Source organism: Agrobacterium sp. 22-221-1 (assembly GCF_053522445.1).
Genome location: NZ_JBNWCL010000008.1, coordinates 1 through 115,343, shown reverse-complemented (window position 1 = coordinate 115,343; position 115,343 = coordinate 1). Strand labels below are relative to the sequence as shown.

The window sequence follows — 115,343 nt, the reverse complement described above, 5'->3', positions numbered from 1 at the left end:
CTTCGCCCGCGTCTCGGCAATCATTTCACTGCGAGGTTTGCGCATTTCTTCTCCATTTTTCACATACGACGCGTATATTAGTTGACATACGTGTCGTATGCAATTATCTCATTCACATACGCCACGTATGTATGTGGTGGACACCCTTAGAACAAGGTGCATCCCGATGTCTAATCCATACAGAGAAATTTTCCGGGCTCCAGGCGCAAAAGGCTTTTCCGCCGCCGGTTTTTTCGCCCGCCTTCCCATTGCCATGGCCCCGATCGGCATCGTCGCCATGCTTTCCCAGACTCACGGTGAATATTGGCTGGCCGGCGCCGTCTCGGCAACCTTCGCATTGACCAATGCCGCCCTCTCCCCGCAAATCTCCCGTCTGGTGGACCGAAAGGGGCAGAGCAAGGTCCTCATCCCCGCCACCATCGTCTCGGTCATCGCCTTTGCGGCGCTGATTATCGCGACAAATCAGAGATGGCCCGCCTGGACGCTGTTCCTTTCCGCCTTCCTCGCCGCCGCCATGCCGAGCATTCCCGCCATGATGCGCGCCCGCTGGACGGAAATCTTCCGCGACCGGCCGGAGCTGAACACCGCCTTCGCCTTCGAATCCGCCGCCGACGAACTTGTCTACATCTCCGGCGCCTCGCTTTCCGTTGGCCTTGCGGTTTCGCTCTTTCCGGAAGCGGGCATGATGATCAGCACCACCTTCCTGGCGCTCGGCACTTTTGCCTTCCTTCTGCAACGCTCGACCGAGCCCAAGGTGCGGCCGGTTGAAAGCGGCCGCCGTCAGCGTTCGGCCATCTTCCTGCGACCGGTCCAGATCATCACGCTTGCGCTGATCTTCGTCGGCTCCACTTTCGCCACGGCCGAGGTAAGCGCCGTCGCAATCACCAAGGCGCTTGGTCAACCGGAAGCCGCCAGCCTCGTCATCGGCGTCTATGCCATCGGCTCCTTCGTGGTCGGCCTCATTCTCGGCGCGCTCAACCCCAAAATGCCGCTGCAACGGCAATTGCTGATCGCCGTCAGCGTGCTTGCACTCACCGCCCTGCCGCTGCTTGTCGCCAACACCTCGGTAGCACTTCTCGCTTTCGCGGTTTTCCTCAGCGGCGTTGCAATCTCACCGATCTTCATCACCTCATTCGGCCTGATCGAGCGCCGCGTGCCGGAATCGATGCTGACGGAAGGCGTGACCTGGGTAATGACCGGCATCGGTATCGGCATGGCGCTCGGCGCCTTCGTCTCCGGCTGGGTGATCGACAATTTCGGCCCGGATAACGGTTTCTGGGTGTCCGTCGTCGCAAGCCTTTCGACAGTCGCCATCATCGCGCTCGGCCAGCGCAGCCTCTCCGGAGATCGCGGACGGTCGGATATGGAGGCCGTGGCGCAACCCGCCGAATAACAGCCTTTGCTTGTAGTCCGCCTCCTTCATCGCGGTAATTGATATATACGGAGGAAAGGTCACAGACTAATCCATAGTACAGCGACTGTTTTACTTTACCGTCGCCCCGCAAGCATGATACCGGCAACATCAACGGCCGATGATATCATGCCTGCGGGGCGATCCTGCTTATCGAAGCCGTCGCTTCGCATATTCTCGAATTCGGCACCGATTGCACATAATCGACCGACGGCTGCATCGTTCGACACACCGACCGCCCGTTCACCGGGCAGGCACGGGGTCGATTACCGGAAGGCAAGGCTCTTGAGTTGGGATCTGCAGGAATTGTTCCGGCTATATGCGAAGGGCATTGTCAGGTCCCTGCGCAGCAGGGGCATCGATCCTGAAACGGCATCCGATCTGGCGCAGGATGCGTTTTTGAAGGTGCTCGCCTCACCGCCGCCGGCAAGTGCCGCTTCCCACAATCCCAAATCCTATCTCTATACGGTGGCGCGCAATCTCAGCATCGATCATTATCGCCGCGAACGCAGTCTCCGCCGTGTCGACCTGCCGCAGAATGCCTTCGATGCCATCATCGACCCGTCGCCATCGGCCGAAACCATCGTCTATGACCGGCAGCGGCTGCAGCTGGTGGAACAGGCGCTTGCGGAACTGCCGCGGCGGGTGCGCGAGGCCTTCCAGCTGCACCGGATGGGTGGCCTGACGATCAGCGAAGTGGCGCAGAAGCTCGGCATGTCCACCACTCGCACCTGGGTTTTGATCCGCGACGCCTATGAGCACATAGAGGATCGCCTGAACGGTCTGTAGAGGACGGGAACCGTCGTCTTGCCCCAGATATCGCCGTTTAATCGCCGGCCTGCGCATTAAACTTCTTTCATTCGGAAATATGCGGCCTCTCATTCGTATATATCAAAGGCTGTGACATTGTCCGGTCTCCGGCAATCCTGAAAGGCTCCCTATGAACGAAGTGTCGGAAGAACGGCGCCTGTTTCGTGAAGCTGCGGATATTGCCATTCGCCTGCAGAACGATCCCGGCAATCCCGTCGCCATCGAAACGGCACGCGCCTGGATCGAGCGCGGACCGGCCCATGCCGCCGCTTGGGCGAAAGTTGCCGCGATACACGGCATGACCGGCCAGATTCTCGCCGAGGAGGCCCGTTCCTCGCAAAAGGGCTTCGACCCCAACCGGCGTCTTCTGCTTGTCGGAGGCGTGCTCTGTCTCGGTGCGGCGGCTGGCGGTTCGGTGCTGGCACCCTATGTGACGTTACGCGCCCGCGCCGATTATCTGACATCGACGGCCGAGATCAGAGAAATTCCCCTCGAGGACGGCAGCATGGTCACGCTTGGACCGGACAGCGCAATCGCCATCGATTTCGGTGAGCGGGCAAGACGGGTAAACCTCCTCGCCGGCATGGCCTATTTCGATGTCCGGCCCGATGCCTCGCGCCCCTTCTCCGTCGCCTACGGACCATTGACCGCCACAGCGCTTGGAACCGCTTTCGACGTTTCGGGCGATGATCTCTCCATCTCCGTCTCCGTCGATCATGGGCTGGTTCTGGCCACATCGCCCGATCTGCCCTCTCCCGCGGGAGAGAGACTGGCGGCAGGCGACTGGCTGACCTACGACCAGGCATCGCGCCGTATGGATCGCGGCGTCAGGGAGGCTTTTGAAATTGCGGCATGGCGCACGGGCATGCTCATTGCCGAAAAGGAGACGGTCGCGGCGGTGGTCAATCGCATCGCCCGCTGGCAAAAAGGCAAGGTGGTCATCGCCACCCCTGCCCTGAAAAACAACGTCGTCAGCGGCGTCTTCGATCTTGCCGACCCCATCCGCGCGCTCGATGCAGTGGTGCGGCCATTCGGCGGAAAGGTGCGGGCCGTCACGCCATTTTTGACCGTTATTTCCTCCATCTAAGAAAACTTGAGAAAAAGAGGAAAATTTTCGAACGCCATTCGTATTGTCCTCAGAGAACCCGTCGCCAGCATAGGCCGGCCGGTCTCCGGGGACAGATTTAATGGAGTGGCTTTCACATGGGGAATGAGTTCTCATCGGCTCATAAGGGTACAAACAGGGGTCGTAAGGGTCGTGGCGCGCTGTTTTTCGCCTTTCTGGCGACGACCACGGCGCTCGCCGCCGGCATCGCGGCACAGCCAGCCTTTGCGCAGGCGGTTTATTCGGTTCCGGCCGGCCCGCTGAACAAATCGCTGGCAACCTTCGGAAAACTGTCGGGAACGCAGATTTCCTACGATGCCTCGATTGCACGCGGAAAACTTTCGCAGGGCGTCAGCCGCGCGACAACCCGCGAGCAGGCTATCGTGGAGCTTCTGCGCGGCACCGGCCTCGTTTATTCCTTCACCGACGCCACCTCCGTCGTCATCGCCGCGCCGGTCAGCGCGGCAAGTGCTGCGGCAGCCGGAAACTCCACCCTGCTCGCACCCATTACCGTTCAGGGCACGCGCGGCGCCTCCGCATTGCAGCAGGACGGGCTGGCGCAGGATGGCTACCGGACAGAGACACTGTCCTCTCTCGGCCTGCTTGGACAGACAGCCATTCGCGATACGCCGTTTTCCGTCACCGTCGCGCCGAGGGAGCTGATCCAGAATATCCAGGCGCAATCCCCGGAGGATATCTACCGCGTCCTGCCGACCATCCGCAGCCAGACGCCGCAGATGTCCGGCTGGGCGCCGATGGCCAATATTCGCGGTTTCACCACCTATGATACCGCCGAAGACGGCTTCCGCCGCTCCTACAGCCACGCGACGGTGCTGGAAGACAAGGAACGCACCGAGGTTCTTTCCGGCCTTTCGGGCTTTCTCTATGGCGCGGCCTCGCCCGCCGGCATGATCAACTACGTCTACAAGCGCCCGACGCAGGAACGTTTGACCAGCGTGACGGTCGGCAATTACGGCGGCGCGCAGGCCTTCGTCCATGGCGATTTCGGCGGTCGCATCGATCCGGAAGGCGACATGGGTTATCGCCTCAATATCGTCCGCTCGGCGGGCGACACGGCCATCGACGACCAGAATGTCGACCGCTTTCTGGCAAGCGGCGCTTTCGACTGGAACATCACCGACCGGCTGAAGCTGGAACTCAATGCTTCCTACAGCAAATACAAGCTGGACGCCGCCAATTCCTACTGGGCTTTCGCAGACGGCGTGCTGCATGGCGATGCGCCCGACGCCAGCAGGAACTGGAGCCAGCCCTGGATTCACGACGAAATCGAGAAAAAACGATACTCGGCCAAGCTCACCTACGATGTGAACGACGCCATTACCCTGCGCGGCGGATATATGCGGGAATATATCGACCGGCCGGTTCAGGATCATACGATGAATCTTGTCCAGTCCGCGGAGGAATATTCCCAGATCGCAATTCGCTCCGGCAGGACAAAAAACGTCTTCGACGCCGCGAATATTTTCGCGGACGTCTCCTTCGACACCGGCGCGGTCTCCCACAAGCTGACCGCCGGCTATTACATGTATCAGGGCAAGGACTGGGGTACGACTTACAACCCCAATACCGGCTGGCAGCCGTCTTTCCCCCTGTCTTCTCCCCGGCATATTGCCGAGCCGACTTTCCCGCCAAACACCGGCACGCTCTACAAGTCCGGCTATGTGCGCAATCACAACTTCGTCGTCGGCGACCAGATCGAATTCGACGAACAATGGTCGGCCCTCGTCGGCGCCAATTACAGCATGATCCAGAGCCAGTCGCTGGACAGCAGCGGCGCCCGCTCCGCACCGGATTACGATGAAGCAAGGCTCTCGCCCTCGGCGTCTCTGCTCTTCAAGCCGGTGGAGGCGGTGACGCTCTACGGCAGCTATATCGAAGGCCTTGAGCAGGGCGGCGTTGCGCCGGACACGGCCGCAAATAGCGGGCAGATTCTCGCCCCCATGGTCAGCAAGCAGAAGGAAATCGGCATCAAGGGCGATGTCGGCGACATGCTGCTGACGGCGGCGCTGTTCGACATCTCCAAGGCTTACGAACTGACGACGGATGCCAATGTCTATACGCAGGACGGCCGCCAGCGCCATCGCGGCATCGAGTTCACGGCGACCGGCAAGGTGACGGACGACCTTACCATTCTCGGCGGCGTGACATTCCTTGACGCCAGGGTCGAAGGCGGAACCTATGACGGCAAGCGCCCCATGAACGTCGCCAATGTTCTCGCCAAGGTCTATGCCGAATATGAGGTTCCCACCATCGAAGGTCTCTTCCTGACCGGCGGCCTCTATTACACCGGCAAACAATGGGCGACATCCGAAAACAACGACCGCCTTTCCTCCTATGTCACGGCCGATCTCGGCCTGCGTTACACCACCGAAAACTTCGGCAATCCGCTGACATTCCGGCTGAATGTCAGCAACATCACCGATGAGAATTACTGGCAGAACAGCTATTATCTCGGAGCCCCGAGAACCGTCTCCTTCTCGGTTCAGGCGAAATTCTGATGATGCTGCGCAGTTCCCTGTCTCGCAGAGCGCTGCTCTGCGGGACAGGTGCTTTTTTCCTTACAAACCGGCCGTCATCGGCCGCCCGTTCCGGCGGCATCGTCGCCATGGACTGGGTGAGCGGGCAGAACCTGCTGGCGCTTGGCGTGCAGCCCGCAGCCATGCCGGAACTGGAACGTTATGGCAGCCTCGTCGTCGAACCGGCGCTGTCGCCCTCGGTCGCCGAGCTTGGATTGCGGTCCGAGCCCAATCTGGAACTTGTGGACTATCTTCGGCCAAGCCTCATCCTGCACAGCGACGATTTCACCATGGCTGCCGGCCGGCTTGCCGCCATCGCCCCCACCCACCTTTTCGATTCCGGCGTCACTGCGGGTGAAAACCATTTAGTCAGTGGCAGAAACGCTCTCATCGCGCTCGCCGCGCGGATCGGCGATCCCGGCCGGTTTGACGCGTTTCAGGAAAGTTTCGACGCGGAGATGCGGCAGGCACGAGCACGGCTCTCCACCTATGACGGACGGCCTCTGCTGCTGGCGACGGTCATAGATGGCAGGCGACTGCTGGTTTTCGGCAGGAACAGCCTCTTCCAGAATGTTCTCGATCAATTCGGCATCGAGAACGCCTGGGATGGTTACACCTCGCAATACGGTCATACGACAGTGACGGCCGACCAGCTTTCCCGCCATCCGCAGGCGCGGCTTCTGTGCATCGGCGATACCAGCAACGAGAAGCTGGATACGCTTCTCAGCGCGCCGGTCATCAAAAGCCTGCCCTTCATTCGCGAAAACCGGTTGGTGCGTATCAGGGACGTGCTGTTTTACGGCGGATTGCCGCCCGCAAGACGCTTCGCCCGCCTCGTTTCCGAAGCCCTTGCCGGTGAGGCATCGCCATGAAGAGGACGGCGAACATATCCGCGATCGTCGTCACATCGCTCGCCATCGTCTGCGCCGGCCTTGCCGGCTTCAACCTGTTTCTGCGCATGCCCGATGGGACGCCGCTTGCAGCCCTGTTTTTTCCCGATCCCAACATGACGGCGCAGGTGCTGCTGCACAATACCTTGCTGCCGAGGATCATGGTGGCGCTGATGACCGGTGCGACGCTCGGCCTTGTCGGGGCGATCCTGCAAAACATTCTGCGCAATCCGCTTGCCGAACCGGCGACGCTCGGCATTTCGGCCGGTTCCTATCTGCTGCTTGCCATTGCCACGCTCTGGTTCCCGCAATGGATGGGCGCACGGGAATGGATCGCCTTTGCGGGCGCGGCGCTGTCGCTTCTGGCAATCCTCGCACTCTCCTGGCGCAAGGGCCTGTCGCCCGTGACGGTGACGCTGGCGGGCATGATCGTCAGCCTTTATTGCGGTGCTGCGAGCGCCGTTCTGGTGCTGTTCAACCACGATTTTCTCGTCAGCATCTTCTTATGGGGCGCGGGATATCTCGATCAGCAAGACTGGAGCGCCGTCTCCTTTCTCGCCCCCCGTCTCGCCGTGCTCGTCCTTGCAGTCATGCTGCTTCTTCGCCCCCTGACGATCATGACGCTTGAGGACGCCAATGCAAAAAGCCTCGGCCTGTCGCTTGCCACTTATCGGCTCATGACGCTGGTGGTAGCGGCAGCCTTGACGGCGGTGGTCACCGCCTCCGTCGGCATCATCAGCTTTATCGGCCTTGCCGCCCCCGCGATGGCGCGCGCCTGCGGCGCAAGACGAATGGCGGCGCAGCTCGGTTATTCGGCGGCGCTTGGCGCACTGCTGCTGACCTTGACCGATCAGATCGTCCTGTTTTTTCCCGTCACCTATCGATTGTTCCCGACCGCGGCCGTCACTGCTCTTCTCGGTGCGCCGCTGATGTTCGCGCTGATCCGGCGGCTGAAGATGCCGGCCCCGCCGCAGCCAAGCGCGCAGCCGGCGGCAGCGCGCTTGGCCTCTCCCATTCCGGCTTTACTCGGTCTCATCGCCATTCTCTGCGTCGCCGCCGGCGTCGCACTCGCCGTCGGGAAAAACACGGAGGGCTGGTTTTTATCGGGACTTTACGATCTGCATGGTCTCGGCTGGCGCTGGCCGAGGGCGCTTGCCGCCTTCAGCGGCGGGGCGATGCTGGCGCTTGCCGGCGCCATTCTGCAGCGCGTCACCGGCAATCCCATGGCATCGCCGGAGGTGCTGGGCGTCTCCTCCGGGGCAATGCTCGGCGTCATTCTGGTTCTACTCACCCTTGCCGCCCCCACCCGTGGCGCGCAAATCCTCGCCGGTGCGGCGGGTTCGCTGACCGTTTTGCTGCTGATGCTGACCCTGTCGCGCAAGCCGGGTTTTTCCGGCGACCGGCTGCTGCTGATCGGCATTGCGCTCAGCTCCGTCTCCGGTTTCGTCATGGCGGTATTGATGACATCGCAGGATCCGAGGCTCGGCCAGCTTCTCGCCTGGCTTTCCGGCTCCACCTATGCCGTCGCGCCGGGCGAAGCCATCATGGCGGCGGTCCTGCTCTCTTTTGGGCTTGCTTTGACCCCCTTCATTCGCCGCTGGCTGGAAGTGCTGCCGCTTGGCGAAGATATCGCCCGAAATACCGGCGTCTCTGTCGTGGCGAGCCGTAACGGTCTCTATTCGCTTTCCGCCATTCTCACCGCAAGCGCGACGATCCTCGTCGGACCCTTGAGCTTCGCCGGCCTGATGGGACCGCATCTGGCGCGGCTCGCTGGTTTCCAGCGCGCCGGCACGCAATTGCCGGCGGCGGCGCTGATCGGCGGGCTTATCCTGCTCATCGCCGACTGGCTGGGGCGCAACCTCATCTTCCCGTTTCAGATACCCGCCGGCCTCCTGGCCACGGTGGTTGGCGGGCCGTTTTTGCTTGTACTTATCGGAAGGCGCGCATGACCATATTCGCGGATGACAGTTTCAGGATTCTGACAGTGGTCGACAGCCAGCGCCTCGCCCCCTTCATGCAGCGTCTGCGCTTTACCGGCACCGGGCTTCACCGTTTCAATACGCTGAAAAACCTTCATGTCAGGCTTTATTTCTCAAAGCAGAACAAGAACTTCGACCGCAATCTGCCCGCCACGAAAAATGCTGCGGAACACGCAGATGCCTTCGCTGTCCGTTATTACACGATCCGGGCGATAGACCCCGATAGCGGTTTTATCGATATCGATTTCGTTCTGCATGAGGATGCGGGGCCGGGATGTTCCTTTGCCCGGAATGCGCGTCCCGGCGCGCTTTGCGGCATGTCCGGCCCATGCGGGCTGGGGATGAAGCCGGCAAAAAACTATCTGCTGGCCGGGGATGAAACGGCCTTACCCGCCATTGCCCGCATCTGCGAGAACCTGCCCGGGGATGTTAACGGCCAGATTTTCCTTCGGGCCGAGAATTCCCTATATGACATCGTCGCACCGCCCGGCATACAAATATACTGGTTGCCGCGCTCGACCGTATCTCCCGCAAAATTCATCGAACATGTTGGCGGGGCGGCGATGGAGACAGCCGCTTCCACCAATGATTATTTCCTCTGGCTCGCCAATGCATTCTCCCAATGGCAGGACTTTCGGGACAAGTTGTCGGTCCTGTCCAAGAAACGTTATCTCAACGCCTGTTACTGGCGGGACGACATGACGACGAGCCACTGAGAAAGGACGCGAATTACGGTTCCGCAAGAACGCGCATTCAGCCCATGCGTTCGGACACATGTTCTCCGGGAGACGCGGGAAAGACGACCGTCCTGTTTCCGTTCAGGAAGACCCGGTGATGAATATGGGCGTGGATGGCCCGCGCAAGAACCTGGCTTTCCACATCCCGCCCGAGGCTGACATAATCCATCGCGCTCTGGGCATGGGTCACGCGGATCGTATCCTGCTCGATGATCGGCCCTTCATCGAGATCGGCGGTGACGTAATGGGCGGTCGCGCCGATCAGCCGCACGCCGCGCTCATAGGCCTGTTTGTAGGGATTGGCGCCCTTGAAAGACGGTAGGAAAGAATGGTGGATGTTGATGATGCGGCCTGACATTTCCTGACACAGCCGGTCCGACAGGACCTGCATGTAGCGCGCCAGCACCACGAGCTCCGCTCCGGTATCCTGCACCACCTGCAGGATCGCGGCTTCCGCCTCGGGCTTCGTTTCCGGCGTGACGCGGATGTGATGGAAGGGAATATCCTCGTTCACCACCTGCTTCTGATAATCCAGATGATTGGAGATCACGGCGACGATCTCGACCGGCAGCGCACCGATGCGGGAACGATAGAGCAGATCGTTCAGGCAATGACCGAAGCGCGAGACCATGATGACGACCTTCGTCTTTCGCGAAAGGTCATGAATATCATAATCCATATCGAAATCGGCCGCGACGGGACCGAAGCCGTCAAGCAGTGCATCGCGTCCCGATCCCTGTTCGGAAACGAAGCTCAACCGCATGAAGAAACGGCCCGTCTCCTGGTCGGTGAATTGCGAACTGTCGTTGATGTTGCAGCCGGACCGGGCGAGATAACCGGATACGGCGGCGACGATGCCGCTGCGCGCCGGGCACGCGACTTTCATGATATAGGTGGTCAAATCCTGCTCCCCCTTGATGGATCAGCACTCCGGCAGGTTGACGGCGATGCCGCCCTGCGAGGTTTCCTTGTATTTCACATGCATGTCGCGGCCGGTCTCGCGCATCACGGTGATGCAATTGTCGAGCGGCATAAAATGGGTGCCGTCGCCACGCAGCGAAAGGCTGGCCGCAGAAACGGCCTTGATGGCGCCCAGCGCATTGCGTTCGATGCAGGGAACTTGAACGAGCCCGGCCGCCGGATCGCAGGTCATGCCGAGATGATGCTCCAGTGCGATTTCGGCGGCGTTTTCTACCTGCGCGTTGCTGCCGCCCAGAACCGCGCAAAGCCCGGCCGCCGCCATGGCCGCCGCCGAACCGACCTCGCCCTGGCAGCCGACTTCCGCCCCCGAAATCGAGGCATTGTGCTTGATGAGACCGCCGATTGCCGCCGCCACCAGCAGAAGGTCGCGGATGCCTTCGCGGTGCGCACCGACGCAATGGTCGAGATAATAGCGCGCCACCGCCGGCACCACGCCCGCAGCACCATTGGTGGGAGAGGTGACGACGCGCCCGCCGGCGGCGTTTTCCTCATTCACCGCCATGGCGTAGACGCTCATCCAGTCATTGGCCTGATGCGGCTGGGTAAGGTTCAGCCCGCGCTCGGATTGCAATTGCGCATGGATAGCCTTCGCCCGGCGCTTCACTTTCAGCCCGCCGGGCAGGATGCCCTCCTGCGTCAGACCCCGCTCGATGCAGCTTTCCATCACCTCCCAGACGCGGTCCAGCCTCGCATCCAGTTCCGACCCGTAAACAACCTCTTCATTCGCCCGCTTCATCTGAGCGATGGTCTTGCCCGACGCGCGGCCCATGCGCAGCATTTCCGCCGCCGTGCTGAAGGGATAGGGCACCGGCTGCTGCTTGCCGGCGCTCAATCCCCCGGCCGACCTTTGCAGCTCCGTTTCGGTGACGACGAAGCCGCCGCCTATCGAATAATAGACCTCCCGGTGATAGGTGTTGCCCTGACGGTCGCAGGCAATGAGGACCAGCCCGTTGGCATGGCCGGGAAGCGGCGGGCCATAATCGAAGACCAGATCCCTGTCCGGATCGAACCGCAGCGCCGGCAGCCCCTCGGGCTCGACGAGGCCGGTCCTGCGCACCTCCACCTCGATTTCCTCCACCCGGTCGGGATCGAGCGTGTCAGGCTTCAGACCGCAGAGGCCGAGAATGACCGCGCGATCCGTCGCATGGCCCTTGCCGGTGAAGGCGAGTGAGCCATGCAGGCTCGCCCGCAGGCCGAACAGGTCTCCGGCCCCCGGGAACTTGTCACCGCCGCGCAGATCGTCAAGAAACCGGGCGGCAGCGACCATGGGTCCCATCGTATGAGAGGACGATGGGCCGATGCCGATCTTGAATATATCGAAGACCGACAGGAACATTTACGAACCGTAGATCGGGAAGGCGTCGCAAAGCGCTGCAACCTGCGCCCGCACCTCGGCCTCGATTGCGGCGTCACCCTCGGCATTCGCCGCCAGCGCATCGATGACACGCAGGATCAGTGCACCGATCTGTTCGAATTCGGCGACGCCAAAGCCGCGTGTGGTGCCGGCGGAGCTGCCGAGCCGGATACCCGAGGTGACGAAGGGCTTTTCCGGATCGTTGGGAATGGCGTTCTTGTTGCAGGTGAGCCCCGCCCGCTCCAGCGCGATTTCGGCGATCTTGCCGGTCACGCCTTTCGGGCGCAGATCGACCAGCACCATATGGCTGTCGGTTCCGCCAGAGACGATCCCCAGACCGCCCTTCGTCAGCACGGCGGCAAGCGCCTGCGCATTGGCAATGACCTGACCGGCATAATCCGCGAAGTCCGGGCGCAACGCCTCGCCGAAAGCCACGGCCTTGGCGGCGATGACATGCATCAGCGGACCGCCCTGATTGCCGGGGAAGACCGCCGAATTGAGCTTTTTGGCGAGATCGGCGTCATTGGTGAGGATCACGCCGCCGCGCGGGCCGCGCAGGGTCTTGTGGGTGGTGGAGGTGACGACATGGGCGTGCGGCACGGGGTTCGGATATTTGCCACCGGCGATCAGCCCGGCATAATGGGCCATATCGACCATCAGATAAGCGCCGACTTCATCGGCAATCTTGCGGAAGCCGGCGAAATCGATCTGACGCGGATAGGCCGATGCACCCGCCACGATCAGCTTCGGCTTCGTCTCCAGCGCCCGTGCCCGCACCTTCTCCATATCGATCAGATGGGTTTCGGCGTCGACCTCATAGGAGACCACATCGAACCATTTGCCGGACATGGTGACCGGCGAACCGTGCGTCAGGTGGCCGCCATGGGCCAGCGAAAGCCCCATGATCCGGTCGCCGGGCTGAAGCAGCGCCAAAAACACCGCCTGATTGGCCTGCGCGCCGGAATGCGGCTGTACATTGGCGAATTCAGCACCGAAGAGCTGCTTCAGCCGATCGATGGCGACCGCCTCTACCTTATCGACGAATTCGCAGCCGCCGTAATAGCGCTTGCCGGGATAGCCCTCGGCATATTTGTTGGTCAGCACCGAGCCTTGCGCCGCCAGAACATCGGCGGAAACGATGTTTTCCGAAGCGATCAGCTCGATCTGCGTCTTCTGGCGATCGAGTTCCTCGGCGATGGCGTCGGCGATCACCGTGTCCGAAACGGTATTATGCGACAGTCGGTTGAGCATTGTTTTCTTCTCCCAGATCAGGCGATGTCCGCCGCAAGTTCCTTGCAGCCGGTTTCAAGCAGATGGCCAAGATGCGATACGAAACTGTTCCAGATATCCATGCGAAAACGGTTTTCCGCATCGCGCCAGAGCACCACGCTGACGCCGTCGAAAATCGTCCGGCGTCCCTCGCCGACGGCAATCGTGTCGATGTCGCGGGCGCAGCCCAGCGTCAGCAATTCGGCAGCCTGCGGACCTTCGATCAGGAGCGTCACTTCTCGTCCGGAAATATCGACGAGACTATGCGGATGGCCGGCGTAAACGCCTGCGCAGGCGGCGATAAGCCCTTCGACCGCGCTGACAGGTGCAAGCACGGTCCATTCGTCGGGGCCAAGGCGCAGGACCTCGATGTCGCCTGATGCGCCGCGGAGGCCGATCCGGTCCGGCAGAGTAAGGCCAAGGGCGGCGTTGAGCGGGGCGAGATCGCCGCGCACGCGCAGCGACAGCCGCCCTTGCGCCGGCAAAATGTTGACCCGGGCTGCTTTGCTCTCGGCCAGCGTGCCGGGAACGGGGGAGGAAACGCGCATGTTCATTGTCATCTCCGGGTCAAATCTTCAGGCGGGTATTTTCGGGATCGACAAAGACCATCCCGGTTATTTTCGCGGCAATGGTGCGGTCCAGCATCGGAATATAGACGGTCTCGCCCATCCGCTCATGACCGCCCTCAACCAGCGCCAGCGCAATCGGCTGGCCAACCGCATCCGAATGATAGGACGAGGTGACATGGCCGACCATTTTCATCGGGATCGGCTGTTTCGGATCGAAGACGATCTGCGCCCCCTCTTCCAGCTTCGAGCGGTCCTCCGTCAGAAGGCCGACGAGGTGACGGCGGCCCTTGGCGACGAGATCGGGGCGGGCAAGGCCGCGCTTGCCGACGAAATCCGGCTTGTTCTTGCCCACGGCCCAGCCCATCGCCGCATCATAGGGCGTAACCGTGCCGTCCGTGTCCTGGCCGACGATGATGTAACCCTTTTCGGCGCGCAGCACATGCATGGTTTCGGTGCCGTAAGGCGTGATGCCATATTGCTGGCCGGCCTCCCACAGGATTTCCCAAAGCTTGCGGCCGAGCCGCGCCGGCACATTGACCTCGAAGCCGATCTCGCCGGTGAAGCTGACGCGGAACAGCCGCGCCGGCATGCCGGCCACGGTGCATTCCACGCAGGACATATGCGGGAAAGCCTCTTCCGTCAGTTCGACACCTTCCACCAGCGGCGAGAGCAGCTTCGCCGCGTTCGGGCCGTTCAGCGCAATGGTCGACCACTGTTCGGTGGTCGAGGTCAGCCAGACATTGAGATCGGGCCATTCGGTCTGGAGATAATCCTCCATCATGTTCAGCACACGGGCGGCGCCGCCGGTGGTGGTGGTGACATGGAAACGGTCCTCGGTCATGCGGCCGATAACGCCATCGTCGCGGATAAAGCCGTCATCGCCGAGCAGCAGGCCATAACGGCAGCGGCCGGCGGCAAGCTTCGTCCAGGGATTGGTATACATGCGGTTCATGAACTCGACCGCATCGGGACCGACAACCTCGATCTTGCCGAGCGTCGAAGCATCGAAAATACCAACGCTCTGGCGCACCGCCCGGCATTCACGCCCGACCGCCGCATCCATGTCTTCGCCCGGCTTGGGGAAATACCAGGCGCGACGCCATTGCCCGACCGGCTCATAGATCGCGCCGTGCTCCTCGGCCCAACCGTCGATCTGCGTCTTGCGCGTCACTTCGAAATGCGCGCCGCGGTGATAACCCGCAAAAGCGCCGAAGGTCGTCGGCGTATAGGGCGGACGGAAGGTGGTCAGCCCCACCTGCGGCTGGCGCTTGCCCAGCGCTTCTGCCGCGATGTTGAGACCGTTGATGTTGGACATCTTGCCCTGATCGGTCGCCATGCCGTTGGTGGTGTAGCGCTTGACATGCTCGATGGAACGCATGCCCTCACGCACGGCGAGCCGCAGATCCTTGGCGGTCACGTCGTTCTGGTAGTCCACGAAAGCCTTGGCTTTGCCGGCATCGCGGTCGCTCGGTAGTTCCGTGTGCGAGACGCCGCTGCCGGTACGGTCATGTTCCACCGCATGGCTGGAACTATTGGCAGTCTTGCCGAGTGCGGCGGCGACTTCGCGACCCCGTTCCGCACCGTCCTTCAGCGCGGCCTCGATGCCCCACAGCCCTCGCCCGGCCCCGGCAATCACGCAATCCTCGTTAGTGAGGGCAGGAAGGAACGTAGTCCGCTCGTCGTCCCAGGCGATCTTGCCCTGCGTATGGGAAAAGAGATGCAGCGACGGCGTCCAGCCGCCCGACATCAGCACGGCATCACAGGCAATCTCCTGTCCCGCACCGACCGACGCGCCACTAACCGCATTGACCCGGACGGACTTGACCCGCAGCCGGCCCGAGGTCGCCGTGACCGTATGCGACAGCTTGACCGGAATGCCGAGCGCGCGCGCTTCGTTCACCAGTTCCTCGCGCACCTTGGCGCGGGTATCGACAATGGCCTGAACACGCGCGCCCGCACCGTGAAGATCGAAGGCCGCATACCAGGCGCTGTCATGGCTCGTCACCACCACCGGCCGGTTGCCGACCTTGACGCCGTAACGGTTGAGATAAGTCTGGGCGGCGCCCGCCAGCATCACACCGGGCCGGTCGTTGCCGTGGAAGACCAGCGGCTTTTCCAGCGCGCCCTGCGCCAGCACCACCTGGCGCGCCCGCACCCGCCACAGGCGCTCGCGCGGCGTATCCTTCGGCACGGTTTCCAGATGGTCGGTCAGCTTTTCGCAAAGGCCGATCATGTTCTGGTGGTAATAGGCAATCGCCGTCGTGCGGGTCATGACCCTGACGCCGTGCTCCTTCAGCGCCTTCAACTCATCCGCAAGCCAGTTCCATGCGGGCTTGCCGTCGATCTTCGCTTGCGGCTCGGACAGAAGCGTACCGCCGGCTTCGGCATTTTCATCGACCAGCACGACCCTGAGACCATCGACCGCCGCCGCACGCGCCGCCGCAAGACCGGCAGGACCGGCGCCGACGATCAGCACATCGCAATGCAGGTTGCGCGAGGCATAAGTGTCGGGGTCCTCTTCGGTCGGCGAAACGCCGAGACCCGCCGCCGCGCGGATGAACGGCTCATAGACCTTGTTCCAGAAGCTCTTCGGCCACATGAAGGTCTTGTAGTAAAAACCCGCCGAAAACAGCATATAGGCCATGTCGTTGACCGCGCCGACATCGAATTTCAGGCTCGGATATTTGTTCTGCGAGGTGGTTGTGAGCCCGTTCCAGATTTCCTGCACCGTGGCGCGGGTGTTCGGCTCGAAACGTCCGGCGCTGCGGCGGGTGCCGATCAGCGCATTCGGCTCCTCGGAACCCGCCGCCACCGGGCCGCGCGGGCGGTGGTATTTGAACGAGCGGCCCATCAGATGCACGCCATTGGCCAGAAGCGCGGAGGCGACCGTATCGCCCTTCACGCCGCGATAGGTCTTGCCGTCGAAGGTGAAGCTCACGGAGCGGGCGGCATCCACACGGCCACGGCCGGAAACACGATAGGAGTTCATTTCGACACCTCGGAACTGGCTGGTGCACGGGTCAGGGAAGAAAGTTCAGGACGCGGCTCGCCCGCCCGATAGGTCGTCAGGAAACGGTCGCTCACCGTGTCGCGCACGGCGTTGAAGAAGCGCCCGCAACCATGCAGATGCCGCCAGCGCTCGAAATGCGGGCCCTTGACGTTTTCGCGGATGAACAGGAATTCTTCCCATTGCTCATCGGTCTGCGACGAGGGATCGGCGGCGCGGGTAATATGGGCCTGCCCGGCATAGGTGAATTCGGCTTCGGGCAGGGTTTCGTTGCAATAGGGGCAGCGGATCAGCAGCATGGTTCTATCCTCAGTGCGCCACGGCGGCGGCGGCCGCTTCGTCGATCAGGCGGCCGGAACGGAAGCGTTCCAGTGTGAAGGGCGCGTTGATCGGGTGCGGTTCGTTTTTGGCGATGGTCCAGGCGAAGGTATGGGCCGCGCCGGGCGTGGCCTTGAAACCGCCGGTACCCCAGCCGCAATTGACATAAAGGCCGGCAACCGGCGTCTTGCCGAGAATGGCCGAGCGATCCGGCGTGACATCGACGATGCCGCCCCATTTGCGCAGCATCCGCATGCGGTTGAAGATCGGGAAGATTTCGACGATGGCCGCGATGGTGTGCTCGATCAGCGGCAGGCCGCCGCGCTGCGAATAGGAGGTATATTGGTCCGTACCCGAACCGATCACCAGCTCGCCCTTGTCGGACTGGCTGATATAGGCGTGGACCGCGTTCGACATGACCACGCAGGGGAAGATCGGCTTGATCGGCTCCGACACCAGCGCCTGCAAGGGATAGCTTTCCAGCGGCAGGCGAACGCCGGCCGTGTCCATGACGACCGAAGTGTGACCGGCGGCCGAAACCGCGACCTTCTTCGCCTTGATGAAGCCCCTCGCCGTCTCGACGCCCGCGACCGAGCCGTCGGCGTTGCGGCGAATGGCCGTGACCGGGCAGTTCTGGATGATATCGACGCCGCGGGCGGCGGCGCCGCGCGCATAACCCCAGGCGACGGCATCATGGCGGGCCGTGCCGGCCCGTTCCTGAAGCGCGCCGCCCATGACCGGATAGCGGGCATTCGGCGCGATGCTGAGCGGCGGGCAATATTCCTTGCACTCTTCCGGGGTGAGCCAGCGATTGTCGACGCCGTTCAAACGGTTGGAGTGGATGTGGCGCTTGAAGCTCTGCACGTCATGCACATTATGCGCCAGCATCAGCACGCCGCGCCTTGAATACATGACGTTGTAATTCAGCTCCTGGCTCAAGTTCTCCCACAGATCGACGGCGTGATCGTAAAGACGCGCGCTCTCGTCATAGAGATAGTTCGAGCGGATGATCGTGGTGTTGCGGCCGGTATTGCCGCCGCCGAGCCAGCCCTTGTCGATGACAGCGACATTGGTGATGCCGTGCTGGCTGGCCAGATAATAGGCAGCGCCCAGACCATGGCCGCCGGCGCCGACGATGATCACGTCATATTCGGCTTTCGGCTGACTGTCGGGCCATTGCTCGTCCCAGTTCTTGTGGCCGGTCAGGGCATTCCGCAAAAGATTGAAGGCATTAAAACGCGTCATGAGCGGACCCGATGGTTGGAAAATCTCGTGTCGCAAAAGCTAGGAGCATTTGGCGCGCCCCGGCTGGACAATCGCGTCTGTTTGCATGAATATTTGCGTCATGACCTCACACCGCGCCAGAAAACGCCTCAGCGTCGCCTTCCTGCTTGCAGACCGCTTCACGCTGTCGGCCTTCGCGAATTTCGTCGATGTGCTGCGCCTTGCGGCCGATGAGGCGGACCGTTCGCGGCCAATCCTGTGCGAATGGTCGGTGCTTTCGGCGACCATGAGCAGCGTGCAGTCGAGCTGCGGCGTGAAGGTGCAGCCGGATACGCGGCTGATGGACGCCGGGCATTACGACTATATCGTCGTTGTCGGCGGCTTGATCAGCGATCACAGCGCCCTGCCGCAGGAGGCGCTGCGCTTCCTGAAAGAAAGGGCGGCGGCGGGCGTTCCCATTGTCGGGCTATGCACCGGCGTTTTCATCCTGCACGAAGCGGGCCTGCTCGACGGTTATCGCTGCTGCGTGAGCTGGTTCCACCGCCAGGATTTTCTCGACCGTTTCGATACCGTCCAGATGATCTCCGACCAGATCTTCGTCATCGACCGCGACCGGCTGACCTGTTCCGGCGGCCACGGCGCCGCGCATCTGGCAGCCTTCCTCGTCGAGCGCCATGTCGGCCAGTCCGCCGCCATCAAGAGCCTCAACATCATGATGATCGACAGTGCGCTGAGCGGTGAAAAGCCTCAACCCGGCCAGCAGAGCGCACGCAAGGCCAACGATCCCCTCGTCAAAAAAGCAATCCTGCGGATGCAGCAGAATATCGAGGTTCCGAGAACCGTGCTGGAACTGGCGAATGATCTCGGCCTTGGCCGCCGCAGCCTCGAACGGCGTTTCCTCGCCGACCTGGGCGCAACGCCTTCCAAGGTCTATCTCGAACTGCGGCTGGATCGCGCTTTGTCGCTCCTGCGCACAACGCGTGACAGCATCACCCAGATTGCGCTCGCCACCGGTTTTTGCGATGCGCCGCACCTTTCCCGCACGCTACGAGCCGAGCGCGGTTTCACCCCCAGCGAATATCGCAAGACTCAGGCCGGCCACGTCGCAACCGACGAGGAATTCGCCGTCGGCGTGCTGCTTCCGCAATCCTGAACATTCTTCAGTCACCGGTGTGAACAAGCCTTCTGCCGCACGGCAGGGGATGTAACGGGGCAGAATCGCCGAGCTTTCGCAAACAACGAACATTCCTTAAAGCGCAATATATTCAATTTATTGCGCGTCTTCAGGCGCGCGAATTTCCCAAAATGAATAATCTTCTTATAAGCAATGTATAACGAAATTATACAATTTTATTGACTCATTCGGCGACCCGTGCCAGCTTTTCATCGTCGACATGAATGGAATGCGCCCGCACCGGTTTGGGCAGGAGGTTTGGATGAAGAACGGCAAGAATGGCTTGTACGAAGATATCAAGCACCAGATTCTGACGATGGAACTCGACCCCGACCAGGATCTGGATGAGGTGAGCCTCGGCGCGCGCTATGGCCTTTCACGCACCCCTGTCCGGGAAATCTTCCGCCGTCTCGAGGGTGAAGGTTATATCGATATCCGCGCCAATCGCGGTGCGCGCGTCATTCCGATGAACCACCAGACTCTGCGGCACTTCTTTCTCGTCGCCCCGATGATCTATGCCGCGATCGGCCGCCTCGCCGTGCAGAATTTCCGGCCGAAACAGCTGGGTGAACTGAAGGACACGCAGGAACGGTTCCGCAAGGCGAGCGCAACGGGCGATGCTCCGTCCATGGTGGTGGAAAACAATCATTTCCACGCACTGATCGGCGACATGTCCGGGAATGTCTATCTTCAGGCAAGCCTCGGCCGCCTGCTGATCGATCACGCCCGCATCGGCCACACCTTTTACCGGCCGCGCAATGACGACATGCGCGAGCGCCTGAAACTCGCCGTCGAGCACCATGACGGCTTCATCGCCGCGATTGAAAAGCATGACGAGGACGCGGTCGTCGATCTGGTCTTCGAACATTGGGAATTGTCGCGCGAGAACATGGAAATGTTCATCGCACCACAGGGAATGAAGGCGGATGCCCTCGTCGAGGTGCCCGTTGCAGCGATGGAGAAATCGTCTTGAAGTTCGAAGGCATATATACCCCGGCGATCACGCCGCTCGGGCCGGAAGGGCAGATCGACCGTGACGGTTTTGCAGCCGTTCTGGAACAGCTGATCGAAGCGAAGGTGCATGGCATCATCGTCGGCGGTTCCACGGGCGAATATTACGCGCAGACGGCGCAGGAGCGCTTCGATCTTGCGGCTTACGCAAAGGATGTGATCGGCACACGGCTGCCGCTGATCGTCGGCACCGGGGCCACGCGCACCGAGGATTCCATTGAATATGCCAGGGCCGCAAAGGACATCGGGGCTGACGCCATTCTCGTCTCCTCCCCGCCCTATGCCCTGCCGACGGAACGCGAAAATGCTGTCCACGCCCTTGCCGTCGACCGCGCCGCCAACCTGCCGATCATGCTCTACAACTACCCCGCCCGCATGGGTGTGATGATGGGCGAGGACTATTTCGCCCGCGTCGGCAAGTCGAGAAATGTCGTCGCCATCAAGGAAAGCTCCGGCGACATGGGCAATCTGCATCGCCTCGCCCGCAAGTTCCCGCATATCGCGCTCTCCTGCGGCTGGGACGATCAGGCATTGGAGTTCTTCGCCTGGGGCGCGCGGAGCTGGGTCTGTGCGGGCTCGAATTTCCTGCCGCGCGAACATGTGGCGCTCTATGAGGCCTGCGTTCTGGAAAAGAATTTCGACAAGGGCCGCGCGATCATGACCGCGATGCTGCCGCTGATGGATTTCCTCGAATGCGGAAAATTCGTGCAGTCCATCAAGCACGGCTGCGAAATCATCGGCCTGAAGGCAGGTCCCGTCCGCGCGCCGCTCAGGCCGCTCAATTCCGAGGAAAAACGCACTCTCCAGACTGTCGTCGCCACCTTGAAGCGCACCGTTGCCCAGATCACGTCGGGAGCCAATCATGCATGAACCTTTGACCGCCGCCGAATACCGGGCGATTGCCGCCGATCTTCAATTGCCCGCCAACGCCTTCATCGACGGCGCTTTCGTCCCGGCCAAATCCGGCAAGACATTTGTCTCGACCAACCCCGCCACCGGCGAAAAACTCGCCGATATCGCGGCCTGTGACGCAAGCGATGTCGACCACGCAGTCGCCAAGGCGCGGGAAGCCTTCGAAGACGGCCGCTGGCGTCAGCTCGCACCTGCGGAGCGCAAGGAAATCCTGCTGGAATTCGCCAAGCTGCTTGAGCGCAACCGGCACGAACTGGCGGTCATGGAAAGCCTCGACAGCGGCAAGCCGATCCGCGAGTGCCAGACGGTCGACGTTCCCGATACGATCCATACCATTCGCTGGCATGCCGAGCTGATCGACAAGCTTTACGACAATACCGCTCCGGTCACCGGCAACGCGCTTGCCATGATCGTGCGCGAACCCGTCGGCGTCGTCGGCTGTGTCCTGCCCTGGAACTTCCCGCTGCTGATGCTGGCATGGAAGATCGGCCCCGCACTTGCTTCCGGCTGCTCGGTCATCGTCAAGCCGGCTGCGGAAACGACACTGACGACGTTGCGTGTCGCCGAACTGGCCCATGAGGCGGGCATTCCCGCCGGCGTCTTCAATGTCGTCACCGGCGGCGGCAAGGAGGTCGGCGAGCCGATCGGCATGCATATGGATGTCGACATGGTGGCCTTCACCGGCTCGACGCCGACCGGACGGCGGTTCCTGCGTTATGCCGCCGATTCCAACCTCAAGCGCGTCGTGCTCGAATGCGGCGGCAAGAACCCGGCGGTGGTGCTGGACGATGCCGAAGACCTCGATCTCGTTGCCGAACAGGTCGTCAACGGCGCTTTCTGGAACATGGGCGAAAATTGCTCGGCCTCCTCGCGGCTGATCGTCGATGCGAAAATCAAGGACGAGCTGCTCCAGCGGATCGGCGCTTACATGCGCGAATGGAAGATGGGCGACCCGCTCGACCCGGAAAATCGTGTCGGCGCGCTGGTCAGCAAGGCCCATTTCGACAAGGTCCACTCCTTCCTCGACGACGTGAAAACCGAAAAGCTTTCCATCGTTCACGGCGGCAAGACCGAGAAGGGCATCTTCATCGAACCCACGGTGGTCGATGACGTCACGCCGTCGAGCCGTCTTTTCCAGGAAGAAATCTTCGGCCCGATCCTGTCGGTGACGAGTTTCAACACGCTCGCCGAGGCGGTGGTTCTTGCCAACGACACGAATTACGGCCTTGCGGCCTCCGTCTATACCGCAAGCCTGCGCAAGGCGATCCGGCTGTCGCGCGACATCCGCGCCGGCATCGTGACTGTCAACTGCTTCGGCGAGGGCGACGCCACGACGCCCTTCGGCGGCTACAAGGAATCCGGTTTCGGCGGGCGCGACAAGTCGATTTTCGCGCACGACAATTATTGCGAACTCAAGACGATCTGGATCGACATATCGGATCGTTCGGTGGACGAGACGGTCAGATGACGAGCCGGTCCGTCAAACGTTTGCCGGTCGAAAACGGCATCTCGGGCTGGGAGGCGATCAGCAAACGTTCCTTCCCGGTTCGCAGCCTGGAAGGCAACGTCACGGCGGATTGGTTGATCATCGGCGCGGGCTTTGCCGGTCTTTCCGCCGCCCGCCGTCTGCTTGAGCTTTGCCCCGGCGACAGGATCGTCGTGCTCGATGCGAGCGAGGTGGGCAAAGGAACGTCGGGTCGCAATTCGGGTTTCATGATCGATGTCCCGCATAATCTCGCATCCGGTGAATATTCGAGCGGCGCTGCCGACGCCACCAAAGTCGAGATGGAACAGAACCGCTCGGCGATAAAATTCGCCGCCGGGGCCGCCGCGGAATACGGAATGTCGCACCAGACATTCGATCCGGCCGGAAAGATAAATGCCGCCGCAACCGCACGCGGCATGAAGCTCAATGAAAGTTTCGGCCTGTCGCTGAAAAACGCCGGCGAGAAGCACAGTTTCCTCGACGCCGCGCAGATGCGCGCGCTGACCGGATCGGATTATTATCTCGGCGGGCTCTATACGCCGGGCGCGGTGCTGATCCAGCCGGCGGACTATATCCGCGAATTCGCCGCCGGCCTTTCGCGCAGTGTGGACCTGTTCGAACATTCGCCGGTGACCGCCGTGAAACGTGAGGGCGGCGTGTGGACCGCCATGTGCCCGCGCGGCAGCGTCACCGCCCCGAAGGTCGTTCTCGGGGTCAACGGGCACATCGATGATTTCGGCCATTTCCAGGGCCGGCTGATGCATATCTTCGCCTATGCCTCGATGACGGCGCCGTTTCCTGCGGAGGATTTCGGCCGCAAGACTTCCGGACACGACAATTGGGCGCTGCTTCCCGCCGACGCCATGGGGGCGACCGTCAGGAAGATCACCTCCGGCGGCCAGTCGCGCATCGCAATCCGCACGAAATATACCTACGACACCACCCTTTCGCTGAGAGAGCAGCGGCTCTCGAAGATGGTGGACGCGCATCGGCGCTCGCTCGACGCCCGCTTTCCCGGTCTCAAGGGCATAGCGTTCGAGCATAGCTGGGCCGGGCGCATCTGCCTCAGCCGCAACCACGTGCCCGCTTTCGGCGAGATCGAGGAAGGGCTTTTTTCCGCCTGCTGCGAAAATGGTCTCGGCACGGTGAAAAGCACACTCGCCGGCATGATGGCGGCGGAACTGGCGACCGGCAACACCTCCCGGCACCTTCAGGAATACATGGATCACCCTCAGCCGTCCCGGCTGCCGCCGGAACCGTTCGCGTGGCTGGGAATCAATTCGGTGATCCGTTTGCAGGAATTGCGTGCAGGCCGCGAGGGATGAACCCTCCCGCGCAATGGGAAGACCAAGCCGGCGGCAGGTCTTCGATAAGAATGGGAACAAAAACTAGGAGACGATAAATGAAGACTTTATGGAAGGCGCTTTGTGCGGCCGCGATGGTCGGCATGACGGCATTCTCCGCTCACGCGGAAGAAAAGACCATTACCATGGGTACGATGTCCTGGGAGGATCTCACACCCATCACCGGAATTACCAAAAAAGTACTGGAAGACGCAGGTTACAGCGTCAAGGTCGTTTCCTTTTCGGAATGGGGCATCGCCTATGCCGCGCTGACCAAAGGCGACATCCAGATCATGGCCTCGCAGACGGATTATGCCGCCCAGGACTACTGGGACAAGAACAAGCGGCGTCTGGAGAAAATCTCTCCCGTTTCGCATGGTCTCTATCAGGCGATCGCGGTTCCGAAATACGTGACGATCGATTCCATCGATCAGTTGAACGACAATGCCGAAAAATTCGGCGGCAAGATCGTCGGCATCGAGCCCGGCTCCGGCCTGATGCGGGATGCGGCCAGCGCCGTGAAGGAATACGGTCTGAAACTGCCCCTCGTCGAAGGCAGCACGGCGGCGATGACCGCCGCGCTCAAATCGGCAATCGACCGCAAGGAATGGGTCGCCGTCGCCATCTGGGAGCCTTCCTGGATGATGTACAAATACGATCTGAAATTCCTGAAGGACCCCAAGGGCATTTTCCCGCCGGCACAGGGCTATTACTGGATCGGCCAGAAAGGCTTCTCCGCGGAATATCCGCATGCCCGCGAAGTGATCGCCAGCGTCTATGTGCCGCTCGCCGATATCACCGCGATCAACGGCGCGGTCAACGACGGCAAGACGATGGATCAGGCGGTCAAGGACTGGACCGACAGCCACGCCGATCTTCTGAAGCGCTGGGAAAACATCAAGAGCGAATGACCTTGAACGTGCGGGCCGCCAGGGTGGCCCGCACGCGGATTTCCAAAACTTGAAGGCCGGCCCGAGCAGGCCCGTGGGGAACGCAATGGATGCTATGATGAATGATTCCAACGAAGTGTTGGTTGATTGCCAGAACGTCTGGAAGATTTTCGGTGCGCGTGCTCAGGCCGCCGTCAAGGCCGTCTCCGAACGCGGATTGTCCAAGAAGCAGGTGCTGGAGGATTTCGACTGTGTCGTCGGCGTCTCCGACGCCAGCCTTCAGGTGCGCCGTGGCGAAATCTTCTGCATCATGGGGCTTTCCGGCAGCGGCAAGTCGACCCTGATCCGTCTTCTCAACCGTCTTATCGAACCTAGCGTCGGCAAAATCACGGTCAAGGGCAAGGATATCGCCAGGCTCAACGCCGCCGAACTGCGTGAGCTGCGCGCCCGCAACATCGCCATGGTCTTCCAGAGCGTGGCGCTGCTGCCCTATCGAACCGTGCTGGAAAATGCCGGTTTCAGCCTTGAGGTGCGCGGTGTCCCGAAGGACGAACGCAACCGCGTGGCGCGCGAAGCCCTTGAGAAAGTCGGGCTGGCCGACTGGACGTCGCGCTATCCCGCAGAATTGTCGGGCGGCATGCAGCAGCGTGTCGGCCTTGCCCGTGCATTGGCCGCCGATCCCGAAATCATTCTCATGGACGAGCCGTTCAGCGCGCTCGATCCCCTCATCCGCCGTCAGTTGCAGGATGAGTTCCGGCAATTGACGAAGTCGCTCGGCAAATCCGTCGTCTTCATCACCCACGACCTCGAGGAAGCGATCCGCATCGGCGACCGCATCGCGATCATGAAGGACGGCGTCATCGTGCAGGTCGGGACCGCCGAGGATATCGTCACCAAACCGGCCGACGACTACGTCGCCGACTTCGTCGCGGGCATCTCCAGAATTCATCTGGTGAAGGCGCATTCGGTCATGCAGCCGGTCACCGAATTCGCAGCCTCGCAGCCGCAATGTGATATCGGCACGCTGCTCAAGGCCTCGCCGGAAGCCGACATCGGGGCGCTGATCGACCTGACCATGCAGTCTAACCAGGATGCTGTTGCGGTGGTTGAGAACGACGCCGTGATTGGTGTCGTCACGACACGCGGCTTGCTGCGCGGCGTCGCCGGAACGCCCGGCGAAGAATTCGCGGCGGCTTAGGCGGAGGGATGGTAATGGATACTTCGATCATCACCGACCGTTTCGACACCTGGACGGAGGATGCGCTTGGCTGGATCGGCGATAACGGCGAAGGGCTGTTCGATTTCGTCAGCCGGTTGCTTGAGGGCAGCTATGACGGCATCCTCTGGTTTCTCCAGCTTGCCCCACCGGTCGTCATCGCACTTGTCGCGGCACTGCTCGGCTGGCGGCTGATCAACCTGACAGCCGGCATTCTTGCCGGCGTCGCACTGCTGTTTTGCGCGACCATGGGACTGTGGACCGAAACCATGAGCACGCTGGCGCTGGTCGCCACGGCGACAATTCTCGCGCTTCTGGTCGGAATACCGGTCGGCATCCTCGCGGGCTTCGCCAAATCGCTGGACAGGGTGCTGGAACCCGTCCTCGACCTGATCCAGACCATGCCGCCTTACATCTACCTTCTGCCCGCAATCGCGCTTCTGGGATATGGGCCGGCGACCGCGCTCATCGCCACCTTCATCGTCGCCATGCCGCCCGCCATCCGGCTGACCTCGCTCGGGATCCGCATGACGCCCCGGGAATTCATCGAACTGGGTCACGCAAGCGGACTGACGCCCTGGCAGATGTTCACGAAAATCCGCCTGCCATTCGCCATTCCGAGCGTCATGGCCGGTATCAACCAGAGCCTGATGATGGCCTTCGGGATGGTCGTCATTGCCGGCATCGTCGGCTCCGGCGGCCTCGGCGAGACGATCTATGGGGCAGTACGCACGCTGGATGTCGCCACCTCCATCAATGCCGCAATCGCCATCGTCATTCTGACCATGGTGCTGGACCGGCTCACGCAAAGCGCGGCCCGCCGCGTCAAGGCAGGTGCAAGATGAACTTCGATCTCTTCCGGTTTTCACCGGGCACCTATCTCGCGCCCGCTGTGGATTGGCTGAACACCAATTTCCACCCGTTTTTCGCAGAGGTGACCAATATCGTCGAGGCGGTTCTCGGTGCAATCGAAGCCGCACTGCTCTATCCGCCCGCCTTTGCCCTGATCGCCGTGGCGACCCTGCTTGCCTTCTTCGCCATCAACCTCAAGGCCGCGATGGTGACGGTGTCTGCGCTGTCATTCTGCTTCTTTGCGGGCCTGTGGCGGGAGTCGATGCAGACGCTGGCGCTGGTGACGGTGGCCGTGGCCATTTCGGTATCGGTCGCCTTCCCGCTCGGCATTCTGGCGTCGCGCTACAAGCGGTTCGAAACCTACCTTCGCCCGGTGCTCGACATCATGCAGACCGTGCCGCCATGGGTCTATCTGATCCCGGCCGTCATGATCTTCAGCCTCGGCCGTGTTCCCGCAATCATCGCGACCATCGTTTACGGGGTCCCGCCCATGCTGCGCCTCACGACGCTCGCCTTCAATCAGGTGCCCAAGGACCTTCTGGAACTTGGACAGGCGACGGGCGCCTCGCCCCGGTCCATCCTGTTCAAGATCGAAATCCCGTCGGCCACACCCACGCTTCTGGTCGGCCTCAACCAGTGCATTCTGCTTTCTCTTGCCATGGTCGTACTCGCAGGGCTTGTCGGCGCCGGTGGGCTGGGTGCTGAAGTCACGCGCGGTTTGACGCGCATGGAAATGGGTCCGGGCCTGAGGGCCGGCCTTGCCATCGTCGCCATCGCCATTTTCCTCGACCGCCTGTCCAGAGGGGCGTTGCAAGGCCGCCGGACATCGGTTGCAGGAAGCGGCTCGCACTAGGAAAAAGCAGCCCATGCGCAAGAGCTTCTTCTGCATCGATGCCCACACCTGCGGCAATCCGGTTCGCCTCGTGGCTGGCGGCGGACCGCTCTTGCCGCATCTCCCCATAGCCGAGCGTCGCGACATATTCGTCCGGGACCATGACTGGATCCAGCAGGCTTTAATGTTCGAACCACGCGGGCACGATGTGATGTCGGGCGCGATCATCTACCCGGCGCATCGGCAAGACTGCGATTTCGCCGTGATCTTCATCGAGGTCAGCGGCTGCCTGCCCATGTGCGGCGCCGGCACGATCGAGCTTGTGACGGCGGCAATCGAGGAGGGTCTCGTCACCCCGAGAGTGCCGGGAAGACTGTCGATAGAGACCCCTGCGGGAAAGGTCGATATCGAATATGAGAAGCCCGGAGAATTCGTCGAATCCGTCCGCATGATCAATGTCGCGAGCTACCTTCACGCCGCCGACGTGGAGGTCGATGTCCCCGGTCTCGGCAGGCTCGTTGTCGATATCGCCTATGGCGGCAATTATTATGCGGTGGTCGAGCCGCAAGCCGTCTGGCCCGGTATCGACAGCATGTCGGCCAGCGATATCGTCGATCTCAGCCGCAAGCTGCGGACCGCGCTTTCTGAGTTTTGCCATCCGGTACACCCAGAGAATGAAAGAATAAGCGGCGTGCATCACGCCATCTGGTGCGACCAACCGGTTTCCGCCAATGCGGATGGGCGGGGCGCAGTCTTTTACGGTGACAAGGCCATCGACAGGTCGCCCGGCGGCACCGGCACCTCGGCCCGCATGGCGCAACTCCATGGCAAGGGTCGCCTGAAAACCGGGGACACATTCCATCAGGAAAGCCTGATCGGCACGATCTTCGAAGGCAGGATCGAGCAGGAGACGGAAATCGGCAGCTTCAGGGGAATCGTCCCGAGCGTTTCAGGCTGGGCGCAGATTATCGGGCACAACACGATATTCGTGGATGACCGCGACCCGCTGGCACACGGATTTCAGATCGGTTGAGGCCCAACGCATTCCGGCGCAAATGGGTCTCAAGAACCGGCCCCCATGAAGGTCACCCGGGTAAGAGCCGTATAGTTGGATTCCGAGGCCATCAGGGCTGCGAAGACGAACACGAGAACCGGCGGAAGCAGGATGGCGTAGATCAGGACCAGCCGTTCCCAGGCCATGTGCATGAAAATCGCCATGATCAACCCCGCCTTCAGGATCATGAACAGGATGATGAGAGACCATCTCGGATAGCTCTGAATGCCGAGATAATCGACCATATAGGAGAAGGCGCTGAGGACGAAAAGCAGTCCCCAGACCACCATGTAAAGTCTTATCGGATGCTGCTGTCCCTGTTGTGACTGTTGCTGTGCCATGATGCCATCCTCACTCACCACAGATAGAAGAATGCGAAGATAAAGACCCACACCAGATCCACGAAGTGCCAGTAAAGCCCGGTTATCTCGACGATCTCGTATTGGCCCTTGCGGCTGGTGAAGAACCCCCGCCTTTCCTCATCGAAATCTCCCCGCCACACCTTGCGCGCGACGATGAGAAGAAACAGGACGCCGATGGAAACATGGGTGCCGTGAAAGCCCGTGATCATGAAGAAAGCCGAACCGAACTGCGCCGCACCCCACGGGTTTTCCCAGGGACGAACGCCCTCTGCGATCAGCTTGCTCCATTCGAATGCCTGCATTCCCACGAATGTCGCGCCAAGCGCTGCCGTCGCCACCATCAGCGCGGCGGTTTTGCGACGGTCGCGGCGATAGGCGAAGTTGACGGCCATGGCCATCGTGCCGCTGCTGCTGATGAGAACAAAAGTCATAATGGCAATCAGGATCAGCGGAATGTGCCTGCCGGCAATCGTGAGCGCGAAAACCTCGCTCGGATTGGGCCAGGCCGCGGTGGCCGACATGCGCGCCGCCATATAGGCCAGCAGGAAACAGCCGAAAATGAAGATATCGCTCAGGATGAATATCCACATCATCGCCTTGCCCCAGGAGACGTTCTTGAACGCCCGCTGGTCCGATGACAGATCGGCGGCGACGCCGCGCAGTCCCGCCGGCCGCAGATGCGGATCACTTACCGGTCTTTCCTCCATGGATGCGGCCATGATCGACACTCCTCAGGTGACCAATTGACGGCAGAGATCGACGAAACTATTCGCCCAGCCGGCGAAAAGCGCAAAAAGGACCAGCCAGACGACCAGCATGAAATGCCAGTAGATGGCGCACAGCTCCACACTCAGGCGCATTCTTGCCGACAAGGGCTCGCTCCGGGCACGGATTGCGGTGCGACCAAGCACGAAAAGCCCGCCCAATATATGCAGGCCGTGCAGGCCAGTGATCATGTAGAAGAAGCTGTTCGATGGGTTATCCGCCAGAATATAGCCTGCGGAGATGAGTTGCCGCCACGCCAGGAATTGACCGGCGACAAAGAAAACAGCCGTCGCAAAGGCTGTCACAAGAGCCGCATTCAGCCTGTCGCGATGATCTGGACGGGTTTCGGTTTTCGCCCATTGCAGCGCCAGACTGCTGGCGGCAAGCGCCGCGGTGTTCACCCATAACAGTCCGGGGATCGGGATACCCCACCAGTCGGCGCCGCCCATGCGGCCGAGATAGGCGCTGATGAGCAAGGTGAACAAGGCACCGACAACCGCCAGAAATATCCCAAGTCCGACTTTCGCGATTGTCGCCGATGATCCCTGCATCTGCGGCGCATCGCCTGCCAGACCGACTTCCAGCCAGGGCTTCGAGGCTAGCCGCTGCCGCGCCATCCACCAGCCGATGATGCCGGCGATTCCGGCCATGAAGACGAGGATGGCGCTCATGACAGGACCCTTTCGGACGGCCCGGCCGCCGCCGGCTGGTTTTGCGGCAGGAAGTCCTCAGCCGCGCCGGGCACGCTGTAATCATACGGCCAGCGATAAACGACCGGCAGTTCCTTGCCCCAGTTGCCATGAACCGGCGGGGTCTGCGGCGTCTGCCATTCCAGTGTCGTGGCCCGCCACGGATTGCCGACCGCCTTTTTGCCCCAGCGCAGGCTCCACTCGAGATTGAACACGAACAGCAGTTGAGCCGCACCGACGATGAGCGCGGCCACGGTGATGAATATGTTCAACGTGTGCGCCGAATCTGGAATGAAAGCGGTTTCGCCCAGCTCGTAATAGCGGCGCGGCACGCCCATCAGCCCGAGATAATGCATCGGGAAGAAGATGGCATAAGCACCGAGAAAGGTGATCCAGAAATGGACGTGCCCCATCGCCTCGTTCAGCATCCGGCCCGTGACTTTCGGATACCAGTGGTGGATCGCACCGAAGATCACCATGATCGGCGCGACCCCCATCACCATATGAAAATGGGCGACCACGAACATCGTATCCGAAAGCGGCACATCGACGACGACATTGCCGAGGAAGAGACCCGTCAATCCGCCATTGATGAATGTGACGATGAAGGCAAGCGCAAACAGCATCGGCAGGGTGAGATGGATATCGCCGCGCCAGAGCGTCAGCACCCAGTTATAGACCTTGATCGCCGTCGGCACGGCGATGATCAGCGTCGTGGTTGCGAAAAAGAACCCGAAATTCGGGTTCATGCCGCTGACATACATATGATGCGCCCAGACGACGAAGCTCAGCGCTGCGATGATGACAATCGCCCAGACCATCATGCGGTAGCCGAAGATATTCTTGCGCGCATGGGTGCTGATCAGATCCGAGACGATGCCGAAGGCGGGAAGTGCGACGATATAGACTTCCGGATGGCCGAAGAACCAGAAAAGGTGCTGGAACAGGATGGGACTGCCGCCCTCCTGCTTCAATTGTTCGCCCATCTCCACGATGGCCGGCATGAAGAAGCTCGTGCCGAGCAGCCGGTCGAACAACATCATGACGGCGGCGACAAAGAGCGCCGGAAAAGCGAGCAGCGCCATGGCGGTCGCCGTGAATATGCCCCATATCGTCAATGGCATGCGCATCAGCGTCATGCCCCGCGTGCGTCCCTGCAACACGGTGACGACGTAATTCAGCCCGCCCAAAGTAAAGCCGATGATGAACAGGATCAGCGATGACAGCATCAGGATGATGCCCCAGTCGCGCCCGCCCGGCGTTCCCGAAAGAAGCGCCTGCGGCGGATAGAGCGTCCAGCCGGCGCCCGTCGGCCCGCCGGGTGCGAAGAAACCGGCCACCAGCACTAGAACAGCGGAGAGGTAGAGCCAGTAGCTCAGCATATTGGCATAGGGGAACACCATGTCGCGCGCGCCGAGCATCAGCGGGATCAGGTAGTTGCCGAAACCGCCGAGAAACAGCGCGGTGAGCAGGTAAATCACCATGATCATGCCATGCATGGTGATGAACTGATAATAATGTTCCGCATCGATGAAGGAGAAATATCCGGGAAAACCGAGCTGCAGGCGCATCAGCCAGGAAAGCACCAGCGCCACCATGCCGATTGCGATGGCGGTCAGGAAATATTGAATGGCAATGATCTTGGCATCCTGGCTGAAGACATATTTCGTCCACCAGCTTTTCGGGTGATAAAGCTCGACGTCCTCGACTTCAGCGGGCTGAATGATCTGCCCGGCGTCGGATCCAATCTCGACCATGTTCCAACCTCCCTGTTCCCCCGATGCGGTCTTCCCTTCCGATATGCGCGGCGCTTATCTGGCCGCCGACGTTTCCGCTGAAGCCAGCAATTTCGAGAAAGTCGGCTGCTGCTGCAGCCAGGCTTGATAATCGGTCTCGGTATCGACGACGACGGTGCCGCGCATCTGCGGATGGCCCACGCCGCACAGTTCCGCGCAGAGAACCTCGAAAGTTCCGGTCCGGGTCGGCGTAAACCAGTAATAGGTGACCGAGCCGGGGATCATGTCCATCTTGGCCCGGAACTCCGGCACGTAGAAATCATGCACGACATCGACCGCGCGCAGCAGCATTTTCACCGGCCTGCCGGCGGGCAGATGCAACTCACCGCCTTCAACGATGACATCGTCCATTCCTGCGGGATCGTTCCTGTTCAGGCCCAGCGGATTGTCGGGTCCGATAGCGCGCGTATCCGCCCGTCCGAGCCGTCCGTCCGCTCCCGGCAGGCGGAAACTCCATTGCCATTGCTTACCGACGACTTCCACCTCGCTCGCACCGTCCGGGACGGTCACGAACTGGTTCCATACGAAGAGGCCCGGGAGAAGCATTGCAGCCACCCCAACCCCGGTTCCGCCCGCCAGCCACCATTCCAGGCGCTTGTTTTCGGGCTGGTATGCCGCCCGGTTTCCGGCGCGGTGCCTGAAGCGGAACACGCAATAGGCGACGAACAGCACGACGGCCGAGAAAACGAAGCCGGTGATCCAGAAAGTGATGATGATCGTATTGTCGATATAGCTCCAGTTCGAGGCTATCGGCGTCCACCACCACGGGCTCAAGAGGTGGAACACGATCGATCCCACCACCAGCAGAACGAGAATCACAACGACAGCCATCGTCTCCTCCCGTGACCCGGCCACGAATACTTCTACAACCCCATCGCGAAGTATATTAGAATTATCTCATAAATTGATCGGGCGAGCAATTACGGTGGCGCCTGCGGCAGCGTCCCCTTCCTGTGCTACGGCCTCAATCGGGAAGGCAATCGCGAAAAGCAGACAGATCGGAAGAAAACGATACCACATGGCATCCCCGCACTCTCCATGTCCGTCCCAACCGCCGCGGCTCCCCTCAGTGGGGCCGCAACGGCAAGGAGGGTGATCTACGGATAGATTTCCTCTATGAATTCAGGGCGTACGGCTTGGATAATCGGACACGATCAGTTTCCGATAGAGGTGCCAGGTCGAGTGGCCGAGGATGGGCATGACGACCGCGAGGCCGATAAATACCGGGATCGTGCCGACGACGAGCAACGCCGCGACGATCAATCCCCAAAGCGCCACCGGAACCGGGTTGGCAAGCGTGGCGCGGATGCTCGCATCCACCGCCGCGACTGCGCCGACATCCCGGTCGAGCAGCAGCGGGAACGCCACCACTGTTGTCGCCAGCACGACGACCGCGAAAACGAAGCCGGCCAGATTGCCCCAGATGATGAGGGAGAGACCTTGCGAGGTCGTCAATACGTCCGACAGAAAGGTGGAGAGCGAAACCGGACCGGTCGCATCGAAAGTCGCAGTGTAGATGCTCTGCGCAACAATCAACCAGACTACGAAAAGCACGAACAGCATGACGGCGACCGCGATGATCGACGGCAGGGCCGGAGAGTGACGAACCTCCAGTGCATGCCGCCAGGAGCTATCCAACCCCTGCTCACGCCGCCGACTGATTTCATAAAGCCCGATGGCCGCGATCGGACCAATCAGTGCAAAACCCGACATCAGCGGATAAATAACCGGCAGCAGATTGGCGCCGGAACTCCACATCACCAGAAAAACACCGGCAATCGGATACATAAGACAGAGAAAAACATAGTGGGACGGCTTTTCTTTAAAGTCCTCAAGTCCCAGCTTCAACGCATCCACAATATCCGGGATGCCAATCTTGCGGACTTCCGGGCGGGCAAATTCACCACTCGCACCGGCCATGACATGGAATGCCGTCATAGCACTTCTCCTCCTGCGCCATGATCCGGCTGGCGGTACAGGAACGCTCGGTGACTTCTTATCGACGCGTCAAACCGCAACCGGCTGTTTTGTAATTTATCAAATTCTGTCGCCTTTGTCGCCTGTTCTTTAAATTGGAGAAATCAGACGCCCGCCGCCGGCACGGTCGGCGGAACCGCACTTGTGCAGGTTTTGGATCGTTGCCAGCTCCGCGCACTGTCTATGGCGCGTGCGAAGCGGGCGTGGTCTTCGGCATCGACCGATCCATCGGGCGTGAATATCTCGGCATCGCCTCGCAGGGCCGCGACATCGACACCGCACAGTTCCGCCAGACCGAGCGCCGTCAACTCGCGCATGGCGGGCACGCAAATGGTTCGACCGCTGGCGGCGGCCAGAAAGCGGGCGAAATAGCGGCTGTTCGACAAGCCGCCATCGATGGAGATCGTATCGCCTATGGGGGCGACCGCCGATGCCGCCTCGATCAACCGCGCCGTCAGCAGGGCAATGCCTTCCAGCACGGCGCGCACCATGTCACGCCGCTCGGTCGCGTGGTCCATGCCGATGAACAACGGCACGGCCTGCCTGTCCCAATAGGGCGCGGCAAGGCCAGAAAGGGCGGGCACGAAGACAAGGCCTCGGCGAATGGCCGATGGTCCCTCGAAACCGTCGAGTTCGGTATTTTCAGCATAGAGGCCGATCTTTTTCGCCCATTCGAGCGCCGCGCCGGCATCATAGATTCCGCCTTCGATGGCGAAAACCGCAGGGCCGCCCTGCATTTGCCAGCCAACGGTCGGCAGAAGCTCTCCCGTCAAAGGCCTCCCGTTACCGGCAACGGCCAGCAGAAAGGCCCCGGTTCCGAAGGTTATCTTGCAATCGCCGGCCTTGCGGCAGCCATGCCCATAAAGCGCTGCCTGCTGATCGACGATGGAAACGCGGATGGGCGTTCCCTCGACCGCGCCGAAGCCGCTATCGACAGGGCCGATTTTGGGCAGGCAATCCGGCGGCACGCCGTGAAGCGCGCAGAGTTCCGGGCTCCAGTCTCCGGTTGAGAGATCGAGCAGCCCCGTGCGCGACGCCGTTGCAAGGTCGGTGCGGAAACAGCCCGTCAGCCGGTCCAGAAAAAATGCATCGGTGGTGCCCAGCCGCAAACGGCCTCCGGCGCGTGCCTGTGCCACTGCCGGATTGTGCCTGACCAGCCAGGCCAGTTTGCTGGCCGAAAAATAGGGATCGAGCGGCAACCCGCAAATCTCTTTCGAACGATCCGTTGCCGAAGGCGGCAGGGCGGAGAGCGCTTCGGCGGTGCGGGCATCCTGCCAGACGATGACCGGCGACAGCGCCTCGCCGCTCACGGCATCCCACGCCAGACAACTCTCGCCCTGATTGGCGATGGCGATGGCATCCACCGGCCCGGCGGCAGCCAGCACCGCGCGGATGTTGCCCAGCAGTTCTTCCGGATCATGTTCCACATGGCCGGCGGCCGGATAAAATTGTGCGTGACGTCGGCTGGCCACGACCTCCGCCGTGCCGCCATCGCTCACCACAAGGCACCGGGTCGATGTCGTTCCCTGATCGATTGCGGCGATGCGCATCAATTGGTCTCCTGAAAGTGGAAAGCAATCTGGCCCGCTTCAAACGCAGCGCCGGGAATGGGCACCAGTACACGGCGTTCAGGAGGCCAACGGCCGGTCTTGCTCCACACTTCCGTTCCGTCGAGATGAAGCGAAAGCCGGCCTTGAACGTGTCTGGTGAAGCGAAGCTGAAAGTCGCGAAATGCGGGTCTGTCGAGCCCACCCGGCCGCAACATGGCGGGAACCGCCAGCTTGAGCGGATCGGCGAAGGTGACGGGCACCCCCGGCGCGCCGCATGGTTCCCGAACGAGATCGTCAGCCACCGCCGCGCCAACCCGGCGGCCTTCGCGAAACGCCCAGCCGCCCGTTTCCACGGCTCGCAAGACATTCCCGCCGGCGAAAAATATCGGGTTGGGCATCCGTCCGTCCTGATCGATCAGCGGCCCGGCGCTGCCTGCCGCAACATCCACGGGGGATGCATTGAGAAGCGCTACCTCCGGCGTGAACCGCCCAGTAAGCAGAATACCGTCGCATTGAACCGTCATGATGCGACCATCCGCAAGACGGATATCGGCCTCCTCGACCCGGCCGCGTCCGCGAATATCCGTGAGTACCGCACCACAATGAAAGGGCACCCCGGCCAATCGCGGAAACCAATGGAAAGGCGACCGCGCCAGCGGATGCGGTTCCGGCTCGATCATCGCCACCGGCCGGACGCGATGCGTCAGGCAGGTTAGAAGCGCGGAAAAGGAAACCAGTTCCGAACCGACGATAAGCGGCCGGCGAAAGGGCATGATGCCGTGAAAGGCGACATAGGATTGCAGCGTGCCGGTGGTGATCACGCCTACCGGCCGGTCGCCGGGTAAAAGTCGCGCGGAGCGTGGTTTTTCCCGCGCGCCGGTCGCAAGCACGATACGCCGGGCCTTCAGCGTCTCGACGCCGCGCGCCGACGTCACCAGCAGCGCGCCATCCTGCCCGAGTTCCACCACGGAATGACCGGTGCGTATATCGACACCCGCATTCTGCGCCTGCCGCTGCAGGCGTTGCGCATAGGCCGGACCGAAATAGACGCGTCCGAATTCACGCATGCCGAAGGGCGAATGCAGGCAATGCCGGGTCGCGCCGCCAAGGGCCGGCTCGCGGTCAAGGATCATCACGCGGGCGATACCGCGCGCTTTCAGCTCCAGCGCCGCCGCCACACCCGCCGGGCCGCCGCCGACCACGATCACATCCGCACTCTTTTGCTGAAAAGCTTCCCCTGCGCTCATTGGTTATCTCCCGCGCGAACGGCAAGCGGGGTTGCCAGACGGTCGCCCGTCATCGCGGCCAGCCGGGCGTTGCAATAAAAGCCCTGGCAGCGGCCCATGCCGGCGCGGGTGCGCCGCCGCAGCCCACCGAAATCGCCCGGCGGCACCGGGCTTAAGAAGGTCGCCTCGATCTCGCGGCGGGTGACGAGTTCGCAATGACAGACGATTTCGCCATGATCTGTACGCTGCCAGTCCCGCTCGCAGGTTTCGGTCAGGTTGGGCATCGTCACGTCGGGAGCCGAGGGCGGTGGGACAAAATGCATGCCGAAACCTTCGTGAAGCTTCAGCGCATGCTGCGCCAGGCCGAGTGCGGCGCTGAGGCCGGTGGAGCGAATGCCGCCGAGCGTGATCGCGCGCCGGTCCGGCCGGGCGGAAATGCGGTAATGCTTCCTTTCAGACGCGGGGCGCAGACCGGCATAAACGGCGGTCACGGCAACGGAGGCCAGCGCCGGAACGATCTCCGCGCCGCGCTCCAGCAGTGCTTCCAGCGTCGCCGTCTCGACCGTCGCGCGCTCCCGGTCTTCCTGCTCTTCCGCCGTCGGGCCGACGAGAACATTACCGAAGGCGGTGGGGCACACCACGATGCCCTTGGTGATTTCGGTGGGAACGGGCAGGACGATGCGCGGCACATGCCGGCGGGCAGCCTTGTCCAGCACCACGAACTGCCCCTTGCGGGGCTTGATGGCGAAGTCGGGCGAAAGTCCCAGACGCGCATCGACGATATCGCCGAACAGCCCGGCGGCATTGACGACACTCGCGGCAAGGATAACGCCTGCGGTCGTCTCGATCCGCCACGCGCCGTCGAATACACCGGACAGGACTTCCGCGTTACGCACCAGCTGCGCGCCGAGCGCCACCGCCTGCGTGAGATAGCCCAACGGGGCGGACCACGGATCGATGATATGTTCGCCCGGAACGTCGAGCGCGGCGACAAGGCGGTTGGACAGGCCCGGCATGGTTTCACGGGCCTGCAAGGCCGTAAGGAACTCAAGCCCGGCAATGCCGTTGCGCCGCCCCTGATCGGCAATCGCCTGCAGTTTTCCCGCCTCGTCCGGGTTCCAGGCGCAGACCAGCGCGCCTGTTTCGACGAGGCTGAGGCCCATCTGCCCATGAATGGAGAGATATTTCTCCCGGCCTGATTTCACCAGTTCCAGTTCCAGACTGCCTTCCGGCGCATCGAAGCCGGTATGCAGGATGGCGCTATTGGCCTTGGAGGCGCCGGAGAGGATATCGGGGCCTTTCTCGATGACCACCACCTTCGCACCGGCCAGCGCGAAACGGCGGGCGACCGCGCACCCAACGACGCCGGCGCCGATGACGGCGACATCAAATTCCGTGGAGGGGGTTTCAGCCATGGGCTTCCCTTTGCCTTCGTCTTTCAAAGCGAAATCAACGGGCGCGACGGATCGCGCCGATGCAGCAGCAGCGTTCATAAACGGGAGTGAAATTCGCGCCTGTGCCAGTAGGGGCAGCCAGCGCCAGCCGGCAGCCCCCACGACTTTATTTCACGAAAGTCTTGGTCAGGCCCGCCGTGCGGTCGACGATGAGGACGACGGCAAGGGTGAGCACGATCAAGAGAACGGAAATGGCCGCGACGAGCGGATCGGCCTGCGTTTCCACATGCTGATACATGGCGACGGGAAGCGTGGTGATGCGTGGGCCGGTGAGGAACAGCGAAATTACCGCTTCATCGAATGACACCAGAAAGGAAAGTGCCGCCGTCGCCACGACACCCGGCGCGATCATCGGCATGGTCACGCGTCGGAAAATAGTGAGCGGCGATGCCCCGAGCGTGGAGGCGGCCTCCTCGAAGATCAGCGGCAGGCCGGCAAGCGAGGTGGTGAGAACACGCAGCGCATAGGGCAGCACGATGATGAGATGCGCAATCACCAGACCTGTGAAGGTGCCGAGCAGGCCGGCACCGGCAAAGACGATCAGGATCGCGAGGCCGAGAACGATAGTCGGCAGCAGCAGCGGCGCGGTGAAGAAGGCGAGAAGCGCATCCGCCCCGATCACCCGCATGCGAACGATGGCATAGGAGGCGGGCAGCGCGATCAGCATGGAGAGCGCGGTGACGATGATGGCGAGAAGGGTGCTGGTGCCGAGCGCTCCCATCATCTTGGAATTATGCATGAGATCGACATACCAGCGCAGGCTCCAGCCGGAGGGCGGAAAGGTCATGTAGCTATCGGCCGAAAATGAGATCGGCACGACGAGAACCACGGGCGCCAGCAGGAAAAGGAACATGATGAAGGCGACGATTTTCAGCGCCAGCGGAGCGGGACGTTCTTCCATCTTCGATCTCCTTTAAAGAATGGCCCGCAGAAGCCGGGAATAGAGCACCAGGGCAGCGCCGAAAATAACGAGAATGATCATCGACAGCGTCGCGGCGAGCGGCCAGTTGAGCGTCACGATGGCCTGATCGTAGATTTCCGTCGCCAGAAGGAAGACGCGCCCGCCGCCGAGCAGCTTGGGGGTGATGAACGAACTGACGGCGAGAACGAAGGAAAGCAGGCAACCGAGGGCGACGCCGGGCATGGTGAGCGGCACGATGATCCGCCAGAATACCTTCCACGGCGATGCGCCGAGCGTTTCCGCCGCTTCTTCGACACGCGGATCGAGCCTGCCGAAACCGGCAAGCAACGCCAGGATCATATAGGGCATCAGGATTTCGGTTAGCCCGATGACGACGCCGACCTTGTTGAACAGCAGCCGCACGCCGCTTTCGGCACCGAGAGCCAAAAGGATATTGTTGATGAGACCGTCATCGGCAAGGATCGCGATCCAGCCATAGGTGCGCACCACGGCCGAGGTGAGCAACGGCGAAATGACGAGCACCAGCAGCAGCGTTTTCCAGCGGCCCTGCGCCCGGTGAAGATAAAGCGCGATGGGATAGGAGGCGATGAGTGTGAGAACCGTGATAAGAAGACTGGTCAGGATGCTCTGGCCGATCAGTTCGATATAAAAGCCGTCGGTCAGGGTGGACGACCAGTTGTCGAGCGTGTGGGCTTCCCCGAGACCGCCGCCGCCAAGGCTTTCACGGAAAGAAAGCAGGAGCAGGTTGAAGACGGGCATCACGAAGGCCAGCCCATTGACCGCAATGATCGGCCCGAGAAGAAGCGTTGCGAGAAACACCATGGAGGATGTGCGGCTGCCGGGAGCCGTGATCATGACCGCCGCTGTCATTGGCCTGCTCCGAAGACCAGCGTGTCCTCCACCCGCCAGACGAGGCTGACCGCGCTGCCCGCCGCCACAGGTGTTTCCCCGCCGGAAGTCGCGCGCTCCACCGACAATGTCTGTCCGCCCGCGGCGATCTCGTAGTGAAGGATATCGCCTGCATAATAGACATCGCGAACCTCACCGGCGATGCGATTGACCGGCGCTCCGTCGAAATCGGGTGCGGCGTCACCGGCAACCGTCATGGCCATGCGGTGCGGCCGTACCATAAGGTCGATCGTGCCGTTGTGCGAGCCGGGCGCACGCAATACCGCATCCCCGACCGTGATGTGATCGCCGACGGCATTGCCGACCAGCCTGTTGGTGCGGCCGACAAAAGAGGCGACGAAAGCCGTCGCCGGGCGCTCGTAAAGATCGTGCGGCGTGCCGAGCTGTTCCAGACGCCCGCCATTGAGCACGGCGACCTTGTCGCACATGCTGAGCGCCTCGACCTGATCATGGGTGACGAAGATGGAGGTGATGCCGAGCTGTTTCTGGATACGGCGGATTTCAGAGCGCATCTCGTCGCGCAGCTTGGCGTCGAGATTGGAAAGAGGCTCGTCGAACAGGAGAATGGAGGGCTGTATGACGAGTGCACGCGCCAGTGCGACGCGCTGCTGCTGGCCGCCGGAAAGCTGGGCAGGCCGGCGATCTTCGCGCCCTTCCAGACGCACCATGGCAATCGCTTCGCGCGCACGCCGTTCCGCTTCGGCAGCCGGCACCTTGCGCATTTCAAGACCGAACATGACGTTCTTGAGAACCGTCATATGCGGGAAAAGCGCGTAGCTCTGAAAAACGAGGCCAATATCGCGCTTATAGGGCGCAAGCTGGGTCACATCCTTGCCGTCGATCAGGATCGAACCTGACGTCACGGGAGCAAGGCCGGCAATCATGCGCAGCGACGTCGACTTGCCGCAGCCGGATGGACCGAGGAAGGCAACCAGTTCGCCCTTGGGAATCTCGAGATTGAGATTATCCACGGCGACCATGGTTTCGTAGCGCTTGGTCAATGAACGAATCGAGAGAAATCCTGGCTGCATGATGTCTGAAGTTCCCATTCTGGCTTTTTGCCTTTCTCCAGAACATGTCCCATCCCGGCGGGTCGTGGACATGCCCTGTCCCTTGATCTATGCAATCGCGGCGGAAATTTACCTGCGCTCTGCGCGGCGCTTTCCCCATGCAGGCCTTCGGGCCACCCACCCCTCCATCGATCCCAACACCGACAGAGGAAATGAGCCGGGGCCTATGCCGTTTCCGCATCCGCCCGAAGGGGATGCGGAAGTCTTGCCATTTTTCACACCGGGCGTGAAAGCCTTAGCGGCTGAGCGGGATGACCTTGCGGCGCCAGTCCTGCGTGATCTGGTCACGAACCTTCGAGAGGCCGATCCAGTCGACCGGGATAACCTTGTCCATCGCCTTGACGACCGTACGATCGCTGACATCGGGAGCCACCGTGGCCTTGGCGTTGGTCGGCGCATAATACATGGCGGCGGTGAAGGCGGCCTGGGCTTCCGGGCTCAGCGCGTAATCGATGAACTTGCGGGCCGCCTCGGACGACGGGCCGCCCTTGACGAGGTTGAGCGTATTGATCTGCAGGATCGTGCCTTCCTTCGGAAGAACGACCTTCATCTTGCCCTTGGAACCGTCGGCATTGACCTGGCTGCGGGCATTCCAGCCCACGCCCAGCGACACCTGGCCGTTGACGACAGTCGGATAGACTTCCGGCTTCGGTTCCCAGGTCTGGACGTTCGGCGCGACTTCCGCCATGGCATTGATGCCGGCGTCGATATTCTTGATGAAGTCGGTGCCGCCATTCATGTGGTCCATGATGATGGTCGTACCGATACCGACGATGTCAGGGGCGCTCAGCATGGCGATCTTGCCCTTGAAGGCGCTGTCTTTGAGGGCATTCCAGCTGTCCGGCGCGGTCTTGATTGCATCGGTGTTATAGATGAGAACGAGGTTGTCGAAGGTCACGCCGACACCGGCGACGCCCTCGAAGCGGGCATTCGGATAGAGGTCGGCAACGTTCTTGGTCACGCTTTCATCGACCTTGTCGAACAGGCCTTCATCCGTGCCGGTCTTGGCGACGGAGACGTCCATCAGCGCGATATCGGATTGCGGAGCAGCTTTCTGGGCGCGCAGCGAGCCGAGCATGGCGGCGGAACCCTGCTGCGGGAAATAGTCTACCTTTATATCCGGGTTGGCGGCCATGAAAGGCTCGATGACGGCCTTGGTGTAACGCTCCTGGAAAAGGCCGCTATAGCCAAGGAACGTCACGGTCTGCTGGGCGTGCGCCGGCAGGGCGGCCGCGCCAAGCATGAGAATCCCACTCAGAAGTATCGATTTCTTCATTGTCCTGTTCTCCTCTATTGTTATTGGGAGTGGCGAACGGATCCGCCACCCGAAAGATTGTGTCAGGCGCTGAGCTTGGCCTGGACGAATTTATTGGCGCCGGAAATATCCGGCAGCTTCTCGCCGTTGCGCAGGCGTTCCAGAAGCACGATCTCGGCCTCCTGCATGCCGATGGCGCGTTCCGCCATGGCGCGGGCCTGGCTCGGATGAAGGGCGACAACCCCGCTTTCATCGCACAGGATCGCATCGCCCGGATTGATCATCTGGCCGCCGACGCTGATCGGAACGTTGATCGCGCCTTCCAGACCAAGGATCTTGGTGGTGATCGGCGACGGGCCGCGGCACCACATAGGCATGTCGACCTTGGTAAATTCCGAGAAATCGGTCGCCGGGCCATCGACGACACCGGCTTTCACACCCGCCATCTTCATGGTGTTGGTGATGACACCGCCCCAGCAGGCGTGACGGGTATCACCGCAACGGTCGATGAGAACGATATCGCCCGGACGCACGAGTTGCGTCAGGTAGTGAAGCATGGTCGAATCCGCATTCGGGATGCGCAACGTGACGGCGGTGCCCGCCACGCGCTTTCCCGGAAGAACGGCCCGGATTTCAGGATCGACGAAACCGGAATGAAGCACATGGCCGATCGTTGCGACTTCGACCTTTTCAAGAAGCTCGATGATGTCGGCGCCGATCTGTTCCGGCATGGGGTTGACGATAAACATTGGGTCTTTCTCCGATCAGAGAACGTGGTGGTTCGCCACCGGCACGTTGGCGCGCACCTTGGCCGAATAGTCGAAGTCGAGAGCGGCGCCGGCAGTTCCGACGGTGTCTGAGCATTGCGCGACGATGTGACCCCACGGATCGATGACCATGGAATGACCCCAGCAGGCCTTCTTGCCACCCGCATGGGTGCCGATCTGGCCGACAGCGAGGAAATAGGTCTGGGTTTCGACGGCGCGGGCGCGGGCCAGCACTTCCCAATGGTCCTTGCCGGTCATCAGCGTGAAAGCGGCCGGCAGAACGATGACATCTGCACCCTTGTCCCGCAGGGCGCGGAACAGCTCCGGGAAGCGGATATCGTAGCAAATGCCGCAACCCACCGTCCTGTCGCCAACCTTGTAGGTCACGACCTCTTCACCGCGGGCAACGGAATCGGATTCGCGGTAGCTGATGCCGTTCGGCGTATCGACGTCGAACAGGTGAATTTTACGGTAACGGGCGATCTGTTTGCCGTCCGGGCCGAAAACGAGCGTCGAATTGTAGAAGCGGTTGCCTTCCTTCTCGACGATGGAACCGGCATGCAGCGTGATCGCGTGCTTTTTGGCCAGATCCGAAAGCAGCGAGTAAATCTCGCCGCCGGGGAATTCTTCCCCGCTCTCATGCATTTCCTGAGGATTATCTCCAAGAAATGCGAAGTATTCCGGAAGGACAACAAGATCAGGACTATCCGCCTTGACTGCCTTCTCAATTAAATCGGCAGCAACCTTGAGGTTTTCTGCCTTGTCGTTCTGGGTATTCATTTGAACAAGTGAGACTTTCACGTTGCTCTCCTCTCATGTTGCGAGGAGAATTAAGAACGGGAACTGTTTTCCTGACAAACGGAAAAACTCTATCGAAACCCATAAGGTAAGCTTATAGATTAATCATTTTGCGTTGCAGCATAAAATTTAAGCTGCGGCCGTCATCCATTGCGTGGTGGTTTCACTGACGATTTCCGTCGCCATGTCGGCAATGGCACGGGCAAGCGCGTTGTCGCCACGCTCCTGATAAACCGTGTGGAAGGTAAGAGGCGGCACCGGCGGCGTGATGTCGAGAATACGCGCTTCGCCCGATTTGATGATGCCGTCCACCAAAACGCGCGGCAAGGCGCCCACCCCGACGGCCGTGGCCACAAGGCGCGTCATGATCGACAGCGAATTGGAATTGTAGATGCGGCTATCGGACAGTCCATGGGAATCGAGAAGCGCCCGCAACGCCTGATGCGGCTGCGAGCCGGTCGAGAAGGTAAGCAGCGGAAAATGCGCGATATCTTCAAGCGTCACACCGGTTTCCGGCAGCGGCAGCTCGACGGCGCCGACCCAGCAGGATTCGAATGTACAGAGCGGTGAATTATAAATATCCGCAGCCATGATCGGCCCCATGATGAAACCGACATCCACCTCGCCGTTCTGAATGCGCTGCGAGAGTTTCAGGCTGGTATCGATGGTCAGATCGAGGCTGACACCGGGATATTGTTCGTTGACGCGGCGGATGAGAAGCGGCAGCCAGGCATAGACGATCGTATCGGCGGCACCGATCCGCACCGTACCCCTCAGCGCCTCGCGGTTACTGACGATCTGCCGGAACTCGCCGGTGAGGTTGACGATCTTTTCGGCATGTTGCAGCGCCAGACGACCGGCGGGCGTCAGGTTGACGCAGCGCACATCGCGCGTGAACAGCACGACACCGAGCTCCCGCTCCAAAGCGGCAATCCGGTTGGATACCGATGCTTGCGTTGTGTGCAAACGTTCCGCGGCTGCCGAAAAGCTGCTCAATCGGGCAGCCCAGAGAAAAGTTTCGAGGAATCGCGTATTCATGGGCTCAATCTTCTCGCATGGCTCCGCGATCCAGCTCCAAGTCTCTGGCTTCGTCTTGCCCTTGGCCTTTGTGGTTCAAGGGGCAGTATGTCCGATGCGCGCGCCCATAGGCAAGCGATCAAAGCCGGCACCTCCCTTTCTCATGGGGATCGCGCCGGCCTCGTTTGCAGGGCGAGAGAATAGCCTTGAGGCGACGGGATGGCGGGAGCCAACAGGCACCCGCCATCCCTGCCCGGTTCTTAGTGACCGCCCTTTGTGGCCGGCGCCGGCGTGTTGAGAAGCTGCTGTTCCCAGAGATAGGCGATGCCGCTGCCGCCGAAGTGCTGGATGAGGATTTCGGTCAGCTCCTCGACATGGTCGGTGCGCGCCCAATCGCGCTGCCATTCGCCGGCGAGCGCCATCACGGTCATCGGGTTCGCACCGGCCGCGATCATGCGCTGGATGGCAACTTCGTGAGACTCCTTCGAAATCCCGCCCGACGCATCGGTGATCACGGTCACGTCCCAACCTTCGCCGGCGGCCTGGATGACGGGCATTGCGACGCAGACCTCGGTCCACAGGCCGGCGATGATCAGTTGCTTGCGGCCGGTCGCCTTGACGACGTTCACCACATTCTCGTCCTGCCAGGTGTTCACCCAGGTGCGATCGATGACTTCCTGGCCGGGAAACACGTCGGTAATCTGCTTGAAGAGCAGTCCGCCGCGCGCCGCGATCACGCTGGTAAGAACGGTCGGAACATTGAAGGCTTTTGCCAGCTTCGCCAGTGCGGTCGTGAGGTTAACCACAGCCTGCGGATCGTGGCTGTTCAGGTTCGCGAGCTGATAGGGCTGATGATCGATCAGAACGAGGACGGAATCTTCAGGGCGGAGAAGTGAATCGAGGCCGTTACGAAAGGTCATGGGTTCATCCTATGTTGGCGGTTTATTGAAGCGCTTGCGCAAAGACATGCGCCCCTTCGGGCGTTGCCGCGGGACGAAACTTGTCATTCCTGTTTATGATGCGGTAGTCCTTGTCAGCGCTGAGCTGTGTCGCAGAATGAGGAACGCTGAGTGGATATCGAAGATCTTCGGACATTCGTCGAAGTTGCAGATGCGGGAGGCGTCACTTCAGCCGCGCTGCGGCTCGGCATCTCCAAGTCGATGGTCAGCCGGCGGCTCATGCGGCTTGAAGCCGAGCTTGGTGTCCAGCTTCTGGCCCGATCCACACGCGGCGCTTCCCTGACAGAAGCGGGCGCAACCTTCCGGGACTATGCGGCAAGGATTTCAGCCGAAATCGATGTGGCGAGGGAGACAATTCTTCCGGCTGGCGAGCTCCGCGGGCGTCTGCGGATTGCTGCGCCGCTTTCTTTCGGCCCGACGCATTTCGCACGGGTGATTGCGCAAATGGCGTGCCGCTATCCCCAACTCCAGATCCAGACCTGTTACACGGATCGTTTCGTGGATTTGATCGCAGAAGGGTATGATTGCGCGATCCGGGTCGGCCACCTTCAGGATTCCAACCTTGTCGCCAGACGCGTCGGCCCCCTCTACGGAAGTTTCGTCGCCAGCCCGGACTATATCAGGGCCCACGGCTCTCCGGAGACACCGGAAGAACTCCTAACCCATCAGGCGCTCATGCAGGGAACGGAGACCTGGCAGGTGATGGATGGAGACAGGGTGACAAGCATTCGCCCACAGGGACGTTTCAAGGCCGACAACGGGGCCGCCCTCGCCGTCGCCGCGGTTGCCGGTCTGGGGATCGCCGTGTTGCCCGACGATCTCATCAAGGATCATCTGGACTCGGGCGAGCTGGTCCGCGTCATGAAACGCTATCCGCCGCCGCCGGCGGGAATATTTGTCGTCAGACCGCCCGGCCAGCATCCGGCAAGAAAAATCCGGGTGCTGACCGAAATGCTGATCGAGTGCTTTGACCATGGCCCGGCGACAGCGTTCCGCTCCAATGCCGGGGGAAGCCCCCCGGCCGCCACCTGACCGGCACGTTTTAAAACCGAACGCGCTCTATCCGTCACTCAGCAATGGGCTTCGGGAGAACCAGATCGCCGACGGTGTATGTGTGAAACTCGCTCCTGGAGACGGTGTCCAGTTTCCGGAATTTTTCGACGAATTGCGGATCGGAAAAGAACTCGTCGACATTGCCGGTTCCCTGAATGGCCTCGACATTAACAACGGTCTCTCCGTCGGTGCTTTTCGCAAGGCTGCTCCAGAGAAACCCTTCTTTTCGTTCGGCAACATAGTGAACGACATCCTGAATAATGGCGAAGGCTTCGTCCTGCTTTCCCGGATGCGCATGAATGACGTTGACAACGAAAGTTGTGGGAGAGGGAGAGCCCGCAAAAGCTGCGGTAGGTTTCGTTTCCATGAGTTATCTCCATTTGAAGCTCGGGCCATTTCGGCCGCGGCGACATCTGGATATCGGAAGCAAAATAGCGGATAAACGAGCTGCTATTCTTAACATACCGGACAAAAATTCCTTAATTGCGGCGTCATGGACAAGCTCGGAACACTCGGCATATTCATTCAGGTGGCGGAAGCGGGAAGCTTCGTGGCCGCCGGGCATCGCCTCGGCATCTCAGGATCAGCCGTCGGAAAAGCCATTGCGCGTCTGGAGGAGGAGCTGGGCGTAAGACTGTTCAATCGCTCGACGCGCAGCATGGCCCTGACGGAGGACGGAAGTTTCTTCCTCGATACATGCCGGCGCATCCAGTCCGAATATGAGACCGTGCAGGCGCAACTGTCGAGATCGCAGGCCGTTCCGCGCGGGCAACTCCGTGTGAGCCTTCCGCTTGCGGGCATGCTTCTGATGCCAACGATATCCGCCTTCATGGAGGCGTATCCCGAAATCAGCCTCGACCTCGATTTTACCGATCGTCTGGTTGATGTCATCGAAGAGGGATTCGACGCCGTCATCCGAACGGGCGAGATCAGGGACACACGGCTGATGAGCCGCAAGCTCGGCACTTTCAGACACAGCGTCGTGGCGGCGCCTGACTACCTCAAGGCGCATGGACGCCCGGAGGTTCCGGAAGATCTTGTCCGGCACCGCTGTCTCCACCATCGCTTCGCCAATTCCGGAAAGCTTGAGCCGTGGCCGCTGGTTCGCGAAGGACGCGAAATCAGGATCGATCTTCCGGTCGCCACCGTTGCGAGCACGCTGGAGCCCCTGATCTACCTTGCGGAACGATCGTTCGGGATAACATGTCTGCCCTCATTCGCGGTGACATCCGAAATCGCTCAGGGGAAACTGGTATCGCTGCTGGACGACTACATGGCCGACACAGGGACCTTCCGCGTCCTCTGGCCGACCAATCGATATCTCTCTCCAAAAGTCAGAGCATTTGTAGACTATATGGCCGCCAATCTTTTCGCCCGGTGATCGAACCGACGGCAAGCGCTCAGTAAGCGCCGCGATAATGATCCCTGATAAAGACGGGAAGATCGTTTGACGGCGGCGTAAAGGGCACCTGATACATCATGTCGCCGACAAAGCCTCGGTGATAGGTGCCATGATTGACGATATGCAGCACGATCTGCTCGCGGGTCATGACGCCTTTCCCTCCTCCGACAAATTCGAAATGAACGGCTGTCGCGAGGTCTACGTCCACCCAGGTGTCGACCATATCGACATACCAGCGGTCCATTTCCTGAACGGCTTGCCATAATTCGCCAATTGTGGGCGTATGGTCAGTGTTGCGGGCAGTGTAGCCGTGTTTCTTTCCTTGTAGATGATGCCTGAAAATATCGTCCACCACATAAACATGGTTCAGCGTATGCACCATGTTTCCGAACCGCGTCGGCCTCTGCCGCAGGGCTTCACCTTCCGGCAGCTCCATCACGCTTTTGAACGTCAACCCGTTCGCCCAGGCCTTGTAGTGTACCAGCATTTTCAGGGTGTCCATTGCCGAGGCGGTGGATGCGTGAACGGGGCTGAGCGGCGCAATACCCATGCTGAAACTCCTTCGTATTTTTGAACTTCAAAAACGATGATCGGGTTGATCCGGCGCCGACGCCCCGGACTGGAAGCATTGGATGACGATCAGCGTACCGCGATCTTTTCCTGCAAGAGCCGGATGGCGAGATGCTGGATCAGAATGATCGTCTTGGCATCGCGAATATCGCCGCGACCGATCATCCGCATCGCCTCGGGCAAGGCGATTTCCAGCACATCGATGTCTTCGCCCTCGTCCATTGAACCGCCGCCTGCCCCGACCTTATGTTTCTCGGCATATTCGCCGTAGAAAAAGGCGAGATATTCCGTGACCGATCCGGGGCTCATATAGATATCGAACAGATGCGTAAGTTCGGAAACCTCATAACCGGTTTCCTCGATCAGTTCCGCACGCATTCGCGTCGCCGGGTCAGCGCCTTCCAGCAGCCCCGCCGGTGTCTCGATCAGCGATTCCAGACCGCCATTCAAAAGCACCGGCAATCGGAACTGGCGGGTCAGCAGGACATTGTCGCTTGCCGGATTGTACAACAGGCATGTCGCCCCGTTGCCGCGATCATATGCCTCCCGGGTCTGCCGTTGCCAGCTTCCGTCCCTCAACTGAAGTTCATACTCATACTTGGTCAGCCGTCCCCAATCATCCGCCAATACGCGTTCGGAAATGGGGCGGTAAACACTGCTACTCATCAAAGTCACCTCGTTTTCGTCTGTCTTTTCAAAGGCCTTGCAACCGGCCTTCGACATGCGTGCGCGTTTCGCCGCCAACCCATATCTGGCCGGCATCGTCGCGGGTCAGGTAAATGCGGCCGTGGCGGCCAAGGCGCGTTCCCTGCGCCGCGACATAGTCTTCGCCAACCACACCCGTCGCGAACAGCCATTGCGCCAGCGAGGCGTTGAGGCTTCCGGTAACGGGGTCTTCAACGATGACGCCCAGATGATCGCTGAAAAAGGCGCGAACCTCAAAGGCGGTCTCGCCGCCTTGCGCATGAGGACCAACCACACCGATATCGATGCGACCGGGCCAATTGCGGGCCGGGTCGAGGCCAAGCACCTTTTCGGCCGATGCCAGCCTGATCCCCAGCCAGCCGGGACCATTATCGATCCAAGCGGCGTCGATGATATCGCAAGCCTCGATCCTCAATAGCTGCCGCGCCTCTTCCAGTTCGGCCGGCGTCGGTGCGCCGGAACGGATAAGCGGCGGAGCGGCAAAACAAAGTCGCCCATGCGACCGCCGGATCGTGACCAGTCCCGCACCGCATTCCTGAACAATGGCGGTTTGATTTTTTGCCATGCCGCTGGCCGAAAACCAGGCATGACAGCTGCCGAGTGTGGGATGCCCGGCAAAGGGCAACTCCCTGTCCAGCGAGAATATCCTGACCCGGTAATCAGCCTGCGGATGGGTGGGTTGCAGCAGGAAGGTGGTTTCGGAAAGGTTGAACCAGCGCGTCAATCCCTGCATTTCATCCGTCGACAAAGCATCGGCGCCGATGACGACCGCCAACGGATTGCCGGAAAGCGGCCCGGAGCCGAACACGTCGATCATATGGATAACAAAACTCATGACACGGCTCTTTCAGTTGGGATTGATCGGCAACACGGACGGCGAGCTGTCAGCTCTGCGAGAGAAGCAATTTCAACCCCGCAACGGCAAATACCGCAGAAAGCACGGATTCGATCCAGCGCCGCAATCTGGTGTAGAGCGCAATCATCGAGGCGGTGGAAAAGAGAAGCGCATAGCTGCCGAATACGATGACGCCGAGAAGGGCGCAGCCGCCAATGATTGCCGGCAACATGCCCGCAGGCGCGTCCTCGCGAAACCCCAGCGACATGATCGCTATCCACGCCATGATCGCCTTCGGATTTCCGATATGCATGAGGAGACCCTGGCGGTAGAGCGCCCGATAGGGCGGCGTCGCACGCCCGGTATTCGTCCCCACAAGGTCGGAGACCGGCTTCAGGGCCGACCTGCCCGCTCGAAAGGCCAGATATAGCAGGTAGATGCCGCCAAATATCTTGATGATGAAAAGCGCCTGGGCATAGGCGGCCAGCACGGCGGACATGCCCGTCGCCGCAAGGATCGCCCAGAAGAGCGAACCGGTGATGACACCGGCCGCCAAAGCGAGGGCGGGCAGACGGCCATCGCGCATCGCCGTGCCCATGATCGCCATGTTGCTTGGCCCCGGGCTGGCGGTGGCGACGATATAGGTGCCGTAGACGAGGGCGATCTGGCTGACGATCATTCCGATTTCTCCAGAAGCAGGACACTGCCCCAGCACTATTGCTGGAGGTCTCCGCGATGAACGATGTGGACCTTGTTGCCGTCAGGGTCACGCAGATAGGCGCCGAAATAGCCGTCTCCGTAGTGCGGGCGCGGCCCCGGACCTCCTTCATCCGTGCCGCCATGCGCAAGGCCGCCGGCATAGGCCATCTCCACCGCCTCTTTCGACGGTGCCAGAAAGGCGACCATGCCGCCGTTGCCAACCGTGGCCGGCTCGCCGTTGAAAGGACGATAGACATAAAAGCGGGGCAATGGGGAGTGTGCTGCCACCCAGCAAAGCGCCGCAGGCCCGCCATCCGGGGTAACGACCCGCCGCGTCAGGCCGAGCGGGACAAGCACGGCATCGTAGAAGCGTTCCGCCCGCTCAAGATCACGCGTTCCGACGGTTACATGGCTGAACATTCGATCCTCCAAGCGCCGGCATGATGGCCGATTGCCCGCCGTAAAGTGTGGATTTCAATCAGCGTCGTCATAGCCTATGTTACACTTGCTGTTTATTGAAATAGTGTAACGTGACACTTTTATCGAAGGTAAGGCTGTGCTGCTGCAATCCCCCTGGACTCCCCGTCTTGCAGATATTGAGGCGAATGCCGCAGAACGGCTGGTGCTTGCTCTTGCCGATGACATCATTGAGGGTCGGCTGACGGGCGGCGACCGTCTGCCCGCCCATCGCGATCTCGCATGGAAACTAGGGGTGGGGCTTGGCACGGTGACAAAAGCCTATTCAGTGCTCGAACGGCGCGGACTGACACGCAGCGTCAAGGGGCGGGGAACATTCGTCGCGCTCCAGGAGGCGCACAAGGATCGGCAGTTCGACCTCTCCTCCAATGCGCCGCCGGCCACGCTCAACGCCCGCATTCTGGCCAAGACGCTAACGGGGATCGCCCGCAGGATCGATGCGGATCACATCAATCTTTACGCCCCGCCCGCCGGACATCTGGAACACCGCCGCATTCTGGCCCACTGGCTCGAAACGCTGGGTCTGACCGTCGATCCGTCACATCTGGTGCTGACAAGCGGCGCCCGCCAGGCCCTGGCGCTGGCCTTCGATCTCGCCTGCGGCCCAAAGGGCCTGCTCCTGACCGAACGGATCACCTATCCCGGCGCGATCGCACTGGCCCGGCGTAAAGGATACCGGATGCAGGGTGTTGAAATCGATGCCGAAGGCATGGTGCCGGAAGCGCTTGCCGCGGCGCTCGCTGGCACGGCGTCGCGTGACGGCACAACAGTCTATCTGACACCGACGCTGCATAATCCGACAACCGTCACCATGGGCGCGGTGCGGCGGCAGGTCATTGCGGATATTTGCCGCCGGGCGGGCGTATGGATCATCGAGGACGGCGTTTATGCGGCATCGGCCGAGGCCTTGCCGCCGCTCGCCTCATTGGCCCCTGAAATCTCGTTTCATGTGAACGGGCTCTCCAAGTCCCTTGGTCCCGGCCTGCAGATCGGCGTGCTTGCATTGCCGGCCGGGCTGCACGACACCGCCGAAGACCTTCTGCAGGACATGCCGATGGCCCCATCCGCACTTTCCTGCGCGGTGGTTGAAGATTGGCTGACCTCCGGCATCATCTCGTCAATCCAGCGGGATTTACGCCACGAGGCCCGACGGCGCTCCAGCCTGGCGGTTTCGCTGCTCGGCACGAACCAGCTTGGCTCGCATCCCGATGCATACAACGTCTGGCTGCCGATGGAACGTGACGCCGCCAATCGTTTCGCATTCGCCGCTGCGGCGATGCGTATCAAGTTAACCCCTCCGAAATCCATGCTGGTGAATCCCGGCGATCCGGCGAGCGGTATTCGGCTCTGTCTCGGCAACCCGTCATTCGACGATCTCACGGAGGCGCTGACGCTTCTGGCGGGACTGCTGAAGCGTTGGCCTTGAGGCCATCGGCAAATAAACGACGATACGAAAATTGCATGGAAGCGACCGTATATGATGAGTGATCACTCGCTTGTGCCGGACCAGAATGCGTGGACCCCCTGGAGCCCTGCCGAACTGTCCCAGCGACTGGACGGCGTATCGCGGCCATGGTGCGTTGTCGGCGGCTGGGCTCTCGATCTCTGGCACGGGAGCAAGACGCGCGAGCATGACGATCTCGAATTCACGGTCCTGCGCGAAGATCTGGGTATCTTTCGCCGGAAACTGGGTGACATGGAGTTCTATACCGTCAACGATGGCGTTATCGAACCGCTGCCAGCGGACCAGCACCCGGCTCCCGAGATTTTTCAAATATGGTGCTTCGATCGCCCTGCCGGGTGCTGGCGCGCCGATATGATGATCGAGCCGGGGACGAATGACACCTGGGTTTACAAGAGAAATCCGGAAATAAGGCGGCCGCGGATCGAAATGGTGTCGCTGACCGCAGACGGCATCCCTTATCTCAATCCCTCCGCCGTGCTTCTGTTCAAGGCAAAGCACAGGCGCTCCAAGGACGAGGACGATTTCGCAAGAGCCCGGCCAAAATTACCTCTTTCGGAACGCCTTTGGCTGCGAGACTGCCTCGACCGCCAGCACCCGGGTCACGGCTGGGTACGGGCGCTGCGCCTCCCGTAAGGCCCGCTTGCGGTTAAACCGTTCGCGAAACGCCAAAAGCGCCTCATTTTGCGACTTTGATCGCCCAATGTTTAGTCAAACATCGGAGGCGCATCTGTTTTATGCAGCAGCACCTATCTAAACGGATAGGTACTGCGCTTTCAAACCAGCCATACTACCCACCCAAAAGAGTGAAGTCCCTATTCGCCTAAGCTCTTTCGTCCGGCGGCAAGCCGATGCACCGTAAGGCATCGGAACAAGCGGCGCAGTCACCGGAAGCTCGGCAAGCGTCGGATACGCAACTTCAGGACTGGTTTTGCCCGCATATGCAAGTCGTTGCGGTGCTGAAGGAGATATCGAGAATGCGTGACGTCCATGTTCGTGTCGTATCCCCCATCGTAACGCGCGGCTTTCGCAAGCTGGCGGATCTCAAGGCGCTGGAATATCCCGGCATCAGCCTTTCCCACGCCGAAATAGCCACCGGGCCGGGCTCGATTGAAAGCGAGTTTGAGGCGGCGATGTCCGTTCCCGGCACCCTGCTTGAAATAGCCCGCGCCGAACGTGAAGGCGTCGATGCCGTCATCATCGATTGCATGGGCGATCCCGGCCTGCGCCCGGCCCGGGAGATTTCCGGCATGGTCGTTCTCGGGCCATGCCAAACCGGCATGCATGTTGCTTCCATGCTGGGACACAAATTCTCCGTCATCACCGTCATGCGCCGCCTGATCCCGTCTTTTGAAAACACCGCCGCCCTTAGTGGCCTTTCCAGCAAGCTGGCCTCAGTGCGCAGTGTCGATATTCCCGTGCTGGATCTCGAGGCGGACCTTGCCGCCACCGCCCGCCGCCTCGTCGAGGAAGGCAGGAAGGCGGTGGAGGAAGACGGCGCGGAAGCCCTGATCTTCGGCTGCACCGGCCTGATGGGATGCGCCGCCGGCCTGCGTGAAGGGCTGCTTGCCGAGGGCATCGACGTTCCCGTCGTCGATCCCATCCCGACAGCCGTTTCCATTGCCGCCGGCCTCGTCCGCGCCGGCCTTTCCCAGAGCAAGACGACCTATCCGGCACCGCCGGAAAAGGAACTGATCGGCTACGACGCACTGCACAGGGCCATGTTGCCGCAAGCGGCCGAATGACGGGAGATCACGCAACATGGCGGTATCCGCAATGACGACAACGGACAAGCAGATGGACGGCCTACCCCTCGCTCAGGTTTCGCCGGCGCGAAAACGCTCCAGCGACGGTTTCGGCTTCTGGCTGCTCCTGCTGCCCGCCCTGATTTTTTTCATCGCCTTTTTCGTCGTGCCCACCGCCTCGCTTTTCGCCCTCGCCTTTAACAAATCGGTGGCCGGCGTCATCACATTGTCGAGCGCGATCACCTTCGACAATTTCGTGCGCATCTTCACCCGCGCCATCTATTACGAGGCCATCTTGCGTTCCGTCGGCATTGCCGCCGTGGTGGCGCTCGTCTGCCTGGTGCTCGGATATCCGCTTGCCTATGTCATCGCCAAAACGGTCAATCCCGGCCGTAACACCCTGCTGATGATCCTCGTATTATCGTCCATGCAGCTCGACATGGTCATCCGGCTCTATGGGCTGATGGTACTTCTGGGCGATAACGGTCTCATCAACGGCGCGCTCATCCGCATGGGTGTCATTTCGCAGCCGCTGCCGCTGATGTACAACATTTTCGGTGTCGTGGTCGGGCTGGTGCAGATCACGCTGCCTTTCATGATCCTCTCCCTGATCGGCATCATCAAATCCATCCATCCGGCGCTGGAAGAGGCGGCCAGATCGCTTGGCGCTTCCCGCACGAGAGCCTTCTTCTCCATCGTGCTGCCACTTTCCATGCCGGGAATTCTGGCGGGCACGCTGCTGGTCTTCGCGCTCGCCATTTCATCCTATGTCGTGCCGGCGCTGATGGGCGGCTGGAAGGTCATGGTCATGCCGATCCACATCTACCAGCAGGTGGCGGAAACCGGACGCTGGCAATTCGGCGCGGCAATCGCCGTGGTCCTCTTCGTCACCAGCCTGATGGCGATCGCCGTCTATCACCGCGCCGCCATGCGCACCACGGGAGGGCGCAGCTGATGCGTGAGGAATCATCCATTCCGCTTGTTTTCAGGCTTCTGTCGGTCCTGACACTGACCGTCCTGCTGGTGCCGGTCATCATCGTCATCCTGTCCGGGCTGAATGCCGGCGATTACCTGACCTTTCCGCCGCAGGGTTTTTCCCTGCGCTGGGTCTATGCCTTCCTGACCTCGCCGACCTTTCTCTCGGCCTATGGCGTTTCCTTCCTCGTTGCCGGCATCTCGACAGCGATATCGACGGTACTAGGCACCATGGCGGCCCTTTTCCTGACACGGTCGTCCAGCCGGCTTGTCGCACCTTTGCGCGCCTTCTTCATGATGCCCATCGTCCTGCCGGGGGTGGTGCTTGGCCTTGCGCTCTATGTGTTTTACGTCACCACGGGCATCGGGCTGGCGCGGAGCATGACCGGGCTTATCATCGGCCATGTCATCGTCACCTGCCCCTTCGTCATCGCCACGGTCACCGCCGCACTCGTCGGCTTCGACCGCAGCCTGGAAGAGGCGGCACGCTCGCTCGGAGCGTCTCCCTTCACCGCTTTCCGCCTCGTGACGTTGAAGATCATTTCGCCGGCCATTTCGGCGGGCACCATCTTCGCCTTCATCATTTCCTTCGGCCAGTTCGAAGTGACGCTGTTTCTCTCGACGCCAAACCTGCAAACCTTGCCGATGGCCATGTATGTGGCGCTGCGCTACGCCTTCGAACCCACTGCGGCTGCGGCAGGCATCTTCGCCATCCTTCTCGTCGTCGTCTCGATGGTGGCGACCTCCAGGCTCATCAATCTGAAGCGCATTTTCGGCGGCTAGGGCTCCGCCGGACATTCAATGAAATACCCGTATCCATAGATTCAAAAACAAGGGGAACATGGACATGACAGGAATGACATTCGATCCCGGCCGCCGCAGGCTCCTCAAGATGGGTGCTGCAGCCGCAACCTTGCCGCTCTTCAACATCAACCACGCCTTCTCGCAGGACGTGACCTATGACGGTTCCGTTTTCGATGCCGGCGGGGCGGTGTTGAGGGTAGGCGAATGGGGCGGCCCGTGGGGCGAGCTGGTGCACAAATATCTGCTGACCGACTTCGCCAAAGATTTCAACTGCAAGATCGAATATGATTCCACCTGGCCGTGGTTTCCGAAATTCGTCGCCAACGGGCCGAAGAAACCGCCGCTCGACATCACCAACTGGAACCTGCCGGAAATGTTCAAGACGGCGGCAGCGGGCGATTTCTTCCACACGATCGACGAAATCCTTCCCAACCTGCCGAACGGCAAAAATCTCTGGCCCTTCGCCACCTCGAACGGCGTCGGCGTCACCTGGGCCTTCAACCAGTATGTGCATGCCTATCGCACCGACCTCGTCACGCCGCCGCCGACCAGCTTCAAGGACATGTGGAAGCCAGAATTCGCCGGCAAGCGCGGCACCTACATCACCTCCAACACGCTGCAGATGGACTTCTTCCTCGTCGCCTGCTCGCTGTTCGGCAAGGATCAGTACGATCTCGATGCCGGTTACAAGGCGATGAAGGAATTGATGCCCGCCAAGATTTCGGATTTCACCGGCAACATGCAGACGCTGATGGATCGCGGCGAGGTGGTCATCGCGGTGCAGAGCGACGCCGAACCCATGCAGGCCCGCGACAAGGGCGCGCCTTTCGCCGTGATGTACTGGAAGGAACTCCAGCCGATCCTGACCCAGACCTACACGGTCAGCCGCTATTCCGAGCCGACCCAGAAGAAGCTTGCCTATGCGCTTCTCAACCGGGCGCTGGAGCCGTCCTTCATGACCAATATGGGCAAGGAATTCTACCTGCGCCCCACCGTTTCCAACGCCGTCCTGCCGGATAATCTCGTCAAGGCCGGTATCGTCAACAGCGCCGACGCCACCAAGGATTTCTGGTTGCCGGACTGGAAGGCCTATCTCGAAAACGAAGACGATATCGTCGAGACCGTGAACGAAATCTTCGCGGGCTGACCCTCGCACCCGCAGAACGTCGTGGCCGGTCCCGCCGGCCACGCCCCAGAGGGAAAGGACAACGGAAGCCGATGTCGGATATTCAACTGAAAAGCCTCGTCAAATCCTATGGCGACAATGTCGCGGTCGCGGGCATCGATCTGCACATAGAGCAGGGCGAATTCTTCTCGCTGCTGGGACCTTCCGGCTGCGGCAAGTCGACGACATTGCGCATGATCGCCGGCTTCATCCGCCCATCATCGGGGCAGATTCTGATCGGATCGGATGACGTCACCTATCTGCCGCCCGAAAAGCGCGACATCGGCATCGTCTTCCAGAATTATGCGATTTTTCCGCATATGAACGTGGCCGAAAACATCGCTTTCGGTCTGAAGCTGCGAAAGAAATCCAGGGAAGAAATCGACCGCTCCGTCGCCTTCGCATTACGCCAGGTCGGCCTTGCGGGATATGAAAACCGCTATCAGCGCCAGCTTTCCGGTGGCGAGCAGCAGCGTGTGGCCCTTGCCCGCGTGCTGGTTACCGAACCGCGCATCCTGCTTCTCGATGAACCGCTTTCGGCGCTCGACAAATCGCTGCGGGAGGAAATGAAATACTGGATCAAGGATCTGCAAAAGAAGCTCGGCATCACCACCGTTTACGTGACCCACGATCAGGATGAGGCGCTCACCATGTCCGACCGCATCGGCGTGATGCAGAAAGCCAGAGTCGAGCAGGTGGGCACGCCGCAGGAAATCTACGAGAGGCCGAAGACGCTTTTCGTCACCACCTTCATCGGCCAGTCGAATGTCATCGACGCCACAGTGAGGGGCCGCCAAGGCGAAAGTCTGGTGGTCAGCTTCGGCGACACCGTGGCGCTGACACGTGTTCCCGCCGAAGACTTCGCCGATGGCAAAGCCGTCAAGCTCGTCGTCAGGCCGGAAAACATCATCATCGGCGAGGCCGGCACCGGCGTTCCGGCAACCGTCGTCTCTGAAACCTATCAGGGCGCCCTTGTCCGCTACCATCTTTCGGTCGGCGGGCAGGATATCGTCGCCGAACGGCAGAACCAGTCCCATCTCGCCAGGCTGTCGCCCGGACAGGCGATCGGCGTGACATGGGACCCGGAACGATCCGAAGTCTTGGTGGCCTGAGACCCGGCCACCGGAACCAGAAAATCGGGAAAGGATGCAATGTGCGGTGACCAGCCGCGCAGGCGCCCTTCCCTTGTCAATCGACAGGAGAAAGACATGCGTATTGGCATTGATGTGGGTGGCACGAATACCGACGCCGCCCTTATGGATGGGGCAGCGGTCATCGGCGCCTGCAAAAGCCCGACAACGGCCGATGTCGGCTCGGGCATCGTGGCGGTGCTGAACAAGCTTCTGGGCATGACGGGCGTATCCGTCTCGCAAATTCAGGCGGTGATGATCGGCACGACCCATTTCACCAATGCCGTGGTCGAGCGCAAGCGCCTGCTGGAAGTCGCCGCCATCCGCCTCGGCCTGCCGGCCACCAAGGGCCTGCCGCCGCTGACCGACTGGCCGAAGGACTTGGCCGACACGCTTGGCCGACACACCTTCATGCTGCGCGGCGGACATGAATTCGACGGGCGCACCATCGCGCCTCTCGACGAAAAGGGGTTGATGGAGGTTGCCGCCACCGTGCGCGAACGCGGCCTGAAGACGGCGGCCATCACCTCGGTTTTTTCACCGGTCACGCCGGAAATGGAGCTTCGCGCCGCCGAAATCCTGCGCGATGCGGTTCCCGACATCGCCATCTCGCTCAGCCACGAAATCGGCAGAGTGGGTTTCCTCGAGCGTGAAAACGCCTCGATCATGAATGCCTCGCTGGCCGAGCTTTCCCGCAAGGTCGTCTCCTCCTTCCGCAGCGCGCTGAAGGAACTCGACATCAAGGCGCCCTTTTTCATCAGCCAGAACGATGGAACACTGATGTCTCCCGACTATGTGGAGCGTTATCCCGTCCTTACCTTCGCCTCCGGCCCCACCAATTCCATGCGCGGCGCTGCGATGCTGGCCGGTGTCAAGGAAGCCATGGTGGTCGATATTGGCGGCACGACATCGGATGTCGGCATGCTCGTGCACGGTTTTCCGCGAGAATCGGCGGTTGCCGTCGATATTGGCGGTGTACGCACCAATTTCCGCATGCCGGACGTGCTGGCCATCGGGCTTGGCGGCGGCTCGCTGGTGCGTGACGAGGGTATGCGCATCGGTCCCGATTCCGTCGGTTACGAGATCACCAGCAAGGCGCTGGTTTTCGGCGGCGATACCCTGACCACTACTGATATTGTGGTGGCGGCCGGGCTGGAGGATATTGGCGATCGCTCCCGCGTTGCGCATATTCCCGCAAAAACCATCGAAAACGCACTCGACACCATGCATCGCATGGTCGATGAGGCCGTGGATCGCATGAAGACGAGCGCCGATCCTCTTCCCGTCATTCTGGTGGGCGGCGGCTCCATTCTGGTCTCGCGCGATCTTCCTTCGGCGTCAAAGGTTTTAAGGCCGGAAAACGCCTCCGTCGCCAATGCCATCGGCGCGGCCATCGCGCAGGTGGGCGGCGAGGTGGACCGCATCTTCTCGCTGGAAGGCACCTCGCGTGACGCCGTTCTGGCAAGCGCAAAGGCCGAGGCTTCGGAACGCGCGGTGAAGGCAGGGGCGGCAGCAGCCTCCGTCAAGATCATGGACATCGAGGAAGTGCCGCTTGCCTATCTGCCCGGCAGCGCCACCCGCATCCGCGTCAAGGCGGTCGGCGACCTGGTGATCGGTTGAGGACATGGCGATGAAACTCACACGCGAACATCTTGCCGATCTTGCCGTCGGCGCGGCTTTTCTCGGAACCGGCGGCGGCGGCGATCCCTATGTCGGGCGCATGATGGTGCAGCAATGCCTGGACGAAGGCTGCGAGGTCGAGTTGATCGACCCCAGCGAGTTGCCGGACGACAGCCTCGTCATCCCGACAGCCATGATGGGTGCGCCGACCGTGCTGGTGGAGAAAATCCCGTCTGGCGAAGAGGCCATCTTCTCGCTCCGTCGCCTTGAGAAACGGCTCGGCAAAAAAGCCGGCTACACCATGCCCATCGAGATAGGCGGCATCAACTCCACCATTCCGCTGGTCGTCGGCGCCCGGCTCGGTCTGCCCATCGTCGATGCCGATGGCATGGGTCGCGCCTTTCCGTTTCTGGAAATGGAGACATTCGGCGTTTACGGCATATCCGGCTCCCCCATGGCGGTCAGCAACGAATGGGGCGATTGCGCGCTGATCGAAGCCGTCGACAACAGACAGATGGAATGGCTCTCCCGCGCTGTCGCCATTCGCATGGGCGGCTGCGCCTATATTGCGGAATATGCCATGAGCGGCGCGGAGGTGAAGCGCACGGCCATTCCCAATACGCTGACACTGGCGATCCACATCGGCAAGGTGTTGCGCAAGGCGCAGGAGGACCACATCAATCCCATCGAGGCGCTTCTCGGTTTCCTGCCATCCACGCTTTACCGTTATGGTCGCGTCATCTTTCAGGGAAAGATCGTCGATGTGATGCGCGAAACCAAAGCCGGTTTCACCATCGGCCGCGCCCGCATCGAAGCCGTCGCACCGTTCACCTCGCAGATGGAGATCGAAATCCAGAACGAGAACCTGATCGCCAGGCAGGATGGCAAGGTAAGAGCCATCGTGCCGGACCTGATCTCGATCATGAACACGGAAACCGCCGAGCCAATCACCAGCGAAAACCTGCGTTACGGCCAGCGCGTCACCGTGGTTGCCGTCTCCGTGCCCGAGATCATGCGCACCCCGGAAGCGCTCAACGTGTTCGGCCCGGCCTGCTTCGGCCTGAAGGAACCCTTTACCTCCATCGAGGAGATCGACTGACATGGCAATCATCACGGAGCAGGACATAGACGATCTGGCCGTCGGCGCGGCCGTTCTCGGCACCGGCGGCGGCGGCGATCCCTATATCGGCAAGCTTCTGGCCAAGGCCGCCATCGAAAAATACGGACCGGTCGATCTGATCGCGCTCGACGCGGTGCCCGATGGCGCAGCCGTCGTCGCCTGCGGCGCGATGGGAGCGCCCACCATCCTCATCGAAAAAATCCCATCCGGCGAAGAGGGCGACCTTGCCCTTGATACCTATGAGGACCACACCGGCATCGATGTCGGCGCCATCATTCCCTTCGAGGCGGGCGGCATCAATTCCATGATCCCGATCGTGCTGGCGGCCAAAAAGCGCGTGCCCGTCATCGATGCGGACGGCATGGGCCGCGCCTTCCCGCAGCTCGAAATGGAAACCTTCAACGTCTACGGCGTACCGGCAAGCCCGGTGGCGGTGGCCGACGAACGCGGCAACCGCGTGCTGATCGAGACCGAAGACGCCGCCAAGGCCGAGTGGCTGGCCCGCGGCGTGACCATCCGCATGGGCGGGCAGGCCTATATCGTCAATTACGGCATGGATGGCGAAACGGCAAAACGTGTTTCGGTGCCCGCCACCATGTCGCTCGCCATCGGCATTGGCCGGACCCTGCGCGAAGCGGCCGCAGGGCATCTCGACCCGGTCCGGGCGCTTGTCGATTTTTTTGCGGGCACGCATTACGGCCATGCCGAAATCATCACCTCCGGCAAGGTCTGCGATGTTGTCCGCAAGGAAGAAAACGGCTGGTCGGTGGGGATTGCCACCATCGAACCCTTCGACACCTCGAAACCGAAGGTCAAAATCCGCATCCAGAACGAAAATCTCGTCGCCGAGGAAGAAGGCGGACGCGTGCTGGCGATCGTTCCCGATCTCATCACCGTGCTCGACATCGACACGGCCGAAGCCATCACCACCGAGAGGCTGCGTTATGGACAACGCGTGAACGTGCTTGCCGTGCGTGTGCCGCCCATCATGCGCACGCCGGAAGCGCTGGCCGTCTTCGGTCCCGCCGCCTTCGGCCTGCCGCAAGCCTACCGGCCACTCGGCTCTTGACGAATGCCCGGCATCAGGCGCTGATAATGCCCTGCCCTTTCCGGACATCATTTCGGCTGGGGCCGGTCGTTCAGTGACGAAAGAGGACCGATGCCGAGCCGTGTCTTGCGTGAAAAGCCGTTGCATGCCGTCAGAACCTTTACCGGCGCCGGGTTGCGCTTCAGCCCGCCGCGCATGCTTTTTTCAGGCATCGAAAGACCCTATCTACTCTCCAAGCTGGCCGCAGGGCTTTCCAGACAGATCGTCGTTCTTCGCGCCCCGCCCGGTTTCGGCAAGACCGCCCTGATGAAAGCGGCCTATGAGCGTCTGGTGGACGGCACCCTCACTTTGCCGGGCATGCGCGATACGGCGGTTTCCCATTGTTCCTGGCTCAACGCGTCCGGCATTGCGTCGCCTGAGCGTTTCGTCGGTGAATTGCGTCAGTCGCTTGGCCTTGCCGCAATGGCGGACACGCAGGATGCGATGACGGACGCCATGGAAGCGGTGGCGCGGCGTGAGGGCCTGACCATTCTTTTCATCGACAATGTCGACGAAATCGACACCGGCAGCCGATACCGGCTTCTGGAGCAGCTCATTCTTTCCGCGCCCGATGCGCTCCGTATCGCCTGCTCGTCCTGTTCTCCCGCGCAATTGCCGCTTGCCCGGCTGAAGGCACGCGGGGTATTGACGGAGGTGACCGCGCGAGAGCTCGAATTCGGGCGATCCGACCTGCGGCGGCTTCTGGCCCGTGGCGCGATGGCGGCGCTTGTCGATCCCCTGATGGAAATCACCCGTGGCTGGCCCGCGCTGGCGCAACTCGCCACCGGCATCGTGACCGGAGGCCCGACGGAAGAAGAGCGGCGCCTGTTGCTCGCCGGGACCCATGCCGATTTGATGGACTACACGCGCGAAACCGTCATCAACCGGCTTTCTCCGGCGCTCCTATCCACCCTGCGCCGATTGTCGCCTTTCTCGGAATTTCGTCTTGATCTCGCATCCGACCTCGGTTTGCCCGGCTTGACGGAAGAGGATCTGGCCATGCTGGAGGCCATGCATCCCATTATCGAAAACGGGCCGAATGGCTGGCTCTCCCTGCACCCCGTGCTTCGCACCTGCCTCGAACGGGACACCGCCTTCGTTTCGGAAACGGAAAAGAAGGCGCTGCATCGCCAGGCCGCCCTCTGGTTTGCAACCCGCGCCCATCTGGAACGCGCCGTTTCCCACGCCGCCCAGAGCGGCGATTTCCATATGGCGGAAGAAATCATCGGCAAGGCCGGCGGTGTCGATATTTTTCTGCGGGCCGGGCATCAGGTGCTGGAGCACCTGATCGATAATTTTCCGCCGGAAATCCTGCATGCATCGCCCGGCCTGATGGTCTGTTATGCCGTGGTGCTCTCCAAGCGCGGCAATGCGGCGGCCGGGCGCGAACGGCTCGATATTCTGAAAGAAAACGGCGAATGGTCCGCTGCCGCACTTGCCGCCGTCGACCGTAGCGTCCTCGACCATATCGACAGCCTGATCGATGTTTATGAAGACCGCCGCATGAGCGCTGCCGAGGCACAACGGCTGGAACGGGCCGCCGCCGCCCTGCCGCCGCATGCCACGTGGGAACTCGCCTGGCTCTTCAACCATCTCTGCATCATTTACACCCGGACCGGCGAGCTTGAGGAAGCGCGGCGGGCGGCGCTGAAGGCGCTCGGATATTACCGCGAGGAGAAAACGCCCTATGCCCAAGTCTTCATGCTCATCCATCTTGGCCTCGTCAGCACGCTGACCGGTGAATTTTCCGCCGCCCTGCAGTTTTGCCGGGAGGCCGAAGAACTGGTGGAACGGGTGCACTGGACGGACCGGAACCTGCTCGCCATCGTCCGCCTCGCGACTGCCGACGTGCTTTATCAACAGGGTGAGGTGCTTCATGTCGAGCAGACCCTGACGGAATGCGTGGAGCCGCTGATACGCGGCGAAAGCTGGGTCGACCTTTTCATGCGCCTGTTCTGGCTGCTGGCCCGCAGCCGTCTTCAGGTCAGCGGCTTCGACGCCGCCGCTGCCGCAATCGACAAGGCGGAGGAAGTGGCGGTGGAACGCAACCTGCCCCGCCTGAAGACCGCGGCTGCGATCATGCGTGTCGATCTGCTCGTCAGGGCCGGCATGATCGAGTCGGCGACGCAGGCGATGGAACGGGTGGAAACCCTGAAACAGGCAGGCGGTCCCGGCAACTGGACCTGGCGCGAGGCCTATGATTTCGACATCGCCAGCGCCCGGTTCGCGCTTGCGCAGGGGCAGGCGCCGCAGGCATTGCAAAGGCTCGAAGCCCTGATCCTTTCCGCCAAGGCGTCCGGCCGCGCCTATCACCGCATGCTGGCCGAAATCATGGCGGTACAGGCCTCGTGGAAAGCGGGCCGACAACAACAGGCCTTCGCCTATCTGCAATCGGCCATCGCCCTTGCCCGCGCTCACGAGGCGACGCAGCTCTTTACCGATGAGGGGCACGATCTTGCCACCACATTGCGCGCCATCGTGCGCCGTTTCGGCCTGAAGGTATTCAGCCCGAACGCGGTGGAATTCATGAGCCGCATCGTCGGACACGGCCTTGGCCGCCAGCCACGTATGGTGATGCCGCTGGGCGGCAATGACGACGGCGCAACACATGCCGCCGGACTGCTGAGCGGGCGGGAAACCACTGTTTTGAAACTTCTCTCCGAAGGCCGCAGCAACAAGGAAATGGCCCGCGATCTCGGCCTTTCGGAGGCGACCGTGAAATTCCACCTGAAGAACATCTACGCGAAGCTTGGCGTCAGCCGGCGCGGCATGGCCGTCTCCGTCAGCAAACATCTCAAGCTGACCGACCGCGAATGACGCCGACATCGATATGCGATGTCGGCCGGTTCACATGAGGTTCTTAAACTGGCCTACCCTTGAACCAGGTTGAGGCAAATGACGGTCCTGTCATCGCTGAATTCCGCCGTTGTCGAACCTTTGACGGACGGATACTCACGCAGCTTGTGAAAATCCGCCGCCTCGACACGCGCGAATTCCGTTTCCCAGGCCGCAACATCCGTCCCCGCCGGCAGGGACAAATAGCCGTCGGAGAATATTTCAACGCTCGAGAGCCCGCCTTTGGCGATGCGGACGTCAACCGTCCCCTCCTGCATGACGGTTCCGCCATTCACCGAGGCGTAACCCAGTACATGCCCTTGCCGGTTTGCGAATTGCGGCTGGACACGGATTCCACCCATCAGGAATTCCTCGACCGTTTCAATGTCGTTCTCAAGGCCGCTCATCCCGGCCGCGGCAATGACGACATTTTCCGCATCCCGCATCGTCATGATGCCGTTTGCAACAGCCGAACGCAGGCCTGAGAAGATCGTCGCGCGCGTGCGCGCCTCGGCCGCGTCGCCATCGCCGATGGCGGCGAGAAGCTGTTTGAACACGAATATACGCGCCGAAGTGCTTACCGTATCGATCAGCTTTGTGTGCTGAAACAGACGGGTGCCGTTGATCCTGACGCCGGAATCGCCGGCAAGCAGCAGGCGGAAACTGTCGCCCATATCCGCCACGATCGCCAATGTGGTCGATGGCGGATGGCCGGCATTGATGCGCTGCGCCTCCTTTTTCAGGATATCGCTGATATTTTGAAAAAGCGCGGGCGCAGCGAGCGTTTCCAGCCTGCCGTCAAGGCTCATCTCAGCCACGGCATTGGCGGCGGCAAGGGCCGCGATGCGGCCGGAACTCAGCCCGCCGTAACTTGCTCCGGTCGGGTCGGTCGCGCCGTCGAAAACGGCCAGAACCCGTCCGGGAATGAGAAGCGCCACATCGTCCCCCGGCTTTGCGGCGTTCTTGTATTTCGATTGCGAAAAGCTCGCGATATTCATCTTTCTGGTGTCCTTGCAGAGGGAGGCTGGCGGCGACACATAGGTCGCCGCTGCTGCAGTTTTGAATGATATTTGGATGGTTTCAGACGAAAGAGGCTTCCTTGTCTTCCGAAAGCCGGAAGACGACGAAGACGCAAAGTCCAGTGCTGACGAGAAGTAAGGTGGAAAGAGCCGCGGCCGTGCCGAACTCGCCGTCAATCACCTGAATATAGATCAGCACGGGCATCGTAATCGTCCGCGCCGTATAAAGGATCAGCGTCGAGGACAATTCGTTGATGGCGGTGATGAAGCTCATCAAGGAACCGATGATGAGACCCGGCAACATCAGCGGCACCGTCACCGATATGAACGTCTTTGCCGGCGAAGCGCCTAGATTGACCGCGGCCTCCTCGATGGAAGGTTTGATCTGCCGCAGGATCGAGGTCGTGGAGCGGACGCCGTAAGGCAGGCGGCGGATAAACACCAGCAGGATGATGATGAGTGCCGTGCCGGTAATGTCAAAAGGCGGATAACGGAACGTCGTGACGTAGCCGATCGCCATGACGACGCCGGGTATCAGATAGGGCACCATCAGCAGAAGATCGAGCGAGCCCGAGACTGCATTGTCCCGCCTGACCACGATGAAAGAGAGCAGGCCGGAAACGATGGCGATCAACACCACGGCGGCAATCGCAAAGGTGAAGCTGTTGGCAATCGCCTGCGGTGAATCGCGAAGAATGCGGGCATAGCTGTCCAACCCGAAACCGCCTGTGAAGACGGGGCCGTTCGTCGCGAGAAACGATGTGTAGATGACCGTAAGGGACGGCAGCATGGCGACAAAGACGACCAGATAGCAGAAACCGTGCACGATAAACGATTTCAGCGGGCGCATGGAGCGCTTTACCGGCCGGTTGGTCAATGAGCTGGCATAACGGCGCTTGGCGAGAATGTGCCGCTGCAACAGAAGTGCTGCCATGGAAATCGCAATCATCACCATGGAAATCGTGACTGCCATGGTCGGCGTGCCGGCCATTTCGGAGGTATATTGCGCATAGGCGATGGTCGAGAGCGTCCTGATGCCCTTGCCGAGGATTGCCGGAGTTCCGAAGTCTGCGATGGACAATACGAAGCAGATGATCGCGCCGGTGCTGACTGCCGGAAAGACCAGCGGCAAGGTGATCTTGCGGAAGCGTTCGAACGCCGTGCAGCCGAGATTTTCCGCCGCATCCTCATAGGATTTGTTGATGGTGTTCAGCGCATTTTCCGTCATCAGGAAGATATAGGGAAAGAACTTCAGGCTGAAGACCATCACGATGCCCGGTATCCCGTAGATGGTCGGCAGTGAAATGCCGGCGAAAGACAGGAGATTGGTGACCGCACCGTTGGCGCCGAACAGCATGATCCAGGCATAGGCGCCAATGAAGGGCGGCGCGCACAGAACCAGCACCGCGAAGGTGGCAATGAAGGTGCGGCCCTTGATGCGGTAACGCGAGGTGCAGAAGGCAAGCGGAATACCGAGCAGGCAGGCCCCCAACATGCCGAGCACGCCGATGACAAGGGTGTTCCACAATGCCACGGTATAAAAACGCCGCGTCAGCACCTGAACATAGTTGCCGAAACCGAAATCACCCGTCTTGGCGTCGAAGAAGCTGATAAAGAACACGCTGAAAATGGGCAGGATCAAAAAGATTGCCAATATGACAACGGCAAATGCCGTCACGCTGGTCCAGAAGCCCGGCAGTCTCAGGCGGAAGCCGCCCGTGGTTGCGGTCGCGGTCATATCCGTCATGACAGGCGCTCCCCGGTAACGCCCTCACCGAAGAGCTTGGTATCGCCCACAGCCCATGAGAAAACCGTTTTCTGGCCGGGCTGAAGGGCGATGATATCGGGCGACGGCTTGGTGATCGCCTCGATTTCCTCTCCCGACGACAGCACCGCGGCAACATTCATCTCGCGGCCGGTGAAGCTGACCTGCCTTATGGTGACAGGCAGTTCGATGCGGCGTTCATCTTCGGTCGCGGGCGAGCCAACGGTAATCGCTTCGGGACGGATGGCGGCAACGACCGTTCGTTGCGGCGCAATCGCGTCGACCTGCGGCAGCCCCACTTTGTGCCCGGAAATGGATGTCTGCCCACCCGAACGATCCAGCGTCAGGAAATTGTTTGCCCCCACGAAGGAAGCGACGAAACGGTTGGCGGGATTGTTATAGACCTCCCAGGGCGCTGCGGCCTGCTGGATGACGCCGCCATACATGACGCAGACCAGATCGGACATGGCAAGCGCCTCCTCCTGATCGTGGGTCACATAAACCGTGGTAATGTTCATGGCCTGCTGGATTTCGCGCAACTCGCGCCGCAGATCGACGCGCAGTTTGGCATCGAGGTTGGATAGTGGCTCGTCCATCAACAACACTTTCGGATTGATGACGAGCGCTCGCGCCAGGCCGACGCGCTGCTGCTGACCGCCGGATAATTCATGCGGCATGCGCTTGGCGTAGGGAGCGAGCTGCACGATATCGAGAATCTTGCCGACACGTTCACGAATCTCGGCGGAAGACGCCTTGCGCTGCTTCAAACCGAAGGCGATGTTGTCGAAGACGGAAATATGCGGAAATACCGCATAATCCTGAAAAACCATGCCGACATCGCGCTTATGTGCAGGCACATGTTCGATCGCCTGTCTTTCGATGCTGATACTGCCGCTATCCTGCTGGTGAAACCCGGCGATCGTGCGCAGGAGGGTCGTCTTGCCGCATCCGCTCGGACCGAGAAGCGTAAAAAACGATCCCGAGGGGATGGAGATATTGATGTCGGAGAGGGCAACGACATCCCGGTAACTCTTCTTGATGCTGGTGATTTCCACGGCGGCCATGTGCTGCTCCATGACAGATCCTGCACGGCCGGTGACCACGCTGGACAAACGAAAAGCGAATTGTGAATGGGATAAAGGGGGACGCCGCTTCTGCGCCGTCCCCGGCAATTATCTTACTGAACGTCGAGCAATGTCTCGTTCCACTTTTCCATCAGGCGCGCGCGGTTGTCCGCAGCCCATTTGAAATCGTATTTCGCGTCTGGAACATCGGAAAGCGGAACGAGTGCCGGATTGGCGGGAACATCGGTTCGAACCGAACGACGACCCGCCTTCACCACGATTTCCTGCGCTTCCCTGGAGACGATGAAATCGATGAAGGCCCTGCCATTGCCGGCATTTGGCGCTCCCTTCACGAGCGCCATGCCGTCAGGCGCGATTGCCGTACCCTCTTTCGGATAAACGATTTCGACCGGCGCGCTGCCAAGCTTGTAGCGCAGCGCGGCATCTTCCAGTGTAATGCCAACGGCCTGTTCACCATCGTTGACGAAACGCGGCACCGCACCTGAAGAGGTGGAAAGAACCGAGTTGCCGAGGATGCCGGTATAAATTTCCCAGCCTTTTTCCTCGCTGTCGAAATCCTGCAATACCGTTGCCATCTGAATATAGGCCGAGCCGGACTGATCGGCGCGGGCCGACGAAATCAGGCCCTTATATTCCGGCTTTGCGAGATCGGCCCAGGATGTCGGAACGGGAGCGCCTTTCAGGGCCTCCTTATTGACGATAAAGGCCGTGACGACAGCCGTGAAAGGCACCCAGTTCGCGCTCGGTGAAAAGGCAGGGTTGATCGACGCAGCCTCAACCGGCTTGTATGGCTCGAAAAGGTCGGCGGAGAAATCGATGACCGTCCCATCGACGCTCCAGATCACATCGCCCGCCGCCTTGCCGCTCTCCGCCTTGATGCGGTTCATCAGCTCCCCGGACCCGGCTTTGACAAGCTCAACCTTGGTGCCGGTTTTCTTTTCGAACATGGGCAACAACTCGTCCATGAGCTGCTGCGGGGCAGCGGAATAGACCACGACGGTACCTTCGGCATGAGCGAAAGCCGCGCTGGCAAGGAAAGTGGCGCCGGCAAAAAGGCGCGCGAAAATAGTGCATGATTTACGCATAAGGGGGCTCCGTTTTTTTGTTCCCTGACAGACCGGCCCTGCGACATGATTTCTTTTTGATTTTGCCTGTCGCCACCCGCTGTCTATTATTTATTTTCTTTACGTAAATTAATTAGTCAAGCCGGAATTTATTTTGAATGCGAAAATAAAATATCCGATTGAAAAAACACAATTTTTTATGATTTTCACTTACAACCCTTCAATCTCAACGACAGGTTTTCCGGCAAAACGAGGTGTACAATCGCACGATTTGCGCTAATCATCCGGCGTAACTTCTCGCGGGGAGACTTGTTTGATCGATCTCGGCTACAATGAGCGGCGTCTGCTCGAGATTTTGCGCGGCAAGGGAGGCATGTCGCGTATCGAGCTGGCGCGGGAGATGGATGTTTCCGCACCGACCCTTACCCGCCTGACGGCCAATCTCCTGGAATCCGGCCTCATCGTCGAAGCGGAGGAGGCCCGCAATGACGGCAAACGGGGGAAACCGTCCACCGCCATCGAAATCAACCCGAACGGGCTTTTCACGTTGGGGGTCTACTTCAATCCAGACGATCTGCGTGTCTGCGTGGCCGATCTCAACGGCACGATAAGGCAGGAAATCAGATCGGAGCTGGAGGGGCACAGCTTCGAGCATATTATGGAGATGGCCGAGGCCGCCGCCCGGCAAGTGCTTGAAAAAGCAAAGATAAGAAAGAAAGATGTGCTGGGCTGCGGCATCAGCTTTCCCGGCCATTTCAAGCGGGATCGCGGCCATGTCTTCCGCATCAAGCAGTTCGAAAGCTGGCGCGACATCGACGTCGACAAGGACTTCCAGCCCTATTTCGACTTCCCGGTCTTTCACGAAAATGACGGCAATACCGTCATTCTTTCCGAACTCTATTACGGTGCAGGCCGCAATATCCGCAATTTCGCGATGATCTGGCTGACATATGGCATCGGTGGCGCCCTGGTGGTGCAGCGCCATCTCTATCGCGGCACCAATGGCAATGCCGGCGAGTTCGGCGGGCTGTTTCCGAAATCCCATCCCCGCCCCTCGGGACAGGACCTGTGCGACACTCTGGCTGCTCAAGGCGTCGGCATTCGACGCTTGAAGGACATTGACGAAAGTTATGCCGACCATCCCGCCGTGGTGTCCTGGCTGGAGCGGGCAACGGATCAGCTTCGTCTGCTTTCATTGACGGTCGCCCGCACGATGGATCCGGCAGCCATCATTTTCGGTGGATCGCTGCCAGACTGGATTCTCGAACATATCGTGCGGCGTATCGGTTCTCTGGAAATACTCGGCGAAGATTTTTTCGTCGAGCCGCCGGAAATACGCAAATCGATCATGAGCGACTTGCCTCATCTGGGCGCCGCCAGCATACCGATCTACCGCGCCACCACGCCCAGTTATTATTCCGGGCGGGCGCTGAAAGGCTGGGCATGACATGCCATGGCCAGCAGAACTCTTTCCCCATTGGCCTCCCTGTTGATGACGGGGGAAGCCGCTACCTGGATATGCGCCGCCGGAATTCCTCCGTGCCCTGCATGATCTTGTCCAGAAGAGCCTCTATCGCCCAAAAACGCTCCTGAATATCGAACGTCACCGCACGGCTTTCGATGTCGCTTATGGTGCCGAGGCGCTGGTGATATAGCTTCGCCAGTTTGGGATAACCCATGGGCTCCGCCATGGCGGCGAGCGCCAGATAGACCGACAGCTCGTCAGCCAGTTCCGGTTGCCGGCCGGCTTCCGTCAGCAGCCATTTGTAGAGATCGGGATGGAAATTGGTGAAGACCCCGGTGAAACCGCGCGATCCCGCTTTCATGGCGTCGAATGCAATTGCCGCATTGGCGTTGACGATGGCGAGCGGCGTATTCGCGGTGAGCGCTACACGCCGCTTGACCGTTTCAAGATCACAGGAGACATCCTTGAGGATAACAAAGCGACCGCTATTGGCGCAGAAGGAAATTTCGGCATCGGTCATGAGACGGCGATAGGGCGCCGGGCATTCGTAGAGACCAAGCGGCAGGTCGGAAGGCAGACGCTCGAGAAGCCAGCCAAGATCGTCGAGAAACTTCGAGCCGCCCTCCTGCCGGGCATCCAGCCGGTTGGTGACAAGCACCATGCCGTCAACACCCGTCTGCGCGATGGCATTGAGCTCTTTCTGCTGATCCTCAAGCGTCTCGCTGATATGGCCCGAGGCAATGACGGGAATGCGGCCGGCTGCGGCCTTCTTAACAAAAGCAGCCAGTTCCACGCGCTCCTCAAGGGTGAGGAACATCATCTCAGAAGACTGGCAAACGGCAAACAGCGCGTCCGATCCATTGGCGATGTACCATTCCACGAGATTGGCGACGCCCTCGAAATCTATCTTGCCGCCCCTGAAGGGGGTAATCATCACGGGAATGATGCCTTCGATACGCTTGGTCATTGTTTTCGTCCTGTCAAACATATGTGGTCCCGGCATTCCGATGCGGAAGCCTTGCCGGCGTGGATCAGAGCTGGTTGCGTGGCTGGCGGTTCGCGAGCACATCGATCACGGCCTCGGCGGTAATCCGGCCGATGGAGGTGTAGGTTTCGTAGGTTTCCGCTGCCGTATGCGGCGTGGTGACGATCTGCGGCAGGGTGAAGAGCGGATTATCGGGCAAGGCAGGCTCCATCTCATAGACATCGATCGCCGCTGCCTGAAGATGGCCGCTGACGATGGCGTCGTAAAGCGCCTTCTCATCCACAAGGGCGCCGCGCGCCGTGTTTATGAAGATCGAGCCGGGTTTCATCCGGGCAAAACGGCCGGCATCCATGAGACGGCGCGTCTCCGGCAGGCTCGGCATCATCATCACGAGAATGTCGGAAGACGAAAGCACCTCATCCATCTCGCACATCCGCACGCCAAGCTTCGTTGCGGCAGCCTGGTCGGGAAACTTGTCGTAAGCGATCACCTCCACATCGAAACCGGAGAGCTTGCGCGCGATCTTGCGGGCGATATTACCGAAACCGAGGAGGCCGATGCGGCGGCCGATCAGTTCCTGCCCGACGAAACGGTCCCAGGCGCCACCGCGCAAGGCATCGTGCAGATAGGGTATCCGGCGCATTGCCGAAAGGATCAGTCCGAGCGTCAGTTCGGCCACCGCATTGGCATTGCCGCCCGGCGCATTCGTCACCGCGATGCCATGCCGGTGGGCCGCATCGATATCGATATTATCGACACCAACGCCAAAACGCGCAATCGCCTTCAGTCGCGGGGCAAGGTCGAAAACACGGTCGTTCCAGGTATCGACACCGGCGATAACGGCATCGACATCGCCAAGTCTTGCCGATAATTCGTCAAATGTCATCGGCCGCCCGAAGCCGTTTTCAACGACGTCGATACCTTCCGCCTCCAGCATCGCCTTGGCGTCCGCGCAATAGCGGGAATAATTCGTTGCCGTTACCAGTACGGTCTTGCTCATTGCAGTGTCTCTCGGAAAATCGGAATTAAGTACGTGCGCCGGCCTGATCGAACAGAACGCAGCGATCGGGATCGAAACTCACGGTCAGGATTTCGCCCGGCGCAGGCGCCATGTCGCCCGGCAGACGGCAATTCAGCCGGTTGCCGGCAATATCCAGCAAGGCGAGCGTGTCGGCTCCCAATGGTTCGATCAGTTGAACGGGACCGGAAATCGTGGCGGAAGACGAAGCCCGATGGGCCGAATCCAGCGAAAGATGTTCTGGCCGCACGCCGAGTTCCGCTGCACCTTCATAGTCCCGGCGTTCGACCGAAACGGGGATGCGCGTGCCATCCGGCAGGGTTGCGACCCCCTTCGAAAGCTGCACGGGCAGGAAATTCATGGCCGGCGCCCCGATAAAACCGGCGACGAAACGGGTTCTCGGGTTGCGGTAAAGCTCCTGCGGCGCACCGATCTGCTGGATGTGACCGTCCTTCAGCACGACGATACGATCGGCCATGGTCATGGCTTCCACCTGATCGTGGGTGACATAGATCATGGTGCTGCCGAGCCGCTGGTGAAGCTGCTTGATTTCCGCACGCAGATCGACACGCAGCTGGGCGTCGAGATTGGAGAGCGGCTCATCGAAGAGAAAAACCTTCGGTCCGCGCACCATGGCGCGCCCCATCGCCACACGCTGGCGTTGGCCACCGGAAAGTTCGCGCGGGCGTCGCTTCAGCAGATGGGTAAGCTGCAGGGTGCGCGACACGTCTTCGACGCGCTGCTTCACCTGCGCTTCCGGCACACCGTTCATCCGCAGAGCAAAGCCGATGTTCTTTTCCACGGTCATATGCGGATAAAGCGCATATTCCTGAAACACCATCGCAACATCCCGCTCCCAGGGACGAAGCCTGTTGACGACCGTTCCGTCAATGGAGATCGAACCCTCCTGAAAATTCTCCAGGCCGGCAATCATGCGCAGCAGCGTCGATTTTCCGCAGCCGGAAGGACCGACGAAGACAATGAATTCGCCATCGACAATATCAAAGGAGAGGCCATGGATGACACGGTGCGCGCCGTAAGCCTTGACGACGTTCTGAATGGAAAGAGTGGCCATGGAATTATCCTTTGACTGCCCCTGCGGACAGGCCCGCGACAAGGCGGCGCTGGACGAGCAGGGTAAGAATGAGCGGCGGAAGAGCGATCATGGTTGCGGCGGCCATCAGCGCACCCCAGTTGGTGACGCCCTCACCAATGAAATTGAACGACGCGACGATGGCGGTCTTGGTGTCGAAGCCGGAGAGCGCCAGAGCGAACAGGAAATAGTTCCAGGTGAAGATGAAACAGAGAATGGATGACACCACCACGCCGGGCATGACCACCGGAAGAACGATGCGCCAGAGCACCGACAGCGGACGGCAACCGTCCATCTGGGCGGCTTCCACCAGTTCGCGCGGCATGGCGTCGAAATAGGGCAGCATCGTCCACAGGGCGACCGGCATGGCGATGACGGCATGGGTCAGGATCAACACCGTGTAGGAACCGACAAGCCCGAGTTCGGAAAAGATGATGAACCAGGGCAGCAGGAACAGCGTGCCCGGCGCCATGCGTGAAAACAGCGCCAGTGTCGCGGGCCATGTGGTGCGATGCCAGGAGACGGCAAAGGCCGCCGGAAATGCGAGCAGGATGCCGAGCAATGTCGCGCCCGTCGAAACGATGAGCGAATTCAGCGTATTGGACAGAAATTCCGTGCGCTCGAAAAGCTGCCGGTAATTGTCCAGGGTGGGTGTGAAAAAGAGGCTCGGCGGCAGCTTCGTCACCTCGTAACGATCCTTGAAGGACGACAGGATCATCCAGAGGATCGGGGTGATCGCGGCGATGACCAGAATGGCGGTGCTCAGGCCGCCGCGCAGTCTTTCAGCAAGGGAAGGCTGATATGCCTCGTGTTCGTGCATGAAAATTCCTCCTCGATTTACCAGGTGACGGCCTGTCGCAGCCGCGAAAAGGCGACGACGGTGACCATGACGACGGCTGCGAGCGTGATCATGCCGGCCGAGGCGTAGCCGAAACGGGAAAACTCGAAGCCCTGCTGGTAGGCATAGATATTGAGCGTGGTCGACGCATTGCCCGGCCCCCCGCGCGTGGTGATGTAGATCACGTCGAAGAAACGCAGCAGGTCGACCGACCGCAGGATCGCGGCGGACAGGAGCGTCGGCGCAAGCAACGGCAGGGTGATGTGAACGAGCCTCTTCCAGCCGATGACGCCATCGATCTCCGCCGCCTCGAACACCTTCGTCGGCAGGGACTGAAGGCCGCCCAGAACCAGAAGTCCGATCAGCGGCGACCATTGCCATGTGTCGACGGCGGCAACCGTCAGAAGGACCCACTTTGGATCGGCGAGCCAGAGGCTTGGGCCGATCCCCACCTGCCCGAGCAGCCAGTTCGCAACGCCGACGGCCGGATCGAGAATGACGATCGCCATCATGCCCACGACCACCGGCGGCATCATGAAGGGCATAACAGCCACCGTGCGAACGAGATTGCGCGCGCTACGCACCCGGTTGAGGGTGAAACCAAGCCAGGTACCGATCACCATCTGCATGGCGAGCGCAAGTCCATAAAGCACCCATGTCAGAATGAAGGCATTGTGGAATTCCCCGTCTGAAAGCAGCTCGAGATAATTCGCAAGACCGACGAAGCGATCATCCATGCCGAGCGAGTTTTCGCGCAGCGAAATCCAGATCGCATAAAGAATGGGGAAAACGATCATCAAGCCGACGAATGCCACGGCGGGCGCCATCATCCAGCGAAAGGAAAGAACGGTCTGGCCGGGGCCGGAGATGCGGGAAGGCATCGGAGCGGTCATCACACGGGGATCCCTCATGAAAATGATATTTGTGTCTGCAATTGCGTGGCCCAAGCCGCGCCAGACCGCACGCCGTGAAACTGACCGGCGGCCTGTGCAACGATTGGGGAGAGCAATATTTCCCGCCGGGGATCCGGCTCCGGACTTTGCAGCACGGAACCGGATTTCCCGGGAGGAATTCCTGGAGCCGGCGAATTATTGCAGGGCGAACAGGGCCTTGTCCGCCTCGCAGGCGCCATCCTTGATCGTATTGTTGCCGAGCAGATAATCCTGAACCACCTTGCCGATGATCTCGCGGGTCTGCGGCACCTTGTCGGTCGGCGATGCGTAGTCGCCGGTGCCGGTTTTGCTGATCTGCCTGATGGCGTCGGCCCAGCTCTTGCGGATCGGCAATTCGTCGGTGAATTTTTTCATATCCGCACCGTCAAAGACCGAGCTGCGTGGCGGCGCGACACCGGCCTGAATGAGACGGGCCTCGATCTCCGGCGACGTCGCCCATTGCATGAACAGCCAGGTGGCCTCCTTGCGTTTGGAGAAATTCGACATCGACAGACCCCAGCCGAAGGCGACGGGCTTGGAAATGCCGGTTTCCTTGCCGGGCGGCAGCACCTTGATGGCAAGATCTTCAGCACGGCCGGGGAATTTGACTATATTGGAGAATTCGTTGGAGGACTCATGCGTCATGGCGACCTTGCCCTGACCGAGAAGCTCGACGACCTGCGGGAAGGAATGGTTGGAAGCACCGACGGCGCCATAGGTTTTCAGAAGATCGCCATACATCTGCAGGCCGGCTATGGTCTTTTCCTGGCACAGGCCCGGCTTGGTCTTGTCCGCGGACTTGAAGTCGCCGCCAAGATTGAAGACGAAAGACGCCATCGGATAGGGTATAGCATTGCGCACGCCGCGCGCCGTCCAGGCGTTGACCGACTTGTCGCATTCCGAGATTGTTTTTGCGGCGGCGGGAATGTCTTCGAGATATTGCGGTTCAGGAACATTGCACTTGGCGAAAATATCCTTGCGCCAGTAGAACAGCGGACCTTCGACATTGATCGGCACGCCGGTCAGCTTGCCATCAAAAATCTCGTTCTTGCGCAGCCCCTCGCCGAAATCCTCGAAATTGAAATCCGGCGAGGTCAGGCTCGCATCCTTCAGCAGCGGGTTGAGATCGGCATACCAGCCAGCTTTGTTATAGACCGCGCCCTCACGGATTTTCAGCGAAATGAAGGCATCGACATCGGATGACCTGGCCTGCATGAGCGTCGACAGACGTGCGCGGATCGGGTCTTCATTGAGAATCTCGACGCGAACCTTGATGCCGGTCTTTTCCGTGAATTCACTGGTCATATCCTTGATGGCATTCGGCCAGGGATGGTTCGTGAACAGAACATTTATTGTCTGGCCTTCCTGTGAACGCCAGTTGAAATCGGCGGCTCCCGCAATCGAACCGGTAAAAACGACGCATGATGCAAGGGCTGCCATTTTTGACGCCGCCGCCAGACTGTTTCTGAAAAATTTCATGTCAATCATATCCTCCCAAATCTCGGTTATTTTCCTCAATGACGTATCGCCCCCGGATGAGAATGCGGGTTCATACCTCCCCCTCCCGGTCGGCGCGGATTTGCTGCGCGACCGCATCTCCTCCCTCAAGACAGACGGAAGCTAGCAGGAAAATTTCACTGCCGCAATAGCTAACATGTTACCTTGATTGATAGTGACATTCCACACGCGGCACCTTTATGCATTCGGCAGCGGTTTCATTGGACGTCACGCTCTGGCGTGGCTGCCCCAAGCACAGGGAAACAGCCCGGAAGGCCCGCCAGAAGGGCGGCTACCGTGCGATCGCGCGGTTTTTGGCATTGTGAATGTGCTGCTCCATCGCGGCGGCGGCAGCGGCCGGATCGCGTGAGGCAATCGCATCGAGAAGGTTCAGGTGATCGTACATCGTGGGCAGGACGAGCGGAGGATTGAGCTGCGTATGCGCCTGGCGGATCAGCCGGATTTTTATGGCGTTCACACGGTAGATATTGGTGAGGATCGAATTCTGCAGGGAATCGATCATGCCGTGATGAAATCGGGAATCCAGCTCCTGCGCCCTGTCCACAAGGGCTCTGGAGACGTGATTGGCGTCCGGTTCGGCATTGCAGGCATCGATGATATCCAGATGTTCCTGTCGGATGGCCTCCAGCGTCTCATCGCTAACCAGCCTCGCGAATATCTGGACCGCCTCCTTTTCCAGAAACAACCTGACCTGAAATGCATCCTGCACCAGATTGAGATCGACCTGGGCAATCTGCATGCCACGCTGTGGAACCGTCACCAGCAGCCCTTCGGCCTCAAGGCGCGGGATCAGCTCACGGATCGCCGCAAGCGGCAACTGGGTAAGCTCGACCAATTGCCGTTGCGAAACAAATTGTCCGGGGCGAAGCTGGCGGGAAAGAAGGTGCTCCGTGAAACTGGAATAGGCGCGGTCTCTCTGATTGACGTGCCCCTCCGCATTTCTCAGGCTACGGCCATCCTTTTTCTTTTTCTCTACCAATGAGCGAACCTCCAATGCATGTATCTAACATGTTAGTAAGGTTGCCAATGAGATTCAATCGCGGTCAAAGATGAAATTCGAAAATAGGCAATTCAAATTCGAGGGGACTGAAATGCCCGCGTGATTCTTCGCAGCACGGCGTTCGCATGATCGCCGGTAACCGCGGAAATCATCACCACGTCCAGTTTCGAAAGCTCTGGGAGCAGGCCTTCCCTCACCTCCCGCAGACCGGCAGGCGCTACACTTCGCGCCAGCAGTGCGACGCCGATCCCGGCTTCGGCAGCAGCTCCCACCGCCGTTGCCCCGGTTCCGACGAACACCTCACGCCAGGCGATGTCCGCCGCCTCCAGCGCCCGAAGGGCCATGGCTCGCAAATTGCAGGGCTCCGGTTGAAGCACCAGCGGCACCGGCAGGTTCGAAGGCAGATCGAAATCCGCGCTGCAATACCAGCCGAAGCTTTCCTGAAACAGCAACTCGCCATCGCGGCGAATGTCGTCATGCCGCAACACGACGATCGCATCGAGTGCGCCGGCATCGTAGAGCTCAAGCAGCGTCCTAGTGCCGGCCGTGCGCAGATGAAGCGTAACGCTCGTCTCACGCTCGCTGATCACCCGGAGTATCCGGGGCAGGTCGGCCCCGATCAAATGATGCGTGAAACCGATCGCGAGACGGGTCGGCTCCTGCCCAAAGACATCCAGCGCACGCCGACCGGCCGCGACATAAGCCCGCGCGGGCTCCAGAAAGCGTTCGCCGGCGGCCGTCAAACGCACGCGGCGCGGCGTCCGTTCGACAAGGCGATGCCCCAACATGTCCTCAAGCCGGCGCAGGCGCAGCGATATCGCGGCCTGTGACGTGTTCATCACGCCTGCAACCCGTGTGAACGACTGCAATTCGGCAACGAGAAGGAAAGCCTCGACGGCCTCGGGATCCAATGAGCGCATGTTTTGCATAACAAGCTGTTATCTCTGAAATGCGCAAGCCCCTAATTCTATCGGTTTCTCGCGAGCGCTATTGCACGAAAACTCTCGATAGGAGCTTTTCGTGTCTTCACAGATTTCCTCGACCTCGCCCATGCCCGCCGCCGACCGCCGGATCTGGGCAGTCCTTGCCGTCGCCGTCGCAACGCAAACCGCCGGCTCGTTCGTATCGCAGGGGATTTACATCCTCGTGCCCTTCTGGCGGGAAGCATTCGGCATCTCCCTCGCATCCGCATCACTGGCCGTGACCGTCATGAACGGTGTTCAGATCGTGACGATGTTCACGCTCGGCCGCGCCATCGATATTCACGGCGAGCGCCGCATTGTCGGCATTGCCATGCTCGGCATGGCGCTTGCGATGGCCTGCGCGGCGGCATTCGCAAACAGCCTGCCCGCGCTGCTTTTGTGCATCGCGTTTCTGGGCGGCACCTATGCCGCTGTCCAACCGGGCGGCACACGGGCGATCATGCGCTGGTTCCCGCCTGCCAAACGCGGCATAGCGACAGGGTTTCGGCAGGCCGCGGTTCCTTTCGGAACGATGATCGCGGCCGCTCTCCTCCCGTTCATGGCGGTTCGTTACGGATGGCATGCGGCAGCATGGCTCTGCGCCGGTGTTTCCGTCATCGGCGCCGCACTCTTCTGGGGTCTCTATCGCGAGGGAGGCGATGTGGCCGCAAAAACCGAGCGCCCGCTTCCCTTGGCAAAACTCGCCCGCGAGGTCGGGCAGAATCCGAGCTTCTGGCCCGTATTGCGGCTTGGTATCGCCATGTCCGCGTTTCAATTCACCCTCACCGCACACGTCATAGGCTTCATGGCGGATGGATTGGGGCTTGGCCTCTTTGCCGCATCGTCCATGTTTGCCGCAACGCAGCTTGCGGGCATTCCTGGCCGGATTTTGCTGCCATGGCTCAGCGACCGCTTCCGGCCCGGCCTTCGCACGCAATCCTTCGGCCTGGTATCCGTCATTGCCGCAGGCGCGGCCACAATCCTCGCGGCTCTGCCCATCGGCGCCCCGACGCCGATTATTCTCGTCGTGCTTGTCGTGCTGGGAATATTCGGGATCGGGTGGTTTCCGCTTTATCTTCTTCAGATCGCCGAAAGCGCACCGAAAGGTTCGATAGCGTCTACGATTGCCTTCGCTTCCACGATCTGCCTGGGTGTCATGGCAATCGGCCCCTATATATTCGGCCTTCTGGTCGATCATCTTGGCTACGGGGCAGCATGGTTCGCACTGATCGTGCCGGTGGTCGTAACAGCACTGCCCCTCACAATCTCATCGCCGCGCCTGCCGAAAGCTCAGATCGGCTCTTCATAAAACGGGATAGGCGCGGCGACAATCGCAGACGTAAGTGACGGTAGCCTTCAGGAAAGCCTATGCGGCTGCCGCCTCGGCGCCCTGCTCGAAGTCGTGAAGGTGAAGAGCGATTTCAAAGCCCCGGCGTTTCAGCCAATGGGCAACGACCCTCGCGCGGGCGCCCAGCAGGTCATCCACCAGAATGACCCGGGCGCCGCTCACGGCAATGGTGCGATAGGCGACACCGAGAAGCTGTCCGCCTTCCGAAGAAATCGAACCTTTAAGGTGGGAGGCCGCGAATTCTTCCGGTGTTCTCACGTCGAGAAAATAGGTCGTTCGCGCCGTGTCCCGCAGCCATGTCTCGGCCGTGGCGCGATCGATGAACTGCAGCCCGTCATCGCGGGAAAATGCCTCCAGACGCGTCTTCGCGATATTTTTCGCGTCATCGCTGGCGGACGGATATATCTGCGAGCGCCCCGTTTCCAGCTCAAACCCGTCATCCGTCCAGCCGCGCGTGCCATCGTGCAAATAGCTGACATCGTTTTCAACACCGGCATCGATCAAGGTCTGCGCGCCGAGGATCGCGCGGGGAAGGCCCGCGCAGGAGACGACAACCCGTGTTTTGGGTGATGGCACGAGGTCGGAAAACCGCAGCAGAAGCTCGGCACCGGGTACGCCGATGGCGCCCGGCACATGCGCCTTTTCATATTCCGCTATGGTGCGGGTGTCGATGACGACAACATCTTCGCCGGCTTCCTGCCACGCCTTCAGTTCACGGGCGAAAACCACGGGCGTGTTCTTTTCACCCCGGACCTTCTGGACGAAAGGAACGCCGGGAATATCGAATGTCGGCAGGGCGTCGACGCCGCCGTCGATCCATGCCGGAATTCCTCCTCGCAGAAAGTGAACATCGCTCCAGCCTCTGGCGGCCAGCCGTTCCGCCGCCTGCTCCGCGCTTCCCTTGCCATCGTCCACCAGAACGGTCCGCACGACGGGACGCGGAATGAAGCGGTCGATTTCCGCATCCAGCCTTTCGGCCGGAAGGTTGGTCGCAAACAATGGAGAAGCATACCCCACCTCGTCTGCGGGGCGAATGTCGAGAACGGCAAGTTCCCTGCCATCTGTCAGCCACTCGATGAGACGGTCTTTGGTTACGGCATGTACGGACATTGCATATCCTCCTGACAAATTCTGGTTTTTCACATCGGGTTTCAAGCGGTCGGATCGAGCCATAAATCGCCGAAACTCCAGTTCAGCCCCTGCGCGCCGGTGACATAGTTCCGGACGCGCCTGTGCGCCACGATCTGGCTTCCCGCCGCGACAAGATCGACGGAGGCCACGTCGTCATGGATGAGATGCTGGAACCTGCTCCAGGTGACCCAGCGCTTTTTCGGATCGGGCTCGATCGCCGCCGCCTCCAGAAGCGCATCCGCCTCCGGATTGGCGTAGTTGGCCGCGTTGGAAAAGGGCAGCCCGATCTTGAAATTCTTGCTCCAGTAGGCCCGCTGGATGCCGAGCGACGGATCGAAGGTGTTGGAAAGGGATTCCACCACCAGATCAAAGGCGCGGTCCGTGTAGACCGTCTTCAGATAGGTCGGCAGGTCGTATTTGCGGATTTCGACTGCGATGCCGATCTTTTCAAGCTGGCTGCGAAGGACATCGGCAAAGCCGGGCGTCAGATAGGAATTATAGGTCAACCGCACCGGAAAACGCTTGCCGTCGTCCTTGCGGGGATATCCCGCCGCATCGAGCAATTTTTCCGCTTCCCGGGGATCATAGGCATGGGCCTTGACGGACGCATCATACCAGTTCGGCAGGGCGGTGCTGACGGGGCTCGGCGAAATCTGCGCATAACCGAAGAGCGCCACATTAACGATTTCATCGAGATTGATCGCCTTCGCAATGGCCAGGCGGACGTCTTTCTTGCGGAAAATTTCATTATCGTAATTGAAAAACAGCTGCTGCTGCGGGCCTGCATAAGCGTAGGTGTTCGTATCCAGAACGAGATCGGGATTCTGCTTCAATCGCTCGAGATCCGCCAGCGGCACCGGGTTGTCGCCAATATCCACTTCTCCCGTTTCCAGCGCCACCGCCCGCGCGGCCGGGTCGGTGATGATGCGCAGAATGATGCGATCGAGATAAGGTTTGCCGGCATCCCAATAGTCGGGATTTCGTTCGAAGATCAGATGGCTGCCCGGTGTCCACTCCGTCAACCTGAAAGGGCCGGTGCCAATCGCGGTCTGCAATGTCTGGCCATCGGCTGGCTTCAGCTTTTCGAAAATATGCTTGGGCACGATCGGCGATTCCGAACTCGATTGCGCGGCAATCAGAAATGGCGCCGGTTTGGACAGCACGATAATGGCGGTCAGGGGATCCGGCGTCTCCACCGCCTCGACGTTCTGATAGGTGATGCGGCCGCGCGGATGGGCTTCCTTCAGACGGAAAATCGAAAACGCGACGTCTTCCGAGGTGAAATCCCGACCATCGTGCCATTTCACATTTGGGCGAAGCTTGAAGGTATAACGAAGATGGTCGTCCGAAACGGACCATTCCGTTGCCAGCAGCGGCTGCGGCTTGAGGTCGAAATCGAATGTCAGAAGACCTTCAACGATCTTCGGGCCGATTGCCTGTCCGGTCCCCGATGAGGTGTTGATGGCGAAAAGCGCGTTGCCGGGATCGACACGATAGAGCAGCCTGAGCGTGCCGCCGGAAACGGGCCGGCCCACGTCGCCATTCGCTGCGAATAGCGACCCCGGCAGGGCCGTTCCTGCCGTTGCCAGAAGAAGCATCCTGTTGAACTGGCGGCGTCCTATCGTCATGAAAATCCCCGTTTGAAAACGTCGCTTCGATGACGAAAGCATCACGGCAAATCAGGGTTTCCATAAGAAGAAAATTCTTCTTTGCCACCAAAGAAAACATTTCTTGCAGAATTTTATTTCAGCACGCATGCAAACACGCGCCAAAATTTGTGCCGAATTATCCATTTTGCCCGAATCCTTGTTGCCTCCCTGCGGCCGATGGCGAATGAGAGGAAATCTCACGGTCGTTTCGTTTTGAATTCCCGTGGAAATGTTGTTTCACTGAAAAATCGAGATTGAGCAGGACATTGCTCGGCAGATGGGTCGGTGAAGCATATCAAATGATACACCTCACAGGCTTTCCAATCCCCGCCATGGGCCCTGCGGTCCATCACCAGCATTACGGAGTTTCTTAGCAATGACCCTGACCAGTCCGATTACCAAACTGGAAATCCCGCAGCAGCGTGTTGAAGCCCGCTATGGAACGCAGGCCGATTTTTCTCCGCCTTTCTGGAATGACACCATCGACGCCTTGCTGAACCACCGCACCGCCCGCGCCTATCTGCCGAAAGCTCTGCCGCAGGGCAGCCTGGAACTTCTGGTCGCAGCCGCACAATCTGCACCGACATCGTCCAATCTTCAGGCGTGGAGCGTGGTGGCGGTTCAGGACAAGGAGCGCAAGGCACGTCTGGCGGGTTTCACGGGCGGCAACGCCCATATAAAGGATGCACCTGTTTTCCTCATCTGGCTTATCGACCTGAAGCGGCTGCGCACGGTCGCTTCAAACCAGGGAAACAAGGGCGAAGGGCTGGATTATCTGGAAAGCTTCCTGATCGGCGCCATCGATGCGGCGCTGGCAGCGCAAAATGCTGTTGTCGCAATTGATTCACTCGGTCTTGGCTCCTGCTATGTGGGCGGTATCCGTAACAGACCGGAAGACGTGTCGCGCGAACTGAACCTTCCCCCCGAGACGGTTGCCGTCTTTGGCCTGACGGTCGGTTATCCCGACCCGGCGGTGAAAACCGATGTCAAACCGCGCCTGTCGCAATCATCCATTCTGTTTCATGAAACCTATTCGGAACCGACGCGCGACGATCTCAATTCTTACGATGAGGTCCTGAAGGTGTTTCAGGAAAAACAGGGCCTGCCGCAAAACGGCTGGACGGCGCCCATCGCCCAGCGTGTGGAGAACGCCGCCGCGCTGAAGGGCCGCGCGGAACTGAGCCAGACATTGCGTCGCCTCGGTTTCGGCATCAAATAAACTCCGTTGCGGCTGACGGTATTAAACGCAGACGCGCCTCCGGCTCGGCAATGCCAAGCGCCGGCCAGGGGCAGCGCAATCTCTCCCGAAATCACCGATTTCGGGAACTGATTTTCTATAAAATTAGTAGATATAGAATGACCGGTCTTCCTTTATACCGCTCGAAGGCCTTACGATCCGTTCCAGACTGCTTCTGAACCGCATCCTGCCACCGTCCTCAATCGCCGCCCGCACAGACCGCCGAACCAATCAATAACCGAAATCCTCTGGAAAATCCGGAGCGTAAAAGACAGGACGAGAAACGACAGATGCCACGTTACGTTATCATTGGCGCCGGCGCGGTGGGCGCGAGCCTTGCAGCGCAGTTCGCACTTTCCGGCATTGACTATGCACTTTTCGGACGGGGCGCCCAGATCAGCCATATCAGGCAGCACGGCCTCACCTTCCAGCGCCCCACGGAGACGCGGCAGATCGATCTGAAGGTTTTCGACCTGACGGATCTTCCGGAATTGACGCCGGACGATATCCTCCTGCTGACGGTAAAAGCTCAGGATGCCGTAAGCGCGCTCGCCTTCTGGTCCTGGCAAAGCGTCTCGAACGCGACGACACCGGCAGCGGCAAACCTGCCTATCGTGACTTTTCAAAATGGACTGGCGACAGAAGCTAGTGCCCTGAGAACATTTGCCCGGGTCTATGGTGCAAGCATTCTGACACCGGCGCGGTTTACCGAAACCGGCAAGGTGGTGGTGGGCGGCGAGCCGCAATTGGGCATCGTGACAATCGGGCGCTTTCCGCTTGGACAGGATGACGTGACCGCGCAGGTCACGGCGGACCTGAACAGCGCAGGATATCTTGCCGAGGCGAGCGACGATATCCGCCGCTGGAAAGCAGCAAAGCTCCTTCACAACGTTCGCAACGTCCTCGAACTTTTCGACGGTCCGGCCGATCTGAACGACAGGATCAGCGCGGCTTTGGTGGATGAGGCCCGCCATGTGCTGGAAGCGGCAGGCTACACCCTTGCCTCGCCCTCCGAGCGAACCGTCGACATTTCGAACTGGCGGGTTGCGCCGAACAGCGGAATTCATCCGGGTCAGCAATCGACATGGCAGAGTTTCAGGCGCGGAGCCTCGAGCGAAGTGGATTTCCTCAACGGCGAAATCGTTCTGCTGGGCCGGATTCACAATGTTCCGACGCCCTATAACGAAGCCGTTCAAACGCTTGCCGGAAAACTGGCGCATCAGGGCGGGTTTTCAAAGCCGCTGCCACTCGATGCAATCACGTCTCTCATCGCCGCCCCGGACCGGACGGCACATGCCAATCCCGCCGCTTCTTCATGACCGGCGGCCCATAACATTGCGACTTTTGAAACGACAGTGTGAAACGATAATGCGAGAAGCCATATCAGACCATATCCTCGCCGCCGCTGGCACGCTCTTCTATCGCGAGGGCATCCGGGCTGTCGGCATAGATCGGATCATCGAGGAAGCGAATGTTGCGAAGGCGACGCTCTATCGGCATTTCCCGTCGAAGGATCACCTCGTCGCGGCCTATCTGGAAGCGCGTCATGAGCGCGTGATCCATTCGCTTCAGAAAGTGCTGGATGCGGACATGGCTCCGAAGGAGCAGATCCGGTTGATCTTCGAGCAGCTCCATGAAAAGGCCGACAGCCCGGATTTTCGCGGCTGCGCCTTCGCTCTTGCGGTTGCGGAACATGGCGAATCCGAGCGCGTCGTGGTCGTTGCGCGTGCCCACAAGGCGAAGGTCAGGGACGTGTTTGCCGCTGTTCTGGCAAGAGCCGGCAGCACCGTGGAGATTGCCGCCGCCCATCTTTCGCTTCTATACGAAGGAGCCTTAGCGACCGTCGCCGTCGGACGCGATCCCAAAGCGGTGCTGATTGCGCGTGACTGTGCGCTCTCCGTCTTCGACACGGCCGCCTCCAACGATCAACCCAACTGAAAGCAGCAGACAATGACAAAAACGATCGATTATTTTTTCAGCATCGGCTCTCCCTGGGCCTTCATCGGTCTTGAACCGTTTGCTGCGCTGGCGAAAGAACATGGCGCCACGATCCGCCCCCATGTCATTCCGCTGATCGAGGAAAATGGCGGCATTTATTCGCGAAACCGGCCGGAGGCCAGACGCGCCTACTGGATCAGGGATCTGAAGCGCTGGGCGGCATTGCGCGGAAAAGTGCTGAATTTCGACAATCGCGCCGCCCTCTCGGATCCCGCACCGGCAGGCCTGATGGTTGCCGCGGCCGTCGAAACCGGCGAGGACTGGCTGAAGCTGGCGGTTGCGCTTCAGGAAACCTTCTGGGTTCGCGGGGAAGACATCGGCAAGGCGGACGTCCGCCGGGCGATTGCAACGGCCGCAGGCTTTGATGCTGCGGTTCTCGATGAGCACGGCCAAAGCGATGCGGTTGCGGCATTGCAAAAGGCCAGCTTCGAAGCGGCCAGGACAGCCGGTGTGTTCGGGGTGCCGACCTATCGCTATCAGGATGAACTCTACTGGGGACAGGATAGCCTTCCGTTCCTCGAGCGTCATCTGAGGGGCGAAAAGCTCGCCGCCTGATATCGCCGCCAGAAGGCGAAGACAGCACTGGCGATCTGCCGGGCAAAGCGCTTCGCCTTCAATGCAGATTCCCATGGAATTTTCTTATGCCTGACCTCTCACCTCCTCTCATCCAATCGCTACGGAACCTCCTCGGGGAGCGTCTTTCAACGTCACTGACACTGCGCGAGCAGCATGGGCGCGGCGAAGCGCATCATGCAGCCGTGTTTCCCGATGCGGTCGCTTTTGCTGAAACCACGTCCGAGGTATCCGAGATCGTGCGGCTATGTGCGGCGGAAGGGGTGCCCGTCATCGCTTTCGGTGCCGGCACTTCGCTTGAGGGGCATTTGACGGCTCTCAATGGCGGGGTCTCGATCGACCTTTCGCGCATGTCGAAGATAGCCCGTATCAGCATTGACGATCTGGATTGCACGGTTGAGGCAGGCGTAACGCGGGAGCAGTTGAACACATATCTGCGCGACATGGGATTGTTCTTTCCCATCGATCCCGGCGCAAACGCCTCGATTGGCGGCATGGCCGCAACCCGCGCTTCGGGCACCAATGCCGTCCGCTACGGAACGATGCGGGAAAACGTGCTCGGGCTGACCGTGGTGCTGCCGACCGGTCAGATCATCAGAACCGGCGGCCGCGCCAGAAAATCTTCCGCCGGATATGACCTGACGCGGCTGTTCGTGGGTTCGGAAGGAACGTTGGGGATCATCACCGAAGTAACGCTGCGTCTCTACGGAATTCCGGAAACCATCTCGGCCGCACTCTGCTCTTTCGAAAGCGTCGAACAGGCGGTGACGGCTGCCATTCAGGTCGTGCAGCTTGGCATCCCGGTCGCCCGCATGGAGCTGATGGACCGTGGCCTGATCAGGGCCGTCAACGCCTATTCCGGGTTGGACCTGAAGATCGAGGATACGTTGGCTTTCGAGTTTCATGGCTCGCCCGCCGGCGTTCAGGAGCAGGTCGACATGGTATCCGCCATCGTGGAGGAACATGGCGGCAAGGATTTCGAGTGGGCCAATGCGCCTGAAGAGCGCAATCGTCTCTGGAAAGCGAGGCATAATGCGTTTTATGCCGTCGTATCGCAGAGGCCAAACGCCAAAGGCTGGTCATCGGATGTCTGTGTTCCGGTCTCGCAGCTCAGCAACTGCATATTGAAGACCCGCGAACTTCTGCAGGATTGCAGCGTACCGGCGGCTATCCTCGGCCATGTCGGCGACGGCAATTATCATGTCGTCTTCGCGGTCGATCCCGACAATGCGGAAGAGCTCAGCGAAGTGGCGGCGATCAACAAGAAGATGGTGCGATATGCACTGTCTGTCGGCGGCACCTCGACCGGCGAACATGGCGTCGGCACCGGGAAGATCGCTTATCTGCGCGAGGAACATGGCGAGGCGGTCGATCTGATGGCGCTCATCAAACATGCGGTCGATCCTGCCGGCATCATGAATCCCGGGAAAATCCTGCCGAACTAGAATTGCCACTTTGCAGTCGATGATCGTGAGGCCATGCGATGAATTCCTTCAAAACTCACAGTTCCCACTGGGGGGCATTCTCCGGGCGGCTTGCAAATGGGCGACTGGAGATCGAGCCCCATCCCGGTGACCCGCATCCATCACCGCTGCTGGGCAATCTTCCGGCGATTGCCGACAGCCCCGTTCGTATCAAACGGCCTGCCGTTCGGCGGGGCTGGCTTGAACGCGAGACCGGCCACGCGCAGCGACGCGGCGCTGACGATTACGTCGAGGTCAGCTGGGCCGAAGCGACGAAGCTGGTCGCCGATGAGCTGAGACGGGTCTATGACCGTCATGGTCCGAGCGCGGTATTCGGCGGCTCCTATGGCTGGTCGAGCGCCGGTCGGTTTCATCATGCGCAAAGCCAGATTCACCGCTTTTTGAATGTCCTTGGCGGATATGTCCGGTCCGTCAACACCTATAGTTCCGGCGCAGCCATGGTCATAATTCCCCATGTGCTTGGGCCGTATGACAGCTTCGACCGCAAAAGCGTGACCTGGGATGCGATCGAACGCAGCAGCGAACTGGTGCTTGCCTTCGGTGGCATGGCGATCAAGAATGCCGATGTCCACGGTGGGGGGATCAGCACGCACACCGTTCGGCAGAAACTGGCCGGCGCGAGCGCTCGCGGTGCGCATTTCACATTCGTCAGCCCCCTGGCGGACGATTTTCCCGCGAATGCGGGTGCCGAGTGGCTTCCTATTATTCCCGGTACAGACGTGGCGATGATGCTCGGGCTTGCGCACGTCCTCGTGACCGAAGGACTGCACGACCGGACATTTCTGGAGCGTTATACGGTTGGATATGACCGGTTCGAAAACTATCTTCTTGGCAGGGAGGACGGCCAGCACAAAAGCCCGGAATGGGCGGCCGCGATCTGCAACATCGCCCCGGAAACGATCCGCAAGCTGGCGCGCAGGATGGCCGGTTCGAGAACCCTGATCACGGTCAGTCACTCGCTTCAGCGGGCCGATTATGGCGAACAGCCGGTGTGGATGGGCATTGTCCTTGCCGCCATGCTCGGCCAGATCGGATTGGACGGCGGCGGATTTTCCTATTCCCTCGGCGCGTTGGGCAATATCGGCAAGAACCTGCTTGCCGTTCCCTTGCCAACACTCCAGCAATTCAAAAACCCCGTGCCGGACTATATTCCCTGTGCACGCATCGCCGATATGTTGCTCAATCCCGGTGCCGAGTTCCATTACAACGGGCACACGCTTCGTTATCCCGATATCCGGCTTGTCTATTGGGCGGGAGGCAATCCATTTCACCATCATCAGGATATCAACCGGCTGCGGGCCGCTTTCCGGCGTCCCGAAACGATCATCGTCCACGAATCCGCCTGGACCTCCACCGCGCGACATGCCGATATCGTGCTGCCCGCCACGACCACGCTTGAGCGTGACGACATCGGCGCTGCCGATCGCGATCCCCTGATGATCGCCATGAAGCGGCTGATCGACCCGGTCGGCGAGGCACGCGACGATTATGAGATATTCGCCGGGATTGCGCGGGAACTTGGCAGGTTCGATGCCTTTACCGAAAACCGCAGCAGCGGAGAATGGCTCGCCTTCCTGTACGAAACGACCCGTCAGGCGCTTGCGGCCGGCGGCCACGACGCACCGGACTTTGAAACCTTCTGGAAGCGGGGAGAACTGCGCCTTCCAGTCAAGCCAGACGACGGTGGCCCGGCGCGCGCTTTCCTTCAGGACCCCGGAACGAAGCCGCTGGCGACGCCGTCAGGAAAGATCGAAATCTTTTCAGAGACTGTCGAGAGCTTCGAATATGATGACTGCAAAGGTCATCCGCGCTGGTATCCGCCAAGAATGGAGACGCCCGATGATGCCCGCCTCCATCCCCTGCATCTCGTCTGCAATCAGCCATATCAACGTCTGCACAGCCAGCTGGACTACGGCGATTTCAGCCGTTCGACCAAGATCAGGGATCGGGAACCTGTCCGCATCCATCCGGCCGACGCTTCGGCCCGTGGAATATCTGACGGCGACGTCGTCAGGCTTTTTAATGCGCGCGGCAGCTGTCTCGCTGGCGCCGTCGTCAGCGAAGACGTCATGCCGGGCGTGATGCAGCTTGCCACCGGCGCATGGTTCGAGCCACAGGATCCCGCGGTGGACAATTCCATCTGCATCCATGGCAATCCCAATATCCTGACCCGCGACATCGGCACTTCGAAACTGTCGCAGGGTTCGACCGGCCAGATCGCGAAGGTGGAGATTGAGCTTTTCACCGGCGACTTGCCGCCCGTCAGGGTTTTCGAAGCCATGACATTTACGCCGCGTGACAAAGCGTCTTCATCGCCAGACCATCATCAAACGCCGGAGCGCGACGGCAATTCAAGGGCGTCTGAAACGCCAATCCAAACAGTCGGCAAAATGGCGATAAAATAATTCACTAAATCGATAGAAAAAGAATAACCAGTCTTTCTCCCTCACGCCCGGCTGCTAGTTTATTGGCAAGATAAACACGCAACGAGGGACCGCGTCATGACTGGAATATGTAGAAGCGGGCGCGCTCCTCAGCCAAGCGAACTCCCACGAGCCGCTCGCTAACCCTCGCGACGTCCAACCCGACTGCCCAATGAATTCAAGCATTCTCCCGCTCGGCTGAAAGGCCGACGCGGCAACGGTTTGACATGCCTGCTGCCAATAACGGCGGCCGCATGTGCGTCCGCAGGAGATGCCGAAATTGCAACGAAAAAACTTTGAATTTTTCAGGATCATATCATGACAAGACGTTCTTTCTCATTCTCCCTGTCGCGTCGCCGGCTGCTTTTCACGGCCTCTCTGGCAGTCTCCGCCTCGCTGTTTTTATCGACAGCGGCACCTCTGAGCGCAGTGGCGGCGGATACGCCGCACGATGGCGGTGACATCACATTTCTGATCGATTCACTGGGCGACACCTGGATCCCAAACAACAGCGCCATCTCCAGTTTCCAGGGCCACATCTGGGGGCATGTGACGGATAAGCTGCTTTATGTCGATGCGGAAGGCAAGGTCAGCCCATGGATCGCCGAACGCTGGGAGCAGAACGACACCGCAACGGAATTCACCCTTCACTTAAAGAGCGGCGTGACTTTCTCCGATGGCGAACCGCTTGATGCGAAGGCCGTCGTCGCCAATCTCGACATCTGGTATGCCGGCCGCAAAAGCGACGGGATCAATCCGATCGGCCTCTTCCCCAAGACCTACGATCACGCCGAAGCGGTCGATGCCACGACAGTCAAAGTATTCTTCAAGAAGCCAACGCTCGGTTTTATTCCAACCCTTGGTTATCACGGCTCCATCCTGATCTCTCCCAAGAGCATCGCCCAGCCTGCCGGCCAGCAGGCCGACCTCAGCAAGACCGCCGGCAGCGGACCTTACGTGGTGGAGTCCTGGAAAGAGGGCGACCATGTCACTCTGGTCAAGCGTAAGGACTATAATTGGGGGCCGGCCGCAGTCGGCCATACCGGACCCGCCTATCTCGATACCATCACCTACAAGCTGGTTTCGGAACCATCCCTCCGCGTCGCTTCCGTTCAGTCGGGTCAGGCGGACGTCGCCTACAATGCCTCGCCCCAGGAGCTGAAATCGCTGAAGGAAGAAGGCTTCACCGTCGCGACCCCGCGTTACCTCGGCTTCGTCAACGGCTGGGCGGTTAACACCAAGCTTCAACCCTATGATGACGTGAAGGTGCGCCAGGCACTGCAGGCAGGCATCAACCGTCAGGAAATCATCGACACCGTCTATACGCAGGACTGGAAGCTTGCGACGTCGTTCATCCAGAGCAACGTCCCCGGCGCTACGGATCACAGCGATCTCCTCGCCTATAACCCGGACAAGTCGGAGAAGCTTCTGGACGAAGCCGGATGGGTCAAGGGCGCGGACGGCGTTCGGGTGAAAGACGGCAAGCCGCTGGAATTGACGATCCATTCCAATCCTTATCTGGCAACCTCGAAATCCGTCGATGAGCTGATTGCCCAGCAGCTTGGCAGGCTCGGATGGAAGGTCAACATCAGGGCTTATGATGTCGTAACCTACGGCGAGAAGGTCAAATTCGGCGGCGCCGCAGTTCCCGCATATGAAGTCACGCGCAGCTTCATCGACGCCGGCACCGTCGCCAGCATCCTGACCAACGCCAACAATGGCGAGAACTGGTTTGCGCTCGATGAGCGCGATGCGACGCTCAACGATCTGCGCGACAAAATCGCCGGTGCAGGTTCCGTCGAAGACCGAAAGCCGCTTCTGGACAGCCTGCAGAAATATCTGCTGGAACAGGGATACTTCATACCGCGCACGCAAATCGTTCAGCGCATTTACGTGCAGTCGCCGAAGCTGAAGGGCGAAGTCTACAACGGTGTCGCCTACGCCAGCTATTACACAGCGTTCATTGCCGAATGAGGCCAGCACCCACCGAGTAACGTCAAGGAGGTGACGGCATGAGCAATGCCTACCTAACCTACGCCGCAAAGCGGCTCGGCCAGGCGATCGTCGTCATCCTTCTGGCCTATGTCTTCACCTTCGTGGTCGTCAGCGTCCTGCCCGGCGACCCGATCACCAGCGTTCTGCGCAACCCGCAGAACGGTTTCACCGAGCAGGAGATCGCCGAAATCATTGCTGCACAGGGGCTGGACAGGCCGATCATCGTGCAGCTCTGGCACTCCCTGTCGGCATTCCTGACGGGCGATCTCGGCATTTCCATGCGCTCCAACCGACCGGTCTCGACACTCATTGCCGAGGTGCTGCCATCGACGCTGGTTTTGGCCTCCGCCGGGCTAACGGTCGCCTTGATCCTCGCCTTCGCCGTTGCCTATGGCACGCAGGTCGTACCGAAACGATATGGGCAAGGATTGCTGCGAGCCTTCCCCTCGCTGTTCCTGTCGACACCCAATTTCGTCATCGGACTGTTTCTGATCCATCTCTTCGGTTTTCAGCTCAGGCTGTTCCGGGTCATCGAGCCCGACAGCTTCTGGGCGACGCTGTTTGCAGCGATCACCATCGGCATACCGTTTTCCGCGCAGATCGCGGAAGTCCTGATCGCCAATCTCGATCATGAAGCGGAGCAGGATTACGCGGCGGTTGCCCGCAGCCGCGGCATCGGGCCGAGAAGGCTTTTCACAACACATCTGCTCAAGCCCGCCTCGCTACCAGTGGTAACCGTTATCGCCCTGACCGTTGGCGAGCTTCTGGGCAACTCGCTGATCACGGAAACCGTGTTCGGCCGCACCGGCATCGGCAGTCTCGTACAGCGCTCCGTCAGCACGCAGGACTTGCCGGTCCTGCAGGCCATCGTCTCGCTGGGAGCCGTGGTCTTCGTCGTCGTCAACCTCATCGCCGATCTTCTCTATCCGCTGCTCGATCCGCGGGTGAAAATTATCGTTGGCCGAAAGCGGCGTCTGGCAACCGTCGACGACACGCCGCTTGGCCTTGAAACGGGGGCCAAGCCATGAGCCTTATCTCCAGCCCGGTCTCCGGTAGCAATCCGGTCGAGAAGCTCAAAGCTCTCAACATCACTGCAACGGTTGCCCTTTCCCTGCTCGTCATCGCCGTCGTCGTCGCCTGGTCGATTGCGCCGCAACTGTTCACCAGCCAGAGCCCGATCAACGGCGTTCCGGCCGACAAGCTTCTTGCGCCAAGTTTTGCGCACTGGTTCGGCACCGATCATCTGGGACGCGATCTCTATACACGGGTCGTTTATGGCACAGCATCATCCGTATCGAGCGCCCTGGTCGCTGTCGTCATCGGCGTCTTCATCGGCGGGTTGATCGGTTTGCTCGCCGGATTTTTCGGCGGCTGGGTGGATGTCGTCTTTGCGCGTTTTGTCGACGTGCTGCTGTCTATCCCGAAGTTCCTGCTCGCGGTCATCATCGTCACGGCCATAGGCTTCGAAACGATCAATGCGGCGATTGCGACGGGCATATCGGCCATCGCCTTCTTCGCCCGCGTGGCTCGCTCCGAGGTCATCAAGACCCGTCAGGCGACCTTCGTGGAGGCGTCCTTTCTGCTGGGGGGCTCGCGCCGCTACATCGTTCTCAGACACGTCCTTCCAAACGCATCCCGCTCGATGCTGCCTCTGGCCGTGCTGCAATTCGGCGAGTCCATTCTGGTGATCGCCAGCCTCGCCTTCCTCGGCTACGGCGACCCTCCGCCTTCCTCCGACTGGGGCCTGCTGATTTCAATCGGCAAGGACTATCTCAAATGGCCCTGGCTCGTTTATGCGCCCGCGTTCGTTACGATCGTGACCGTCCTCTCTGTCAACAGGATCAGCCGATGGCTTCGCAAATCGCACTGAAAACAGCGCCAATCCTTCCTGAGTTCGTGGCAGCGTCTCCACAACACGCGACGCCCCTCCTCGCGGTCGAAAATCTCGCCATTTCCTATGGGCGGCAGGAAGTCGTCCATAATGTCGATTTCGAAATCGGGCGCGGCGAAAGCCTCGCCCTCATCGGGGAATCCGGTTCTGGAAAATCGACAATCGCGAAAGCCGTGCTGCGGCTTCTTCCCAACGGTGCGAACGCCACGGGCCAGGTCGTTTTCGACAGGCAGAACATTCTGGCATTGCCGGAACGGCGTTTCAGGCCGTTTCGCGGCCGTGAAATCGGTTTCGTGCCGCAGGATCCGGGCAACTCTCTCAATCCGGTGAGAACAATCGGCTCGCAGGCGCTGGAGGCCGCAGCGCTGACGGAAGAGTCCAACCCTTCGATCCGCAAGACACTTATTCTCGAAACATTCGCCAAGGTGGGTCTCGACAATCCGCAACGGGTCTACGATTCCTATCCACATCAACTGTCCGGCGGGATGTTGCAGCGCGTGCTGATCGCGCTCGCAATATTGCCGCGCCCTGCACTGCTGGTGGCGGACGAGCCGACCTCGGCGCTGGACGTGACGATCCAGAAGCGCATCCTCGATCTTCTCTCCCGCCTTCGGGATGAGCTGAATATCAGCCTGCTTCTCATTACCCACGACCTCGCAATAGCGGCGGAGAGGGCAGACAATCTCGTCGTGCTGAAGAACGGCGTCGTACAGGAAGCAGGCAGGACGTCGGCCGTTTTTTCCTCCCCCTCCTCACCCTACGCCAAAAAGCTCCATGGCGACGTGCCCGCGCTCAACCCGGAGCGTTACGCCAGATTCCGCGATCCGGGGTTCAGCCTTCTCGAGAGCGACAAATCGCCAAAGATCGCCGTCAGCGGCGTCACCAAGCATTTCACCGTCGATGGCAAAACCCTGACGGCGGTGGACGATATTTCGTTTACGGTTCCGGCGGGCACGACCCATGCTCTCGTCGGCGAATCCGGCTCCGGCAAGACGACGACGATCCGCCTGCTGCTGGGGCTCGAAGAGCCGGAAAGCGGCACGATCACGGTTGCCGACGAGACCGTCACGAGCAAAAGCCGGGCTTCGCTCCGGTCCGTCTGGCGGCATCTTCAGCTGGTTTACCAGAACCCGTTCACGTCACTCGACCCGACATGGAAGGTGGGGCAGCTTGTGCGTGAACCACTCGACCGGTTCGAGATCGGGACGCCGAAAGAGCGTTTCGAGCGGGTACGGGAGGCTCTCGCGAATGTCGGCTTGAGCGAGCACCTCCTGGAGCGCAAACCGTCGGCCCTCTCCGGCGGGCAGCGTCAGCGCGTGGCAATCGCCCGTTCGCTGGTCCTCAAACCGGATGTGATCGTGCTGGACGAACCCACATCCGCTCTCGATGTCAGCGTTCAGGCGGATATCGTCGAGGTTCTGCTGTCGCTGCAGGCGAAGCTCGGCCTGACCTATGTTTTCGTTTCGCATGACCTCGCCCTGGTCCGGCAACTTGCGCACAGCGTTTCGGTGATGCAGCGGGGACGCATCGTCGAGCATGGAGCCGTCACCGAGATTTTCGGCAATCCGAGACACGAATATACCGCGTCGCTGCTGAACTCCATCCCGTCGGGCATTGCCGGGACGGTTCGCGTTCCCGCAGTCCGGCACGCTCTGCGCAAGGAGCAACTCGCATGAATATTGCAGCAGCTTCCCGTGACCTTCCCGGGTTGTTTCGACCGAAACAGCGGCTTGGCTTCAATACGCGGGTGTCGTTCAACGACGATGACGGTCCGGCACAGGGGTTGCGGCAGGGCATAGAATTGTTCAGGCAGGCGGAAAGGCTGGGCTATCAGTCAGGCTGGGCCTATCAGCGTCACTTCGACCATTATCTTTCTTCCCCGTTACCTTTCTTTGCGGCAGTCGGACAGCATACGCGGCACATCACACTTGGCTCCGCCGTCATCCCGATGCGTTATCAGGACCCGATCCTTTTGGCCGAGGCGGCGGGAACGACCGATCTATTGATCGACGGACGGCTCGAACTTGCCATTTCGACCGGAGCCAACGGCGCCTTCGACGCCGTTTTCGGAACCGTCGACACCGATGCCCGGACAGAGGCAAAATGGCGCCAGTCGCGCTTCCTCGCCGCCATTGCCGGCGATGTTCTGCACATCGTTACGAAGCGGGACACGGGCGCGCCTGCGGGAGCCGAGTTGCGGGTAACGCCACATAGCCCCACCCTGCGCAGCCGTATCCGCCAAGGCTCCGCCAGCCTCGATTCAGCGATACAGGCCGCCGAACTCGGGATCGGCCTGATTTCAGGAACCGTCCTTCACGATCAGGCCGAAGGCGAGACTTTCGGTCAGTATCAGGCGCGGATCATCGACGCCTATCGCACCCACTGGCTGCGCATCTGGAAAACGACGCCGCCGCCGGTCGCCGTTGCAGCTTCCGTTCTGGTCGGCACCACCCCGGAGCTGCGCGAGAAATACGCGGCCTACGATCTTGAGCGCCGCACGGCGGGAATTGCCGCCTCACGCCCGAAGGGTGCTCTGGCTCCGGCCGGCCAGCCGGTTGGCGCGATGATTTCTCCGGTCTTTCAAGGCACACCGGATGCTGTCATCGAGGCGGTGTTGAGCGACCCCGGACTGGCAGCTGCAGATGAACTCGTCCTGTTTCTGCCTCCCGCTTTCGGACTGTCCGAAAACATAAGATTGCTCACCGATCTTGCGACGACGGTCGCCCCCTCTCTTGGGTGGAAACCCGCTTCCGATCACCAAGGGCCGGAACAGGCGGCAATCCAGGGTTCTAGACCGCCAGCATAGTCAGGCAATATTTTCTACATTTTCCATAGAAATAGAAAGACCTGTCTTCCTCATATGCCATGCCGGCTTTAGCTTTCACCCGACACCCAGAAACACCAAGGAGCTCCCATGGCTGCGGAATTCATCAGCGTCAGCTTTCCCAACGCGTCCAATGATCTGAACCCCATCCCGGATGCTCCGGTCGATCCGCTCTTCCTGGAACGTTATGCGCGTGCGCTGGACGATTACGGGTTCAACTACACGCTCATCCCCTATTCCTCTTCCTCGTTCGATCCCTTCACACTGGGCGCGACGGTGCTTGCGCATACGAAGAACATCAAGATCATCGTCGCGCTCCGGCCCAACACCGTTTATCCGACGGTTGCCGCCAAATCCCTCGCCACGCTCGACCAGCTGAGCGGCGGGCGCGTCGTCGTCCACTTCATCGCGGGCGGCAGCGACGAGGAGCAGGCGCGTGAGGGAGATTTCCTCAACAAGGAAGAGCGTTACGAACGTCAGGAAGAATATATCCGCATTCTCCGCCTTGCCTGGAGTTCGACCGAACCCTTCGATTTCGACGGCAAATATTATCAGTTCAAGCAGTTTCGCAGCGCCGTGCGTCCCACCAACGGCCTGATCCCGATTTCGCTCGGCGGTTCGTCGGATGCCGCCTATCGTATCGGCGGCTCGCTATGCGACATTTTCGGCCTCTGGGGCGAACCGCTGGCTGAAACCAAGCAGCAGATCGACCGTATCTATGCCGAGGCAGCAAAAGCCGGCCGAACCGATCGCCCGCGCATCTGGGTGACCTTCCGGCCAATCGTGGCTGAAACAGACGAACTGGCCTGGGATAAGGCGCACAGGGTTCTCGACCGTCTGAACGAGAACCGCCAGAAGGGTCTTTCCCGCGCGCCGGTCAACGCAACACCACCCGCCAATATCGGCTCCCAGCGCCTGCTCGATATCGCCAAACGTGGCGACGTCCATGACCGCGCACTGTGGTATCCGACGGTCACCGCGACCAATGCAAGCGGCGCAACAACCGCTCTGGTCGGATCGCCGCGCACCATCGCCGACTCCATTCTCGACTATATCGATCTCGGCGCCGATCTGATTTCGATCCGTGGATACGACAATTATAACGATGCCGTCGACTACGGGCGATACATCCTGCCCCTCGTCCGCGAGGGCATTCGCGAACGCGAAGAGGCAAAGAAGAAGGCAGCCGCCTGATCACGGCGGTCCGGCTACGCCGTCGGACACATCCACCTCTTCTTCCAGGACAGGGATCATCCACGCCCGCAACGGATGATCCCGCCCGCCGACCTTCAGAAAGCCGTTACCGCATGTCCTACGATCCCACCGCACTTGACGCCGCCGTGCGCGCCGTTTCCGAAGCCGCACCGGATGCGGATCAGACCGGTCAGTTTCCCTGGACCGGTATTCGCGCCGTTCATCAGGCTGGACTTCTCGAGAGCACCGTGGCCACGCGTTACGGCGGCCCGGGAGGAACCTTGAGCACAGCAGCCCATATTCTGGCGGCGCTGGGACGCGGCGATCCCTCTGTGGCGCTCATCAGCGCGATGACGATCTTCACTCATCTGGGACAGGCGACGAAGGACCATTGGCCCGACGGGCTTTACAGGGACCTTCTTTCAAGGGCCAAACACCAGCCATTGCTGCTGAACGCCGCCCGTGTGGAGCCCGAACTGGGCTCGCCGGCCCGTGGCGGATTGCCGGCCACGCGTGCGCACCGGACGGCGAATGGCTGGTCGATCACGGGCCGCAAGCGCTTCGTGACAGGCGCGCACGGCCTCACGCACTTCCTCGTCTGGGCGCACACCGACGAGACTCAGGCTCGGGTCGGCACCTTCGTCGTGCCCAATGGCCTGCCCGGTATCAAGATCATAGAGAACTGGAAGAGCCTCGGAATGCGGGCGACCGGTTCGCACGACGTCGAATATACCGAGGTTGAAATCCCGGCAGAAAATGTACTTGAGCTCGTTGATCCCTCCGTTGCCCAGCAGGATAATCGCGGCCACGCGGCGATGACGCTTGCGCTGACCGCAATCTATCTGGGGGCGGCTGAGGCCGCTCAGGAAGCGTTCATTCGCTTCGCGCATGAACGCGTGCCCGCCAATCTGGGCCATGCCATTGCGCGGACAGAACGTTTTGTCACGCTTTCGGGCGAGATCGACCTTTTGGTCTCCGGCGCCCGGCAGATCATCTTTGGCGCGCTCGCAAACCATATCGGCGATGCCGAACACCTGATAAGGGCCCGGCTTCTCGCCGGCAGGCAAATCCGCGACGCCGTCCAGATAGCCGTTCGCGGCATCGGCAATCCCGGCCTCAACGCCGATCTCGGCCTCGAGCGGCATTTCCGCGATATCCAGTCGGTTCTCGTCCATGCCCCCCAGGAGGACACCTCGGTCGCCATTCTCGGACGCGCCGCCTTCGACCGCTGGAAAACGAGTGAGAATGACCGGTCGGCACCCAACCTGTCGATCCTGAAGACGGCTTGAAACGCGGTGACAAACCGCCTTTCCTTCGGATCACGACGTCCAGCATATCGTTGCTTTTAGCCTCCATGGCGAATGGCGGGTTGAGATGCCGTCCGGCAAAGGGTATCAGGTGCCACTCCCAGGCGGAGCTTCCGCAAGCAACAAGGCGCATCCTGACATGATCCCGGACTTCCTCGTCACCCATTCCGGTGGCTTCCATGCCGACGAACTGCTGTCGAGCGTCGTTCTGACCCGGCTTTTCCCGCAGGCACGCCTGATCCGCAGCAGGGCGCCCGAATGGATCGCACCCGGCGCAGACCGCATCGTCTATGACGTCGGCGGTGTTTATGACGCGGCGAAGGGTGCCTTCGATCACCACCAGCGCGGCGCACCGTTGCGGGAAGACGGTCAGCCCTATAGTTCGTTCGGACTGATCTGGAAGCATTTCGGCCGCGATTATCTTGCCGCCTTCGGCGTTCCTGAAGACCATATCGAAACCGTTCACGCCTCTTTCGATGCGAGCTTCGTGCTGCCGGTCGATCTGGTCGACAATGGCGCGCTCAGCCCCTCGACCGCGGGGGCACTCGCCGGGCTGACCCTGCCCGTCCTGCTGGAAACTCTGAAACCTGTTTTCGACGAGACAAATCCCGAAGCGGACAATCGCAGTTTCCACGCGGCGCTGGCCATCGCCCGCAGCTTCGTGGAGGCAAAGATTGCCAACAGCGCCGCGAAATTGCGAGCTGAAGCGCTCGTGAGCCAGGCTATCGTGGATGCCGGCGAGGGACATATTCTGGAACTGCCGATGGGAATGCCGTTTCGGCCCGCCATCAAGAAGGCGGGTGCCGACCATTTGCTCTTCGTCGTTCATCCACGCAACAACGACTGGTGCCTGACCGGCATCCGCCGCGCGGATGAAGGCTTTGAACTGCGGGCGGATCTGCCGGCGGCCTGGGCCGGCCTGACGGACAAAGATCTGGAAGCGGTTTGCGGCGTCGAAGGCGCGAGCTTCTGCCACAACGGCCGATTTGTCGCGGCGGCCAGAACCCGCGATGCGGCACTCGCCATGGCGGAGCTGGCGGTAAAAGAGGCGACCGCAGCCAGACAGTGACATGGTAGCCGACCATGCAACCACGCATTTGGGCCGGCAGCGGGAAGCGAAATTAAGCCCGGATGCGGGTTTTGATCTTGCCCATACCCAGTTCTCGGTACGTCTCAGGAAATTCGCCTGCGCGCGCCCTTGAGCGTCAGGCAGCCATGGTTATCCTGCGCGAATTATGGCGGTCACACACGTATTGAGGAGTACGCGGCCGCTTTCGGGGAGGATATCATGAAGTTTCTGTTGGCCGTTTCGCGCGCCATCGATGCTGCCAATGCAGCCATTGGCAAAGGCATTTCCTGGCTGCTTCTCGCGGCTATTTTCATCAGCGCCATCAATGCCGTCATGCGCAAGGCGTTTTCGATGAGCTCCAACGCCTGGCTTGAATCGCAGTGGTATTTGTTTTCCGCCGTGTTTCTGATCGCCGCCGCCTACACGCTTCTTAACAACGAGCATGTGAAGGTCGATCTGGTCTACGGAAATCTTCCGCGCAAGGGGCAGCTGTGGGTCGATATTCTCGGGACCATTTTCTTTCTCATGCCCTTCTGCCTCATCACGGTCTATCTCTCCTGGCCGGTGTTTCTTCAGAAACTTGCTTCCGGTGAGGTTTCAAACAACACGGGCGGCCTCATTCAATGGCCCGTCTGGGCGCTGATACCGATTGGCTTCAGCCTCCTCGCCATTCAGGGCGTTTCGGAACTCATCAAGCGTGTCGCGATCCTGCGCGGCGATATCCCCGATCCCGTTGCAGAGGCTGACGCCGCGGCGGCAATGCTCTGATCGAAGGAAAAAACAACAATGGCATTCATTGCGGAAAATCTCGCGCCCATCATGTTTGCGGCGCTCATCATCGTGCTTTTGCTCGGCTATCCCGTGGCCTTCGCCCTGGCCTTTGTCGGCTTTTTCTTCGGCTTCATCGGGATAGAACTCGGCCTGCTGCCAGCGACGCTGTTCCAGGCCATTCCCGATCGCATATTCGGCCAGATGTCGAACGAAACGCTGCTGGCGATACCGTTCTTCACCTTCATGGGGCTCATTCTTGAAAAGAGCGGCATGGCCGAGGATTTGCTGGACACGATCGGCCAGCTGTTTGGACCGGTCCGCGGCGGCATTGCGTTTGCCGTGATCTTCGTCGGGGCAATTCTGGCCGCCACCACCGGCGTCGTCGCCGCCTCGGTTATCTCGATGGGCCTCATCTCGCTTCCCATCATGTTGCGCTATGGTTATGACCGCAAGGTCGCCGCCGGCACAATCGCGGCATCCGGCACGCTGGCGCAGATCATCCCGCCCAGCCTCGTATTGATCGTGCTCGCTGACCAGCTCGGCCGTTCGGTGGGCGACATGTACAAGGGCGCGCTCGTTCCGGGTCTGATGCTCGTGGCGGCCTATGCGCTTTATATCATCGTGACCTCGATCATCAGTCCCACGAAAGTCCCGGCCCTGCCGCTGGAGGCGCGGACCCTGCGCGGCACCAAGCTGCTGCTCAAGGTCATCACCTCGCTGGTGCCGCCGCTCGTCTTGATATTCCTTGTGCTCGGCACGATCTTCCTCGGGATCGCCACCCCCACGGAAGGGGGCGCCATGGGTGCCGTCGGCGCGCTCGCCCTTGCTCTTGCCAACCGCAAGCTCAATTTCGGCCTGATCCAGCAGTCGCTGCACGCCACGGCAAAGCTGTCGTCCTTCGTGCTGCTCATCCTGCTCGGCGCGCGCGTCTTTTCCCTGACCTTCTATGGCGTGAACGGCCACGTCTGGGTCGAGCATCTGATGACATCGATCCCGGGCGGCGAGATCGGCTTCCTGATCGTCGCCAACCTGCTGGTCTTTTTCCTGGCCTTCTTCCTCGATTATTTCGAGCTGGCCTTCATCATCATCCCGCTGCTGGCGCCGGTCGCCGATGCGCTTGGCATCGACCTGATCTGGTTTGGCGTGATGCTGGCGGTCAACATGCAGACGTCGTTCATGCACCCGCCCTTCGGTTTCTCGCTGTTCTTCCTGCGGTCCGTCGCACCGACGCGTGCCTACAAGGATCGGATCACGGGACAGACCATCCAGCCGGTCACCTCGTCCCAGATCTATCTGGGCGCCATTCCCTATCTGTTCATCCAGCTGACCATGGTCGTCATCATCATCGCCTTCCCCGGCATCGTGATGCACTACAAGTCAGGCGCCAAGCAGGTCGATCCTTCCGCCGTCCATATCAATGTACCGATGCCCAGCATCGGCACGGACGCCGATCCCTTCGCCAATCCTTTCTCGGCACCCGGCAACAGCGCACCGAGCTTCGGAAAGCCGGCCACCCCCTGACAATCGGCCGGGCGCAAAAGCGCCCGCCGCAACAAAAATCGCTGACGTTCAATAGGAGGAGGTAATCTATGAAGGTCAACCCAGGTCGCAGACAACTCCTGTCGGGCGGCGTACTTGCAGGGGCGGCTGCGGCTGCTTCGGCACTTGCGACACCCGCCATAGCCCAGTCTTTGCCAACCGTTCGCTGGCGTCTCACGTCCGGCTTCCCGAACAATCTGGACACGATCTATGGCGGCGCCGTCGTCATGGCCAATGCATTGAAGGCGATTACGGGCGGCAAGTTCGAAATCCAGGTCTTCCAGGCCGGTGAAATCGTTCCCGGCGCCCAGGCCATCGACGCCGTAAAAGCCAATACCGTCGAGATTTCCCATACCTGCGGCTATTATTTCACCGGGAAAGATCCGACATTCGCCATCGGTTCGACCATCCCTTTCGGCCTGAACGCCCGCCAGCAGAACGCATGGCTCTACCATGGCGGCGGCAACGAGGCTTACAACGAATTCCTTTCCGACTACGGCGTCATCGGCATTCCCGGTGGAGCGACGGGCGCCCAGATGGGCGGCTGGTATCGCAAGGAGATCAAGAGCATCGAGGATATCAAGGGCCTCAAGATGCGTATTGCCGGCGTCGCGGGACAGGTGCTCGCCAAGCTTGGCGCGGTGCCGCAGCAGCTTCCGGGCGGCGACATCTATCCGGCGCTGGAACGGGGCACCATCGATGCCGCGGAATGGGTCGGTCCCTATGACGACGAAAAGCTCGGCTTCTACCAGATCGCGCCATACTACTATTATCCCGCGTTCTGGGAGGGTGGGCTGACGATCCACTTCTTCGTCAACAAGGACCAATATGCAGCACTGCCTGATGAATACAAGGCAGCGCTCGACACCGCCTGCAAGGCCGCCAACATCAACATGCAGGCGCTGTACGACGTCAAGAACAAGGATGCGATCCGCTCGCTGGTTTCCAAGGGCACGCAGCTTCGCCCGCTGCCCCGCGATGTGCTCGACGCCGCCTACAAGGCGACCTTCGAGCTTTATGACGAGTACACTCAGAAGCATCCCGCATGGGCCAAGATCTATCCGGGCTGGAAGAAGTTCCGCGACGAGAGCTTTGAATGGTTCCGCGTTGCCGAATATACCTATGACAGCTACGGCTATGCCATGCAGACGGCCGGCAAATAAGCCGACATAGACTTTACCGAGGCCCCTGGATGGCGACATTCCGGGGCCTCGGGCCTTTGGCGGCTATTCTTTGATAAGCCCGTTATCGATCGCGTAGCGGATGAGACCGGCAGTCGTCGCTATATCCAGTTTCCTCTTGATGTTCTTGCGATGGGTTTCCATCGTGCGCTCGGCGATGTCGAGGGCCAGGGCAGCGTCGCGATTGCTCTTTCCGCGCGCGATCAGCAGCAGAACTTCCTGCTCGCGTGTCGTCAGCGCCTTCAGCCTGCCGGAAGACCCTTCCATCAGCACATCGCGAACGCCAGAGGAAAAATAGGTGCCGCCGGCAGCCACGGTTTCGATTGCGGCGACTATTTCTTCGGTCGCCACGTCCTTCAGAATGTAACCGGCCGCACCATACATAACCGAGGTCGATATATATTCCCGGCTGTCATGCATCGACAGCATCAGCACCCGGGCGGAAAGCTGCTTTTCCTTGAACAGCTCCAGGGCATCGATGCCATTGATCTGCGGCATGTTGATATCCATCAGCACCACATCCGGCCGCGTGGCGACAGCCGCGTCGATACCGGCCATGGCGGACACCGCGGTTCCAACGACTGCGAGATGCTCGTAAGTCTCGAGGACGGCCCTCAACCCATCCAGAACCAGAGGATGGTTGTCTATCAACAACACACGGATCGGATAAACGGTCACTCGGCGGCCTCCTGTAAGCCGCTATTGCGATCCTTCATGGCGGTGATGGGCAGCACCGCCCGCAGAACGGTTCCCCTGGCGGAGCTTTCGACATCCAGCCTGCCCCCGAAATGCGTCATACGTTCCTGCATGTTTCTCAAACCGAGCCCCTTGCTTGCCGGCATCCCGTTTTCTGTCCGAACGGCCGGAAATCCACGGCCATTGTCGCTGACATCCATCTGAACCCGTTCGTCGCGACTGGAAAACCGGATGGCGACCTGCGTCGCGCCGGCATGGCGCTCAATATTGGTCAGCGCCTCCTGTGCGACACGGTAAAGCGCAACCCGCGCCTCCGGGACAAGCATATGCTTGAAGGCCACGGATTCAAGCGTCGCCGCAATTCCCGTGCGTTCGGAAAAACTCGAGATCAGGGATTCCAGAGCCGCCGTCAGCCCCAGATCGTCGAGGACACGCGGGCGAAGATCGTGGGAGATGCGGCGGACTTCCTTGATCGCTTCGTTCAGCGCAATGGCGCCTTTGCCGATTGCCTCGACAGCGCCGACATTATCCGGCGTGACCTTGCGCCGCGCTAGATCGATCGCAAAACGCACGCCGACGAGATTTTGGGAAATGCCGTCATGCAGTTCCCGGGCAATGCGCAGACGCTCCTCCTCCTGGGTATCGATGATCCTTTGCATCAATTCCTTGAGCCGACCATCTGCCAGCCGCTGCTGGCGCAAATTGAGCAGCATGCAGGTGGCAAACACCAGCAATACGGCGGGAACCGCAAACAGGGCGACGATCAGGAAGTTCCAGGTGATTGAATGCCGCAACTCCTCCTTCGCCGCCGCCGTCGTCGCAAAAACGTCGTCGAGGTAAACGCCGGTACCGATCATCCAGCGCCATTTGTCGAGCCCGGCCGCAAAGGAAAGCTTGTCGGCCATTTTTTTGGTGGAAGGCTTTTCCCACTTGTACTGGACCAGCCCTCCCCCCTTTTTCGCCTCGACGATCAGATCGTAGATCACCCGGTTGCCATCGGGATCATGGAGATCCAGCCAGTTGTTCCCCGGACGGAAATTCTGTCGCGGATGGACCACGTTCAGCCCGTCATAGTCATAGACGAAGAAATAGCCGTCAGTGCCGTAGTCGAGACCGGTCAGGATGCGCTTGACCTCTTCCTTCGCGGCCTCGTCATCAGGTCCTGCCCTGTCATAGACCGAGCGGATCGCCGAAAGGGCAAGATTGGTAAGGTTGAGGAGTTCAGCCTCCTTTGCAGCGAGCATGTTGCGTTCGAACGCATCGATGCTCGTGCGCGCCAGCGTCATGGACTGCCACGTAATCAGCGCTGTGATGACGATAATCGCAAGAACGAGAGGCCCGATGGCCAATGCGAGAATCTGGCTCCTGAGTTTCATGCGCCCCCCAACACATTCATCTTGCACACTTCACAACACTTAATGCCGCAAATCGGCGACGTTGGAAAGCGAGCAGCGCGGCGCGCCCGTGCGTGACCCTATCCAGGTTTGTAAGCTGCGGGCAGCTTTCAATCATTTCTGTGGCGCGTGGGGTAAGCGGCGTTCCCGTTTTCGTCAGGCCTGATCCAATGCAAGGGTCAGGTCGGCGACAAGATCGTCGGGATGTTCAATACCGATTGACAGCCGGATCGTAGAATCCAGCACACCGATGCGCTGACGGATATCGGCAGGAACTCCCGAATGCGTCATCGTTGCGGGGTGAGATGCAAGAGACTCCGTGCCGCCGAGGCTTACCGCGAGTTTGAATATGTTGAGCGCATTGAGGAATTTGAAAGAGGCCGCCTGCCCACCGACGATGTCGAACGAGAAGGTCGATCCCGCGCCGGAGCATTGAGCAGCGAATACCCTGCCAACCGCGGATGCCGGATCGCTGAACGGCAGGTAATGGATTTTCTCGACCTTGGGATGCGCATTCAGGAATTCCGCCACGACCCTGGCGTTGCTGTCCGCCCGCTCCATCCGGATCTGCAGCGTCTCAAGGGAACGTCCGAGCATCCAGCACGAATGCGGATCGAGCTGCGTGCCGATTGCTCCACGCAACGCCTTCACCTGTTTCATGACATCCTTCCGGCCGAGCGCTGCCCCGGCAATGAGGTCGGAATGCCCGCCAACATATTTCGTCAGCGAATAGAGCGAGATGTCCGCACCGTATTCGATGGGCCGCTGGAACACCGGGCCGAGAAGCGTATTATCGCAGGCGATGATCGGCCTGTGCCCCTGCCTTTCGCCGATCACGTCGGCGACCCGGCTCATCATCGAAATGTCGACAATGCTGTTTGTCGGATTGGCGGGGGTCTCGATGAGGATGACGGAGACCCTGCCTTTCGCCATCGCCTCCTCTGCGGCAGCCATCACCGAGGTCTCGCTGACACCATCGGCGAACCCCACTGCCGAGACACCGAAATTATGGAAGGTCTTGGCCAGCAGCGTCTCCGTGCCGCCATACAGGGGCTGGGAATGGAGCACGGTGTCACCGGGCCGCACAAAGGCGAAAAGCGTTGTCGAAATGGCGGACATGCCCGAGGAGAACAGCGCACAGCTCTCCGTGCGCTCATAAACGGCAAGACGATCCTCGACGATTTCGCTGTTCGGATGGTTGAAGCGCGAATAGACGAGGCCCGCGCCCCTGCCTTCCGGCGGCTCCTTGCGGCCGGAGACGTAGTCGAAGAAGTCGCGCCCGTCTTCCGCCGATTTGAAAACGAAGGTCGATGTCAGGAACACGGGAGGCTTTACGGCGCCCTCCGACAATTCCGGATCATAACCGTAGTTGAGCATCTGGGTTTCAGGATGGAGAGCGTGGTTGCCGATATGGGTTTTGGACGGATGCGGCGCGGTCATTTCCGATGATCCCTCAGCTGGCGTTGAACTACCTGCAGGTTACACGCAGTGAAACCAAAATACCTTGCATTCTGAAGCGTCGAGTTGTCTCATGAAGCAATATATTGCGGAGAATGGTCATTTATGTCGCAAAAAATTGCAGACCCGATCGACAGGCGGATACTCAAGGAATTGTCTGCCGATGCGCGGATCACGAACAACGAACTTGCCGAGCGGGTCGGACTGTCGGCATCGGCGTGCCTGCGGCGGCTTCGACGCCTGGAAGAGATGGGCGCCATCAAAGGGTACTCCGCGATCATCAATCCGGCAATCGAGGGATGGACCATGACCGCCCTTGCGTCCGTCCGCCTCAGCCGCCAGCACGATGACGAAATCCGGATGTTCGAGGCGGCCGTGCTTGACTGGGACGAGGTTCTCGAATGTCATCTGGTCACGGGCCCGAGAGACTACATGCTCAAGGTCATGTGCGGTGGGCTGGAGGATTACGAGCGTTTCATCAAGGACAAGATTGCAAAGCTGAAATGCGTCGAGACCATCGAGACCAGCTTCGTCATGAACACGATCAAGGCGCGGCGCATCTGAGCGTCGCGGCCACGGCGGCAATCCGCTTTCTCATCCGGCCCGCCGCCCATCGACGCTAATCGTTCCCGATTGCTTCAAGCCAGATGCTGACGGCGACCGCTCCCGCATCGGGATGTCCTATAGCCCGCTCGCCAAGATAGCTCGCGCGCCCGAGCCGCGGCTTCATCGACGCCGTCGCCTCGGCGCCTGCGATGCCTGCCGCCGAGGCGGATCGCCAGGCCACGTCGGCCGAAGCTCCGGCTGCGAGCTTGTCCCGGAATGTCTCTGCCGCCGGATGAAGCGAATCTATCATCGTACGGTCCCCCGGTTTCGCACCACCGAGTTCCGAGACCGCGAGAACGGCAGCCACGAACGCCTCCGCCATCTTTTGGGCCGTCGGCTTTTCGATCCCGGCAAGATGGCGCGAAGCGCGCATCAGGCCCGTGGCGTAAAAAGGGCCGGAGCTTCCGCCGATTGCCTTCCGCATCGCGTTTGCCATCGCCATCAAGCCACCGGACACATCTGCGAAGCTCTCCCCGGGCAGCGCCAATATTGCTTCGGCGCCTCGCACCATGCTTGTTCCAAGGTCACCGTCGCCCGTAACACTGTCGAGCTGCGTCAGTTTAGGCTCTGCGACGATCAGGGCTCGGGCGACCCGCTCCGCGGCGGAACGCAGTCGCTCACCGGCGGCTGTTATTCTGGTTTCCGCAGTCTCGCTCTTCTTAACGTCTGCCGAAGGCAAGACACGGTTGCGGTTCACCGCACCGCCGCGCGGCCATGCGCTGGCATCGGTTGGCGCATCCATGAGGTTGAGCATTGCGTCGTCCACATGCATGACTGACAGGGAAAAGCCGGGCATGTCGAGGGCGGAGAGGAAGGTACCGGCCCATGCCCTTTCGACCACGACGCCCTTTGCTTCCAGGCGTATGACGGCGGATCGCGCCACGACCGCAAGTTCCATTGGCGGCGTCGATCCCAGTCCGTTGACCAGAAGCGCAACCCGGTCTCCGCTCTTCAGCCTGCCATCGGCTTCGATCGTCTCGAGGACCAGCTTCACAAGCTCGTCCGCCGATGCGATGGACATCCGCCGGACGCCCTGCTCGCCATGGATGCCGAGCCCGACTTCGATTTCAGCGTCGCCAAGGGCGAAGCCCGGCCTGCCGACGGCAGGGAGCGTGCAGGACCCCAGCGATATTCCCATGGAGGACAATTTCCCAGCGGCTTCCCGGGCGATGCGGGCCACCTCTTGAAGCGGAAGTCCCTGCTCCGCGGCCGCGCCGGCGAGCTTGTGCACAAGCACTGTGCCTGCAATACCCCGGCGGCGATCGTCGGGAACTGTGTCCTTCAAGGCGACATCATCGGCAACGACCACGATCTCGACCGGAATTCCTTCAGCTCGCGCCAGCTCGGCCGCCAATCCGAAATTCAGCCGATCGCCCGTGTAGTTTTTGACGATAACCAGAGCGCCGGCGGGTCCGGCCGCAGCCCTGATGCCGGCAAGAACCGCATCGGTGCTCGGCGAGGTGAAAACATCGCCTGCCACCGCAACGGTGAGCATGCCCGCGCCCACATAACCCGCATGGGCTGGTTCATGGCCGCTGCCCCCGCCCGACAGGACCGCCACCCTGCGCTTTTCCGGGTCCAGAAGGCCAGACCGGATAACGACATTCTCATCCGCAAGCAGGACCGTCGCGGGGCTGAGGGCCACCACGCCTTCGAGCATGTCCCGCACAACGGTGGCTGGATCGTTGATGAGCTTCTTCATGCTTTACTCCTCGATGCAGTTCGTTGGCCGGCGGGGACGCGCACGTGCCCTGCTGACCGTGAACAAGCACGATCTCCCGGCCAATTTCAAGTTCCAGCTATTCGAACTCGCGACATCGATTGAAGGCGTGCGAGGGAAAAACAGGTGCATATCCGCCATTGCCTCTCGCGGCGGAGGCGCTATCATGATCGCGCTGTAGGGCGGTAAGCTTTGGGAGGAGCGATACGTGAGACGGATGTGGCCAGACGAATTTGTGTTTCTGCTGGACGGTGCAGAAGAGGTTGACCTACATATTCCATCGGCGACGCATAACGATGGTTCGCCCGGAAAAACAATATCCAGAAAGGCCTTGAAAGCCCGGATCAGCCAACAGGATTTTGAAAATATCTGGCATCTCGCGGAGGCCCGCTACCGGCTGAATGGCAGGTTCTCTGAAAAAGCGATTACGCTGATCGCCAACAACCCCCACTACCAGAAATGGCACCCCTCCGACGGCGGCAGCATCGAAGGCGTCTCCGATAGCGGTCAGAAATACACGACACGCTATGTGATCGTGCACTTTCTTCTGGACGATGTCAGCGAAGCTGTCGAAGCCTGAAATCCGGAGAGGCGGTTCTTTTGTGCAGGCGCAGCCCCGCGAGCCGTTGAGGGCCGAGTTCATTGCAGGGAGATCGAACGCTCGCCGGATAGATACAGCGTCATACAAAGTTTGAGTTGACCCTCCTGGACGGTGAGGCGACACTTGAAAGCCGAAACAGGGGGGAAACGATGGACAAGCCACAACGATGGCGCCATATGGCAAGCGCGCCGAAAAACGGAGAGCGGATTCTCATCACGATACGGTCGTCCGAACAAGGGCCGTCCCAGGTAGACCTCGCCTACTGGTCGAAGGGCGACCAGTACGGTTCAGAAGGCTGGCGTGCCTCGGATTCTTCGCCGGGGCGGATCATCGAATACGCAGAGCCAGAATTGAAGTGCTGGATGCCTATGCCCTCAGCCAATATCGATGGCCTCTCGATGCCCGCTCCCTGGGAAGGCGAGGACGCCCGGGAGCTTGATGGGTCTGGGATTTGAGGTTCCCTTCGGACGAGGCCTGGGCCATCCTCGAAATCGATCCACTTTTATAACGTCTTCTGCCAACTTACGATCGGAAATGTCCTCGAAGGTCACAATCACGATCCCGATATCCCAAAGCAGTGTTCCACGATACGGGGTCGTTCGGAAGGTGCCGTCGGCGCAGCGAACACGGCATTCTAACGGTTGAATTTCTCCCACGCCGGTTGGATTTCCCTTCCAAAGAGCGGCTCAGTGCTTGCGAGCGATCTTCTTTTCATGCGGTCTCGTAGGTCTCACCTATCCACTGCTCGATCGTCGCAAATACTTCTCCGGATATCCGAATAGCCGCGTGAAAGCGTGATTGGCAAATTGGATGTTGCGACTTGGCAAGCTCGCTCAGGACAAGGCAACCGGCATCGCGTCGAGAATGATATGTAGGTCGCGGAATGAAGTTTTCGATCCTTGCTCTGCACGCTCAAATAGCCCCTTTATTTACTCCCTCCCCTAAGGCTGAACGACGTGATTATCCGCAAGCACAATAGCGATATTGACGATGCGTTTGCGCACTGAAGTAGAACCGAATTGAGTAAAGGGCTTGGTTCAAGGCGTGGCTTTCATCCGCTCCAATGAAGCGGATGAGCTCGTTGCCTGGATTTGGGCCGTCGGTCGGTAAGGCTCCCGCCGCCGTGCTTGGCCCAAATGGCATGAACTCTTTTCCGGGCAGGTTCTGGACATTGCCCGCCCGGCAACAATGATCCACGTACCCTTGCCGCCTCTTCCCGTCCCATCAAGCGTACCGGCCCTCGAACCCGGCAAGCTCTTCACCGTGATCAACGACACACACTCGAGAACCTGGTGCGGCCCGACGGCCGTGGCAGCCATCCCGGCGCGCCGGTCTCAATCGTACGGGACTGCTTCGCCTTGCCCGCTTCGGCAGCCAGTGGGTCGAACACGCCATGCGCTCGCTCGGCTTCCACGGGCACTGGCAGATTGTGCCCGGCGCTCCGACGCTGGCCGCCTATCTCGATAGCAGGAAGGGCCTGCTGCGTACCAATCCGACGATCGTTTGCGTGACCCGCCAATACGTCACGGTCAGCCGTCGCAACATCTGACCGAAGTTCGGTTCGAGCGGCCAAGTACTGGCGATGAAGGTTGGGAGAGGTGAAGCAAGCATAAGCGGAGTCCTCCAATCGACCGAGTACGGCTTCACTTCACAGGTGTTCGCGCGCTCTTTTTCCGTCCGCGCGTTGCAGTTTTCGCCGGCAGACTCCTGCCGTACTCATTCCACCATGCCGTCAATGCCTCCATGGTTGGACCGAGGCCCCGAGCCTTCACGGTGATTGCGTATTCGACCCGGGGCGGAACCTCGGCAAAGATGGTCCGGCTGACCAGGCCGTCGTTCTCAAGCTCACGTAACTGGACAGTCAACATATGTTGGGTGATGCCTGGTATGGCCTTTCGCAGTTCGCCGAAGCGGTAGACCCGCTCATTGAGCAACCACATGATTTCCAGCTTCCATTTACCCGAAAGCATCGCGAAGGCGCGACGCATTTCATCCTGCATGCTGGGTGCTTCCGCGTCATTAGTCTGCTTTTTCATACTAACCTATAATAATTTATCCTACTTGCGAGTATCGATCTTAGACGACATTTTGTTTCTATGCATCAGGGCGCAAGGATAAAAAGCGGCCGGCAAAAAGACTTCAACCTGAACACGTTGCTCGCTACGCAGCGACAAGGAACTCAGCATGGCTACGACCTACATCTACTGGATCAGCACGGCATTGTTGTCGCTGCTCTATTTTTCCTCGGCGTGTTGGTTTCCACGCGGAACTGAGCCGGTTAGGCGCATAATTTCCATTGAGAATTGAGCCATGTGAACCTTCCCCCAACGCGGTGAGCGACGGGGGCAA

General features: G+C 60.4%; 103 protein-coding genes (1 of these 103 running past the window's edge). 53 read left to right on the top strand and 50 right to left on the bottom strand.

Translation table 11 applies throughout. The features are described from left to right. Nucleotides 1-45, bottom strand: the start of a protein-coding gene (locus tag ACQZ5N_RS14380) for a TetR/AcrR family transcriptional regulator (RefSeq protein ID WP_020812322.1). 549 nt of this gene lie to the left of the window's left edge; only the first 45 of its 594 coding nucleotides appear in the window; its start codon is at nt 43-45; the stop codon falls past the left edge of the window. Between the two features lie 121 nt (nt 46-166). Here ACQZ5N_RS14380 and ACQZ5N_RS14375 point away from each other — a divergent pair, with 121 nt between their 5' ends. The 7 genes from ACQZ5N_RS14375 (at nt 167) to ACQZ5N_RS14345 (ending at nt 9,448) form a co-directional block, all read left to right on the top strand. Beyond that, a complete protein-coding gene (locus ACQZ5N_RS14375; protein ID WP_269831573.1) occupies nt 167-1,393 on the top strand; it encodes an MFS transporter in 1,227 nt (408 codons plus the stop codon). 303 nt (nt 1,394-1,696) lie between these two features. After that, nucleotides 1,697-2,200 (top strand): RNA polymerase sigma factor, encoded by a 504-nt coding sequence (locus tag ACQZ5N_RS14370; protein WP_020812324.1) that lies wholly within the window; start codon nt 1,697-1,699, stop codon nt 2,198-2,200. A gap of 151 nt (nt 2,201-2,351) precedes the next feature. After that, on the top strand, nt 2,352-3,308 hold the full coding sequence (locus ACQZ5N_RS14365; RefSeq protein WP_448733261.1) for a FecR family protein: 957 nt from the start codon (nt 2,352-2,354) through the stop codon (nt 3,306-3,308). Between the two features lie 116 nt (nt 3,309-3,424). Beyond that, nucleotides 3,425-5,845 carry a TonB-dependent siderophore receptor gene (locus ACQZ5N_RS14360; protein ID WP_448733260.1) on the top strand — a complete coding sequence of 807 codons (2,421 nt, stop codon included), beginning with the start codon at nt 3,425-3,427 and terminating at the stop codon, nt 5,843-5,845. Then, the gene (locus tag ACQZ5N_RS14355; protein ID WP_120356995.1) at nt 5,845-6,735 is read left to right on the top strand and encodes an ABC transporter substrate-binding protein; all 891 of its coding nucleotides are present in this window, start codon (nt 5,845-5,847) and stop codon (nt 6,733-6,735) included. The genes ACQZ5N_RS14360 and ACQZ5N_RS14355 overlap by 1 nt, the downstream gene beginning before the upstream one ends. Beyond that, nucleotides 6,732-8,702, top strand: coding sequence for a Fe(3+)-hydroxamate ABC transporter permease FhuB (gene fhuB / locus ACQZ5N_RS14350; protein WP_448733259.1), 1,971 nt, complete (start codon nt 6,732-6,734; stop codon nt 8,700-8,702). Before ACQZ5N_RS14355 ends, fhuB begins: the two co-directional genes overlap by 4 nt. Further along, entirely contained in the window at nt 8,699-9,448 is a 750-nt protein-coding gene (locus ACQZ5N_RS14345; protein ID WP_448733258.1) for a siderophore-interacting protein, read from the top strand. Before fhuB ends, ACQZ5N_RS14345 begins: the two co-directional genes overlap by 4 nt. 37 nt (nt 9,449-9,485) lie before the next feature. Here ACQZ5N_RS14345 and purU read toward each other — a convergent pair whose 3' ends face one another. From purU to ACQZ5N_RS14310, 7 genes are read right to left on the bottom strand one after another with little or no spacing between them, the layout of a single operon-like run. Continuing rightward, nucleotides 9,486-10,370 (bottom strand): formyltetrahydrofolate deformylase, encoded by an 885-nt coding sequence (gene purU, locus ACQZ5N_RS14340; protein ID WP_448733257.1) that lies wholly within the window; start codon nt 10,368-10,370, stop codon nt 9,486-9,488. Between the two features lie 21 nt (nt 10,371-10,391). Continuing rightward, entirely contained in the window at nt 10,392-11,786 is a 1,395-nt protein-coding gene (locus tag ACQZ5N_RS14335) for an L-serine ammonia-lyase (RefSeq protein WP_448733256.1), read from the bottom strand. Then, nucleotides 11,787-13,055, bottom strand: coding sequence for a serine hydroxymethyltransferase (gene glyA, locus ACQZ5N_RS14330; RefSeq protein ID WP_003521995.1), 1,269 nt, complete (start codon nt 13,053-13,055; stop codon nt 11,787-11,789). A gap of 17 nt (nt 13,056-13,072) precedes the next feature. After that, the gene (locus ACQZ5N_RS14325; protein ID WP_448733255.1) at nt 13,073-13,627 is read right to left on the bottom strand and encodes a sarcosine oxidase subunit gamma; all 555 of its coding nucleotides are present in this window, start codon (nt 13,625-13,627) and stop codon (nt 13,073-13,075) included. Nucleotides 13,628-13,640: 13 nt separating this feature from the next. After that, nucleotides 13,641-16,631: a sarcosine oxidase subunit alpha gene (locus tag ACQZ5N_RS14320; protein WP_448733254.1), complete on the bottom strand. Its 2,991-nt coding sequence runs from the start codon at nt 16,629-16,631 to the stop codon at nt 13,641-13,643. Next, the gene (locus ACQZ5N_RS14315; protein ID WP_003504489.1) at nt 16,628-16,948 is read right to left on the bottom strand and encodes a sarcosine oxidase subunit delta; all 321 of its coding nucleotides are present in this window, start codon (nt 16,946-16,948) and stop codon (nt 16,628-16,630) included. The genes ACQZ5N_RS14320 and ACQZ5N_RS14315 overlap by 4 nt, the downstream gene beginning before the upstream one ends. Before the next feature lie 10 nt (nt 16,949-16,958). Beyond that, nucleotides 16,959-18,212: a sarcosine oxidase subunit beta family protein gene (locus tag ACQZ5N_RS14310; protein ID WP_448733253.1), complete on the bottom strand. Its 1,254-nt coding sequence runs from the start codon at nt 18,210-18,212 to the stop codon at nt 16,959-16,961. An 85-nt stretch (nt 18,213-18,297) separates the two neighbouring features. On the opposite strand from ACQZ5N_RS14310, the gene ACQZ5N_RS14305 reads away from it, so the two are divergent. The 10 genes from ACQZ5N_RS14305 to ACQZ5N_RS14260 all read left to right on the top strand — a co-directional run bounded on the left by ACQZ5N_RS14305 (nt 18,298) and on the right by ACQZ5N_RS14260 (nt 28,940). Continuing rightward, nucleotides 18,298-19,344 (top strand): GlxA family transcriptional regulator, encoded by a 1,047-nt coding sequence (locus ACQZ5N_RS14305; RefSeq protein WP_448733252.1) that lies wholly within the window; start codon nt 18,298-18,300, stop codon nt 19,342-19,344. A 283-nt stretch (nt 19,345-19,627) separates the two neighbouring features. Then, the gene (locus tag ACQZ5N_RS14300) at nt 19,628-20,338 is read left to right on the top strand and encodes a GntR family transcriptional regulator (protein WP_059761131.1); all 711 of its coding nucleotides are present in this window, start codon (nt 19,628-19,630) and stop codon (nt 20,336-20,338) included. After that, on the top strand, nt 20,335-21,246 hold the full coding sequence (locus tag ACQZ5N_RS14295; protein WP_059761133.1) for a dihydrodipicolinate synthase family protein: 912 nt from the start codon (nt 20,335-20,337) through the stop codon (nt 21,244-21,246). The genes ACQZ5N_RS14300 and ACQZ5N_RS14295 overlap by 4 nt, the downstream gene beginning before the upstream one ends. Next, entirely contained in the window at nt 21,239-22,756 is a 1,518-nt protein-coding gene (locus tag ACQZ5N_RS14290) for an aldehyde dehydrogenase (protein ID WP_448733251.1), read from the top strand. The genes ACQZ5N_RS14295 and ACQZ5N_RS14290 overlap by 8 nt, the downstream gene beginning before the upstream one ends. Then, entirely contained in the window at nt 22,753-24,099 is a 1,347-nt protein-coding gene (locus tag ACQZ5N_RS14285; protein WP_448733250.1) for an NAD(P)/FAD-dependent oxidoreductase, read from the top strand. The genes ACQZ5N_RS14290 and ACQZ5N_RS14285 overlap by 4 nt, the downstream gene beginning before the upstream one ends. A gap of 77 nt (nt 24,100-24,176) precedes the next feature. After that, the gene (locus ACQZ5N_RS14280) at nt 24,177-25,028 is read left to right on the top strand and encodes a glycine betaine ABC transporter substrate-binding protein (RefSeq protein WP_080853711.1); all 852 of its coding nucleotides are present in this window, start codon (nt 24,177-24,179) and stop codon (nt 25,026-25,028) included. 97 nt (nt 25,029-25,125) lie between these two features. After that, nucleotides 25,126-26,205 (top strand): quaternary amine ABC transporter ATP-binding protein, encoded by a 1,080-nt coding sequence (locus ACQZ5N_RS14275; protein WP_448733249.1) that lies wholly within the window; start codon nt 25,126-25,128, stop codon nt 26,203-26,205. Between the two features lie 14 nt (nt 26,206-26,219). After that, nucleotides 26,220-27,068, top strand: coding sequence for an ABC transporter permease (locus tag ACQZ5N_RS14270; RefSeq protein WP_059761143.1), 849 nt, complete (start codon nt 26,220-26,222; stop codon nt 27,066-27,068). Continuing rightward, nucleotides 27,065-27,928, top strand: a complete 864-nt coding sequence (locus tag ACQZ5N_RS14265) for an ABC transporter permease (protein ID WP_448733248.1) — start codon at nt 27,065-27,067, stop codon at nt 27,926-27,928. Before ACQZ5N_RS14270 ends, ACQZ5N_RS14265 begins: the two co-directional genes overlap by 4 nt. A gap of 13 nt (nt 27,929-27,941) precedes the next feature. Further along, a complete protein-coding gene (locus tag ACQZ5N_RS14260) occupies nt 27,942-28,940 on the top strand; it encodes a 4-hydroxyproline epimerase (protein ID WP_448733247.1) in 999 nt (332 codons plus the stop codon). A 29-nt stretch (nt 28,941-28,969) separates the two neighbouring features. On the opposite strand, the gene ACQZ5N_RS14255 is transcribed toward ACQZ5N_RS14260, so the two are convergent. The 17 genes from ACQZ5N_RS14255 to ACQZ5N_RS14175 all read right to left on the bottom strand — a co-directional run bounded on the left by ACQZ5N_RS14255 (nt 28,970) and on the right by ACQZ5N_RS14175 (nt 46,438). After that, the gene (locus tag ACQZ5N_RS14255) at nt 28,970-29,302 is read right to left on the bottom strand and encodes a cytochrome C oxidase subunit IV family protein (RefSeq protein WP_448733246.1); all 333 of its coding nucleotides are present in this window, start codon (nt 29,300-29,302) and stop codon (nt 28,970-28,972) included. A 14-nt stretch (nt 29,303-29,316) separates the two neighbouring features. Then, nucleotides 29,317-30,042 carry a heme-copper oxidase subunit III family protein gene (locus ACQZ5N_RS14250; RefSeq protein WP_003521989.1) on the bottom strand — a complete coding sequence of 242 codons (726 nt, stop codon included), beginning with the start codon at nt 30,040-30,042 and terminating at the stop codon, nt 29,317-29,319. A 12-nt stretch (nt 30,043-30,054) separates the two neighbouring features. After that, nucleotides 30,055-30,759: a cytochrome c oxidase subunit 3 gene (locus ACQZ5N_RS14245; RefSeq protein ID WP_003521988.1), complete on the bottom strand. Its 705-nt coding sequence runs from the start codon at nt 30,757-30,759 to the stop codon at nt 30,055-30,057. After that, complete coding sequence (locus ACQZ5N_RS14240; RefSeq protein WP_448733245.1) at nt 30,756-32,534, bottom strand: cytochrome c oxidase subunit I; 1,779 nt, start codon at nt 32,532-32,534, stop codon at nt 30,756-30,758. Before ACQZ5N_RS14240 ends, ACQZ5N_RS14245 begins: the two co-directional genes overlap by 4 nt. Nucleotides 32,535-32,588: 54 nt before the next feature. Further along, nucleotides 32,589-33,404 carry a cytochrome c oxidase subunit II gene (locus ACQZ5N_RS14235; RefSeq protein ID WP_269831558.1) on the bottom strand — a complete coding sequence of 272 codons (816 nt, stop codon included), beginning with the start codon at nt 33,402-33,404 and terminating at the stop codon, nt 32,589-32,591. 291 nt (nt 33,405-33,695) lie between these two features. Then, entirely contained in the window at nt 33,696-34,511 is an 816-nt protein-coding gene (locus ACQZ5N_RS14230) for a DUF2189 domain-containing protein (RefSeq protein ID WP_020812341.1), read from the bottom strand. Nucleotides 34,512-34,654: 143 nt separating this feature from the next. Further along, nucleotides 34,655-36,100, bottom strand: a complete 1,446-nt coding sequence (locus ACQZ5N_RS14225) for an FGGY family carbohydrate kinase (protein WP_448733244.1) — start codon at nt 36,098-36,100, stop codon at nt 34,655-34,657. Beyond that, the gene (locus ACQZ5N_RS14220) at nt 36,100-37,347 is read right to left on the bottom strand and encodes an NAD(P)/FAD-dependent oxidoreductase (protein WP_448733243.1); all 1,248 of its coding nucleotides are present in this window, start codon (nt 37,345-37,347) and stop codon (nt 36,100-36,102) included. The genes ACQZ5N_RS14225 and ACQZ5N_RS14220 overlap by 1 nt, the downstream gene beginning before the upstream one ends. Then, on the bottom strand, nt 37,344-38,741 hold the full coding sequence (locus ACQZ5N_RS14215; protein WP_448733242.1) for an FAD-dependent oxidoreductase: 1,398 nt from the start codon (nt 38,739-38,741) through the stop codon (nt 37,344-37,346). The genes ACQZ5N_RS14220 and ACQZ5N_RS14215 overlap by 4 nt, the downstream gene beginning before the upstream one ends. A gap of 145 nt (nt 38,742-38,886) precedes the next feature. After that, nucleotides 38,887-39,681 carry an ABC transporter permease gene (locus ACQZ5N_RS14210; protein ID WP_003521980.1) on the bottom strand — a complete coding sequence of 265 codons (795 nt, stop codon included), beginning with the start codon at nt 39,679-39,681 and terminating at the stop codon, nt 38,887-38,889. A 12-nt stretch (nt 39,682-39,693) separates the two neighbouring features. Next, a complete protein-coding gene (locus ACQZ5N_RS14205) occupies nt 39,694-40,572 on the bottom strand; it encodes an ABC transporter permease (protein ID WP_003521979.1) in 879 nt (292 codons plus the stop codon). Next, a complete protein-coding gene (locus ACQZ5N_RS14200) occupies nt 40,569-41,642 on the bottom strand; it encodes an ABC transporter ATP-binding protein (RefSeq protein WP_448733241.1) in 1,074 nt (357 codons plus the stop codon). The genes ACQZ5N_RS14205 and ACQZ5N_RS14200 overlap by 4 nt, the downstream gene beginning before the upstream one ends. A gap of 274 nt (nt 41,643-41,916) precedes the next feature. After that, nucleotides 41,917-42,957: an ABC transporter substrate-binding protein gene (locus ACQZ5N_RS14195; protein WP_065654920.1), complete on the bottom strand. Its 1,041-nt coding sequence runs from the start codon at nt 42,955-42,957 to the stop codon at nt 41,917-41,919. A gap of 62 nt (nt 42,958-43,019) precedes the next feature. Continuing rightward, complete coding sequence (locus ACQZ5N_RS14190) at nt 43,020-43,685, bottom strand: RraA family protein (protein ID WP_003521976.1); 666 nt, start codon at nt 43,683-43,685, stop codon at nt 43,020-43,022. 15 nt (nt 43,686-43,700) lie between these two features. Further along, nucleotides 43,701-44,504 carry a carbon-nitrogen hydrolase family protein gene (locus tag ACQZ5N_RS14185; protein ID WP_448733240.1) on the bottom strand — a complete coding sequence of 268 codons (804 nt, stop codon included), beginning with the start codon at nt 44,502-44,504 and terminating at the stop codon, nt 43,701-43,703. A gap of 126 nt (nt 44,505-44,630) precedes the next feature. After that, nucleotides 44,631-45,539: a LysR family transcriptional regulator gene (locus ACQZ5N_RS14180; RefSeq protein WP_020812348.1), complete on the bottom strand. Its 909-nt coding sequence runs from the start codon at nt 45,537-45,539 to the stop codon at nt 44,631-44,633. Nucleotides 45,540-45,778: 239 nt separating this feature from the next. Further along, on the bottom strand, nt 45,779-46,438 hold the full coding sequence (locus ACQZ5N_RS14175; protein ID WP_448733239.1) for a hydrolase: 660 nt from the start codon (nt 46,436-46,438) through the stop codon (nt 45,779-45,781). Between the two features lie 150 nt (nt 46,439-46,588). On the opposite strand from ACQZ5N_RS14175, the gene ACQZ5N_RS14170 reads away from it, so the two are divergent. Next, on the top strand, nt 46,589-47,509 hold the full coding sequence (locus ACQZ5N_RS14170; RefSeq protein WP_448733238.1) for a LysR family transcriptional regulator: 921 nt from the start codon (nt 46,589-46,591) through the stop codon (nt 47,507-47,509). Nucleotides 47,510-47,543: 34 nt separating this feature from the next. Here the strand turns inward: ACQZ5N_RS14170 and ACQZ5N_RS14165 are convergent, their stop codons facing one another. Then, nucleotides 47,544-47,897: an antibiotic biosynthesis monooxygenase gene (locus tag ACQZ5N_RS14165; protein ID WP_448733237.1), complete on the bottom strand. Its 354-nt coding sequence runs from the start codon at nt 47,895-47,897 to the stop codon at nt 47,544-47,546. Nucleotides 47,898-48,023: 126 nt separating this feature from the next. On the opposite strand from ACQZ5N_RS14165, the gene ACQZ5N_RS14160 reads away from it, so the two are divergent. Then, nucleotides 48,024-48,911 carry a LysR family transcriptional regulator gene (locus tag ACQZ5N_RS14160; RefSeq protein ID WP_448733236.1) on the top strand — a complete coding sequence of 296 codons (888 nt, stop codon included), beginning with the start codon at nt 48,024-48,026 and terminating at the stop codon, nt 48,909-48,911. Nucleotides 48,912-48,930: 19 nt separating this feature from the next. Here the strand turns inward: ACQZ5N_RS14160 and ACQZ5N_RS14155 are convergent, their stop codons facing one another. From ACQZ5N_RS14155 to ACQZ5N_RS14135, 5 genes are all read right to left on the bottom strand, one after another. Then, on the bottom strand, nt 48,931-49,482 hold the full coding sequence (locus ACQZ5N_RS14155; RefSeq protein WP_448733235.1) for a DinB family protein: 552 nt from the start codon (nt 49,480-49,482) through the stop codon (nt 48,931-48,933). Between the two features lie 89 nt (nt 49,483-49,571). Then, nucleotides 49,572-50,168: an NUDIX domain-containing protein gene (locus ACQZ5N_RS14150; RefSeq protein WP_448733234.1), complete on the bottom strand. Its 597-nt coding sequence runs from the start codon at nt 50,166-50,168 to the stop codon at nt 49,572-49,574. A 28-nt stretch (nt 50,169-50,196) separates the two neighbouring features. Next, nucleotides 50,197-51,042, bottom strand: a complete 846-nt coding sequence (locus ACQZ5N_RS14145) for a PhzF family phenazine biosynthesis protein (protein ID WP_448733233.1) — start codon at nt 51,040-51,042, stop codon at nt 50,197-50,199. A 49-nt stretch (nt 51,043-51,091) separates the two neighbouring features. Continuing rightward, nucleotides 51,092-51,721 (bottom strand): LysE family translocator, encoded by a 630-nt coding sequence (locus ACQZ5N_RS14140; protein ID WP_448733232.1) that lies wholly within the window; start codon nt 51,719-51,721, stop codon nt 51,092-51,094. A gap of 35 nt (nt 51,722-51,756) precedes the next feature. Then, the gene (locus tag ACQZ5N_RS14135) at nt 51,757-52,161 is read right to left on the bottom strand and encodes a VOC family protein (protein WP_448733231.1); all 405 of its coding nucleotides are present in this window, start codon (nt 52,159-52,161) and stop codon (nt 51,757-51,759) included. A gap of 136 nt (nt 52,162-52,297) precedes the next feature. Here ACQZ5N_RS14135 and ACQZ5N_RS14130 point away from each other — a divergent pair, with 136 nt between their 5' ends. The 11 genes from ACQZ5N_RS14130 to ACQZ5N_RS14080 all read left to right on the top strand — a co-directional run bounded on the left by ACQZ5N_RS14130 (nt 52,298) and on the right by ACQZ5N_RS14080 (nt 66,143). Further along, nucleotides 52,298-53,644 (top strand): aminotransferase-like domain-containing protein, encoded by a 1,347-nt coding sequence (locus ACQZ5N_RS14130; RefSeq protein ID WP_448733230.1) that lies wholly within the window; start codon nt 52,298-52,300, stop codon nt 53,642-53,644. Between the two features lie 51 nt (nt 53,645-53,695). Continuing rightward, nucleotides 53,696-54,316 (top strand): nucleotidyltransferase domain-containing protein, encoded by a 621-nt coding sequence (locus ACQZ5N_RS14125; protein ID WP_448733229.1) that lies wholly within the window; start codon nt 53,696-53,698, stop codon nt 54,314-54,316. A gap of 341 nt (nt 54,317-54,657) precedes the next feature. Further along, entirely contained in the window at nt 54,658-55,425 is a 768-nt protein-coding gene (locus ACQZ5N_RS14120) for an aspartate/glutamate racemase family protein (protein WP_003521962.1), read from the top strand. A 16-nt stretch (nt 55,426-55,441) separates the two neighbouring features. After that, a complete protein-coding gene (locus ACQZ5N_RS14115; protein WP_059761182.1) occupies nt 55,442-56,380 on the top strand; it encodes an ABC transporter permease in 939 nt (312 codons plus the stop codon). Continuing rightward, a complete protein-coding gene (locus ACQZ5N_RS14110) occupies nt 56,380-57,183 on the top strand; it encodes an ABC transporter permease (RefSeq protein ID WP_080853733.1) in 804 nt (267 codons plus the stop codon). Before ACQZ5N_RS14115 ends, ACQZ5N_RS14110 begins: the two co-directional genes overlap by 1 nt. Nucleotides 57,184-57,247: 64 nt before the next feature. Next, nucleotides 57,248-58,351: an ABC transporter substrate-binding protein gene (locus ACQZ5N_RS14105; RefSeq protein WP_031234329.1), complete on the top strand. Its 1,104-nt coding sequence runs from the start codon at nt 57,248-57,250 to the stop codon at nt 58,349-58,351. Nucleotides 58,352-58,422: 71 nt separating this feature from the next. Beyond that, nucleotides 58,423-59,481 (top strand): ABC transporter ATP-binding protein, encoded by a 1,059-nt coding sequence (locus ACQZ5N_RS14100; protein ID WP_035225560.1) that lies wholly within the window; start codon nt 58,423-58,425, stop codon nt 59,479-59,481. Between the two features lie 96 nt (nt 59,482-59,577). Then, complete coding sequence (locus ACQZ5N_RS14095; RefSeq protein WP_448733228.1) at nt 59,578-61,119, top strand: hydantoinase/oxoprolinase N-terminal domain-containing protein; 1,542 nt, start codon at nt 59,578-59,580, stop codon at nt 61,117-61,119. A gap of 4 nt (nt 61,120-61,123) precedes the next feature. Then, nucleotides 61,124-62,218: a DUF917 domain-containing protein gene (locus ACQZ5N_RS14090; RefSeq protein WP_059761190.1), complete on the top strand. Its 1,095-nt coding sequence runs from the start codon at nt 61,124-61,126 to the stop codon at nt 62,216-62,218. A 1-nt stretch (nt 62,219) separates the two neighbouring features. Next, complete coding sequence (locus ACQZ5N_RS14085; protein ID WP_448733227.1) at nt 62,220-63,308, top strand: DUF917 domain-containing protein; 1,089 nt, start codon at nt 62,220-62,222, stop codon at nt 63,306-63,308. 90 nt (nt 63,309-63,398) lie between these two features. Further along, on the top strand, nt 63,399-66,143 hold the full coding sequence (locus tag ACQZ5N_RS14080; protein ID WP_448733226.1) for a LuxR C-terminal-related transcriptional regulator: 2,745 nt from the start codon (nt 63,399-63,401) through the stop codon (nt 66,141-66,143). Nucleotides 66,144-66,196: 53 nt separating this feature from the next. Here the strand turns inward: ACQZ5N_RS14080 and ACQZ5N_RS14075 are convergent, their stop codons facing one another. The 4 genes from ACQZ5N_RS14075 to ACQZ5N_RS14060 form a co-directional block, all read right to left on the bottom strand. Next, nucleotides 66,197-67,159: a hypothetical protein gene (locus ACQZ5N_RS14075; RefSeq protein WP_448733225.1), complete on the bottom strand. Its 963-nt coding sequence runs from the start codon at nt 67,157-67,159 to the stop codon at nt 66,197-66,199. Between the two features lie 82 nt (nt 67,160-67,241). Continuing rightward, nucleotides 67,242-68,927 carry an ABC transporter permease gene (locus tag ACQZ5N_RS14070; protein WP_020812367.1) on the bottom strand — a complete coding sequence of 562 codons (1,686 nt, stop codon included), beginning with the start codon at nt 68,925-68,927 and terminating at the stop codon, nt 67,242-67,244. Continuing rightward, nucleotides 68,924-70,021 carry an ABC transporter ATP-binding protein gene (locus ACQZ5N_RS14065; protein ID WP_448733224.1) on the bottom strand — a complete coding sequence of 366 codons (1,098 nt, stop codon included), beginning with the start codon at nt 70,019-70,021 and terminating at the stop codon, nt 68,924-68,926. Before ACQZ5N_RS14065 ends, ACQZ5N_RS14070 begins: the two co-directional genes overlap by 4 nt. Nucleotides 70,022-70,122: 101 nt before the next feature. After that, nucleotides 70,123-71,115, bottom strand: coding sequence for an ABC transporter substrate-binding protein (locus ACQZ5N_RS14060; RefSeq protein WP_135398230.1), 993 nt, complete (start codon nt 71,113-71,115; stop codon nt 70,123-70,125). A 292-nt stretch (nt 71,116-71,407) separates the two neighbouring features. On the opposite strand from ACQZ5N_RS14060, the gene ACQZ5N_RS14055 reads away from it, so the two are divergent. After that, nucleotides 71,408-72,541 carry an ROK family transcriptional regulator gene (locus tag ACQZ5N_RS14055; RefSeq protein ID WP_174058565.1) on the top strand — a complete coding sequence of 378 codons (1,134 nt, stop codon included), beginning with the start codon at nt 71,408-71,410 and terminating at the stop codon, nt 72,539-72,541. A gap of 61 nt (nt 72,542-72,602) precedes the next feature. Here ACQZ5N_RS14055 and ACQZ5N_RS14050 read toward each other — a convergent pair whose 3' ends face one another. The 8 genes from ACQZ5N_RS14050 to ACQZ5N_RS14015 form a co-directional block, all read right to left on the bottom strand. Continuing rightward, nucleotides 72,603-73,526: a dihydrodipicolinate synthase family protein gene (locus tag ACQZ5N_RS14050; protein ID WP_338808606.1), complete on the bottom strand. Its 924-nt coding sequence runs from the start codon at nt 73,524-73,526 to the stop codon at nt 72,603-72,605. 64 nt (nt 73,527-73,590) lie between these two features. Beyond that, nucleotides 73,591-74,544, bottom strand: coding sequence for a phosphoglycerate dehydrogenase (locus tag ACQZ5N_RS14045; protein ID WP_448733223.1), 954 nt, complete (start codon nt 74,542-74,544; stop codon nt 73,591-73,593). A gap of 25 nt (nt 74,545-74,569) precedes the next feature. Further along, a complete protein-coding gene (locus tag ACQZ5N_RS14040) occupies nt 74,570-75,637 on the bottom strand; it encodes an ABC transporter ATP-binding protein (RefSeq protein WP_448733222.1) in 1,068 nt (355 codons plus the stop codon). Between the two features lie 4 nt (nt 75,638-75,641). Then, nucleotides 75,642-76,475 (bottom strand): carbohydrate ABC transporter permease, encoded by an 834-nt coding sequence (locus tag ACQZ5N_RS14035; RefSeq protein ID WP_020812374.1) that lies wholly within the window; start codon nt 76,473-76,475, stop codon nt 75,642-75,644. 17 nt (nt 76,476-76,492) lie between these two features. Beyond that, entirely contained in the window at nt 76,493-77,386 is an 894-nt protein-coding gene (locus ACQZ5N_RS14030; protein ID WP_142781174.1) for a carbohydrate ABC transporter permease, read from the bottom strand. 195 nt (nt 77,387-77,581) lie between these two features. Next, the gene (locus ACQZ5N_RS14025; protein ID WP_304983020.1) at nt 77,582-78,904 is read right to left on the bottom strand and encodes an ABC transporter substrate-binding protein; all 1,323 of its coding nucleotides are present in this window, start codon (nt 78,902-78,904) and stop codon (nt 77,582-77,584) included. A 310-nt stretch (nt 78,905-79,214) separates the two neighbouring features. Further along, nucleotides 79,215-79,922, bottom strand: coding sequence for a GntR family transcriptional regulator (locus tag ACQZ5N_RS14020; protein WP_020812378.1), 708 nt, complete (start codon nt 79,920-79,922; stop codon nt 79,215-79,217). A 92-nt stretch (nt 79,923-80,014) separates the two neighbouring features. Next, nucleotides 80,015-80,872, bottom strand: a complete 858-nt coding sequence (locus ACQZ5N_RS14015; protein ID WP_448733221.1) for a LysR family transcriptional regulator — start codon at nt 80,870-80,872, stop codon at nt 80,015-80,017. A 91-nt stretch (nt 80,873-80,963) separates the two neighbouring features. Here ACQZ5N_RS14015 and ACQZ5N_RS14010 point away from each other — a divergent pair, with 91 nt between their 5' ends. Next, complete coding sequence (locus tag ACQZ5N_RS14010; RefSeq protein WP_448733220.1) at nt 80,964-82,214, top strand: MFS transporter; 1,251 nt, start codon at nt 80,964-80,966, stop codon at nt 82,212-82,214. A 57-nt stretch (nt 82,215-82,271) separates the two neighbouring features. Here the strand turns inward: ACQZ5N_RS14010 and ACQZ5N_RS14005 are convergent, their stop codons facing one another. Together ACQZ5N_RS14005 and ACQZ5N_RS14000 are read right to left on the bottom strand one after the other, a co-directional pair. Further along, nucleotides 82,272-83,363 (bottom strand): rhodanese-like domain-containing protein, encoded by a 1,092-nt coding sequence (locus tag ACQZ5N_RS14005; protein WP_448733219.1) that lies wholly within the window; start codon nt 83,361-83,363, stop codon nt 82,272-82,274. Nucleotides 83,364-83,404: 41 nt separating this feature from the next. Further along, on the bottom strand, nt 83,405-85,012 hold the full coding sequence (locus tag ACQZ5N_RS14000; RefSeq protein ID WP_448733218.1) for an ABC transporter substrate-binding protein: 1,608 nt from the start codon (nt 85,010-85,012) through the stop codon (nt 83,405-83,407). A gap of 397 nt (nt 85,013-85,409) precedes the next feature. Here ACQZ5N_RS14000 and ACQZ5N_RS13995 point away from each other — a divergent pair, with 397 nt between their 5' ends. From ACQZ5N_RS13995 to ACQZ5N_RS13915, 17 genes are all read left to right on the top strand, one after another. Further along, on the top strand, nt 85,410-86,252 hold the full coding sequence (locus tag ACQZ5N_RS13995) for an NADPH-dependent oxidoreductase (RefSeq protein WP_448733217.1): 843 nt from the start codon (nt 85,410-85,412) through the stop codon (nt 86,250-86,252). Nucleotides 86,253-86,560: 308 nt separating this feature from the next. Continuing rightward, the gene (locus ACQZ5N_RS13990; RefSeq protein ID WP_448733216.1) at nt 86,561-87,589 is read left to right on the top strand and encodes a ketopantoate reductase family protein; all 1,029 of its coding nucleotides are present in this window, start codon (nt 86,561-86,563) and stop codon (nt 87,587-87,589) included. Between the two features lie 49 nt (nt 87,590-87,638). Next, on the top strand, nt 87,639-88,208 hold the full coding sequence (locus ACQZ5N_RS13985; RefSeq protein ID WP_448733215.1) for a TetR/AcrR family transcriptional regulator: 570 nt from the start codon (nt 87,639-87,641) through the stop codon (nt 88,206-88,208). A 12-nt stretch (nt 88,209-88,220) separates the two neighbouring features. Continuing rightward, entirely contained in the window at nt 88,221-88,823 is a 603-nt protein-coding gene (locus tag ACQZ5N_RS13980) for a DsbA family protein (RefSeq protein ID WP_448733214.1), read from the top strand. 86 nt (nt 88,824-88,909) lie between these two features. Then, the gene (locus ACQZ5N_RS13975) at nt 88,910-90,286 is read left to right on the top strand and encodes an FAD-binding oxidoreductase (protein WP_448733213.1); all 1,377 of its coding nucleotides are present in this window, start codon (nt 88,910-88,912) and stop codon (nt 90,284-90,286) included. Between the two features lie 38 nt (nt 90,287-90,324). Beyond that, on the top strand, nt 90,325-92,730 hold the full coding sequence (locus tag ACQZ5N_RS13970) for a molybdopterin guanine dinucleotide-containing S/N-oxide reductase (RefSeq protein ID WP_448733212.1): 2,406 nt from the start codon (nt 90,325-90,327) through the stop codon (nt 92,728-92,730). Between the two features lie 336 nt (nt 92,731-93,066). Further along, nucleotides 93,067-94,722 carry an ABC transporter substrate-binding protein gene (locus tag ACQZ5N_RS13965; RefSeq protein ID WP_448733211.1) on the top strand — a complete coding sequence of 552 codons (1,656 nt, stop codon included), beginning with the start codon at nt 93,067-93,069 and terminating at the stop codon, nt 94,720-94,722. A 38-nt stretch (nt 94,723-94,760) separates the two neighbouring features. Next, on the top strand, nt 94,761-95,771 hold the full coding sequence (locus ACQZ5N_RS13960; protein WP_448733210.1) for an ABC transporter permease: 1,011 nt from the start codon (nt 94,761-94,763) through the stop codon (nt 95,769-95,771). Next, the gene (locus ACQZ5N_RS13955; RefSeq protein ID WP_448733209.1) at nt 95,768-96,613 is read left to right on the top strand and encodes an ABC transporter permease; all 846 of its coding nucleotides are present in this window, start codon (nt 95,768-95,770) and stop codon (nt 96,611-96,613) included. Before ACQZ5N_RS13960 ends, ACQZ5N_RS13955 begins: the two co-directional genes overlap by 4 nt. Beyond that, on the top strand, nt 96,592-98,310 hold the full coding sequence (locus ACQZ5N_RS13950; protein ID WP_448733208.1) for a dipeptide ABC transporter ATP-binding protein: 1,719 nt from the start codon (nt 96,592-96,594) through the stop codon (nt 98,308-98,310). Before ACQZ5N_RS13955 ends, ACQZ5N_RS13950 begins: the two co-directional genes overlap by 22 nt. Next, nucleotides 98,307-99,440: an LLM class flavin-dependent oxidoreductase gene (locus ACQZ5N_RS13945; protein WP_448733207.1), complete on the top strand. Its 1,134-nt coding sequence runs from the start codon at nt 98,307-98,309 to the stop codon at nt 99,438-99,440. The genes ACQZ5N_RS13950 and ACQZ5N_RS13945 overlap by 4 nt, the downstream gene beginning before the upstream one ends. 108 nt (nt 99,441-99,548) lie before the next feature. Beyond that, complete coding sequence (locus tag ACQZ5N_RS13940) at nt 99,549-100,652, top strand: LLM class flavin-dependent oxidoreductase (protein ID WP_003521836.1); 1,104 nt, start codon at nt 99,549-99,551, stop codon at nt 100,650-100,652. 113 nt (nt 100,653-100,765) lie between these two features. Further along, a complete protein-coding gene (locus tag ACQZ5N_RS13935; protein WP_448733206.1) occupies nt 100,766-101,941 on the top strand; it encodes an acyl-CoA dehydrogenase family protein in 1,176 nt (391 codons plus the stop codon). A gap of 157 nt (nt 101,942-102,098) precedes the next feature. Next, complete coding sequence (locus ACQZ5N_RS13930) at nt 102,099-103,028, top strand: MYG1 family protein (protein WP_448733205.1); 930 nt, start codon at nt 102,099-102,101, stop codon at nt 103,026-103,028. Between the two features lie 219 nt (nt 103,029-103,247). Further along, nucleotides 103,248-103,796 carry a TRAP transporter small permease subunit gene (locus ACQZ5N_RS13925; RefSeq protein WP_059761233.1) on the top strand — a complete coding sequence of 183 codons (549 nt, stop codon included), beginning with the start codon at nt 103,248-103,250 and terminating at the stop codon, nt 103,794-103,796. Between the two features lie 18 nt (nt 103,797-103,814). Next, on the top strand, nt 103,815-105,320 hold the full coding sequence (locus ACQZ5N_RS13920; RefSeq protein WP_183044119.1) for a TRAP transporter large permease: 1,506 nt from the start codon (nt 103,815-103,817) through the stop codon (nt 105,318-105,320). A 68-nt stretch (nt 105,321-105,388) separates the two neighbouring features. Continuing rightward, a complete protein-coding gene (locus ACQZ5N_RS13915) occupies nt 105,389-106,501 on the top strand; it encodes a TRAP transporter substrate-binding protein (protein WP_020809088.1) in 1,113 nt (370 codons plus the stop codon). A gap of 63 nt (nt 106,502-106,564) precedes the next feature. On the opposite strand, the gene mctR is transcribed toward ACQZ5N_RS13915, so the two are convergent. The 3 genes from mctR to ACQZ5N_RS13900 form a co-directional block, all read right to left on the bottom strand. Then, nucleotides 106,565-107,197, bottom strand: coding sequence for a two-component system response regulator MctR (mctR, locus tag ACQZ5N_RS13910; protein ID WP_196379731.1), 633 nt, complete (start codon nt 107,195-107,197; stop codon nt 106,565-106,567). Next, nucleotides 107,194-108,591, bottom strand: coding sequence for a two-component system sensor histidine kinase MctS (gene mctS / locus ACQZ5N_RS13905; protein ID WP_020809086.1), 1,398 nt, complete (start codon nt 108,589-108,591; stop codon nt 107,194-107,196). The genes mctR and mctS overlap by 4 nt, the downstream gene beginning before the upstream one ends. A gap of 174 nt (nt 108,592-108,765) precedes the next feature. Then, the gene (locus ACQZ5N_RS13900) at nt 108,766-110,049 is read right to left on the bottom strand and encodes a cystathionine gamma-synthase family protein (protein ID WP_448733204.1); all 1,284 of its coding nucleotides are present in this window, start codon (nt 110,047-110,049) and stop codon (nt 108,766-108,768) included. Between the two features lie 123 nt (nt 110,050-110,172). On the opposite strand from ACQZ5N_RS13900, the gene ACQZ5N_RS13895 reads away from it, so the two are divergent. Then, nucleotides 110,173-110,631, top strand: coding sequence for an Lrp/AsnC family transcriptional regulator (locus ACQZ5N_RS13895; protein ID WP_003521846.1), 459 nt, complete (start codon nt 110,173-110,175; stop codon nt 110,629-110,631). A gap of 55 nt (nt 110,632-110,686) precedes the next feature. Here ACQZ5N_RS13895 and ACQZ5N_RS13890 read toward each other — a convergent pair whose 3' ends face one another. After that, complete coding sequence (locus ACQZ5N_RS13890) at nt 110,687-112,375, bottom strand: dihydroxyacetone kinase family protein (RefSeq protein WP_448733203.1); 1,689 nt, start codon at nt 112,373-112,375, stop codon at nt 110,687-110,689. Between the two features lie 235 nt (nt 112,376-112,610). On the opposite strand from ACQZ5N_RS13890, the gene ACQZ5N_RS13885 reads away from it, so the two are divergent. The 3 genes from ACQZ5N_RS13885 to ACQZ5N_RS13875 all read left to right on the top strand — a co-directional run bounded on the left by ACQZ5N_RS13885 (nt 112,611) and on the right by ACQZ5N_RS13875 (nt 114,543). Beyond that, nucleotides 112,611-112,973 carry a hypothetical protein gene (locus ACQZ5N_RS13885; protein WP_448733352.1) on the top strand — a complete coding sequence of 121 codons (363 nt, stop codon included), beginning with the start codon at nt 112,611-112,613 and terminating at the stop codon, nt 112,971-112,973. Between the two features lie 170 nt (nt 112,974-113,143). Then, nucleotides 113,144-113,449 carry a hypothetical protein gene (locus ACQZ5N_RS13880; protein ID WP_448733202.1) on the top strand — a complete coding sequence of 102 codons (306 nt, stop codon included), beginning with the start codon at nt 113,144-113,146 and terminating at the stop codon, nt 113,447-113,449. 938 nt (nt 113,450-114,387) lie between these two features. Then, nucleotides 114,388-114,543 (top strand): hypothetical protein, encoded by a 156-nt coding sequence (locus tag ACQZ5N_RS13875; RefSeq protein ID WP_448733201.1) that lies wholly within the window; start codon nt 114,388-114,390, stop codon nt 114,541-114,543. Nucleotides 114,544-114,637: 94 nt separating this feature from the next. Here the strand turns inward: ACQZ5N_RS13875 and ACQZ5N_RS13870 are convergent, their stop codons facing one another. Continuing rightward, on the bottom strand, nt 114,638-114,994 hold the full coding sequence (locus ACQZ5N_RS13870; protein ID WP_448733200.1) for a winged helix-turn-helix transcriptional regulator: 357 nt from the start codon (nt 114,992-114,994) through the stop codon (nt 114,638-114,640). Nucleotides 114,995-115,343: the final 349 nt, after the last annotated feature.

Bases quoted from the DNA above. Each gene is read 5' to 3' on its own strand.
- ACQZ5N_RS14240 (WP_448733245.1), bottom strand. From the start codon at position 32,534: ATGGTCGAGATTGGATCCGACGCCGGGCAGATCATTCAGCCCGCTGAA.
- ACQZ5N_RS14215 (WP_448733242.1), bottom strand. From the start codon at position 38,741: ATGGCTGAAACCCCCTCCACGGAATTTGATGTCGCCGTCATCGGCGCC.
- ACQZ5N_RS14375 (WP_269831573.1), top strand. From the start codon at position 167: ATGTCTAATCCATACAGAGAAATTTTCCGGGCTCCAGGCGCAAAAGGC.
- ACQZ5N_RS14270 (WP_059761143.1), top strand. From the start codon at position 26,220: ATGGATACTTCGATCATCACCGACCGTTTCGACACCTGGACGGAGGAT.
- ACQZ5N_RS14145 (WP_448733233.1), bottom strand. From the start codon at position 51,042: ATGAGTTTTGTTATCCATATGATCGACGTGTTCGGCTCCGGGCCGCTT.
- ACQZ5N_RS14315 (WP_003504489.1), bottom strand. From the start codon at position 16,948: ATGCTGCTGATCCGCTGCCCCTATTGCAACGAAACCCTGCCCGAAGCC.
- ACQZ5N_RS14075 (WP_448733225.1), bottom strand. From the start codon at position 67,159: ATGAATATCGCGAGCTTTTCGCAATCGAAATACAAGAACGCCGCAAAG.
- ACQZ5N_RS14325 (WP_448733255.1), bottom strand. From the start codon at position 13,627: ATGAACATGCGCGTTTCCTCCCCCGTTCCCGGCACGCTGGCCGAGAGC.
- ACQZ5N_RS14115 (WP_059761182.1), top strand. From the start codon at position 55,442: ATGGCGGTATCCGCAATGACGACAACGGACAAGCAGATGGACGGCCTA.
- ACQZ5N_RS14355 (WP_120356995.1), top strand. From the start codon at position 5,845: ATGATGCTGCGCAGTTCCCTGTCTCGCAGAGCGCTGCTCTGCGGGACA.
- ACQZ5N_RS14290 (WP_448733251.1), top strand. From the start codon at position 21,239: ATGCATGAACCTTTGACCGCCGCCGAATACCGGGCGATTGCCGCCGAT.
- ACQZ5N_RS14220 (WP_448733243.1), bottom strand. From the start codon at position 37,347: ATGAGCGCAGGGGAAGCTTTTCAGCAAAAGAGTGCGGATGTGATCGTG.
- ACQZ5N_RS14280 (WP_080853711.1), top strand. From the start codon at position 24,177: ATGAAGACTTTATGGAAGGCGCTTTGTGCGGCCGCGATGGTCGGCATG.
- ACQZ5N_RS14045 (WP_448733223.1), bottom strand. From the start codon at position 74,544: ATGAGCAAGACCGTACTGGTAACGGCAACGAATTATTCCCGCTATTGC.
- ACQZ5N_RS14155 (WP_448733235.1), bottom strand. From the start codon at position 49,482: ATGGGTATTGCGCCGCTCAGCCCCGTTCACGCATCCACCGCCTCGGCA.
- ACQZ5N_RS14015 (WP_448733221.1), bottom strand. From the start codon at position 80,872: ATGCAAAACATGCGCTCATTGGATCCCGAGGCCGTCGAGGCTTTCCTT.
- ACQZ5N_RS14040 (WP_448733222.1), bottom strand. From the start codon at position 75,637: ATGGCCACTCTTTCCATTCAGAACGTCGTCAAGGCTTACGGCGCGCAC.
- ACQZ5N_RS14135 (WP_448733231.1), bottom strand. From the start codon at position 52,161: ATGTTCAGCCATGTAACCGTCGGAACGCGTGATCTTGAGCGGGCGGAA.
- ACQZ5N_RS14205 (WP_003521979.1), bottom strand. From the start codon at position 40,572: ATGACAGCGGCGGTCATGATCACGGCTCCCGGCAGCCGCACATCCTCC.
- ACQZ5N_RS14320 (WP_448733254.1), bottom strand. From the start codon at position 16,631: ATGAACTCCTATCGTGTTTCCGGCCGTGGCCGTGTGGATGCCGCCCGC.
- ACQZ5N_RS14100 (WP_035225560.1), top strand. From the start codon at position 58,423: ATGTCGGATATTCAACTGAAAAGCCTCGTCAAATCCTATGGCGACAAT.
- ACQZ5N_RS14030 (WP_142781174.1), bottom strand. From the start codon at position 77,386: ATGACCGCTCCGATGCCTTCCCGCATCTCCGGCCCCGGCCAGACCGTT.
- ACQZ5N_RS13945 (WP_448733207.1), top strand. From the start codon at position 98,307: ATGAATATTGCAGCAGCTTCCCGTGACCTTCCCGGGTTGTTTCGACCG.
- ACQZ5N_RS14105 (WP_031234329.1), top strand. From the start codon at position 57,248: ATGACAGGAATGACATTCGATCCCGGCCGCCGCAGGCTCCTCAAGATG.
- mctS (WP_020809086.1), bottom strand. From the start codon at position 108,591: ATGAAACTCAGGAGCCAGATTCTCGCATTGGCCATCGGGCCTCTCGTT.
- ACQZ5N_RS14175 (WP_448733239.1), bottom strand. From the start codon at position 46,438: ATGACCTTTCGTAACGGCCTCGATTCACTTCTCCGCCCTGAAGATTCC.
- ACQZ5N_RS14245 (WP_003521988.1), bottom strand. From the start codon at position 30,759: ATGAGCGCCATCCTCGTCTTCATGGCCGGAATCGCCGGCATCATCGGC.
- ACQZ5N_RS13960 (WP_448733210.1), top strand. From the start codon at position 94,761: ATGAGCAATGCCTACCTAACCTACGCCGCAAAGCGGCTCGGCCAGGCG.
- ACQZ5N_RS14190 (WP_003521976.1), bottom strand. From the start codon at position 43,685: ATGTTTATCGTCAACCCCATGCCGGAACAGATCGGCGCCGACATCATC.
- ACQZ5N_RS14200 (WP_448733241.1), bottom strand. From the start codon at position 41,642: ATGCAGCCAGGATTTCTCTCGATTCGTTCATTGACCAAGCGCTACGAA.
- ACQZ5N_RS13930 (WP_448733205.1), top strand. From the start codon at position 102,099: ATGATCCCGGACTTCCTCGTCACCCATTCCGGTGGCTTCCATGCCGAC.
- ACQZ5N_RS14285 (WP_448733250.1), top strand. From the start codon at position 22,753: ATGACGAGCCGGTCCGTCAAACGTTTGCCGGTCGAAAACGGCATCTCG.
- ACQZ5N_RS14300 (WP_059761131.1), top strand. From the start codon at position 19,628: ATGAAGAACGGCAAGAATGGCTTGTACGAAGATATCAAGCACCAGATT.
- ACQZ5N_RS14080 (WP_448733226.1), top strand. From the start codon at position 63,399: ATGCCGAGCCGTGTCTTGCGTGAAAAGCCGTTGCATGCCGTCAGAACC.
- ACQZ5N_RS14060 (WP_135398230.1), bottom strand. From the start codon at position 71,115: ATGCGTAAATCATGCACTATTTTCGCGCGCCTTTTTGCCGGCGCCACT.
- ACQZ5N_RS14265 (WP_448733248.1), top strand. From the start codon at position 27,065: ATGAACTTCGATCTCTTCCGGTTTTCACCGGGCACCTATCTCGCGCCC.
- ACQZ5N_RS14070 (WP_020812367.1), bottom strand. From the start codon at position 68,927: ATGACGGATATGACCGCGACCGCAACCACGGGCGGCTTCCGCCTGAGA.
- ACQZ5N_RS13890 (WP_448733203.1), bottom strand. From the start codon at position 112,375: ATGAAGAAGCTCATCAACGATCCAGCCACCGTTGTGCGGGACATGCTC.
- ACQZ5N_RS14180 (WP_020812348.1), bottom strand. From the start codon at position 45,539: ATGAATACGCGATTCCTCGAAACTTTTCTCTGGGCTGCCCGATTGAGC.
- ACQZ5N_RS14235 (WP_269831558.1), bottom strand. From the start codon at position 33,404: ATGGCTGTCGTTGTGATTCTCGTTCTGCTGGTGGTGGGATCGATCGTG.
- ACQZ5N_RS13880 (WP_448733202.1), top strand. From the start codon at position 113,144: ATGGACAAGCCACAACGATGGCGCCATATGGCAAGCGCGCCGAAAAAC.
- ACQZ5N_RS14250 (WP_003521989.1), bottom strand. From the start codon at position 30,042: ATGGCCGCATCCATGGAGGAAAGACCGGTAAGTGATCCGCATCTGCGG.
- ACQZ5N_RS13970 (WP_448733212.1), top strand. From the start codon at position 90,325: ATGAATTCCTTCAAAACTCACAGTTCCCACTGGGGGGCATTCTCCGGG.
- glyA (WP_003521995.1), bottom strand. From the start codon at position 13,055: ATGCTCAACCGACTGTCGCATAATACCGTTTCGGACACGGTGATCGCC.
- ACQZ5N_RS13990 (WP_448733216.1), top strand. From the start codon at position 86,561: ATGCCACGTTACGTTATCATTGGCGCCGGCGCGGTGGGCGCGAGCCTT.
- ACQZ5N_RS13995 (WP_448733217.1), top strand. From the start codon at position 85,410: ATGACCCTGACCAGTCCGATTACCAAACTGGAAATCCCGCAGCAGCGT.
- ACQZ5N_RS13965 (WP_448733211.1), top strand. From the start codon at position 93,067: ATGACAAGACGTTCTTTCTCATTCTCCCTGTCGCGTCGCCGGCTGCTT.
- ACQZ5N_RS13895 (WP_003521846.1), top strand. From the start codon at position 110,173: ATGTCGCAAAAAATTGCAGACCCGATCGACAGGCGGATACTCAAGGAA.
- ACQZ5N_RS14195 (WP_065654920.1), bottom strand. From the start codon at position 42,957: ATGAAGAAATCGATACTTCTGAGTGGGATTCTCATGCTTGGCGCGGCC.
- ACQZ5N_RS13955 (WP_448733209.1), top strand. From the start codon at position 95,768: ATGAGCCTTATCTCCAGCCCGGTCTCCGGTAGCAATCCGGTCGAGAAG.
- ACQZ5N_RS14110 (WP_080853733.1), top strand. From the start codon at position 56,380: ATGCGTGAGGAATCATCCATTCCGCTTGTTTTCAGGCTTCTGTCGGTC.
- ACQZ5N_RS14305 (WP_448733252.1), top strand. From the start codon at position 18,298: ATGAATATTTGCGTCATGACCTCACACCGCGCCAGAAAACGCCTCAGC.
- ACQZ5N_RS14090 (WP_059761190.1), top strand. From the start codon at position 61,124: ATGGCGATGAAACTCACACGCGAACATCTTGCCGATCTTGCCGTCGGC.
- ACQZ5N_RS13940 (WP_003521836.1), top strand. From the start codon at position 99,549: ATGGCTGCGGAATTCATCAGCGTCAGCTTTCCCAACGCGTCCAATGAT.
- ACQZ5N_RS14005 (WP_448733219.1), bottom strand. From the start codon at position 83,363: ATGTCCGTACATGCCGTAACCAAAGACCGTCTCATCGAGTGGCTGACA.
- ACQZ5N_RS13925 (WP_059761233.1), top strand. From the start codon at position 103,248: ATGAAGTTTCTGTTGGCCGTTTCGCGCGCCATCGATGCTGCCAATGCA.
- ACQZ5N_RS14160 (WP_448733236.1), top strand. From the start codon at position 48,024: ATGGACAAGCTCGGAACACTCGGCATATTCATTCAGGTGGCGGAAGCG.
- ACQZ5N_RS14165 (WP_448733237.1), bottom strand. From the start codon at position 47,897: ATGGAAACGAAACCTACCGCAGCTTTTGCGGGCTCTCCCTCTCCCACA.
- ACQZ5N_RS13980 (WP_448733214.1), top strand. From the start codon at position 88,221: ATGACAAAAACGATCGATTATTTTTTCAGCATCGGCTCTCCCTGGGCC.
- ACQZ5N_RS14140 (WP_448733232.1), bottom strand. From the start codon at position 51,721: ATGATCGTCAGCCAGATCGCCCTCGTCTACGGCACCTATATCGTCGCC.
- ACQZ5N_RS13920 (WP_183044119.1), top strand. From the start codon at position 103,815: ATGGCATTCATTGCGGAAAATCTCGCGCCCATCATGTTTGCGGCGCTC.
- ACQZ5N_RS14275 (WP_448733249.1), top strand. From the start codon at position 25,126: ATGAATGATTCCAACGAAGTGTTGGTTGATTGCCAGAACGTCTGGAAG.
- ACQZ5N_RS13985 (WP_448733215.1), top strand. From the start codon at position 87,639: ATGCGAGAAGCCATATCAGACCATATCCTCGCCGCCGCTGGCACGCTC.
- fhuB (WP_448733259.1), top strand. From the start codon at position 6,732: ATGAAGAGGACGGCGAACATATCCGCGATCGTCGTCACATCGCTCGCC.
- ACQZ5N_RS14335 (WP_448733256.1), bottom strand. From the start codon at position 11,786: ATGTTCCTGTCGGTCTTCGATATATTCAAGATCGGCATCGGCCCATCG.
- ACQZ5N_RS13870 (WP_448733200.1), bottom strand. From the start codon at position 114,994: ATGCAGGATGAAATGCGTCGCGCCTTCGCGATGCTTTCGGGTAAATGG.
- ACQZ5N_RS13975 (WP_448733213.1), top strand. From the start codon at position 88,910: ATGCCTGACCTCTCACCTCCTCTCATCCAATCGCTACGGAACCTCCTC.
- ACQZ5N_RS13875 (WP_448733201.1), top strand. From the start codon at position 114,388: ATGCGCTCGCTCGGCTTCCACGGGCACTGGCAGATTGTGCCCGGCGCT.
- ACQZ5N_RS14120 (WP_003521962.1), top strand. From the start codon at position 54,658: ATGCGTGACGTCCATGTTCGTGTCGTATCCCCCATCGTAACGCGCGGC.
- ACQZ5N_RS14365 (WP_448733261.1), top strand. From the start codon at position 2,352: ATGAACGAAGTGTCGGAAGAACGGCGCCTGTTTCGTGAAGCTGCGGAT.
- ACQZ5N_RS14050 (WP_338808606.1), bottom strand. From the start codon at position 73,526: ATGACCAAGCGTATCGAAGGCATCATTCCCGTGATGATTACCCCCTTC.
- ACQZ5N_RS14345 (WP_448733258.1), top strand. From the start codon at position 8,699: ATGACCATATTCGCGGATGACAGTTTCAGGATTCTGACAGTGGTCGAC.
- ACQZ5N_RS13915 (WP_020809088.1), top strand. From the start codon at position 105,389: ATGAAGGTCAACCCAGGTCGCAGACAACTCCTGTCGGGCGGCGTACTT.
- ACQZ5N_RS14065 (WP_448733224.1), bottom strand. From the start codon at position 70,021: ATGGAGCAGCACATGGCCGCCGTGGAAATCACCAGCATCAAGAAGAGT.
- ACQZ5N_RS13935 (WP_448733206.1), top strand. From the start codon at position 100,766: ATGTCCTACGATCCCACCGCACTTGACGCCGCCGTGCGCGCCGTTTCC.
- ACQZ5N_RS13950 (WP_448733208.1), top strand. From the start codon at position 96,592: ATGGCTTCGCAAATCGCACTGAAAACAGCGCCAATCCTTCCTGAGTTC.
- ACQZ5N_RS13885 (WP_448733352.1), top strand. From the start codon at position 112,611: ATGTGGCCAGACGAATTTGTGTTTCTGCTGGACGGTGCAGAAGAGGTT.
- ACQZ5N_RS14125 (WP_448733229.1), top strand. From the start codon at position 53,696: ATGATGAGTGATCACTCGCTTGTGCCGGACCAGAATGCGTGGACCCCC.
- ACQZ5N_RS14095 (WP_448733228.1), top strand. From the start codon at position 59,578: ATGCGTATTGGCATTGATGTGGGTGGCACGAATACCGACGCCGCCCTT.
- ACQZ5N_RS14025 (WP_304983020.1), bottom strand. From the start codon at position 78,904: ATGAAATTTTTCAGAAACAGTCTGGCGGCGGCGTCAAAAATGGCAGCC.
- ACQZ5N_RS13900 (WP_448733204.1), bottom strand. From the start codon at position 110,049: ATGACCGCGCCGCATCCGTCCAAAACCCATATCGGCAACCACGCTCTC.
- ACQZ5N_RS14210 (WP_003521980.1), bottom strand. From the start codon at position 39,681: ATGGAAGAACGTCCCGCTCCGCTGGCGCTGAAAATCGTCGCCTTCATC.
- ACQZ5N_RS14310 (WP_448733253.1), bottom strand. From the start codon at position 18,212: ATGACGCGTTTTAATGCCTTCAATCTTTTGCGGAATGCCCTGACCGGC.
- ACQZ5N_RS14230 (WP_020812341.1), bottom strand. From the start codon at position 34,511: ATGACGGCATTCCATGTCATGGCCGGTGCGAGTGGTGAATTTGCCCGC.
- ACQZ5N_RS14225 (WP_448733244.1), bottom strand. From the start codon at position 36,100: ATGCGCATCGCCGCAATCGATCAGGGAACGACATCGACCCGGTGCCTT.
- ACQZ5N_RS14255 (WP_448733246.1), bottom strand. From the start codon at position 29,302: ATGGCACAGCAACAGTCACAACAGGGACAGCAGCATCCGATAAGACTT.
- ACQZ5N_RS14035 (WP_020812374.1), bottom strand. From the start codon at position 76,475: ATGCACGAACACGAGGCATATCAGCCTTCCCTTGCTGAAAGACTGCGC.
- ACQZ5N_RS14150 (WP_448733234.1), bottom strand. From the start codon at position 50,168: ATGAGTAGCAGTGTTTACCGCCCCATTTCCGAACGCGTATTGGCGGAT.
- ACQZ5N_RS14000 (WP_448733218.1), bottom strand. From the start codon at position 85,012: ATGACGATAGGACGCCGCCAGTTCAACAGGATGCTTCTTCTGGCAACG.
- ACQZ5N_RS14360 (WP_448733260.1), top strand. From the start codon at position 3,425: ATGGGGAATGAGTTCTCATCGGCTCATAAGGGTACAAACAGGGGTCGT.
- ACQZ5N_RS14085 (WP_448733227.1), top strand. From the start codon at position 62,220: ATGGCAATCATCACGGAGCAGGACATAGACGATCTGGCCGTCGGCGCG.
- ACQZ5N_RS14260 (WP_448733247.1), top strand. From the start codon at position 27,942: ATGCGCAAGAGCTTCTTCTGCATCGATGCCCACACCTGCGGCAATCCG.